This is a genomic window from Streptomyces sp. NPDC043853, assembly GCF_056436025.1.
This window is the reverse complement of the sequence record NZ_JBWKDJ010000003.1, coordinates 270,181-383,385: the sequence shown is the minus strand read 5'-3', so window position 1 is coordinate 383,385 and position 113,205 is coordinate 270,181. Positions and strand designations below refer to the sequence as shown.

The following is a 113,205-nucleotide window of genomic DNA, read 5'->3' as shown; positions in this document are numbered from 1 at the left end:
GCACATGAGCAACCCACCGCCTCAGCCTCAGCCCGCCACCAGCCGGCAGGACGTGCGGAACTACCCGCCCCGCCAGGAATCGGTGCCCGCGGCCAGGCGGCGTGCCGCATGGCTGGCCGTGGCCTGGGGGCAGCCCCAACTCGCGGCGGACATCGCGCTGCTGACCAGCGAGCTCACCACCAACGCGCTCATGCACGGTTCCGTGGAGGACCGCTACCTCCGGGTCGAGGTGAGCCTCCGCGGAGCATCGCTCCGTGTCGCGGTCAGCGATCCGAAAGGCGAGCGGCGGCCCGAGCCGCGCACACCGCACCCCTGCGAACAGTTCGGCCGCGGCCTCCAGATCGTCGGCGCGACAGCACGCCGCTGGGGCGTCGACGAGCGCTGCATCGGCAAGACCGTATGGGCGGAGCTCGGCATCGGGCCTGGTTAGGGTGCACACATGACGTCGTGGAGTGCGCCCAGTGCCATCGAGGAAGAACTGTACGAAGCCAAGCTGAAGGGCGACTGGCCGCGGTACTTCGACGTACTGGCCCGCCACGAACTGTTCATCGCCGCACCCCGCGCGCACGTGGACGCCGAGCCCGACGCCGTCCGCTTCTACCCCGAGAACGACCAGCAGCTCCACGTCTGGACCGAGGGCGCCCTGCCCTCCCCCACCGAGGACACCGTCTTCCACTCGGAGGACTTCGGCTGGTACGCCGCCGTCTGGGACGACCAGGAGGACCCGCCGTACCTCACCGTGAACCCCGGCACCCCCTGCGAGGCCAACCTCCCCGCCGCCGACCGCGACCGCTGGACCCGGCACGCCGAGCGCGCCGCCACCCGCGGCCTCGACCAGGGCCGCGTACAGACCCTGCGGCATCCCGAACCACTGCCCGCCCCCGTCGCTTTCGGGCTCGCCGCCGGCGCCCACCTCTCCGTCCGGAACGGCCAGTTCTGGAACGCCCTCGGCTACCAGGGCCAGGGCTACCTCCTCGAAAAACAGAAGCTCGCCGACTACTGGGGCGTCACCGGCCGCGAGGAATGGCTCGACGTCACCGAGCGCCTGCTCGCCGCCGAAGTCAGCACCCCCGTCTGGGAGATGCCCCTGCACGTCCGCAAGGTGCTCGCCGAGCACCACGGCTCGATGCCGTCCATCGAGGAATGGCGGGACGAGGTCGCGCACGCGGTGCGGCGCAGCGTCTCCCGTACCGGCTCCGTCCGCACGGAGGCCGAGCTGGACCACCTGATCGGCGAGGTCCAGCAGCTCGTCGGCCGGATCCTCCGCTACGAGCAGCGCTTCCGCGCCGACGGCCTGCTCGGCGAGGACGCGTACATCCGTTCCGTGCTCGCCTGGGACTACGGCCGGGCCTCCCAGATGGCCCGCTGGGGCCTCGGCGCCCGCTTCGGCACGATCGACGAGACCGAGCGGGCCGTCGTACGGGCCGGCGAGGCGTGCAAGGAGACGTACAGGTCCTGGGAGGACCTCTCGGCCGGCTTCGTCCTCGGCCGCTGCCTGCACTTCGACGAGGAGGAGTTCGGGGAGTGGTACCAGGAGATGGTCACCGCGCACCGCGAACTGATGACCGACCCCGAAAGCCCTTGGCTGACCATCGACTTCGCGTAGTCGGCGCGGACTGGCCCGTTCACCGTCGACGCGCCCCGGGTGCCGATCTATGGTCGCGGACATGACGACCACCGTTGCCCTGAACGACGCCGTACGCCGGCTTCTGGACGCCCCGCACCCGGCCGTCCTGTCCACCCTCAACCCCGACGGGAGCCCCCAGACCTCGGTGGTCTGGGTCTCCCGTGACGGCACGGACCTGCTGATCTCCACCGAGCAGGGGCGCCGCAAGGAGCGGAACATCGTCCGCGACCCGCGCGTCAGCCTGACCGTCTTCGACCTGAACAACCCCTTCCTCTACGTCGAGATCCGCGGCGAGGCGACCGTCACGGAGGACACCGGCCGGGCCGTGGCCGTCCGCATCGCCGAGGAGTACCTCGGGCCGGGCGGGGGCAAGGAGTACGCGGAGGCGCCGGCGGAGGAGCTCCGGGTGGTCGTACGGATCACCCCGCGCCGGGTGCTGGGCAACGCGGCGCGCGCCTAGGGACCGTTCGGGCGGAGGGTGGTGGGGTCATGCCGGCCGGAGACGGAACACGATCCGCTGCGGTACGCCTCCCGCCCCGCTGGTTCATCCGCCTCGCCTGGTCCGTGCACCGGAGCGCCTACCGGGCGTCCGGCGGCCGGCTCGGGCTGTGGCGGCCGGGCCGGAAGGGCTGGGGCACGCTCCGCCTGCGCCGGGGCGAGATCGACAAGGACCCGGACGCGTACGCCGCCCTGCGCCCCGCCGAGACGGCGGTGGTGATCCTGGAACCGGCCCTGCCCCAATCGGCCGCAGACCATCGGGACGACCGGTCAGGCCAGTGACCGGCTCAGCCCCGCCAGCAGCAGCCGGGCTGCCGGGGAACGCTGGTCGGAGCGGATGGCCAGGCCGAGGCAGGCGTGCGTGGCGGCGTCGGTGACCGGGACCGTCCGCAAGCCCTCCACCCCACCCGCCGACGACGGGCTCAGGACGGCGACCCCGGCCCCGCGCCGCACCAGGCCGAGCAGGGTGAGCGGGGCACTGGCGTCGATGTCCACACGCGGTTCGATCCCCACCCGGAGGCAGGACCGCTCGTAGGCGGCCCGGATGCCGGTGCCGTGCGGCAGGCAGAGGATCCGCCCCGCCTCGGCCTCTACGTCGGCCAGCCGCACCGAGGCCCGGTCCAGACGGTGCGCTTCGGGCACGGCGAGGGCGATCGGTTCGTCGACGACGACGGTGACGTCCAGCTCGGGCTCGGCCTGCCGGCTGTCCCCGTCATGTCCCGGGAAGGCGAACAGCGCGAGGTCGACCGAACGCGCCAGCACCTGTGCCCGCAACGCCTGCGAGTCGTCCTCGTGCAGGCTCAGTACCACGCCCGGATGGCTGCGCCCGAAGTCGGCCACGGCATCCAGGAATCCCGGAATGGCACAGCCCCTGATCATGCCCAGCCGTACCCGGCCGCGGACGGCCTGGGCGAACTCCGCGGCCGTGTACTCGATGCCCGCGAGTGCTTCCAGCGCCTCCCGGGCGAGCGGCAGCACCGCCTCCCCCGCCGCCGTCAGGCGCACGCGCCGCCCCGAGCGCTCCAGCAGCTGCTGCCCCAGCTCCCTTTCCAGCTTGGCCACTTGGGTGGACACACCGGATTGGCTGACGTGCAGCCGGGCCGCCGCCGCCGTGAACGTCCCCTCGTCCACCACCGCCGCGAGATACCGCAGCTGATGCATTTCCATAACCAAGAATGATATCTCTCATCCAATCCATCTGTTGGACGGATGGAAAGGCCGGGGCGACGATGAACACATGAAGACGACGACGATGACTCCGGCAGAGATCTCCGAGAAGTACTTCACCGCCTGGCAGACCGGCGACTTCGACACCCTGCGCGGCCTCCTCGCCGACGACGTCGACTTCGTCGGCGCGCTCGGCACCGCCTCCGGCGCCGAGGAGTGCCTGGCCGGACTGCGCGGCATGGCGCAGATCCTGGAGAAGATCGAGGTCCACTCCCGAGTGGCGGACGACACCGACGTGATCACCTGGTTCGACCTGCACACCGCTGGCGCACCCCCGGCCCCCACCGCGAACTGGACCCACGTGGAGAACGGCAAGATCACCCGCATCCGAGTCACCTTCGACCCCCGCGGCATCCTGGCCACGCTCAATCGCTGACGGGTCGGCTGGGCCCTTTCCGTTCAGCTCTGGACTCTGCAACTCTGCTGCGGGCGCCGACGGCGATCGACGGCCTGGATCACACGAGGAAGGGCGACAGTGCGCACCGTGCCCTGGTTGCACGTGGTCCCGGAGCGGGGTGCCCTGCCTGTCGATCTGCTGCTTGCCGTGACCGGGAGGACGTACGTGGCGCGCCTCGACGGCCGGGAGATGCGTGACACGGACGCCGTCTTCCGGCAGTAGAGACGCCCTTGTCGTGAGGGCCCGGCTTCGCCTCGCGGCCCAGGGGAAGATACCGGCGACCTGAGGTCCGGTCAGGTGGATGGCCGCGGTCTTCTCCGGGGATCACCGTCGAATGCCTCGCTCGCTGAGGTGGTCGCGAATGGTTCAAGCGCCCAGCACGCGTATCACCCACGTCCCGGGACAACGCACCTAGGGCAGCTCCACCCGGATCCGGAGCCAGGTGTCCACGGCCGCACCCAGCGGATCGCCCTCCGCGAGGTGCGGCCGGGCCGCCTCCAGCGCACCCAGCAGCCCTTTGACCCGCCTCAGGTGGACGATCCGTTCCCGGTCCAGGTCCCGCCAGACCCGTCCGGCCCGTACGGCCTCCTCGGGACCCACGTCCACCCGCTCCAGCACGGCCCGGCACAGGGCGGCGGGATCCCGCAGCCGGTCCGGCTCGCCGAACTCGGGCCCGAGGTGCCGGATGAGATACGCCCGCACCATCGCGGCACTGTGCGCGGCACCCAGCGGATGCCCGCCGATCCCCTCGATCGCCGCGAGCGACACCCGCCCCCACCGGACCCGCTCACCAGCGCCCAGCCGTTCGTCCTGCATGCGGTTGACGCTCAGCACCCGCAGCATGTGCAGATCCTGCTCCTCGGCCGGCGGCACGCCGGTCCCCAGCCAGAACTCGGCGTCCGCGAGCTCCAGCTCGGGCACCGGCACCGACCTGATCAGCTGCCCCCTGCCGAGCAGCGCCACCACGGGCCCGGTCAGCCACACCTTCGCGGAATGCCCGGCCACGACGTACGGGCACGCCTTCCCCCACCGCTCGGCCCGCCGCAGCACGATCCGCGACTCCCCGGCGGCGTAGAGCTGCCCGACCCGCGCCACCCCGCCCACGCACCGCACGACACACACGCCACCGTCGCGGTCGGCCTCCTCGACGGAGTACACCTGCACCTCGGTGATCGGCATCCCCGGCCCCCTTCTCCGGTCGGCAGCCTAGACGTTCCGCCGGCCCCGCCCAGGCCCGTACGGCAACGTCCCCGCGCCGGATCACCTGAGTACGACGAGGGGGCGAACTGAGCACGCGCGCCCATGCGCCAGCGCCCTCCCGGCGACCAGGATCGTGCCCGTCCCCGCAACAGGCCACGAAGGGAACGACGGACGATGAACCCGACCGCCTACGCGCAGCTGTACGGCCCGCCGCAGCCGGCTCGGCCCGCCCGCCCGAGCCACCCGGCCGTCATCGCGCTCGCGGGCCTGCTGTGGGCGGTCACCTTCGCGTCCCTCTCCTGGCTGGCCGTCCTCCTGGGCATCGTGGCCGTCTGGAGCGCCGCGGCCGGAACCCCCATCGCCGACCTGCTCCTCCAGCCCACCCTGATCGTCCTGGGATCCGCGGCCGCCCTCACCGCCCTGGCCTTCGCCCCCGGCATCCGCCGCCTGTCCGTCCCGGCCCGCCTGCTCCTGCTGGGCGCCCTGGCCTGCCCGGCCCCCACGGCCCTGGCGATCTGGACCTGGTTCCACACGGGCTGACCGTCTTCACCCCACGGCGCGCCAGAAGTCGTCGACCACCGCAGCGAGCTGCTCGTCGGTGGTGTCGCCGTCCTCACGGAACGAAGGATCGATGGGGTAGTCGTCCAGGGTGTAGAACACCTGATCGAGGGCTCGGGCGATCCGCTCACCGACCCGCTCCCCGGCGGCCAGTGCCTCGCGGCGGGCCTGGAACCAGCCCCGTGCGAACTCCCAGGGCGGAATCTCCCGGGCCGAGAACCGGCGCATGAGCGCCAACTGCCGCCCGGTCGCCGACCCGGCCGGCACGTCCACCACGGCCTTCCACATCCGCGTCCTCACCGACGGAACTCCCTCAGCATCTGCAAGGCCTTCAGACACTCAAGCCGTACGGCATCGCCCTCAGCCATGGCCACGGACCAGACACCGGCCATCCGCTCGACGGCCTCCAGCACGGCCCCGTGCAGGACCTCTCGGCTGACGATGCCCACCGGCCCGTCGGGCCCGGTGATGCGGACCCCGTGCAGGACGGCCCGGAACTCCAGCCGGAACGAACCCTCGGACCCCGCGAACGACACGTACCCCGTCCGCCGACGCAGCAACGGCAGCAGCCGGTCGACGAGCTCCGGTACGGACAGGTGGATCATCATCCCCTGATCGGGGCGCCGCCCGGAGGAATCCGCGGTCCCGAACCTCCCCACCCACCGCATGTCCCCGATATCGAACCCGCTGGACGCCTCCCCCTCCTCCGCCCGCATACTGAACTCCACGCTCAGCCCGTGCGACTGCGGTTCCCGACCGACACGGACGATCTCGTCGAGCATCCGCCCACCTCCACAGGCCAACCATTTCCGGGACCCCATCAGCCACGACGGCTTCAATAGAGCAGCTCTTCAAGACCACGCGAATAGGCCCGCATCACGGCGCGCGCGGCAGGCGTGGCCGAGGAGGAGGGCCTCAGAACCTGCGGCAACGTCCTCACCCGCCACATCCTGAACACCTCACGCGGCGTGCCGACCGGCTGCCCCACCAGCACGATCGCGTCCTCCACGACCTGCACGATCAGGGCACAGGCCCGCTCGACATCGTCCGTCCGCACGACCGCGGCCTGGACCAGCCCGTCCAGCAGCTCGGTCAGCTGCAGGTCAGCCGCCATCCGAAGAACCCGCGTCAGGGACTCGGGGGCTTCGAGCTCAGGGAAGTAGGGCTCGATGCCCTCCGACCAGAGAAGCAGCGCAGCAGGAGTGATCGCGTGATCCCGGAGGTACCCGAGACCGTCGAACAGTTCCATGACGGCCGGGCTGAACCTCCCCAGCTCCTCGACAGCCGCCCTGACCCGACCGAGCCCGCCCGCGTGCCGGGCAGCGAACTCACCGACCGACACGGAACCCAAGGGGCGTGCACGCTGCTCCGTCACGACGCCCACCTCCACGACGCCGCCGAGCGGCCCGAAAACCGCCCTGGCGAGGACCTCCTCAGGCACCGACCACATCCAGCTTCCTAAACTCCGTAGAAGTTCCATTCACGGGGAAGCTCGTGGTCGCACAAAGCGCAGACGAACCACGACTCACGCACGACGTTGCGCTCCCCACACGCCCCACACCGCCGGAACACCACCTCGTGCGTGAACCCCTCGGGCCGCCCGATCCCGGCCCGGTCCAACGCCTCCCGCACGGCGTCCCAACAATCCACATCCGGGCAGTACCCGGTGGACAGGTTGCTGACCTCGACGACCTTCAACCCGTCCTCCCCTCCCCCGAACCGGATCTCACCGGCAGCGAGAACAGCAGCACCACCCGCACACACCACGTGCTCACTCCGCCGGGGAGCAACGCACAACGCCCCACCCCCGTCGACGACGTACGTCATGGACTCGCCGAGCTCCTCGCCCGCCAGGTCTCCCGGCCCCCGCACGGCCCGCCCCTTCTCCTCAGGCCGCACCAGCCGAAGCAACTCCCGGGGCCCCACGTACCGGAACTCTCGCCCCTTCCCCTTCACGGGCACGCCGTGAGGACCTCGAACAGCTCGACCTGACGCGGGTCGAGCCGCGTGAACCAGGCCCGCGCCGTATAGGGGGTTTCCAACTCCTGCACCTCTCCCCGATACCAGAGGATCTTCGCCAGCTTCAGCAACGGTTCGTCCGAGCCGGCCGTGCGGAAACACATGCCGACGCGCGCCGTACCCTCCAGCACGCGCACGCCACAGACGAGCTCGCCATCAGCCACGTCGTCGAATTGCGCTATCTGCAGTTGCACCACAGTGCCCGGCCCCCGTCCTCGACATTCACGCCGCCGACAGCGTACGGACGCGGCCTGCACACAAGCCGCCCGTTTCCCGCCCTACAACCCCGCCAACAGTGGTTGAGCCCAGACGGGCAGGGCGGACCGGTCCGGGCGGGGCGAAGGAGGGTCCGTGCTCCTGCCCTACAATCGCGCCAGCCCTGAGCCTCGCCTGCCGTCACAGTTCAGCCCCATGGACAGGGGCCAACCCTGACCCTGATCTGCCGGTCGCGATCACTGAAGTCGACCACGACGCCTTCGACGATCTCTCCGGCATTCGGGAGAGGGACCGCAGCCCCTGGCACCGGATTATAGGAAGCGATATCCAAGAAAACTCTCACCCGCGGATCCCCCTCAAATTTCAGAAACACGCCGAAGGGAAACCTCGCCTCCACCTCACCCTGGAGTCGCGATCCGATGGGATGGAACCTCTTCACAGCTTCCCAAAATGAGTCTGCCATCACCGATGCCGCTTTCGCCAGTACTGGTTCAAATCCTCCACAACATCATTCGGTATCTCCAGCTCCGTCAGTGGTCCACCTTCGTAAGGTTTCTCATAGCCTTTATACTTCGCCAGATAGTCTGCCAGCGGGATCCTGACCTCGATCACCCCTTCACCATAGTGCTTGGCGTAGATCTCAGCCAGCTGCCTCTGTTTGGCAAAATAGACCAGCCCGTTCATATACGGGTCTCCAGGACCGCCAGGGAAGTGTTCCTTCAAGAATCCCTGCAACTCCTGAATTTCCCCTTGCCCCCTCTGGGGAGCTTTAAAAAGAGGGACCGAATCGCCGTCTTCTTCCGGGCACGTGTCAGGTGCGAGACCAAACGCGTCCGTCCAGACATGCGGATTGTCGACGTACGCAACCGGGTTGGGTGCGGGCGCCAGGCCCAGGGGGTCCGGGGTGAGGTAGCGGGCCGTTTCGGGGTCGTAGGTGCGGAAGTAGTTGTGGTGGAGGCCCGTTTCGGGGTCGTAGTACTGGCCCGGGAAGCGGAGGGGGGTGTAGGCCGTTGCCTTGCGGGGCCAAGTGGTGGCGCCCCACAGGGTGGACCTCGTGTGCCAGGCGATCGTGCCGTCTTCGGCTACGAGTTCCTTCGGGGTGCCGATCAGGTCCGTGACGATCGCGAAGAAGCGTTCGTCGACGCCGTTCGACTCGGTCTGGGTGAGCGGGTGGAGACCGTTGTGGGTCCAGGAGAGGGTGACCTGGTCGGCGGTCTCCTCGCAGAGGGTGGTGCCGTCCCAGGTGAAGTGGGTTGTTTCCGCGATCTCGCCGGAGGGAGTCAGGCGGTGTTTGGCTATTCGGCGGCCCAACGGGTCGTGGACGTAGCGCCAGGCCGTGCCGTCCGGGGTCACCACCCCGGTGAGCTGGTCCTCCGCGTTCCACTCGTAGTGCCAGGTGTCCGGCTTGCGGGAGAGGCGGGTCTTCTGGCGGAGGGTGGTGCGGCCGAGGGCGTCGTGTTCGTAGCGGACCGAGCCGGCCCGGGTGATGCGGGTGCCGGAGTATTCGCGGGTGCCCTGGGCCTCGGCGCCCGGGTGGCGGTCCGGCCAGGAGGCTGATGTCTGGTTGCCGGCCGCGTCGTACGTGTAGCGCTCCTGCCACGACGGTGCCTCGACTGCCGTGACGCGGGCCGCCGCGTCCAGGGTGAACGTGCGGTGGCCGGAGAGGAGATCGTCCAGTTCCGTGAGGGCGCCGTCCGCGCGGTAGGCGTATCCCCGCCGCTGGAGCGTGCTGCCGTCGCGCGTGGCGAGGTGCTGCGTGGTGAGGCGGCCCGCCTCGTCGTAGGCGTGGGTGAGGGTGACCGTGTCGGAGAGGGTGCGGGTCACCTCCTGGCCCGCCGCGTCGTGGTCGAAGGTGAGGGTGCGGCCCGATGTGGTGAGGGAGACTCGGCGGCCGGCCGCGTCGTACGTCCAGGCCGAGTGGGCGCCTGACGGGGTCGTACGTTCCGTGCGGCGGCCCAGCTCGTCATAGGCGTATCGGACCGTGCGGCCGTTCACCGTCTCGGAGACCAGGCGGCCGTGGCGGTCGCGGAGTCGGGTGAGCGTTGCTTCGGGACTGCGTGCCTCGGCCAGTTGGTCGGCCGTGTCGTACTCGTAGGTGGTGGTGCCGTCCCGCGTCGTCTTGCGGGTGATCTGGCCGAGGGCGTTGTGCTCGTACGTCGTCGTGGCGCCGAGTGCGTTCGTGCGGGAGGTCAGACGGCCCGTCGGGTCGTACCCGTAGGTGAGGGTGCGGGCGTCGAAGTCCGTCTCGGCCGTGAGGCGGCCGGCCGGGTCGTACGCGTACGTCCAGGCGCGGCCCTCGGGACCGGTGACCGAGGTGAGGCGGAGCTCCGCGTCGTGGGTGAAGGCGTACCGGACCCCGTCCGGGCCGGTGCGGGTCGTGAGGAGGTCGAAGTCCCCGTACGTGCTGGTGGTCACCCCGCCCGCGCGGTCGGTGTGGGTGAGGCAGTTGCCCTCGCCGTCGTACGTCCAGGACTCCGTCGCGCCGTCCGGATACCGGCGGGCGACCAGGCGGCCCTCCACCGTCCAGGTCAGACCGGTCGTACGACCGAGGGGGTCGGTCAGGGTGACCGTGCGGCCGAAGACGTCCCGTCGGCAGCCGGAGACGGCCCCCAGCGGATCCGTCGAGGCGACGGGCAGGCCGGCCGCGTCGGAGGTGATGCGGGTGACCGCGCCCAGCGCGTCCGTCACCGTCGTGAGATGGCCCAGGGCGTCGTACGCGAAGTGCGTCGTCGCACCGGTCGAGGTGGTGAAAGACGTGCGGTTGCCGCGGTCGTCGAAGGTCTGGCGCAGGGCCGTCCCGTCCGGGTGGACGACCTTCACCGGGAGGCCGAGGTCGTCGTACTCGGCGCGGCTGGAGCGGCCGTCGGGACGGGTCACGGAGACCAGGCGGCCCTCCGCGTCGTACGCGCACGTGGTCGTGTGGCCCAGGGGGTCCGTGCGGGTCAGGAGGCGGCCGTGGGTGTCGTGCGTGTACTGCGTGGTCGCGCCCAGCGGGTCCGTCTCCGCGATCACGCGGAAGCGGCGGTCGACGAGGTAGCGGGTGGTGTGGCCCTCGGCCGTGGTGAGGGTGGTCGTGCGGTGGCCGGTGGCCGGGTCCGGGTCGGAGTAGGCCAGGGTGATGGCCAGGTGGCCGGCCGCGCCGCCCTCCGCGATGCAGCGGTCGCGGTCGTCGTACGCGTACTCGTAGCGGCTGTTGTTGGTGTCCGTCCAGGACGTGATGCGGGCGCGGTCGTCATAGGTGAAGCAGAGCGGGCGGTCCGAGGAGTTGGTGACCGAGGTCAGGTTCCGGTTCTCGTCCTCGTAGCCGTACGCGAGGATGCGCGGGCCGCCGGTCACATGGAGGGCCGTGATCCGGCCGTCCTCCACGACCAGTCGGAGCTGGTAGCCGCCGCTGTGGGTGAGTGCGAGCGGGGTGCCGGACTCGTCGTGGTCGAAGGTGATGGAGTTGCCGTTGCGGTCCGAGATCGCGTCGATGCGGCCCTCGGCCGTGAAGTGGCGGGTGTGGCCGGTGTCCGGGTCCAGGAGGGCGTAGGTGCCTTCCGGAGTGCGGAACAGCGCGCGGCGGAGGGCGCCGGTGAGCGGGAGGACCGGGAGGCCGGGCGCCGGGTGCGGGTAGGTGAGGAGCAGGCCGTCCTCGGAGACGAAGACGATGCCCTCGGCGTCGATCTCCAGGTGCTGGTCGACCGTGGAGGACCAGGACGGGCCGAACCAGCGGCCCGCCGTGTACCCGGACTCGGCGCGCCGGGTGAAGACCAGCGGCAGCGTGCCGGGCAGGAGGATGTCCGTCTGCGGCAGGTACATGCGGCCGGTGGCCAGGTCGACCGGGTCGGTGCCCTTGCTGTTCTTCTCGCCGTCCGGCTTGTTGCTCGCCTCCGGGCCGTCCTTGTCCACCGAGGTTCGGCCCTTGCCGGGGGCGTCGTCGGCGCCCTTCGCGAACGTGCCCGCCTTCTTCGCCCCGCCCGCGCCCTTCGAGCCGAGCAGTTCGGGGAGGAGTCTGCCGACGCCCTCGTTCGGATCCTTCATGAACTCGTCGAGCATGGTCCTGCCGGTGCCCAGCGGGTCGTTCACCGCGGTCAGCAGGCCGGTGACCGTCGAGTTGAGGTTCGTCAGGTACTCGTGTGGATGACCGATGTTGTACGGGTCCGAGGGGTTGAGGGAGCGCCCGAAGGAGACCAGGCCGGCCGTGCCCTTGAGGAGGCCGCCGCCCAGGTGGTTCTTGGCGATGTCGGCGTAGTCGAGGCCGTCCTTCAGCTGTGCCGCGTACGAGGGCTTCTCCGGGGCCGCGTCGCGGGCCGCGCGGATCGCCGTACGCGCCGTCTCGGCCACGTCGTTGCGCTGCTTGCGGGCGGAGTCCAGTTTGTCCTGGGCTGCCTCGGCCTTCGCCTTGCCCGGGTCGGTGAAGGCACCCGGGCGGGGCGGCAGCGGATCCTTCTTCGCCTTGATGGCGCCGTTGTACGCGTCGACGTTCTTGTTGTGGGCGTTCACGGCGTCCTCGGACGCCTTCCGGGCCGCCTTGTACTCGTCGAGCGCCTCCTTGGCCTGGCCCTGCGCCCATTCCACGGTCTCGGCGAAACGATTCAGCGCGTCGGCGGCCTTTCCGCACGCGTCCGCCGCCTTGAACCATTTCGGCGGTTCCTTGGCGACCGCCTCCCTGAAGGAGTCGGCCGACTTGCCCTTCAGCCCGTCGCCCTGCATGCCCTTGAGGCCGTTGCCGACGGCCGTGAAGGAGGTCTGGAAATCCTTGAGGTGGGCCGCCTGGGCGCGGATCTTGGAGACGCTGCCGTAGACCAGCCTCTTCGGGTCCTCGGTCTCGCCCAGTTCCAGCTCGGCGACGTCGGCACCGAGCCGGTTCGCGGCCGAGCGGCTCTTGTCGCGGACCCAATCGCCGGCATCGTGCAGACCGACCCGGTCCGCCGCGTTCGCGGTCTTGTCGCCCGCCCATTCGACGAGGTCGCCGACGTCCTCGGCCCGGTCCTCGCCCCACTTCTCGACCTTGTCGGGTACGAGGTCGCGCCAGCCCATCAGTCACGCCCCCCGTTGTCGTCCCCCGCCACATCGAGCAGGTCCTTGAGGGAGCCGATCCGGCCGTTGTTCTTCACCTCGTTGCCGGTGTCCTCCCAGTTCTTCCCCATGTCGTCCCACGCCTTGCCGAAGTTCTCGGTGCTCCAGTCCGGCTTGTAGACCTCCCACGGCGGCTTCGCGAAGTCGCCCCATGCCTTCTTCTTGACCTCGTCCTCGCTCGCGTACGGGTTGCCGTAGAGGGAGTTGACGAGGACCTTGAACGATCCGTGCCGGTACTGGTCCTCCTCCCAGAGGGTGCCGGCGGCGATGCCGAGGCGGGCCGCCAGACCGCTGGCGTCCTGGACGAGGGCGCGCACCCCCCACTCCCAGCGCTCGCAGAAGTCCTCGAAGTCCGTGGCGAGGCCCGCGTGTCCGGTCTCCATGCCGGTCATCGACAGATCGCTGAATCCGGCACCCATGGAGGCACCGCCGGCGTCCGCCCCGGATTCCCGCAGTTCCGAGATCGCCGCGCGCAAACCGCTCTGTACGCCCTGAACGGCCTGCTCGGATATCTGGAGTTCGTCGTCGCCGCTCATGGTGCGCTTCCCCCGTTCCGGGGATGATCGGCATTCCCCGGCGCACACCGTACTCACGCGATGCAATGGCGAACAAGTGAACGGCCGGTCACCCACAGGTGGGTGACCGGCCGTCTAAAACCTTCTGCCGAAGGCGGGTTGAATTACGCCCAGGTGATCAGGCGCTTCGGGTCCTCCAGGACCGCCGCGATGTCCGCGAGGAACTTGGAGCCCAGTTCGCCGTCGATCAGGCGGTGGTCGAAGGACAGCGCCAGGGTGGTGACCTGACGCGGCTTCACCTTGCCCTTGTGGACCCACGGCTGGAGCTTGATCGCGCCGACCGCGAGGATCGCGGACTCGCCCGGGTTCAGGATGGGCGTACCGGTGTCGACGCCGAAGACGCCGACGTTGGTGATGGTGAGGGTGCCACCCTGCATGTCGGACGGAGAGGTCTTGCCGTCCCGGGCCGTGGTGACCAGGGAGGACAGGGCCTCCGACAGCTCCGGCAGGGTCTTGGCGTGCGCGTCCTTGATGTTCGGGACGATCAGACCGCGCGGGGTGGCCGCGGCGATGCCGAGGTTCACGTAGTGCTTGAGCACGATCTCCTGGGCCGCCTCGTCCCAGGACGCGTTGACGTCCGGGTTGCGGCGTACGGCGATCAGCACGGCCTTGGCGATGAGCAGGAGCGGGTTGATCCGCAGCCCGGCCATGTCCGGGTCCTGCTTCAGGTCCGCGACCAGCTTCATCGTCTTCGTGATGTCGAAGGTGATGAACTCGGTGACGTGCGGGGCGGTGAACGCGGAACCGACCATGGCCTGGGCGGTGACCTTGCGGACGCCCTTGACCGGGATACGGGTCTCCCGCGCGCCGGACTCCACGACCACCGGGGCCGGAGCCGCGGCAACCGGAGCCGGGACGGCCGCCTCGGCCGCGACCGGGGCCGGGGCCGTCGCCGGCGCGGCCGCGGCGGCGGCCGCCGCGTGCACGTCCTCGCGGGTCACGACGCCGCCCTCACCGGTGGGGACCACCGTGGCGAGGTCGATGCCGAGGTCCTTGGCGAGCTTGCGGACGGGCGGCTTGGCCAGCGGGCGCTCACCGGTGGTGAGCAGCGCGGTGTAGCCGTTGCCGTTGCCCACACCGTTGCCGTTGCCGTTCAGGACGGTGGCCGGCGCCTGGTACGCGGGAGCCTCCACCACGGCGGCCGCAGCTGCCGCGGCCGGGGCCTTGCGGGGCCGGCGCTTCGTGGAGCCCTGGGCGACGCCGTAGCCGACCAGGACCGGCTGGCGGCCCTCCGGGGCCGGCTCCTCCGCCGCGGCGGGGGCGGCCGGAGCCGCCTGGGCCTGTGCGGCCGGAGCGGAGTCCGCCGGAGCGGGCTCGCCGCCGGCCACGTCCACGGTGATGATGACCTGGCCGACGTCGACCGTCACGCCCTCGTCGAAGCGCAGCTCGTGCACCACGCCGTCGAACGGGATCGGCAGCTCCACGGCCGCCTTCGCGGTCTCCACCTCGCAGACGACCTGGCCGTCGGTGACGGTGTCACCCGGCTGGACGTACCACTTGAGGATCTCGGCCTCGGTGAGCCCCTCGCCCACGTCGGGCATCTTGAATTCGCGGATCGTCACAGCGGCTCTCCTCAGAACGCCAGCGAGCGGTCGACGGCGTCGAGCACGCGGTCCAGTCCGGGCAGGTACTCCTCCTCCACCCGGGCCGGCGGGTACGGGGCGTGGAAGCCGCCGACCCTCAGCACCGGGGCCTCCAGGTGGTAGAAGCACCGCTCCGTGATGCGGGCGGCGATCTCCGAACCCACGCCCAGGAAGACGGGCGCCTCGTGCACCACCACGAGCCGGCGGGTCTTCTCCACCGAGGCCTGGACGGTGTCGAAGTCGACCGGGGACATCGACCGCAGGTCCACGACCTCGACCGACTTGCCCTCCTCGGCCGCGGCCGCGGCCGCCTCCAGGCAGACCTTCACCATCGGGCCGTAGGCGGCCAGGGTGATGTCGGTGCCGGTCTGCGCCACGCGCGCCTTGTGCAGCTCGCCCGGGATGGCCTCGACGTCGACCTCGCCCTTGTCCCAGTAGCGCCGCTTCGGCTCGAAGAAGATCACCGGGTCGTCGCTCTGGATGGCCTGCTGCAGCATCCAGTACGCGTCGGAGGGGTTGGACGGGGAGACCACCTTGAGGCCCGCCACGTGGGCGAACAGCGCCTCGGGGGACTCGCTGTGGTGCTCGACGGCGCCGATGGCACCGCCGTAGGGGATCCGGACGACGACCGGCAGCTTGATCTTGCCCAGGGCCCGCGCGTGCATCTTCGCGAGCTGCGTGACGATCTGGTCGTAGGCCGGGAAGACGAACCCGTCGAACTGGATCTCCACGACCGGCCGGTACCCGCGCAGCGCGAGGCCGATGGCGGTGCCGACGATGCCGGACTCGGCGAGCGGGGTGTCGATGACCCGCCCCTCGCCGAAGTCCTTCTGCAGGCCGTCGGTGATCCGGAAGACACCGCCCAGCTTGCCGACGTCCTCGCCCATGATCAGGACCTTGGGGTCCGTGTCCAGGGCCTTGCGCAGCGACTCGTTGAGCGCCTTCGCGATCGACATCTTCTCGACAGCCATGATCAGTGACCCTCCTCGAACGAAGCGAGGTAGGCCGCGAACTGGGCGCGCTCCTCGTCCACCAGCGCGTGCCCGTCGGCGTAGATGTTCTCGAACATCGACATCGTGTCGGGGTCGGGCATGTTGCGTACGGCCTCACGGACCCGCTTGCCGAGGGCCTCGCTCTCCGTCTCCAGCGACTCGAAGAAGGCCTCGTCGGCGCCGCCGGTGGCCAGCAGGTGGGCCTTGAGGCGGGCGATCGGGTCCTTGGACTCCCAGGCGGCCCGCTCCTCGTCCTGCCGGTAGCGGGTCGGGTCGTCGGAGGTGGTGTGGGCGCCCATGCGGTAGGTGAACGCCTCGATCAGCGTCGGGCCCTCGCCCTGGCGGGCCCGCTCCAGGGCCCAGCGGGTCACGGCCAGGCAGGCCAGGACGTCGTTGCCGTCGACGCGGACGCCGGGGAAGCCGAAGCCCTGGGCGCGCTGGTAGAGCGGCACGCGGGTCTGGCGCTCGGTGGGCTCGGAGATGGCCCACTGGTTGTTCTGGCAGAAGAACACCACGGGGGCGTTGTAGACCGCCGAGAAGGTGAAGGCCTCGTTCACGTCGCCCTGGCTGGACGCGCCGTCGCCGAAGTAGGCGATGACCGCCGAGTCGGCGCCGTCCTTGGCCACGCCCATCGCGTAACCGGTCGCGTGCAGCGTCTGCGAGCCGATGACGATCGTGTAGAGGTGGAAGTTGTTGGTGGTCGGGTCCCAGCCGCCGTGGTTCACCCCGCGGAACATGCCCAGCAGGTTGGTGGGGTCGACGTCGCGGCACCAGGCCACGCCGTGCTCGCGGTAGGTCGGGAAGACGTAGTCGTCGTCGCGCAGCGCGCGGCCGGAACCGATCTGCGCGGCTTCCTGGCCGAGCAGCGACGCCCACAGGCCCAGCTCGCCCTGGCGCTGCAGGGCCGTGGCCTCGCCGTCGAAGCGGCGGGTCATGACCATGTCGCGGTAGAGCCCGCGCAGGTCCTCGGCTGTGATGTCGGAAACGTAGGAGAGAAATTCCGCGTTCGCCGCGTTCTCGCCGTCCTCCACCAGACGCCCTTCCGGCGTCAGCAGCTGTACGAGCTGGGGCTCGGCACTCTCGGCACCGGTGCCGGCGGCCTTGCGGGCGCTCGCCCCGGCCGCTGCTCGCTTGGTGCTGCTGCTGCGTCGCGGCTTGCGCGCGGCAGTGCTCTCCACGGTCACGTGTGCTCCTCCGTCGGTCCGGCACCCGGGTTCTCCGGGAACCAGTGCGGCTTGCCTGGTCCGTAACCCGCGCACGGGGTGGGTGCGACTCGTCCGGGAAACAGGCGTGACAGGTGCCCCGGCGAGTGCCCTGCGAAAAGCACGTTACCCAGTGCGCCCCGGAACAGCGAAACCCCATTTGACCTGGGATTTTGCTTTGATTTCCAAGTAAATCCGGGGTGACCCGGAACAACCACTGGTCACAGCCTCGCAGGGGGCCGGAACAACGGCACGTTATCCCGGGTAACTCCGGCAGGGAAGAGGTGAGTGTGTGAAGATGACTTCGTGCGCGAAGACGGAAAAATCAAGGTATTTCTCCTGGACGACCACGAAGTGGTCCGACGAGGCGTCTACGAGCTGCTGTCCAGCGAGGGCGACATCGAGGTCGTCGGGGAGGCCGGTACGGCCGCCGACGCCCTGGTCCGGATTCCCGCCACCCGGCCCGACGTGGCGGTGCTGGACGTACGGCTGCCGGACGGCAGCGGCGTCGAGGTCTGCCGCGAGGTGCGTTCGCAGAACGAGCAGATCAAGTGCCTGATGCTGACCTCGTTCGCGGACGACGAGGCCCTCTTCGACGCGATCATGGCGGGTGCCTCCGGCTACGTGCTCAAGGCCATCCGCGGCAACGAGCTGCTGGGCGCGGTGCGCGACGTGGCGGCCGGCAAGTCCCTGCTGGACCCGGTGGCCACCGCGCGGGTGCTGGAGCGGCTGCGCGACGGCTCGCGCACCAAGGGTGACGAGCGGCTCGCCAACCTGACCGAACAGGAGCGGAAGATCCTCGACCTGATCGGCGAGGGCCTGACGAACCGGGTGATCGGGGAGCGGCTGCACCTGGCCGAGAAGACGATCAAGAACTACGTGTCGAGTCTGCTGTCGAAGCTCGGGATGGAGCGGCGGGCGCAGGCGGCGGCGTACGTGGCGCGGCTGCAGGCCGAAAAACGCTGACGCTTCGCGGGCGGGGCTTCAGCGGGGCCCCAGAGGGGGTCCAGAGGGGGTCCAGAGGGGGTCCAGGGGACGTCGGGCCGGTGCGGCGGCCGGGCTTGAGACGGCCCGAGCGCGGCGCGAGCCTGGGCCGGGCCGGGCGCGAGCGGGCTTCGAGCGCATGCCCACGCGGCGTGGGGTGAAACGGGACCAACGTCCTCGATCGGCGGGGCAAGATCCTCTTTTGCGGGGGTGGGCACGTCGCCGAGAGTGGGCTCATGTCTCCGGAGGAACGCCACGCCCTCGCGCTGCTGTGCCGGGTGCCGTACGGCCGGGTGGCCACCAGCATGCGCGCGCTGCCCTTCCTCGCCGTCGCCCGCCACGTCGTGGCGGACGGCAGGGTGGTGCTGAGGATGCACGCCGGTTTCGGCCACCACCAGGCGTGCACCGGCAGTGTCGTCGCGTACGGCGCCGACAACTTCGGCTCCGGTGAGCCCCTGCTGTGGTCGGTGCAGTTCACCGGGTTCGCGGAAACCGTCGAGCCGACCACCGCCGAGCTGGAACTCTTCGGCCCGGGGCCGCACTTCGTGCAGGGCGAGCCCTTCGCCCCCGTCTACCTGCGCGTCGAGCCGCAGTTCGTCACGGTGCACCGGCTGGACGGCAGCCCACGGGCGCACCGGGAGCTCCGGCACGCCCTGTGAGCGTCACGGCGCGTCGGGGTTCTCCGGGCCGCCCGTCTTGGGCGGCGACGGCTCGCCCGACGGCTTGGTCGACGGCTTCGTGGGCGTCGACGGCTCCCCGCTCGGGTCTCCGCTCGGCTCGCCCGACGGCTCCCCGCTCGGCTTCGTGGAGGCCGAGCTCGACGTGGACGGGTTCGGCGAGAACGACGGCGAGTAACTGCGCGTACGGCCCGAGGTCGGCGGCGTGTAGGTGTTCTGGTGCTGCCGCGAGGGCTCCCGCGTCTCCGGCGTCTCCTCCGGCTGCGGCTGCTCGCCGCCCGGGGTCTCCTTCTGCTGGCTGGCCGTCGGGTTCTGGCTGACCGGCGTACCGCCGCCCGGCGACTTGCCGGAGCCCGCCTTGTCGATGGCGAAGACCACGCCCGTGCCGATCGCGAGCACCGCGAGGGCGGCGAACAGCCACGCCTTCCAGCGGCCCCGGCCACGGCCGTTGCCGTACGCGTCCCCGTGGCCGCCGGCGCCACCGTCGTAGTAGCGGCCACCGCCACCGGGGAAGGCCGAGCCGTCGTCCGGGTTCAGCGGGGGCACCATCGGCTGCTGGAACTGCGAGGTGGCCCCGTGCGACGGGTAGCCCGGCACGGGGCCGGTGCCGGGCGCCGGCATGGCGGTGGTGACCGCCGGACCCGGGCGGTGCGGCAGCGCCATGGCGACCGGGCCGGTGTTCCAGGTGCCGGTGTTGCCGCCCTGCTCCTGGAGCATCTGCAGGGCGTACTGGACCAGCCCGCGCATCTCCTCGGCGCTCTGGAACCGGTCGTCCGGGTCCTTGGCCAGCGAACGCATCACCAGACCGTCGAGCTCGGGCGGCAGTCCGGGCGCGATCTGGGACGGCGGCACCGGGGCGTCCTGGACGTGCTGGTAGACCACCGAGAGCGGGGTCTCACCGGTGAACGGCGGGCGCAGCGCCAGCAGTTCGTAGAGCAGACAGCCGGTCGCGTACAGGTCGCTGCGGTGGTCCACGGCCTTGCCGAGGGCCTGCTCCGGCGACAGGTACTGCGGGGTGCCCATGACCATGCCGGTCTGAGTCATCGTCGACTGGGCGCCGTGCAGGGCGCGCGCGATGCCGAAGTCCATCACCTTCACCGCGCCGCCGTTGGTGATGATGACGTTGGCGGGCTTGATGTCGCGGTGCACGATGCCGTGCTGGTGCGAGTAGGCGAGCGCCTCCAGCACGCCCGAGACGATGATGAGCGCCTGCTCCGGGCCCGGGGCCTCGGCGCTGATCAGCAGGTCCCGGATGGTGCGGCCCTCGACGAGCTCCATCACGATGTAGGGGACGGTGTTCGGACCGACCCGGTCCTCGCCGGAGTCGTACACGGCGACCACGGCGTGGTGGTTGAGGCCGGCCACCGACTGGGCCTCGCGCGTGAACCGGGCCTTGGAGACCGGGTCCTCGGCGAGGTCGGCGCGCAGCAGCTTGACGGCGACCGTGCGGCCCAGGCGTACGTCCTCGGCGGCGAACACCTCGGCCATGCCGCCGCGGCCCAGCTTGTGCGTGAGCCGGTACCGGCCGTCACCGACGATGCCGCCCGCGCCCCAATGGACAGGATCCTCGGCCATCCCGGCGCCATCTGCCTCGGGTTCGGGTGCCATCAGTCCTCGCCGTCGTTTCTGTCGGGCCGCGCACGCGGGGCTCTCGTTCGGGGTGTTCCCATGAACGCTACAGCCTTCCGGACGGTCACTGTTCGGGCATGAACGTGCCGTGACCGCATGACAACCGCGCGGTCACGGAAAGGGGACCTGGCTTGACGTGTGCTTGCCCTCCGGCAGACTGGGCGCGACACAAGAGTGGGCGAGGGGAAACAAGAGGATGAGCCAGGACGGCGCCGAGGGCCGGTACGCAGGCCGTTCCCTGGCCGGTGGGCGTTACCAGCTAAGGGATTTGCTGGGCGAGGGCGGCATGGCGTCCGTATACCTCGCCTACGACGCGGCGCTCGACCGCCAGGTGGCGATCAAGACGCTGCACAGCGAGCTCGGCCGGGAGGCTTCGTTCCGCGAGCGGTTCCGCCGCGAAGCGCAGGCTGTAGCAAAACTGTCGCACACGAACATCGTCTCGGTCTTCGACACCGGTGAGGGCGACCTGGACGGCACGATGATGCCGTACATCGTCATGGAGTACGTCGAGGGCCGGCCGCTCGGCTCGGTGCTGCAGGCGGACATCGCCCAGTACGGCGCGATGCCGGCGGACAAGGCGCTCAAGGTGACCGCCGACGTGCTGGCGGCGCTGGAGACCAGCCACGACGTCGGCCTGGTGCACCGTGACATCAAGCCGGGCAACGTGATGGTGACCAAGCGCGGCGTGGTCAAGGTGATGGACTTCGGCATCGCCCGCGCGATGCAGTCCGGCGTCACCTCGATGACCCAGACCGGCATGGTGGTCGGCACCCCGCAGTACCTGTCCCCGGAACAGGCGCTGGGACGCGGCGTGGACGCCCGTTCCGACCTGTACTCGGTCGGCATCATGCTGTTCCAGCTGCTGACCGGGCGGCTGCCGTTCGACGCGGACTCGCCGCTGGCCATAGCGTACGCGCACGTGCAGGAGGAGCCCGTGGCTCCGTCCTCCGTCAACCGGTCGGTCTCGCCGGCGATGGACGCGCTGGTGGCGCGGGCACTGAAGAAGAACCCGAACGAGCGCTTCCCGTCGGCTGCGGCGATGCGCGACGAGATCGCGCGGGTGCTGTCGGCCGGTCAGACCGCCGCACCGATGATCGTCCAGGGCGGGCCCGTGAACAGCGGGGCCGGGGTCGGCTCGGCGGTGTTCCCGCCGGTGGACTCCTCACTGCCGCACCCGCCGCCGCAGGCCGTGCAGCAGCCGTACCAGCCGTACCCGCCGCAGCAGCACACCCCGCCGCCGACGCCGGCTCCGATGCAGCAGCCGGGGTATGCGTACCCGCCCCAGCAGCAGCACACGCCGCCGCCGATGCCGCAGCAGGTGCACCAGCAGCAGCACCAGCAGGGCTACGCGCCGCAGGCGCCGCAGACGCCGCCTCCGTTCAACATCTCGCCGGTAACGCAGCAGTCGGCGCCGGCCGGACGCGCGGCCGACGGGCGCAACATGCCGGTGGTCGTCGGCGCCATCGCGGTGGCGCTGCTCGCCATCGGCGGTCTGATCGCGGCCATCAGCATGAACGGCGATGACGACCCGTCGGACAACAACGCGCAGGGCGGCTCGGGCGCCCCGGCGACTCCGGGTGCGTCGGGCGGCGCGGCCAAGCCCGGCTTCAAGGGGCCGGACGAATCGCGCACCATCGACCCGACGAAGTGCAGCGAGGCGAGCAAGTCCTGGGACGACCCCAAGAAGGTCAGCGCCCCGGACTTGCGCTACAAGAACCTGAAGTCGGTCAAGGCGTGCATCCAGGCGGCCGGCTGGAAGGTCAAGACGCAGGAGCGCGACGAGGCGGTGTACGGCAAGGACACGGTGCTGGAGCAGCTGCCGGCGCCGAGCACCGCCGTGGACAAGGCAGGCGCGGAGTTCACGCTGGTCGTCTCCACCGGCAACCCGCAGTAGGTCCGCCGGCCCGCGTCCCGGGTACCCCGCCCACGGGGCGGGCCCGGGACGCGGGCTTTTTTCGCACACGTTTTCGCGTGCAGAGGTACCGGAGGGTTCCGGGTGCCGCTTTTGCCCTGATATGTGAATCTGAGCCTGACATCTCGGCTCGCCCCGGACCCGTCCGGGGGGACTCCGTGACGGGAGGGCTCCCCGTGACTCGACTCCGCGTGCTGCGCAGGCCCGCCGCGGTCGCGGTGCTCGGCTGCGCCCTGCTGCTGCCGGCGGTCTCGGCGTTCTCCGCTTCGCCCGGACCGTTCGGCGAGGCGGCGTACGCGATCCCGTACGCCGCCTCGCCGTACGGTCCCGCCGCGTACCGCCCGGCCGCCGACGACCCCTCCGCCGCCCCGATCAGTGACGAGGAGCTGCGGGAGCTGGCCGGCAGCCCGGCCGGCGCCGGGCGGGAGCGGCCCGGCCGGGCCGCCGACGCGCCCGCCAACCCCGAGGTCGTGGTCGCCGTACGGCCCGTCGCACCACCCCGGCTGGAGCGGCTGGAGCGGCTGGACCACCCGGAGCGGCCGGACCTCCCGGGACGCCCGGAGCGGCCGGCCAGGCCGGACCGTCCGGGGCAGCCGGAGCAGCCGGGACGGCCCGAGCAGCCGGACCGGCAGCCGTCCGTTCCCCGCACCGAGGACGACCCTCCCGCCACGACCCTCGGCACCGAGGCGGACGCCCGGGCGGCCGATCTGGCGGCGCACATACTGCCGCTGGGCACGGGGCTCGCCCTGATGGGCCTGGGGCTGGGATTCATCGGAGTCCGACTGCGGCGGGACTGACCGTCCCCCTTGAGATGTAGGCCGCTGGGCGGTTGTCCCGCTCGACATACTCGGTATACATACTGAGTATGTCGATCCGCCACGGCCTCCTCGCCCTCCTGGAACGCGGCCCCCGCTACGGCTCCCAGCTGCGCACCGAGTTCGAAGCGCGCACCGGTGCCACCTGGCCGCTCAACGTCGGCCAGGTCTACACGACCCTGGCCCGCCTGGAACGCGACGGCCTGGTCGCCCCCGGCGGCGAGGACGGGGCCGGCCACACCCTCTACGCCATCACCGACGCCGGCCGTACGGAGCTGCGCTCCTGGTACGGCCGCCCCGTCGACCGCACCAGCCCACCGCGCGACGAGCTGGCCATCAAGCTCGCCATGGCAGTCGGCGCCCCCGGCGTGGACATCCGCGCCGTCATCCAGGCCCAGCGGCACGCCACCGTCCAGGCCATGCAGGACTACACCCGGCTCAAGGCACAGGCGCTGGCCGCCATCGAGAGCGGGAAGTCCCACGAGCGCGACGACCTGGCCTGGCTGCTCGTCCTGGAACAGCTCATCTTCCAGACCGAGGCCGAAGCCCGCTGGCTCGACCACTCCGAAACCAGGCTCGTACGGCTCGCCGCCCTCACCGGCAGGACCGTTACGGCCATGAACACCGCGGGACCGGCCACCGACCCAGCCGCCACGCCCGCCTCACCCGGCTCGCCCGACTCACCTGCCACCGCACCGCACACCATTCGGCCCGCCGCCCGCACGCCGCGCGGCTGAACCGCCCCAGGGGGACCCTCACATGCGCGACCCGAACCACTCCCGGCCGCAGCCGGTACTGCAGCTCCAGCAGCTCACCCGCACGCACGGCACCGGAGCCACCGAGGTGCACGCCCTGCGCGGCATCGACCTCGACGTGCACCCGGGCGAACTCGTCGCCGTCATGGGCCCGTCCGGGTCCGGCAAGTCCACGCTGCTCACCCTGGCCGGAGGCCTGGACCGGCCCACCGGCGGGCGGGTGATCGTCGAAGGAACCGACATCACCACCGCGAACCGCAAGCAGCTCGCCGCGCTGCGCCGGCGCAGCATCGGCTACGTCTTCCAGGACTACAACCTCATACCGGCGCTCACCGCCGCCGAGAACGTGGCGCTCCCCCGCGAGCTGGACGGGATCTCCGCACGCAAGGCCCGGGTCTCCGCGCTCGCCGCGCTGAAGGAGATGGGCCTGGCGCAGCTCGCCGACCGGTTCCCCGACGAGATGTCCGGCGGCCAGCAGCAGCGGGTGGCCATCGCCCGCGCCCTGGTCGGCGACCGCCGCCTGGTGCTGGCCGACGAGCCCACCGGCGCCCTGGACTCCGAGACCGGCGAGTCCGTGCTCGCGCTGCTGCGGGCACGCTGCGACGCGGGCGCGGCGGGCATCCTGGTCACCCACGAACCGCGGTTCGCGGCCTGGGCCGACCGCGTGGTCTTCCTGCGGGACGGCGCCGTGGTCGACGAGACCGCCCGTACCGGGGCCGACACCCTGCTCTCCGGGCAGGCGGCCGGCCGGTGAACTCCTGGTACCACTCCTGGATCGCGGCCATCCGGATCGCCCGGCGAGACGCCTGGCGGTCCAAGGGCCGCAGCTTCCTCGTCCTGTCGATGATCGCGCTGCCGATCCTCGGCGTGAGCGCGGCCGACCTGACCCTGCGCAGCGCCGAACTCAGCCCGGCGCAGCGGATGGACCGGGTACTCGGCGCGGCCGACGCCAGTCTCCGGGACGCGGGGCTCGGCGGCCCGCTGCTGCAGGCCCCGGACGGGGAGAACTACTCGCCGGTCGGCGGGTTCGACGACCGCAAGCCGATCCGGCCGGGCTCCGAGGCCCCCGTCGACCCCAGGGCGGCGATGCCCGCCGGCGCCCAGTCGGTCAAGGACAGCAACGCCGGCGCCCGGCTCCGTACCCGGCACGGCATCCTCGACGCGACGCTGCGCGAGCTGGACACCCGCAGCCCGCTGACGAAGGGCCTGTTCACCCTCGACCGCGGCCGGCTGCCCGAGCAGCCGGGCGAGGTCGCGGCCACGCAGCACTTCCTGGAGTCCGCCGGCCTGTACGTGGGCTCCACGGTGGTGCCGCGCGGCGCCGAACACCTCAAGTACAAGATCGTCGGCGCCTATGAGCTCCCGGACAGCCTCAAGACGGACGAGCTGCTGGCCCCGCCCGGCACCTTGCTGACCCCGCTGGACAAGGCGCTGGTCGGGGCCGGACTGCAGGGGATCACCGCCGACGACCGGTACCTGGTCAAGGTCGGCGGCGAAGGTTTCACGTGGAACATGGTCCAGCAGGCCAACGCCAAGGGCGCGGTGGTGCTCTCCCGCGCGGTGGTGCTCGACCCGCCCGCCGACTCCGAGGTCCCGCTGTACCGGCAGGAGCCGGACCGGAACTTCGGGATGAGCGACGCCGGCCGGGCGATCGCCCTGGCCATGGCCACCACCATCGTCGGCCTCGCCATGCTGGAGATCTGCCTGCTGGCCGGGCCCGCCTTCGCGGTCGGCGCCCGCCGGTCACGCCGCCAGCTCGGCCTGGTCGGCGCCAACGGCGGCGACCGGCGGCACATCCGGGCCATCGTGCTCTCCGGCGGCCTGGTCATCGGGGCCGCGGCCGCGGTGGTGGGCTCGGTGCTCGGCATCCTGCTGACCGTCGCGCTCCGGCCGCTGCTGGAGCAGCAGCTCGGCAACCGCTTCGGCGGCTGGGACGTCCGCCCGCTGGAGCTGCTGGGCATCGCGCTGGTCGCCGTCCTGACCGGCCTGCTGGCCGCGATCGCCCCGGCCGTCACCGCCTCCCGGCAGACCGTGCTGGCCTCGCTCACCGGCCGCCGCGGGGTCCGCAAGGCCGGCCGGGTGCTGCCGGTGCTGGGCCTCGTCGCCATCGCCCTGGGCGTGGCCGTCGCGCTGTACGGGACCGCCGCGGACATGGGCTACATGGTGGTGGCGGGCGGCAGCGCGCTGGCCGAGCTGGGCCTGGTGGCGCTCACCCCGGTGCTGGTCGGCCTGTTCGGCCGGGCCGGCCGGTGGCTGCCGCTGTCGCCGCGGCTCGCGCTGCGCGACGCCGTGCGCAACCGGGGGCGTACGGCGCCCGCGGTGGCCGCGGTGCTCGCGGCGGTGGCCGGCACGGTCGCGGTCGCGACGTTCCAGCAGAGCCAGGAGGCCCAGGGACGGCACGAGTACCGGGCCACCCTTCCGCACGGCGTCGGCTCCATGAGCTCCGTCCAGGGCAACGACTTCCGCGAGGTGCCCGCCGCCCGGCAGGCGCTCTCCCGCGAACTGCCGGTCGCCGTACGGGCGGACACCGACCGGATCGTGGTCGGCCGACCGGGCTGCGATGCGTGGTCCGGCGAACCGGGGTGCGGGCAGGCCGAAATCCTCGTGCCGAAGGAGCAGCGGTGCCCGCTGTGGGAGGGGAAGGGGCCCGAGAGCTTCACCCCTGAGCAGGTCCGCGCGTTCCGGCAGGACTGGCGGTGCAAGGAGCGTGAGAGCTTCACCGAGTACGGCACCCTGGTCGCGGACGAGAAGCTGCTGAGCACCCTGGCCATCACCGATCCGGCGACGGTGCAGGCGCTGAAGCAGGGCAAGGCGGTCTCCTTCGACCGGCGGAACGTCAAGAACGACAAGGTCACCCTGCGCCTGGTCACCGACCGGGAGAAGGCCGACGAGGCGTCCATGCGGGGCGAGGACCCGCCGGGCCAGGACAAGGTCTTCCCCGTGCACCTGGCGCCGGAGTCCGCGAACTCCTACGGCATCGAGCTGGTCCTGCCGCCGTCCGCGGCACGGGCGGCCGGGCTGAAGACGGTGCCGTACGGCTCGTACTTCACCCTCGACGCCAAGCCGAGCAGTGAGCAGCGCCAGCGCCTGGAAGGCGAGATCGACCGGATCGGCGCCGAGATCGGCGTGCACATCGAGAACGGCTACCAGGGCGACGACAGCCTGGTGCTGCTGGCCCTGGGCGTGTTCGCGGGCCTGGTCACCATCGGCGCGGCCGGCATCGCCACCGGGCTGGCCCAGGCGGACGCCGAGGCCGACCTGAAGACGCTGGCCGCGGTGGGGGCGCCGCCGCGGGTCCGGCGGACCCTGTCGGGCTTCCAGTGCGGGGTGGTCGCGGCCATGGGCGTACTGCTCGGCTCGGCGGCCGGGGTGCTGCCGGCGATCGGCCTGCGGCTCACCGAGCGGCGCGAGCAGATCGGGTTCTGGGAGGAGGGAGTGGCGCGCGGCTGGGGCATCAACACCCCGAAGCCGTTCGTCCCGGTGGTCGTGCCCTGGGAGACGCTGGCGGCCCTGCTGGTGCTGGTCCCGGTGGGAGCGGCCCTGCTGGCGGCGCTGGTCACGCGTTCGTCGGGCGTCCTGGCCCGCCGCGCGGCGGGCTAGGCGTGGGCTAGGCGGGCGCTCACCGGCCACCCCACAGGCCGCCATATCCCCACAATCCGGACGGGACACGCCCACATGCCCCCTGGGAGGTTGGATCACCCCTCCCAGGGGGCACACCGTGTGACAACGAAGCTGTGGGAGAGAATGGCGGCATGGAGATGCCGAGGAGTGAACGGTCGCAGGACAACCCCCCGCAGGTCCTGATCGTGGGCCAGGACGGGACGGCGGTCGGCGGCGCCGATGACGAGTCGCGCGAGGTCCCGGTGACGGAAATGGTCGAACAGCCAGCCAAGGTCATGCGGATCGGCAGCATGATCAAGCAACTTCTGGAAGAAGTCCGCGCTGCACCTCTGGACGAGGCCAGCCGGGTCCGCCTGAAGGACATCCACGCCTCCTCGGTCAAGGAACTCGAGGACGGCCTGGCCCCGGAACTGGTCGAGGAACTGGAGCGCCTCTCGCTCCCGTTCACGGACGAGGCCATCCCCTCGGAAGCAGAACTGCGCATCGCGCAGGCCCAGTTGGTCGGCTGGCTGGAGGGCCTGTTCCACGGCATCCAGACGGCCCTGTTCGCCCAGCAGATGGCCGCCCGCGCCCAACTGGAGCAAATGCGCCGGGCCCTGCCGCCGGGCGCCCCGACGGACGACGACGAAGGCCACGGCCCGATCCGCTCGGGCGGCCCGTACTTGTAACCCCCCGAACTCCGCCCCCGAGGGGGCGGAGTTCTTCTTTGGGCGACCTCGGCGGCGATGGGTCCGGGGCGGCCCCGGGGCGAGGAGTAGCCCCGCGGGGGGCGGGGCGCAGCCCCAACAGACCGGAGCTCAGCCTCAGGGGAGCCCGGGGCACAGCCGAGCAGCTACCTGGGGCGCAGCCCCGAGGGGCCGGGGCGGAGCCCCGAACGGCTCGTGGCGGAGCCCCAACGGGGCTGGGGGACGCGGCCCGCCGAGACCCGGACGCAGCCGCGCAACACCCCCGGGGCGGAGCCCGACGGGGCCCGGGGCGGAGCCCCGAAGGGGCCGGGGCGCAGCCCGAAGGGGCCGGGGCGCAGCCCCGAGGGGGCCGGGGCGCAGCCCCGGTTTCGGGAAGGGGCGGGGTGGGGAACGGCCCCGCAGGGAACGGACCGCCCCGGGACGGCGTACCGCTCGGGTAAGGGCGTGCGCCGAGCGGGACTTCAGGCGGCCATACTCGAGCACATGAGCTACGACGCCATCGTCCTCGCAGGCGGCGCAGCCGAACGGCTGGGAGGGGCCGACAAGCCCGGCCTCAGCGTCGGCGGCCGAACCCTCCTCGACCGCGTGCTCGCCGCCTGCGCGGACGCCCGCCGCACGGTCGTCGTCGGCCCCCGCCGCCCCACCGCCCGCCCCGTGACCTGGACCCGCGAGTCCCCGCCCGGCGCGGGCCCGCTGGCCGCACTCGACGCCGGTCTCCGGCAGAGCACCGCCGAGCTGGTGCTCGTGCTCTCCGCCGACCTGCCGTTCCTGGACCGCACGGCCACCGTCGCACCCCTCCTCACGGCCGGCCGCACCGCGGCCGACGGCGCCCTGCTCCGCGATCCCTCCGGCCGCGACCAGCCCCTCGTCGCCGTGTACCGCGCCGAGCCGCTCCGCCGCGAGATCGCGTTCCTGGCCACCGAGCACGGCACCCTCGCCGGCCTGCCCCTGCGCGCCCTCCTCGCCGAGCTGGACCTCACCCGCGTCCCCGCCCAGCCGCTCGCCTCCTTCGACTGCGACACCTGGGACGATCTCGCCGCCGCCCGCGCCCGGATCAGGGAGCATGGGAACGTGCTGGACGAATGGATCACCGCCGTCAAGAACGAGCTGGGCATCGACGTCGACGTCGACACCAAGACCCTGCTCGACCTCGCCCGCGACGCCGCCCACGGAGTCGCCCGGCCCGCAGCGCCGCTGACCACCTTCCTCATCGGCTACGCGGCCGCCCAGGCCGCCGCGGGCGGCGCCGACCCCGCCGAGGCGGTGACCCGTGCGTCCCGGCAGGCCTCGGAGCTCGCCCTGCGCTGGGCCGCCGAAGCCGGGACCGAGCCCGCGGGTGATTCCGGATGACCCCTCCGCACGCCCCCGGCTCCCCGGCGGAACGCGACCTCGACGAGGCCCTGCTGCACGCCGTGGGCCTGGGCAGCCCGCTCCCGCCGGCCGACCGGGAAGCAGCGGCCACACCGCCCACCGCCTCCAGCCCCGGCAACGGAAACGACGCCGGAAACGGCGACGACGACAACGGCACCGGCACCGGCAAGGCCTCCCGCACCCGCGGCGGCAGCCCCGGCCCTGTCCCCGACCCCGCCCGCCGCCCCCGCCGCGAGCCCACCCACGAGCAGGCCCTCGACCAGGCCCTCGCCCTGGTCGCCCGTACCCCCGACACCGGCGGCCACCGCGCCGCCCCCTGGGCCCGCGCCCGGGACCTCGCCGGGCGGGCCGGAGCCGGCCGCCCGGACCGCACGCACCGGGTCCCGCTCGCGGACGCCCTCGGCGAAGTGCTCGCCGAACCGCTCGACGCCCTCACCGACCTGCCCTCCTTCGACACCTCCGCCATGGACGGCTGGGCCGTCTCCGGTCCCGGCCCCTGGGCAGTCCGCCCCGGCACCCCCGCCCTGGCCGGAGCCGAGGAGCCCGCCCCGCTCGCCGACGGCGAGGCCGTGCCGATCGCCACCGGCGCCCGCGTCCCCGCCGACACCACCGCCGTGATCCGCAGCGAGCACTCCCGGACCGACGAGGCCCAGGGCCGCCTCTACCCGCGCCGCGAGGTGATCGCGGGCCAGGACATCCGCCCCCGCGGCCAGGAGTGCCGCACGGGCGACCGGCTGCTGCCCGCCGGGGCCCGCGTCACCCCCGCCGTGCTCGGCCTGGCCGCCGCCGCCGGATACGACGAGCTCGACACCCGCCCCCGGCCGAGCGTGGAGGTCCTGGTCCTCGGCGACGAACTGCTCACCGAGGGCCGCCCGCACGACGGCCTGATCCGGGACGCCATCGGCCCGATGCTCGGTCCCTGGTTCGCCGGGCTCGGCGCGGAGGTGCTCGGCACCCGCCGGCTCGGCGACGACCCCGCGGGCGCCGAGGAACTCCACCGCGCCCTCACCGACTCGCCGGCCGACCTCGTGGTCACCACCGGCGGCACCGCCTCCGGCCCGGTCGACCACGTGCACCCCGTGCTCCGCCGGCTCGGCGCCGAGCTCCTCGTCGACGGCGTGGCCGTCCGCCCCGGCCACCCGATGCTGCTGGCCCGCCTCACCGCCGGCCGGTTCCTCGTCGGCCTGCCCGGGAACCCCCTCGCCGCCGTCTCCGGACTGCTCACCCTCGCCGAACCGCTCCTGCGCGCGCTGGCCGGCCTCGCGCCACGCCCCCACTGGACCGCCGCCGTGCGGGACGACGTACCGGGCCACCCCCACGACACGCGGCTGGTCCCCGTGGTCCTGACCGGCGACCTCGCCGTACCGCTGCGCTACCACGGCCCGGCCATGCTCCGCGGGGTGGCCGCCGCCGACGCGCTGGCCGTCGTACCGCGCGGCGGCGCACGGGCCGGCCAGGAACTGGAGGTCCTCGAACTGCCCTGGAGCGCCGGGACGGGAGAGTGGTCCTCCCACGGGTGGTACCACCGGTGAAACTCCCCGGCCAGGACGCGATGGCGCGCGAGGCCGACGAGACGTACGTCTCGCACCGGGTCCACATGCCCACCCGGGTGGTGGAGAAGCCGATACGGCAGGTCGCCAAGCGCCTGCTGATGGCGCTGTCCGTGCTGGTCCTGACGGTCTTCATCGTCTACGCCGACCGCGCCGGCTACCACGACAACGCCGACGGGTCGGTGGACTTCCTCGACTGCGTCTACTACGCGACGGTCACCCTCTCCACCACCGGCTACGGCGACATCGTCCCGTACAGCGACGGCGCGCGCCTGGTCAACATCCTGCTGATCACGCCGCTGCGCGTGCTGTTCCTGATCATCCTGGTCGGCACCACCCTGGAGGTCCTCACCGAGCGGACCCGGGACGAGTGGCGGCTGAACCGCTGGAGGAAGCAGTTGCGTGACCACACGGTGGTCGTCGGTTTCGGCACCAAGGGGCGCTCGGCCCTGCAGACCCTGCTCGCCACCGGCCTGGACAAGCAGCGGGTGGTCGTCGTCGATCCCAGCACCAAGGTGGTCGACGCGGCCAACGCGGCGGGGTTCGCGGGTGTGGCCGGCGACGCCACCCGCTCCGACGTCCTGCTCCGCGCCGAGGTGCAGAAGGCCCGCCAGGTCATCATCGCCACCCAGCGCGACGACACGGCCGTACTGGTCACCCTGACGGCCCGGCAGCTCAACCGCGGCGCGAAGATCGTCGCGGCGGTGCGCGAGGAGGAGAACGCCCCGCTGCTCCGCCAGTCCGGCGCCGACGCCGTCATCACCAGCGCCAGCGCGGCCGGACGGCTGCTCGGGCTGTCGGTGCTCAGCCCCAGCGCGGGCGCCGTCATGGAGGACCTGATCCAGCAGGGCAGCGGCCTGGACCTGCTGGAACGCCCGGTGAACAAGTCCGAGGTCGGCAAGAGCGTCCGGGAGACGGAGGACCTGGTGGTCAGCGTGCTCCGCGGCCACCGGCTGCTGCCGTACGACGACCCGCACGCCGGCCCGCTGCAGCTGACGGACCGGCTGATCGTCATCGTGCGCGCCACCCGGCCGGAGGGCGCGGGGTGAGACCGGCGCCGGGGCCGGTGACACCGGCCCCGGCGGCCCGACCGACCGACCGGCGCCGATTGCCGAGAGGGAGCTGACGGCACGTACTAGTGTCCGGGCCATGCATGCGATCACCATTCCGCAGCCCGGCGGCCCCGAGGCCCTGGTCTGGGCCGACGTACCCGATCCGGTGCCCGGCGAGGGCGAGGTCCTCGTCGAGGTCGCGGCCAGTGCCGTGAACCGCGCCGACGTGCTCCAGCGACGGGGCTTCTACGACCCGCCGCCGGGCGCCTCCCGCTACCCGGGCCTCGAATGCTCGGGCCGGATCGCGGCGCTCGGTCCCGGGGTGTCCGGCTGGGCGGTCGGCGACGAGGTGTGCGCGCTGCTGGCCGGCGGCGGCTACGCGGAGAAGGTCGCGGTCCCGGCCGGGCAGCTGCTGCCCGTTCCGGCCGGGATGGACGTGGCCACCGCCGCGGCACTGCCCGAGGTGGTCGCGACCGTCTGGTCGAACGTGTTCATGGTCGCCCATCTGCGACCCGGCGAGACCCTGTTGGTGCACGGCGGAGCCAGCGGCATCGGCACCATGGCCATCCAGCTGGCGAAGGCGGTCGGGGCCCGGGTGGCCGTCACCGCCGGCGGCCCGGACAAACTGGCCCGCTGCAGGGAACTGGGCGCGGACATCCTCGTCGACTACCGCGAACAGGACTTCGTGGCCGAGCTCAAGGAGGCGACGGGCGGAGCCGGCGCGGACGTCATCCTGGACATCATGGGCGCCAAGTACCTGTCCCGGAACGTGGAGGCGCTGGCCGTGAACGGCCGGCTCGCCGTCATCGGACTGCAGGGCGGGGTCAAGGCCGAACTCGACCTGGGGGCACTGCTGTCGAAGCGGGCCGCGGTGACCGCGACCTCGCTGCGGGCCCGGCCGCTGGAGGAGAAGACGGCGATCGTGGCCGCCGTACGTGAGCACGTGTGGCCGCTGATCGAGGCCGGGCTGGTACGGCCCGTGGTCCATGGGACGTTCCCGCTCGCGAATGCCGCGGAAGCACACAGGACGCTGGAATCGGGCACCCACGTGGGGAAGCTGCTCCTGCTCAGTCGCTGATCTGTAACATTCCCGCCATTCCCAAGGCCCTTGGTGAGGCATATAAGGTGACGGTAAGTGCGATGTCATAATCGCGCGTTCCTGAGCAGTTATCACTTACCAGCAAAGGCCACCCCTTTCATGGCATTCCCGCAGCAGCCCGACCCCAACGCCCCGTTCGGCTACGCCCCCAACGGCATTCCTTACTCCGAGAAGTCGAAGATCGTCGCCGGCGTTCTGCAGCTCTTCCTCGGCGGTCTCGGCATCGGTCGCTTCTACACCGGTCACGTGGGCATGGCCATCGGCCAGCTGCTGACCTGTGGTGGTCTGGGTATCTGGGCTCTGATCGACGGCATCATGCTCCTGACCAGCAGCACCGCCACCGACTCGAACGGTCGCGTCCTGCGCGGCTGAGCATGAGCTCGACCGGCATGACGGCAGGGCCCGCACCGTGGACGGTGCGGGCCCTGCCGGTCGTTCTCGGCGCCGCCGCCGTGGCGGGCGCCGTCTACGTGTACGGGCACAGCCCGTACGACCCCTCGCAGCTGCTGCCCCGGTGTCCGTGGCAGTGGGCGACCGGGCTGTCCTGCCCGGGCTGCGGGGGCACGCGCATGGCGTACAGCCTGCTGCACGGCGATCCGGCGGGCGCGGCCCGCGCGAACGCCGCGCTGCTCGCCGCCCTGCCGGTGGTGGCCCTGGGCTACGGCCACTGGCTGACCACCGCCACCCTGCGCGGCCGGCGCTACCGCGTCCCCGTCGGGAAACGCGGCAGCGCGGCGATCATCGCGATCGCCGCGCTGTGGACGGTGCTCCGCAACGTCTTCGGCTAGGCCCCGGGACCCGCCGGGGCCGGCCCGGGAACCCCGGCAGGGTCGTCCCGGGTGGCCCGGCAGGGTCGTTCCGGGTGGCCCGGCTAGAGGCTGCGCAGCAGGACCGCCGGCTGTTCCACGCAGTCCGCGACGAAGCGCAGGAAGCCGCCCGCCGTACCGCCGTCGCAGACCCGGTGGTCGAAGGTGAGCGAGAGCTGCACCACCTGCCGGACCGCCAGCTCGCCCTGGTGGACCCAGGGCTTGGGGATGATCCGGCCGACGCCCAGCATGGCCGCCTCGGGGTGGTTGATGATCGGCGTGGAGCCGTCGACCCCGAACACCCCGTAGTTGTTGAGGGTGAACGTGCCGCCCGTGAGGTCCGCCGGGGCGAGCTTGCCCGCCCGGGCCACCTCGGTGAGGCGGGCGAACTCGGCCGACAGTGCCTCCGGGTTCATCGTCTGTGCGTCCCGGACCACCGGCACGACCAGTCCGCGCTCGGTCTGGGCGGCGAAGCCCAGGTGGACCGAGGGGAGCTGGACGATCTCGTTGGCCGCGAGGTCCACCGTGGAGTTCAGCTCCGGGTAGCGGGCGAGCGCCGCCGTGCAGATCCGGGCCAGCAGGGCCAGCACGGAGATCTTCGGGCCGCCCGCCGCGTTCATCGCGGCCCGTGCCGCCATCAGCTCGGTGGCGTCCGCGTCCACCCAGCAGGTGGCCTCCGGGATCTCCCGGCGGCTGCGCGACAGCTTCTCGGCGACGGCGCCCCGCAGTCCCTTGAGCGGGATCCGCTTCCCCGCCGCCGGCACGGCCGTGGCGACCGTGGCGGCCGTGGCCGTGGCCGTGGGCAGGGCCTCGGGCGCGCGGAGCGCGGCCTCCACGTCGGCCCGCAGGATCAGGCCCTCGGGGCCCGAACCGTGCAGCGCGCGCAGGTCGACCCCGTTGTCCCGGGCCAGCTTCCGCACCAGTGGCGAGATGACCGGGACGGGCCCGGTGTGGACCCGGACCTCCGTCACGGGGGCCGGGACCGCCACCCGGGCGGGCACCGGAGCCGGGGCCGGCGGCGCTGCCGGTGCCGCGGCCCCGGCAGCCGCGCCGGAGCCCTCCGGCACGCCCGCGGGGCGGACGCGGCGGCGCCGGGCCGGACGCGAGTGGTCCGTGCCGTAGCCGACGAGGACGTTGCCCGAGCCCGACGCGGCGGCATCGGCATCCGCCGCGGCGGTGGACGGGCCGTCCCCGGCCGCTCCCGCCACCTGGTCCACGGCCGGGCCCAGGTCCAGGTCCTTGCAGTCGCCCACGCCCACCGCGACCGTGATCAGCGGAGCCCCCACCGGGAGCTCCGTGCCCTCCTCGCCGAAGCGGGCGGTGACCACTCCCCCGTACGGGCAGGGCACCTCCACCATGGCCTTGGCCGTCTCCACCTCGACCACGGGCTGGTCGATCGCGACCACGTCACCGACGGCGACCAGCCAGCGGACGATCTCCGCCTCGGTCAGTCCCTCGCCGAGGTCGGGCAGCCTGAACTCCATCACCTTGGGCATCAGTTCTCCCACTGCAGCCGGGCCACGGTGTCCAGGATCCGGTCCACGCCGGGCAGGTGGTACTTCTCCAGCATCGGCGGCGGATACGGGATGTCGAGGCCCGTCACCCGCAGCACCGGCGCCTCCAGGTGGTGGAAGCAGCGCTCCGTGATGCGGGTGGCGATCTCGGCGCCCGGCCCGCCGAAGCCGTTGGCCTCGTGGACGACCACCGCGCGGCCGGTACGGCGTACCGACGCGACCACCGTCTCCTCGTCGAACGGGACCAGCGAGCGCAGGTCCACGACCTCCAGGTCCCAGCCCTCCTCGCGGGCGGCCTCGGCCGCCTCCAGGCAGACCGGGAGCGAGGGGCCGTAGGTGACCAGCGTGGCGCCCGTGCCCGGGCGGCGGACCACGGCCTTCCCGATGCCGGGGACCGCTGCCGGAGCCTCCGGCGACCAGTCGGCCTTCGACCAGTAGAGCCGCTTCGGCTCCAGGAAGACGACCGGGTCGTCCGAGGCGATCGAGGCGCGCAGCAGCCCGTACGCGTCCTCCACCGTGGCCGGGGTGACGACCGTCAGGCCGGGCGTGGCCACGTAGTACGCCTCGGAGGAGTCGCTGTGGTGCTCCACGCCGCCGATGCCGCCGCCGTAGGGCACCCGGATGGTGATCGGGAGCGGCATCGCGCCCCGGGTGCGGTTCCGCATCCGGGCGACGTGGGAGATCAGCTGCTCGAAGGCCGGGTAGGCGAACGCGTCGAACTGCATCTCGACGACCGGGCGCAGACCGTACATGGCCATGCCCACCGCGGCGCCCAGGATGCCCGCCTCGGCGAGCGGGGTGTCGGTGCAGCGGTCCTCGCCGAACTCCTTGGCCAGGCCGTCCGTGATCCGGAAGACCCCTCCGAGGGTGCCGACGTCCTCGCCCATGACGTGGACCCTCGGGTCCTCCGCCATCGCGTCGCGCATGGCCCGGGTCAGGGCCTGCGCCATCGTGGCCGGCTTCGCAGCCAGTGCCGAAGCCGCCATTACTCGTTCTCCGCTTCCAGCTCGGCCCGCAGCATCTCCGCCTGCTCCCGCAGGCGGTCCGTCCGCTCGGCGTACACGTGCTCGAAAAGATCCATCGGATTCAGCACCGGGTCGGCGTTCATCCGCTCGCGCAGGGCCGCCGCCATGGTCTCCGCCGCTTCCTTGGCCACTCGGATGCCCTCCTCGTCGAGGATGCCGCGCGCGGTCAGCTCGCGCTCGAGGAGCTCCACCGGGTCGTGCGCCTTCCACGCCTCGACCTCGGCGTCCATCCGGTAGCGGGTGGCGTCGTCGGCGTTGGTGTGGGCCTCGATCCGGTAGGTGATCGCCTCGATGAGGGTCGGGCCGCCGCCGGAGCGGGCCCGGTCGACCGCCTCGGACAGCACCTCGTGCATCGCGGCCACGTCGTTCCCGTCAACCAGGCGGCCCGGCATGCCGTACCCGACGGCCTTGTGGGCCAGGGTGGGGGCGGCGGTCTGCTTGGCCAGCGGCACGGAGATCGCGAAGCCGTTGTTCTGGACGAGGAAGACCACCGGCGCCTGCCAGACCGCGGCGAAGTTCATCGCCTCGTGGAAGTCGCCCTCGCTGGTGCCGCCGTCGCCGATCATCGCCAGGGCCACCACGTCGTCGCCGCTCAGCCGCGCCGCGTGCGCCAGGCCCACCGCGTGCGGCAGCTGGGTGGCGAGCGGGGTGCTCAGCGGGGCTATCCGGTGCTCGTGCGGGTCGTAGCCGGTGTGCCAGTCACCGCGGAGCAGGGTGAGCGCCTGGACCGGGTCCAGTCCGCGGGCCACCGCGGCGAGGGTGTCCCGGTAGCTGGGGAAGAGCCAGTCCCGCTCCTGGAGGACCACCGCGGCGGCGATCTCACAGGCCTCCTGGCCGACGGTGGAGGGGTACACCGCGAGCCGGCCCTGCCGGGTCAGCGCGGTGGCCTGGGCGTTGTACCGGCGGCCGCGGACCAGCTCCGCGTAGTAGCGGCGCATCAGCTCCGGATCCAGCTTCTCGGCCGCGGGGGTGCCCAGCACCCGGTACGGCTCGGGGTCCGGGAGCAGCGGGGCGGCGTCCGTGCGGGGCCGCCAGGCGGGCGGCGGGGTGGGCCGGTAGGACGACGACGCACCGGCACCGGGCAGCTCTTGGACCGTCATGGCGGCGTACACCTCCTCGTGGGAAGCGGGCTGGGGGCACCTCCCAGCCGTGGCTGGGGGAGGCGCGGTTGTGAGGCGCCTCACCTACCGATTGTTCGGTCGTCCGCACATTTTGGCTACAGGCGGCCGCAGGCTGTGGACAAACGGGCGCCTTGGGCCTGGTATGGACGCAGGACGTCCAGCAGAGGGAGGCAGCGGGCGATGCCGGATGAACAAATGGCCGGAGCGGGTGCCGAGCAGGCCGCGGAGCAGCGCGTCACGGCGGTCCCGCCGGTCCAGCCCGTCGCGCCCGGCGCACCGGCCGCACCGGTCCCGCCGCGCACGCTGGACCCGGTCGACCGCTCGATCCTCCGGTTGCTCCAGGCGGACGGCCGGGCGTCCATACGGTCGGTCGCCGAGCAGGTGCACGTGTCCCGGGCCAACGCCTACTCCCGGATCAACCGGCTGATCGACGACGGGGTGATCCGCGGGTTCACCGCCCGGATCAACCACGAGCGGGCCGGCCAGGGCGCCTCCGCGTACATCACCCTCAAGATCGTCCAGAACTCCTGGCGGACGGTCCGGGAGAAGCTCCGGGAACTGCCCGGAGCCGCGCACATCGCCCTGGTCAGCGGAGATTTCGACGTCCTGCTGCTGGTCCACACCCCGGACAACCGCACCCTGCGCGAGCTGGTCCTGACCCGGCTGCAGTCCATCCCGGAGGTGCTGTCCACCCGCACCCTGCTGGTGTTCGAGGAAACGGATCTGCAGGACCCCGGCCCGGGCGGCGGCCCGGCCCTGGCCGAGGAATGACCGGCTAATCTCCCCGGAGATCATCACGACTCGGGGGAGATCCACCATGCCCATGCTGACGGGCCGGCACGTCCGGCTGGAACCACTCGGCCGGCACCACCACGACGGCCTGTGCGAGGCGATCCGCGACGGCGAACTGTGGAAGCTGCCCGTCACCCTCGTCCCCCACCCCGACGAGGTCCACGGCTGGATCGAGGACGCCCGGGCGGCGCGGACGGCCGGCACCGACCTCGCGTTCGCCACGGTGGACGTGGCCACCGGCCGGATCGCCGGCTCCACCCGCTTCCTGAAGATGATTCCGGAGCACCGCCGGCTGGAGATCGGCTGGACCTTCATCGGCCGCTCCTGGCAGCGCACCGCCGTGAACACCGAGGCCAAACTGCTGATGCTGACGTACGCCTTCGAGACCCTCGGCATGCACCGCGTCGAGCTGCTCACGGACGTGCGCAACTCCGCCTCGCGGGCGGCCATAGCCCGGATCGGCGGCGTCCAGGAGGGCGTCCTACGGCGCCACATGGTGATGCCGGACGGCTGGGTCCGCGACTCGGTGCTCTTCAGCGTCACCGATGCCGACTGGCCCGCGGCGAAGGCCGCCCTGGCGGCCCGCCTGGAGCGCTGACCGCCCCGAGCGGCAACGGCCCGGAGCGCCGACGGCCCGGCCGGCGACGCCTGCTGCAGCGCTGCGGCGGACCACGGGCGGCGGTCCCGCGGCGGACCGGGGCTCAGCCGGCGGTGCGCAGCCCGTCGAAGGCCATCCGGACCACCGCGTCGGCCAGCGCGGACGTCTCCGTGGCGGGCGTGCCGGGGTGCGGCCGGTACCACTCGACCAGCGAGTTCACCATGCCGAACAGCAGCCGGGTGGCCAGCCGCATGTCCACGTCCGGCCGCAGGTCGCCGTCCGCCGCCGCGGCCTTGAGCAGGTCGGCGACCCGGTGGTCGAACTCGCGGCGGCGCTCCAGCGCCCACCGTTCGGTCCGGGTGTTGCCGCGCACCCGCAGCAGCAGGGTGACGTAGGGGAGCTCCGCGACCAGCACCTCGACCGTGCGCCGGGTGACGTACTCGACCTGGTCGATCGCCCGGCCGCGGTCGGCACCGGGCTCGTCGAAGATGCCGAAGAGGCCGTCCAGGGCCCGGCTGACGGCCCGGCGCAGCAGCTCCTCCTTGCCCGCGACGTGGTGGTAGATCGAGGACTTGGAAATGCCGGCGGCCTTGGAGAGGTGCTCCATCGAGGTGCCGTCGTAGCCGCGCTCGTTGAAGACCTGGACCGCGACCGAGAGCAGCGTCTCGGGGGTGTAGGTGTCCCGGCGGGAGGTCGTCACTCGGCACCGCCTTCCGCCCCGGACCCGGGCTCGGGCTCGGACCCGGCGGGCTCCCCGGCGTACGCGGCCTCGCCGTTCTCCTCGCCGTTCTCCTCGCCGTTCTCCTCGCCGGCCTGGTAGCCGGTCCGGTAGAGCGCGAGCGAGGGCGCGTAGCGGCCGCCCGGAACCCGCTCGTCGAGGTGGTGCAGCAGGTCGTACGCCCAGTCACGGCCCAGCCGGTCGTGCCATTCGCCAGGTCCGAGCGGGTAGTTCACGCCGAGCCGCATCGCGGTGTCGATGTCCTCGGCGGAGGCCGCGCCCCGCGCGACCGCGTCGGCGGTCAGGTCGATCAGCATCGCCACGGTCCGGGCGACGATCATGCCGGGGACGTCCCCGATGACGCTGACCTTCTTCCCCAGCTTCTGGAACAGGCCGATCGCCTCGGCCAGGGTCCGCTCGGAGGTGTCCTCGCAGGCGGAGAGCGCGATGCGGGAGGCACCCCGGTAGTCCAGCGCCAGGTCGAAGTAGACGACGTCGGCGAACTCGATCGCGGTCTTGCCGTCGGCGAGGACGAGCTGGCCCTCGCCGGGCAGCTGGATGTACGGGCCGCCGGACGCCACCTCGGTGACCTCGATGCCGGCCTCGGCCATCAGCCCGGCCAGGGCGGCGGCCGGGCCGAGGTCGCCGACCACGGTCACCGCGGCGGGAGCCTCCTCGGGGGCGGCCGTGTGCGGGAGGGGCGTCTGCGCGTCCGTGCCGTACGGGTACCAGCCCTGCCCCGACTTGCGGCCGAGCCGCCCCGACTGGACCAGTCGGCGCTGGGCGAGGGACGGGAGGAACTTGGGGCTGCGGAAGAAGGACTCCCACACGGAGCGGGTCACGGCCTCGTTGACGTCCTGGCCGATCAGGTCGGTGAGCTCGAAGGGGCCCATCCGGAAGCCGCCGGACTCGCGCAGCACCGCGTCGATGGTGGCCGGGTCGGCGCCCCGCTCCTCGTACACGGCGAAGGCCTCGGCGTAGAAGGGGCGGGCGATCCGGTTGACGATGAAGCCGGGGGTGTCGGCGCAGCGGACCGGGGACTTCCCCCAGGCCGCCATGGTCGCGTACGCCCGCTCGGCCGCGGCCGGGTCGGTGGCGAAGCCGCTCACCACCTCCACCAGCGGCAGCAGCGGGGCCGGGTTGAAGAAGTGCAGTCCGACGAACCGGCCCGGGTGTTCCAGGGCGCCGCCGAGCTCGGTGACGGAGAGGGAGGAGGTGTTCGTCGCCAGCAGGGCGTCCGGCGCGACCACCTTTTCCAGCGAGGCGAAGAGATCGCGCTTGACGGCGGGGTCCTCGACGATCGCCTCGATCACCAAGGCCGCTTCGGCGAGCTCCGCCAGGACGTGGGTGGACCCGATCCGGCCGGTCATGGCGTCGGCCTCGGCGCGGTCCAGACGCCCCTTGGCGACCAGCCGCTCCACCCGCTCCAGCACGGCGTCCCGGCCCGCCCGGGCGCGGGTCTCGTCCACGTCCTGGATGAGCACGCGGTGGCCCGCGGCGAGGGCGACCTGGGCGATGCCCTGGCCCATCGTTCCGGCCCCGACGACCGCCACGGTGCGGGAACGCTCGATAGCTGTCATGTCCTGATCCTCCCGCACCGCGTTGTCCACAGGAACGCCCGGGCCCTCTTGTCCCGACCGATCGTTCGGTTACTCTAACTGCAGTCTGCTCCGCTACGCCCGGCTCAACGAGGAGTTGGTCTTGATGGCCGCCGCCGACCTGTCCGCCGCACAGCTCACCGAGAAGCACCGTCCGACCCTGGACGAGGCCCTGAAGGCCATTCGCAGCCGTGCCTACTGGTCCCCGCATCCCGAGCACCCCAAGGCGTACGGGGAGACCGCGCCTGCCGACGGGCTCGCCGCGTTCCAGGCCCTGCAGGGCACCCGGCTCGACCTCGGGCAGCCCGGCACGGACGGCTGGACCGGCGGCGAGATGTCCCCGTTCGGCATCGAGCTGGGCGTCGAGTACCCGCACGCCGACCCGGACGTGCTGCTGCCCGCGATGAAGGCCGGCATGGCCGCCTGGCGCGACGCCGGACCGGAGGTCCGCGCGCTGGTCTGCATCGAGATCCTGTCCCGCATCTCCGCCCGGACGCACGAGTTCGCGCACGCGGTCATGCACACCAGCGGACAGGCCTTCATGATGGCCTTCCAGGCGGGTGGCCCGCACGCGCAGGACCGCGGCCTGGAGGCCGTGGCGTACGCCTACGAGGAGCAGACCCGGGTCCCCGGCCAGGCCGACTGGTCCAAGCCGCAGGGCAAGAAGGACCCGCTGGAGCTGGGCAAGACCTTCACTGCCGTGCCGCGCGGCATCGCGCTGGTCATCGGCTGCAACACCTTCCCCACCTGGAACGGCTACCCGGGCCTGTTCGCCTCCCTGGCCACCGGCAACCCGGTCCTGGTCAAGCCGCACCCGCGGGCCGTGCTGCCGCTGGCGCTGACCGTGCAGGTGGCGCGCGAGGTGCTCGCCGAGACGGGCTTCGACCCGAACCTGGTCGCGCTGGCCACCGAGAATCCGGGCGAGGGCATCGCCAAGACGCTGGCCGTCCGCCCCGAGATCAAGCTGATCGACTACACCGGCTCCACCGCCTTCGGCGACTGGCTGGAGACCAACGCCCGCCAGGCGCAGGTCTACACGGAGAAGGCCGGCGTCAACACGGTGGTCGTGGACTCCACCGACAACTACAAGGGGATGCTCGGCAACCTCGCCTTCTCCCTCTCGCTCTACAGCGGGCAGATGTGCACCACCCCGCAGAACCTGCTGATCCCCCGGGACGGCATCGAGACCGACGCCGGCCACAAGTCGTACGACGAGGTCGTCGCCGACCTGGCCGCCGCGGTGTCCGGCCTGCTGGGCGACGACGCCCGGGCCAACGCGCTGCTGGGCGCGCTGGTCAACCCGGACGTGAAGGCCCGCCTGGAGGCGGCGTCCGGCCTCGGCGAGGTCGCCCTGGCCTCCCGTGAGATCGCCAATCCGGAGTTCCCGGACGCGGTGGTCCGCACCCCGGTGGTGGTCAAGCTGGACGCGGGCAAGCCGGACCCGGAGGCGGCCTACTTCTCCGAGTGCTTCGGCCCGGTCTCCTTCGCGGTGGCCGTCGACTCCACGGCGGACGCGCTGGAGCTGCTGCGCCGCACGGTCCGGGAGAAGGGCGCCATGACGGTCGGCGCCTACACCACCTCGCCGGACACCGAGCGCGCGGTCGAGGAGGTCTGCCTGGAGGAGGCGGCCCAGCTCTCGCTGAACCTGACCGGCGGGGTCTTCGTGAACCAGACCGCCGCGTTCTCCGACTTCCACGGCTCCGGCGGCAACCCGGCGGCGAACGCCGCCCTCTGCGACGGCGCCTTCGTCTCCAACCGCTTCCGCATGATCCAGGTCCGCCGCCAGGCGTAACCCGCCGCGTGGGCGGTCACGCCACACAGCCGGCCGTGTGGGCAATCGCGCCACACAGCCGGCCGTGTGGGCAATCGTGCCGCAGGGCGATGGGGGTCCCCCCTGCTCGAGCGAAGTCGACGCTTGGGGGAGGGTGGGCACACGGCACACGCAGCACGCCCGCGGCTCCCCCGCCCGGCTCCGCATCCGCTCCGGAGCCGGGCCCCGGGCCCACGCCCACCCGCCCGAACAGCCCCGACCCGACCGGGCCGACCGGGCCGACGGGGCCGACCGGGCCGACCGGGCCGACCGGCCAGGCAGGCACGCGCTAGCGATCGCCGAGCGCCCGAGCGGACGCGTCCACCTGCGCCAACCGCCGCAGCGCCGCGAACATCGCGTCACCCAGCACCGTGCCGACGGCCACCCTCTCCACGAGGTCCTCGCGCGCCACCTCGCCTGCGGTGTACGCCAGATCCGCCGCCGCCACCCGCTCGGCCGCCCCGGCGTACTCGTCGAGCACCGACGCGAAGCCACCGTGCCCGGCCCTGGACAGCGCCGCGAGCGCCGCCGCGAGCGCCTCCCCCGCCGGAGAGCCGGGGCTCACCCGCCACCCGCGCGCCTCGATCAGCCGCGCCACCTCCGCCCGGGCCAGTCCGGCCTCGGCATCCGGCTCACCGCCACGCTCACCGCCACGCTCCGCAGCCCGGTCCGGCACCAGCCGGTCCGCCACCGCACCCAGCAGCTTGTGCACCGGCTTCTCGCGGTCGTCGACGGCCGCGAGCACCTCCTTGATCGCCGCCACGGACAGCCCGCCGACCTCCAGCAGCCCGCGGACCAGCCGAAGCCGACGCACGTGCTGCTCGTCGTAACTCGCCTGGTTCGGGCTGGTCAGCTCACCGGGCGCGAGCAGCCCCTCCCGTACGTAGTACTTGATCGTCGCCACCGGTACCCCGGTCCTCCGGCTCAGCTCTCCGATACGCATGCCGCGCGCCCACCTGTCGGTCCCGTGCTTGCCACTTCCACTCCCATCATAGATAGTGGCGCTATCAGATAGCGGCACTCTCCACTATCCATGCATCGCGCTTCCACGCATCGCACCGTCCGTGCATCAGGGGGTCCTTCATGTCGCTGTTACCGCGGTCCGCATCGCCGACCTGGCGCGCCTGGCACCGCCCGCTGACCGTCTTCGCCGGGGCGATGGCCCTCTGGGCCGCGGGCTCGGCGGTCGGCCTCGTGGTCGACGACCGCGTCCTGACCGGCGCGCCGATCTGGGCCAAGCCCTTCAAGTTCGCCGTCTCGTTCATCGCCTACGGCCTCAGCCTGGCCTGGATGCTCTCGCTGCTCGGCGAGGCCCGGCCACGGCTGCGCAGGACCGCCTGGTGGGCCGGCACGGTCGCGGTCGCCGCCGGCATCGTGGAAATGCTGCTCATCACCCTGCAGGTGCTCCGCGGTGTGCGCAGCCACTTCAACCAGGCGACGCCCTTCGACTCCGCGGTCTACAGCGCCATGGGCAACACCGTGGTCGTCCTGTGGGTCGCCACGCTCGTCATCGCCGTACTGCTCTGGCGTGCCCGGACCACCGACCGCGCCACCGCCTGGGCGATCCGGATCTCCACGGTCCTCGCGCTGATCGGCGCCCTGCTCGCCGTGCTGATGACCCTGCCCACTCCCGGGCAGCAGCGGCTGGACGCCGCCGGCGCCGAGCTCACGGAGAGCGGCGCGCACAGCGTGGGCGTGCCCGACGGCGGCCCCGGGATGCCGCTCACGGGCTGGTCCACCACCGGCGGCGATCTGCGCATCCCGCACTTCTTCGGCATGCACGCGCCCCAGCTGCTGCCGCTGCTCGTCCTCGTCCTGGTCGCCCTCGCACCGCGCTTCACCCGGCTGCGCGACGAACGGGTCCGGGTACGCCTGGTCTTCACCGGCGGCGCGGTCTACGCGGCGGTGCTCGCGCTGCTCACCTGGCAGGCCCTGCGCGGCCAGTCCCTGGTCCACCCGGACGGGGCCACGCTCGGTGCGGCCGCGCTGATCGCGGTCGCGGGCGGGCTAGGAGTCCTCGTCTCCCTCGTCTCCGGCCGGCGGCCCGCCCCAGTGGAACAGGGTCATGGCCACGCTGGTGGCCAGGTTGTAGCTGGAGACCTGGCGGCGCATCGGCAGTGAGACGAGGTGGTCGGCCCGGTCCCGCAGTTCCGCCGACAGGCCCTGCCGCTCGGAGCCGAAAGCGAGCACGGCGTCGTCCGGGAGGCTCAGGGAGCGGATGTCCGCCCCCTCCGGGTCCAGCGCGTACAGCGGGCCGGGCGGCACGGTTTCCAGCGTCACCCGGTCCACCGTGGTGGCGTAGTGGAGGCCCGCCCCGGCCCGCACCACGTTCGGGTGCCAGGGGTCGAGGTCGCCTCGGGTGACCACGCCGGTGGCCCCGAAGCCGGCGGCGAGGCGCACCACCGCCCCGACGTTGCCCAGGTTGCGGGGGTTGTCGAGCAGCACCACCGGTGCCTGCCTGGGCAGCCGCTCCAGCGCCGCCCGGCCGGCGGCCGGGTCGGGCCGGACCGCGAGCGAAGCGACCCGTGTCGGATGCACCCGGGCCACCAGCCCGGCCAGCGGCGCCTGCCGGACGAGCGCCCGTACGGCGTCCCGTACGTCCGGGGCCAGCTCCGCGGCGAGCACCAGCAGGGCGTCCGGGTCCTCCGCGACCACCATCCGCACCTCCGCGCCGAACCGGAGCGCGTGCTTGAGGGCGTGGAAGCCGTCCAGCAGGACCATCCGGTCGTCCTCCGCGGCCGCCCGCCACGCCCGCCCGGTCTCCGCCGCCTGCCGCTCGTCGTTCATACGGAGGAGCCTACGGTTGCCCGGTCCGGCCCGGATCCGCCGGTGTGCGGGCCCCGGGGTCAGGGTCCGGGACGGAGTCCCGCGGTGCGGGCAGCGGGACGGCCCCGGCTCCGGGAGGGGCCGGGACGGGGAGAAGGCCCCGCAGGGCCGCGGCCCGGGCCCCCAGCCAGACCAGCAGGGCCGTCGGCAGGAACACCGCGTCCGCCGCGATCATCGCCAGCGAGAACACCGGCAGCCCCAGCAGTACCGCGATCCCCAGGTGCTCCAGCACCATCACGGCCAGCAGCACGTTCTTGATCCGCCGGTCGGCGAGCGTGAACGGGAAGGCCACCTGCACGAGCACGGTGCCGTACGTCAGCAGCATCACCAGCGTCCCGCTGCTCGTCACCAGCGAGGACAGCCCCGGCCACGGGGCGAAGTAGTCCAGGCCCAGCGGGTAGTGCAGCGCTGTCCCGTCCTGCCACCGCGAGCCCTGGATCTTGTACCAGCCGGCCGTCGCGTAGATCAGGCAGACCTCCACCATGATCACCAGGAGACCGGCGTGGTGCACCAGATTGGCCAGCACGTCCAGCAGGGCCCGCCCGGGGCCGTCCGGATCGCGCCGTTCCGCCGACCACCACACGCCCTGGACGATCCACAGCAGGCCGAAGACCGCCAGCCAGAACCAGTCGAGCCGGTCGGTGACCGCCGCGTACCCGAGCAGCAGGCCGAGCAGCCCCCACAGCACCGGTCCGGCCACGTCGCGGGCCGGGCCGGTGCGGGCCGTGCGGCGCGCGTCCAACGACCAGACCCGGGCGCACCGTGTGAGCACCAGGTACATGGCCATCAGATGGACGACGTTGTCGCCGCCGTCGCCCATGAACACGCTGCGGTTCTGCAGCGAGAGCACCCCCGCCATGAACAGCACGGAGGCGGCCCGGGTGTGCCAGCCGAGCAGCATCAGCACGCTCGAAAGCACCGCCACCGCGTAGACGGTCTCGAACCAGAGCACCGAGTCCGACCAGAGCAGCACGGTGAACGCTCGGTTGCCGGCGACCAGCTGTTCCGCCAGGTCGAAGCCCCACGGGCCGTCGGGTCCGTAGAGTTCGCGGCGGTGGGGGAACTCCCGCAGCAGGAAGACCAGCCAGGTCGCGGCGAAGCCGATCCGGACGGTGGCGGTCTGGTACGGGGCGAGCGTCCGCCCGGTCACCGCGGCCAGCCCCCGCCGGGCCCGCTCCCTCAGACGGTCCACCACGGCAGCTCCCGGTAGTTCGTCCGCGTGTCGGTCTCCTCGTCGCTCCACTCCGGCGCGGGCAGGGCCGTGGCGGCCGACCGCAGCTGGATCCGGAGCACATGGCCGCCGGGGAACCGCGGCTCGACGCGGAGCAGCACGATCCGCCGCAGGTACTCCTCGGAGAGCCGGCCGCGCTCGCCCTGGGGTCGGTTCTCCTCGTCGTGCGAGCCGGTGAAGAAGTCCCAGGCCCGGCGCAGCTCGTTCTGCTGCGCGTGGCTGGGGAAGGGGTTGCCGCGTATCGCCGCGCCGTCCTCGGCGGACAGGTCGCGCCAGCCGGTGGTGATCCGCTCCCCGTCGGCCGTGCGGACCTGTGCGCGGACCTGTACGGCGATGTTCTGCTGGAGCGGATTGGGGGCGAACAGCTTCCAGTTCTGTTCGAACTCGGGATAGATCCAGCCGTCCACGGCCTGCCGGTGCCGCTCGCCCACCGTGTTGGACGGGGCGACGTGCAGGAACACCAGGCCGAGGTGGAGGCAGGCGGCCACCGCCACGGCGCCGAGGGCGAGGGCGGCGGCGATCCGGTACGGCAGGGGCAGGGCGGCTATCCCGCCGCCCGAGCTCTGGTCCGCGTCCATCCCACCCCCGTCCGGGCCGCTTCGGACCACCCCGGTCGGCGGCTCCGGTCGTCCACAGGCATCCACAAGAGGTTGACACCCTACGGGCCGCCGTCTCACCATTGAAGCGAATGAACCGAACGATCGGTCGGTCGGGCGGAAAAGGATCTGGACCAGACGCTGGCAGGGGGCCGGGATGGTGGCAGTGACCCCGGAAACGGGGCAGAACAAGGACCTCGCGGACCTCGCGGCGGCCTTCGAGGCCGCGGTGGCGGCCGAAGAGCGAGTCGAGCCGCGGGACTGGATGCCCGAGGAGTACCGCGCCACGCTGGTCCGCCAGATGGCCCAGCACGCGCACTCCGAGATCATCGGCATGCAGCCCGAGGCCAACTGGATCACCCGGGCGCCCTCGCTGCGCCGCAAGGCGATCCTGATGGCGAAGGTCCAGGACGAGGCCGGGCACGGGCTGTACCTGTACAGCGCCGCGGAGACCCTGGGCACCAGCCGCGACGAGCTGCTCGACAAGCTGCACGCCGGCCGCCAGAAGTACTCCTCGATCTTCAACTACCCGACGCTGACCTGGGCCGACGTCGGCGCCATCGGCTGGCTGGTGGACGGCGCGGCGATCACCAACCAGGTCCCCCTGTGCCGGTGCTCCTACGGGCCGTACGCGCGCGCCATGGTCCGCATCTGCAAGGAGGAGTCCTTCCACCAGCGCCAGGGGTACGAGCTGCTGCTCGCGCTCTCCCAGGGCACCGAGGCCCAGCACGAGATGGCCCAGGACGCCGTGAACCGCTGGTGGTGGCCCTCGCTGATGATGTTCGGCCCGCCGGACGACGAGTCCTCGCACTCGGCGCAGTCCATGGCCTGGCGGATCAAGCGCCACTCCAACGACGAACTGCGCCAGCGGTTCGTGGACATCGCCGTCCCGCAGGCCGAGAGCCTCGGCCTGACCCTGCCCGACCCGGACCTCCGGTGGAACGAGGAGCGCGGGCACCACGACTTCGGGGCCATCGACTGGACCGAGTTCTGGGACGTCCTCAAGGGCAACGGGCCGTGCAACGAGGAGCGCATAGGCCAGCGGCGCCGGGCCCACGAAGAGGGCGCCTGGGTACGGGACGCGGCCGCGGCGTACGCGGCGAAGCACACCAACGAGGAGGCACGGGCATGACGCAGAACTGGCCGCTGTGGGAGGTGTTCGTGCGGTCGCGGCGCGGGCTCTCGCACACCCACGCGGGAAGCCTGCACGCCCCCGACGCGGAGATGGCCCTGCGCAACGCCCGCGATCTGTACACGCGGCGCAACGAGGGCGTGTCCATCTGGGTCGTGCCCTCGACGGCGATCACCGCCTCCTCGCCGGACGAGCGCGACCCGTTCTTCGCCCCGTCCGCCGACAAGCCGTACCGGCACCCGACGTTCTACGACATCCCGGAGGGGGTGCAGCACCTGTGAGCACTGATTCCACGACGGGTACCACGACGGTCCCCACGGCTGCCGCACTCGCCCTCGGCGACGACGCACTGGTCCTCTCCCACCGGCTCGGCGAATGGGCCGGGCACGCCCCGGTGCTGGAGGAGGAGGTGGCGCTGGCCAACATCGCCCTCGACCTGCTCGGCCAGGCCCGCGTCCTGCTGTCCATGGCGGGCGACGAGGACGAACTGGCCTTCCTCCGCGAGGAGCGGGCCTTCCGCAACCTCCAGCTGGTGGAGCAGCCGAACGGCGACTTCGCCCACACCATCGCCCGCCAGCTCTACTTCTCCTTCTACCAGCACGGGCTGTTCGAGGCCCTCGCGGCCGGCGAGGGCCCGTTCGCCCCGCTGGCGGCCAAGGCCGTGAAGGAGACCGCCTACCACCGGGACCACGCCGAGCAGTGGACCCTGCGCCTCGGCGACGGCACGGAGGAGAGCGCCCGCCGGATGCGCACGGCGCTGGACTCCCTGTGGAAGTTCACCGGCGAGATGTTCCGCCCCGTCGAGGGCATCGAGGTGGATTACGCCGCCCTGGAGCAGCGCTGGCTCACCGAGCTGGGTGCCGTGCTGGACCGGGCCGGACTGGAGCTCCCCGAGGGCCCCCGTACGGGCGCCTGGGCGGCCGGTGCCGGACGGGAGGGCCTGCACACCGAGCCCTTCGGCCGGATGCTCGCCGAGATGCAGCACCTGCACCGCAGCCACCCGGGGGCGTCATGGTGACCACGGCCCGCCCCGCGCCCCGGACCGGGGCCCCGGTCGCCAGCCGCCTCGAAGAGGAGCTGGCCGCGCTGGCCGGCGCGGTGCCGGACCCGGAGCTGCCCGTGCTCAGCCTGGCCGAGCTGGGCGTGATGCGCGGGGTGCGGATACGCGAGGACGGCGTGGTGGAGGTCTCGCTCACCCCGACCTACACCGGCTGCCCGGCGATCGAGGCCATGTCCGCCGACATCGAGCGTGCCCTGCACGACCGCGGCATAGCCGAGGTCTCGGTGCGGACGGTGCTGGCCCCCGCCTGGTCCACCGACGACATCAGCGCCGAAGGCCGCCGCAAGCTCGCCGAGTTCGGCATCGCCCCGCCCCGGCCGCACGCGGCCGGCGGCCCGGTGCCGCTGACGCTGTCGGTGCGCTGCCCGCACTGCGGGTCCACCGACACCGAGCTGCTGAGCCGCTTCTCCTCCACCGCCTGCAAGGCGCTGCGCCGCTGCGCGTCCTGCCGTGAACCCTTCGACCACTTCAAGGAGCTGTAGATGGCCGCACCACGCCACGGCGCCTTCCACCCCCTGACGGTGGCCGCGGTCGACCGGCTCACCGACGACTCCGTGGCCCTGACCCTCAGCGTCCCGGCGGAGATCCGCGAGGAGTACCGGCACGCCCCCGGCCAGCACCTGGCCATGCGGCGGAGCGGGGCCGAGCGCGGGGAGGTGCGCCGCACCTACTCGATCTGCTCCCCCGCCCCGGCGCCCGGCGGGCCCGGCCCCCGGGAGCTGCGGGTCGGTGTGCGGCTGGTGGAGGGCGGCGAGTTCTCCACCTACGCCCACAAGGAGATCGCCCCCGGGGACGTGCTGGACGTGATGGTCCCGGCCGGGCGGTTCGTGCTGGACCCGGCCGCCGCCCCGCAGGGCGGGCACTACGCCGCGATCGTCGGCGGCAGCGGCATCACCCCGCTGCTGTCGATCGTCTCGACCCTCCTGGCGGCGCGGCCGGACACCCGCTTCTGCCTGGTCCGCAGCGACCGTACGGCTGCCTCGACGATGTTCCTGGAGGAGGTCGCCGACCTGAAGGACCGCTACCCCGAGCGGTTCCAGCTGGTCACCGTGCTCTCCCGGGAGGAGCAGGAGGCGGGCCTGCCGTCCGGCCGGCTCGACGAGGAGCGGCTGACGGCCCTGCTGCCGGCGCTGCTGCCGGTCGGCTCGGTGGCGGGCTGGTTCCTGTGCGGGCCCTACGGCCTGGTCCAGGGCGCCGAGCGGGCGCTGCGCGGCCTGGGTGTCGACCGGGACCGGATCCACGAGGAGATCTTCCACGTGGACAACGCCCCCGCCCCGGCGCCGGCGGCCAGGACGGTGTCCTCCTCGCACAGCCGGGTCACCGCCCGCCTCGACGGCCGGTCCGGCACCTGGCCGGTGCAGGACGGCGAGTCCCTGCTCGACGCGGTGCTGCGCAACCGGGCGGACGCGCCGTACGCCTGCAAGGGCGGCGTGTGCGGCACCTGCCGGGCGTTCGTGGTGCGCGGCGAGGTCCGGATGGACCGGAACTACGCCCTGGAGGAGCACGAGACGGAGGCCGGGTTCGTGCTGGCCTGCCAGTCGCATCCGGAAACGGAGGAAGTCGAGATCGACTTCGACCGCTGAGCCCGTCCGCCGTCGACCCCCGTCGGCGGCGGGCCTGTCCACCGCCGAGGGTGCCCGGCCCCGGGCCCTGTCCAATTGCGGGAACCTGTTCTATCTTGACGCTCCGTCAGATTTGATGTCGCCACGGCATCGGGCAAGGGACCTGCGCGCGGGAGGACAGGACGTGGACTTCACCTTCACCGAGGAGCAGCAGGCGGCCGTCGAGGCGGCCAGGGCGGTCTTCGCGGACGTCGCCCCGGACGGGGTGCCCAGTCCCGCGCTGACCCCGGGCGCGGTGGCCGAGGACTTCGACCGCCCGCTGTGGTCGAAGCTGGCCGCCTCCGACCTCCTCGGCCTGGTGCTCGCCGAGGAACACGGCGGTGCCGGACTGGACGCCATCGCGCTCTGCCTCGTACTGCGCGAGTCCGCGAAGGTGCTGGCCCGGGTGCCGCTGCTGGAGCACTGCGCCACCGCCATGACCGTGCAGTTCCACGGCTCGGCCGAACTGGCCGCCGCGCTGCTGCCCGGTGCGGCCACCGGCGGGCTGGTGCTCACCGCCGCGGCCAACGGCCGGACCGGCCACGACCCGGCCGAGCTGGCGGTGACGGCCGTCCGGGACGGCTCGGCGTGGGTGCTGGACGGCGTACAGACCGCCGTGCCCTGGGCACACGGCGCCGACTGGATCGCCGTACCGGCGCACACCGGTGGCGCGGAGGCGGTGCTCGCGCTGGTTCCGCGCGAAGCCGAAGGGCTGTCCCTGGCCGACCAGTACTCGACCAACGGCGAGCGCTACGCCGAGCTCGCCCTGGACGGGGTACGGGTGCCGGCCGCACACCTGATCGACGCACCCGGAGGTGCCCCCGGCGGAGCCGGCGGGAGCGCCTGGGAACGGCTGCGGCAGCTACTGGCCACCGGCACCTGCGCGCTGGCACTGGGTCTGGGCGAGGCCGTGCTGTCGATGACCAGCGCGTACACCGGCAAGCGCGAGCAGTTCGGCTTCCCGGTGGCCACCTTCCAGGCGGTCGCGGTCCAGGCCGCCGACCGCTACATCGACCTGCGCGCGATGGAAGTCACCCTCTGGCAGGCGGCCTGGCGGCTGGACGCGGCGACCGGCGGGGCCGGCGGCCCGCTGCCCAGCGCCGGGGACGTGGCGGTGGCCAAGATCTGGGCCTCGGAGGGCGTACGGCGGGTGGTGCAGACCGCCCAGCACCTGCACGGCGGCTTCGGCGCCGACACCGACTACCCGCTGCACCGCTACCACGCCTGGGCCAAGCAGCTGGAGCTGTCGCTCGGCCCCGCCGCGGCCCACGAGGAGCTGCTGGGCGATCTGCTGGCCGCCCACGCCCTCGGCTGAGTCAGCTCACGGTGCCGGGGCCGGATCACCATGCCGGGCCGGATCACCATGGCGGTTCAGACCGCGGTGCCGGTTCAGACCACCATGCCGGTTCAGATCACGGTGCCGGGGGCGCCCGCGTCGGTGACCACCGGGCGGCCCACGGCCTCCCAGCTCTGCATGCCGCCGTCCACGTTCACCGCGTCGATGCCCTGCTGCAGCAGGTAGCCGGTGACCTGCGCGGAGCGCCCGCCCACCCGGCACATCACGTACACCTTGTCACCGTCCGGGGCGGCCTCGGTGAGCTCACCGAAGCGGGCCACGAACTCGCTCATCGGGATGTGCAGCGCGCCCTCGGCGTGACCGGCCTGCCACTCCTCGGCCTCCCGGACGTCGAGGATGAAGCTGTCCGCGCCCAGCGCGTCCACACCGACCGTGGGAAGCGTGCCGAAGTGCATGCCCTGCCGCCTTCTACTCGTCTGTTCGTGGTGCACGGGTGCCCGTGCGCCTGTCTGCCACGGTACCCGCATCTCCGACGGGCCCGGCCGTGTCGTGTCCTCGGGTTCAGGCCTCCGAGGTCAGCCCGGCCAGCTCCGCCTCACGCTCCGACACCTGCGCCATCAGCTGCCCGGCGATCTCGTCCAGCAGCGTGTCCGGGTCGTCCGGCGCCATCCGCAGCATCGCCCCGATGGCGCTGTCCTCCAGCTCCCGCGCCACCGCGGCGAGCAGCTCCTTGCGCTGCGCCAGCCACTCCAGCCGCGCGTACAGCTCCTCGGCCTCCGTCGGTCCCGCCGCCTCCGGCACCGGCCCGGCGGCCCATTCCCCGGCCAGCTCGCGCAGCAGCTGCTCGTCGCCCCGCGCGTACGCGGCGTTCACCTTGACCAGGAAGGCGTCGCGCCGCTCCCGCTCGGCGTCCTCCTGCGCGAGATCGGGGTGCGCCTGCCGGACGAGCTCGCGGTAGAGCCGCCGCGCCTCCTCCGACGGGCGGACCCGCTCCGGCGGCTGCACCGGCTGCTCGGTGAGCATGGCCGCCGCGTCGTCGGCGATCCCGTCCGAACCGAGCCAGTCGTGGAACAGCTCGTCCACCCCGGGCATCGGCATGACCAGGGCCCGGGCCTCACGCGCCCGGCGCAGGTCCTCCGGGTCCCCGGACCGCTCGGCCCGGGCCTCCGCGATCAGCGCGTCCAGCTCGTCGAGCCGGGAGTACATCGGGCCGAGCTTCCGGTGGTGGAGGCGGGAGAAGTTCTCCACCTCCACCCGGAAGGTCTCCACCGCGATCTCGAACTCGATCAGCGCCTGCTCCGCGGCCCGCACGGCCCGCTCCAGCCGCGCCTCGGGCCGCTCGGCGCCACCGGCTCCCGCCGCGTCCTCGGGGACTGTCTGCTCACTCACCCGGCCAGCCTAGAGGGTGTCCGGGTGATCGCGGCGGGCACCGGCGGTCGGACCGGGTCAGACCCCGGCTTCCGCCGCGATCCGCCCGGACCGCACCGCCGCCACCAGGTCCGCGTGGTCCGCCTCCGTCCGGTCCGCGTAGGCCACGGCGAAGGCGGCCACCGCCTCGTCCAGCTCCTCGTTCTTGCCGCAGTACCCGGCCAGCACCCGCGGGTCCGCGCTGTGCGCGTGCGCCCGCGCCAGCAGCGCCCCGGTCATCCGCCCGTAGTCGTCGATCTGGTCCGGCGAGAGCGCCGCCGGGTCCACGCTGCCCTTGCGATTGCGGAACTGCCGCACCTGGAACGGCCGGCCCTCGACCGTGGTCCAGCCCAGCAGGATGTCCGAGACCACCTGCATCCGCTTCTGGCCGGCCACCACCCGCTGCCCCTCGTGCGTCGCCGGGGACCGGTCGAAGCCCTCCGGCAGGTGCGGCAGCAGCACCGAGGGCCGCGCCTCCTTCACCTGGAGCACCAGCGGCTCGCCCCGGTGGTCCAGCAGCAGCACCACGTACGAGCGGGTGCCCACGCTGCCGGTGCCGACCACCCGGAAGGCCACGTCGTGGATGGCGTAGCGGGCCAGCAGCGGCAGCCGGTCGCTCTGGACCGTGCCGAGGTAGCCGCCGAGCGAGGCCGCGACCGCCTCCGCCTCCGCGTCCCCGACCCGCCGCAGCACCGGCAGGGCGTCCTCGAAGCGACGCGCCCCGTTCTCGTCCACCACGGTGGACTTCGCCGCGAACCGGGCGCTGGTGTTGTTGCGGGCCTTCTCCGAGACCCGCTCCAGCGTGCCCAGCAGGTCCCGGGCGTCCGTGTGCGAGACCAGTTCCTCGTCCGCGATCGCGTTCCACGCGTCCAGCGCGGACAGCCGCGCCAGCAGGCGCATCGTCCGCCGGTAGGCGCCCACCGCGTCCTGTGCGGCCGCCCGGCAGGTGTCCTCGCCGGCCCCCACCACCCGTCCGGCCAGCACCAGCGAGACCGCCAGCCGCTTGACGTCCCACTCCCACGGACCGACCACGGTCTCGTCGAAGTCGTTGAGGTCGATCACCAGCCGACCGCGCGCGTCCCCGTAGAGGCCGAAGTTCGCGGCGTGCGCGTCTCCGCAGATCTGCGCCGCCACCCCGGTGACCGGGGTCCCCGCCAGGTCGTACGCCATCAGCCCGGCGGCGCCGCGCAGGAAGGCGAAAGGATTCGCCGCCATACGGCCCACCCGTATCGGGGTCAGCTCGGGCACCCGGCCGTGGTTGGACTCCTCGACGGCCCGCACCGCGTCCGGACGGCCGGCAGCGAGCTCGAACGCGGCGTGCGCGGCGCGCGGCACCCGGTTCCGCAGGGCCTTGCCGGCGTTCTTCGGCGCACCGGCGGCCGTGCCGCGCGGGGCGAAGCCGGGGACCACCGGAATCCTCTGCGCCATCGCCACCCGCTGTCCCGGTACGGCGTCCGCTCCCGCGTCCGCCCCTGCGCCCGCGCCGACGCCCGTGTCCGTGCCCATTGCCTGCCGCCCCCATCGATCATGCCCAGTGACCGGACGACCGTACCGATCACGCGGCCCCCGCGGAAGCCGCGACCTGCTGTGACCTGCCGCGACCTGCCGGTACGACGCGCCCGTACGCCCCGTACGACCCACCGGCACGCCCCGTACGACCCACCGGCACGCCCCTACGGCGGCCGGCACGCCCCGTACGGCCCCGGCACCCGCCCGCTACAGCCCCGCGTCCCGGGCCAGCAGCGCCGCCTGCACCCGGTTCTCGCACTCCAGCTTGGCCAGGATCCGGCTCACGTAGGTCTTCACCGTCGCCTCGCTCATGTGCAGCCGCCGCCCCGCGTCCGCGTTCGACAGCCCCTCGCCCAGCAGCGCCAGAACCCCGCGCTCCCGCTCGCTCAGCTCGGCCACGCGCCGCCTCGCCCGCTCGCCGCGCGAGGCCGCCCGCCCCGAGGCCAGCTGGTCCACCACGTGCCGGGTCGCCGCCGGGGAGAGGTAGGCGTCCCCGGCCGCGGCCGCCCGCACCGCCCCGATCAGCTCGGCCGGAGCGGAATCCTTCAGCAGGAACCCGGCCCCGCCCTGCTCCAGCGCCCGCAGCACGTTCTCCTTCTCGCCGAAGGTGGTCAGGATCAGCGCCCGCGCCGACGGCACGGCCCGCCGCAGCTCCCCCAGCGCGGTCAGCCCGTCCATCACCGGCATCTGGATGTCCAGCAGCACCACGTCCGGCGTGTGGGCCCGGGCCAGCTCCACCGCCTCGCGGCCGTTCGCCGCCTCCGCGACCACCTCGATCGCCGGGTCCGAGGTCAGGATCAGCCTGATCCCGGCCCGGATCAGCGGCTCGTCGTCGGCGATCACCACCCGCACCGTCCGCGGCGACCCGCCACCCGTCACCGCCGCACCCGTACCCGCACCCGAGCCCGCGCCCTCGCCAACGCCAACGCCCACGCCTACCGCCTGATCTCGTACGCCTGCTTCTCGATGAGCCTGCCGTCCCGGAAGCAGAACCGGAACACCGGCTCGTCCTCCAGGCTGTCACCCGATTCGGTCGACATCAGCACCAGGCAGCCGGCGCCCTCCGGCCGCGGCGGGCCGCCCTTGTCCAGCCCCTGGGTGAACACGCTGTCCCCGCTGGGCAGCCGGTCCCGCACCTCCTGCTCCGAGGTCCCGACGCTGATCGCGTCGTACTGGGATCGGTCGATCATGCCCTTCGTCACCGAGGACGCCAGCAGGGCCACCCCCGCCCCCAGCACGATCACCAGCAGCACCACCGCAGCGAAGGCGATACCGCAGCCCAGCGCGAACCCCCCGGCCCGGCTCCGGCCCCCGGTCGCCAGCTCCCGGTCCACCGCGGCCCAGTCCATCGGCGGCACCCCGGACGGCACCCGCTGCTGCCCGAAGTCGTCCGCGAACCCCTCGGCGAGGCCGGGCGCCCAGCCCGGAAGCACCCCGTCGGCCGGTGCCGCCGGCACCGCGCTCCCCGCCCGCGCCTTCGGCCCGCCCGCGGGCTCGGACCCGTACGGCAGCACGCCCGCCACCCGGAACCCGCCGCCCTCCACCCGCCCGGCGTGCACCATCCCGCCGACCAGCCGGGCCCGCTCCCGGAGCCCCGTCAGCCCCTGGCCGCCCGAGACCACCTCGCCCGGACCCGGCGCCGGCACCGGCCCGTTGGAGATCTCCACCACCAACGAGTCGTCCTCGTAACGCAGTTCCACCGCGATCTCCGCACCCGGTGCGTGCTTGTAGGCGTTGGTCAGCGCCTCCTGCACGATCCGGTACGCCGCGTGGTCGGCGGCCGCGGGCAACGGCCGGGGCCGCCCGGCCGTACGCAGCGCCACCTCGGTACCCGCCGCCCGCGCGGCCGCGACCACCCCCTCGATCCCGGCGACCCCGCGCGCGACCTGCTCGTCCTCCCGCACCGGGGCCTCGACCCCGTCCCGGAGGATGCCCACGACCTCGCGCAACTCGTGCATGGCCGCGACCGAGGCCTGGCGCAACACGCCCACCGCCTCGCGCTGGCGGTCCGTCAGCTCCGGGTCCACCTCCAGCGCCCCGGTGTGCACCGAGATCAGGGCCAGTTGGTGCCCCAGGCTGTCGTGCATGTCCTGGGCGATCCGCTGCCGCTCGCGCAGCCGCGCCTGGCCCGCGACCATCACCCGCTCCCTCATCAGCTGCGCGTTGCGCTCCTGCAGGGCGTGCAGCAGGGTCCGCCGCTGGTACCAGTAGCGGCTGGCCAGACCCGGTGTCAGCACCGTCGCCAGGTACATCAGCGTGGTGAACACCAGCAGCAGCATCGGCGGGGCCTCACCCCACTCGACGGCCGCCGTCACCCCGACGTAGAGCAGGAAGGTCAGCGCGAAGACGCCCACCGCCCGACCGGCCCCGACGATCCGCCGGCCCGCGGACCAGCCCAGCATCAGGGTGACCAGCAGGGTGCCGGGCAGCACCGCGCTCACCGCCGCCGCGACGAGCAGCGTCCCGCCGGGCATCCGGCGGCGCAGCAGCACCAGGGCGAGCACGGTCACCGCGGACGCGGTCTCCCGGAGCGCGCTCCCGCCGTCCAGCTCCTCGATGACGAACCCGAGCAGCACGATCGCGGCGGCCGCGACCAGATCCCCGATCAGCGCCCGCCGTGTCCAGGGCTCCGGGCCCTTCAGCCATTCCCACCCGGCCCGCGCCTTCGCATGCACATCCACGGCACCGAATCTAGGCAACGCCGGCCCGATGCCCCAGCCCTCTTTCGTCGCACCCCCGCCGACGAAAGTCGACGGTGCCGGGGCGGCGGCCCGTCACCGGTACCGGATCACCCGCACCGCGGACTCGCCGAGGCCGTCCAGGCCGGTGAACCACTCGGCCGACGCGTCGACCAGACCCACCGGTCCGGCCTCCGTACGGAACGCGGTGAGCAGCAAGCCCGTCGACGGCCGGCCCCGGCGGTCCTCACGCTGCACCCACACCAGGGCGCGACCGCCTTCCGGGAGCGTCGCCAGAGCGGCCACCGCGTCGGTGACCGTCGCATGCTCCGACACCTCCCGTACGCCGCCCAGCTCGCGCAGCGTCGCTTCGAACCAGGCCGCCCGCCCCGGTTCGGGGACGGTCCCGGCGGCCTCGCCGCGGTCCCACGCCGCGAGGTGCCCCCACGGGTCGGAGTTGCGGAGCAGGAACGGCTCCTCGGGCCCCTTCGGTACGACCAGCGCCGCGTCGAGCATGGCCTCGCGCCAGTCGCCGCCGCCCAGCCGGGCCGTGGTTTCCAGGGCGAACAGCCAGCCGCGCCGCGTCTCGTCCTCCGCCGCCGGTGCGACGAGCTCGACGGACTCGGCCCGGTAGGTGCGCCGGACCCAGTCCCGGGCCTTCTCCCGGGCCGCTTCGAGGTCGGCCGCCACCGGCGGGCTCCCGGGCCGGAAGCGGGCGAGGACCAGCTCCTTCACCCCGGCGGTGTCCAGCCGGGCGAGGCCGCCGGTCATGCCGTCCAGGAACACCACGTTGCCGGCGTTGTTGTGCGCGTACAGCAGGTGCCCGCTGACCTCGGTGCCGCCGATGGCCCGCCGTACCCACACCACGCCCTGGGTGTCCGGGCCGGTCTCCTGGACCCGGCCGATCACCTCGTCCCAGTCGGCGCAGCGCAGCTGCTCGGCGCCGGGGAAGTAGCGGCGCAGCAGCAGGGGCCACCAGCCCGGTGCCTCGTGGGCGGGCTGCCAGGGCAGCGGCGAGGAGGGCGCTCCCGCGATCGCAGCGGCCACGGTGACCACGCAGCCGCGGGAGTTGAGGCGGCGTGCCTGGGTCTCCGGGTCGGGCTCGTCCCCGGTCCGCGTGTACGCCGCGGCATCCGCCCACGGGTCGTCGGCGGCCGGGTGGAACGGGGCGCCGGGGTCCTTGGGCACCACCACGGACGCGGCCAGCATCGGGGTCCGCGGATAGCCGGGCTGCTCGACGGTCCGGCAGCCGAACAGCCAGGTCCCGGCGTCCTCGGCGACCGGCTGCACACCGGTCAGCTCGACCAGACCGTGGTAGGTCGCCAGCAGCCACCCCAGCGCCTTCTGCCAGGGCTCGGCCTTGACCGTGCCGGCCGTGCCGGCGCTGTCCCACCCGCCGTGGCGGACATAGGCGAAGTACTGCTCCAGCGGGATGTGGGAGACCGGGAAGCGCGCCGGGGAGCCGTCCTTGGGCACGATCACCATCTTGACGACGGGCCCGACGAACGCGTCCTGTGCGTCGATGCTCTCCTGCACGTCGTACCTGACCACCCAGGCGAGGTCGTTCTCCCGGCTGAGTTCCGGCTGCATCACCAGCGTCCACCGCCGGGGGACGTCCGTCCGGACGAGCAGGGTCCTGGCCGCTTCCACGGCCTCGTTCAGAGTGATCATGAGGGATTCCTGACGGAGCCGCCGACAACGGCGCTAGCGATAGGGGACATGGGCTATCTCACTGATGTTGTGTGTCTCCAGTTTCGCCAGAGTGCCCGTCTGGCCGTCCAGGAACACCACCCCGTGCGGGGTGTTCACCGCGTTGAAGACGTGGCCGGGCCCGCCGTGGCGGGAGATCGCCACCACGCTCCGGGAGCCGTCTCCGCGCGCCTCCAGGTCCTTGATGATGTCGTCGTAGCTGCCGACGACCTTCTTGGCGTCCGGAGTCACCCCGAGTTCCTTGTACGGAATGTCGCCCGGGCCGTACTTCGGGGCGGCGGACACCTCCACCCCGTCCATGCGCTTGTCGACCGCGACCACATTGTGGGTGCAGTTGTACTCGTACCCCGGCTTGCCGGTGTTGTTGACGTCCTTGAGCCAGGGGTACTCCTCGTCGAGGAACTTCTGGGCGTCCTTCCCGCCCACCGAGTCGACGTGGATGGACCGGCCCTCGGTGATCCCCTTCGTCGGCTTCGCCAGGTGCGACCACTTGGTCGCGGTCTTGCTCGCCGTCGTCGCGACCCGGGTCCCCGTCCGGGCCGCCCCCATGCCCTTGGTGCCGAGCAGTTCGGGCAGCAGCCGGCCGAGCCCCTCACTGGGGTCCTCCTTGAAGCTGTCGATCAGCGCCTGCGGGATCCGCTCGGGGTGCGCGGCCGTCGACACCAGGCCGGCCAGGGTCGTGTTGACGTTCTGCAGGTACTGGGCGGGGTGGGTCAGGTTGTAGATGTCGAGCGGGTTGAGTCCGCGGACGAAGTTGACCAGGCCGGCCGTTCCCTTGATCGCGCCGCCCACGACGTGGTTGAGCTCCACGGCCATGGCGCCCTGGCTGTCGAGGAAGGTGTCGACCGCCCGGTCCAGCGGCGGCGGTTCGGCCGGTGCGTGCTCGGTGGCCTTCGACACGGCCGCCCGGGCCGTGGCGGCGGCGTCGTTGCGCTGCCGGCGCGCCTCCTTGAGCGTCTCGTAGGCGAGTTCGACGTCCGCGAGCCCGGGATCCTTGAACGGCTCGGGCTGCGGGCCGGGGTCACGGCCCTCCTTCACGGCCATGTTGAAGGCGTCGACCCGCTTGTTGTAGGCGCCGACGGCGTCGGACGACGCCTTCCTGCCCTTCTCGTACAGGTCGATGGCCTGCCGGGCCTGCTTCTGCGCCCACTCGACGGTGTCCGCGTACGAGCTCAGTGCCTTTCCCGCGGCCTCGCAGGCGGCGGCCGCGCGCAGCCAGTCCGCGGGCGCCATCGCGAACTTCTCCCGGAAGGCGTCGGCCGCGGCACCCTTCCAGTGGGCGGAGTCCAGGGAGCGCATGCCCTGGCCGACCCGGTCGAAGGCCCCGTCGAAGTCCGCCAGGTGCTTCGCCGAGGCGCGTATCGCCGCCGGCGAGCCGTGTACGAGCTCGTTGGCCTCCTGTGTCTGGCCGAGCTGCTGCTCACGGACCGAGGCACCGAGGTCGGAGGCGAACTCGTCGCCCCAGTCCTCGACCTCGTCCGCCCAGTCCTCGGCGCCGACGTACTCCAGGCCGTCCCCGATGACGTCGGTGCCCTTGTCGACGACCTCGCCGACAGCCTTCTTGCCGGCCTCCCAGCCCTCCTCCAGCTTGCCGAGGCCCTTGTTGGCCAGGCCGCCCCAGTCGACGTCGCCCCAGCCCGCCATCAGCGGTCACCGTCCTGTTCGCTGCCGGGCTTCGGGCCGAGCAGCCGTTCCACGGCGGCGTCCTTGTCGTCCCGTACACCCGCCAGGCCGGCCAGCTGGTTGCCCAGCGACAGGTCGGAGTCGTTGACGTCGTGCAGCGCGGTCTTCCACGCCGTCTTGATGTTCTCGCCGGACTGGTCAAACGATTCTTCGCTGTAGTCGGCGTCCCGGACGTGCGTGTACGGGTTCGAGGAGAGGACCTCGCCCCAGTCCTTGCCGGTGATCTCCTTCTCCGACGCGTACGGGTTGCCCATCCCGGCGTTGACCATCACCTTGAACGCGCCCTGGATGTACTGGTCCTGCTCGTGCAGCACGCCCGCGGACAGGCCGACGTTCGCCGCGAAGGAGTTGCCCTGCTGCACGAGCTTCCGTACGCCCCACTCCCAGCGCTCGCAGAAGGTGTTCAGGGTGGAGGTCAGTCCCTCGTGGCCGGTCTCCAGCCCGGACAGCGCCAGGTCGGAAAACCCGCGCCCCATACTGGCGTTGCCCACCATGCCGAGCTCCTTGAGCTCGGCGAGCGTCTGCGTGATGCCCTGCGCGATGTCGTCGAGCGCGAGTTTCGACGCGTCGACGTCCGGTCCGCCGCCCCCGCTCATGCCGCCTCCCCGTCCAGTGCCGCACCGTCCGGCACGATCCCGCGCACCGGCGGGAACACCGCCCCGTCAGGACCGGCGGCGTCCAGCGCCACCCCGCACGGAAAACCGACGGCCGGCACGACCTCGTCGAACAGGCGGGCGCCGACGATCCTCCGGTAGTCCCACTCCCGGTCCTCCTCGCCGCGGGCGACGGCGAACCGGTACAGCGCCTCCTCGTCGGAGAAGGCGCAGATCCAGTCGAGCCCGCCCAGCTCCGCCGTCCACAGCCCGCCGCGCGCGTCCAGCGGCACCAGCACCACCCGGCTGCGGAAGTCCTCCAGCCGTTCCAGCGCGGCCTCCCGCGCCTCCGCCACCGGCTCCTCAGGAGCCTCCGGCGCGGCCCCGGTACCGGCCGCGTCCGGCGCCCCGGAGGCCGCGCGCTCCGCCGCCGCATCACGGAGCAGGCCCCATTCCTCGTCGAAACCCACCGAGTTCCTCCCCAAGGTCCCCACACTGCCGTGGCAAACGAAGAACCCCCGATCCGGATTTCTCCGGATCGGGGGTTCTCTCTGTGGGCGAGGGGGGATTTGAACCCCCACGTCCCGAAGGACACTGGCACCTGAAGCCAGCGCGTCTGCCGTTCCGCCACTCGCCCGAGCAGCGTCCCAGTGGTTCTTCCCTTTCGGGCCGTTCCCCTGGCGACATCGGAACATTAGCACGTCAGAGAGGGTGGATTGAAATCGCTTTCCCGGCGGCCCCCCGGCGACCCTCCGGCACCTCCCGGGCACCGTTCCCACACCGTTCCCGCACCCGCCCTCACACCCGCCCTCACACCCGCTCCCGCCCCCGCCCCGGGGCCCGTTCCGGAAGGCCTCCCGCCGTCTCCGGGCCGGCCCGCCCGTCCCCCTCTTCGGACAGCCCCTCCCGCACTGCCCTCCCGGTGCGGGACACTGGCCCTGGGCCGCCCCTACGATCCCTAGTGAGGAGCAACACTCCTCGCCGCGGGGCAGGAGGGGAACCAGCCGAATCCCCCACGCGTGGATACGATCAGTAAGCAGTTCAGCATTCAGTACAGGGCGACAGGAACGGAGGAGGTGCCCCCATGGGAGTCCTGAAGCGGTTCGAGCAGCGACTCGAAGGTCTGGTGAACGGCACCTTCGCCAAGGTGTTCAAGTCCGAGGTCCAGCCCGTCGAGATCGCCGGCGCGCTCCAGCGCGAGTGCGACAACAACGCGACGATCTGGAACCGCGAGCGCACCGTCGTCCCGAACGACTTCATCGTCGAGCTCTCCGCGGGCGACTACGAACGCCTGAGCCCGTACTCCGGCCAGCTCGGCGACGAGCTCGCCGGCCTCGTCCGCGACTACGCCAAGCAGCAGCGCTACACCTTCATGGGCCCCATCAAGGTGCACCTGGAGAAGGCCGACGACCTCGACACCGGCCTCTACCGGGTCCGCAGCCGCACGCTGGCCTCCTCGACCTCCCAGCCCCAGCAGCCGCAGCCGCACCAGCAGCAGGGCGGCTACGGCTATCCTCCGGCCGGCGCCCCGCCCATGCCCAGCGCCCCGCCGCCCGGTGGCCCCCAGCGCCGCCCCGGCGGCCCCGCGGGCCCGGCCCCGGTTCCCGGCGGCGGCGACGTCCGCCGCTGGATCGAGATCAACGGCACCCGCCACGGGATCACCCGCCCCACCCTCGTACTCGGTCGCAGCACCGAGGCCGACGTAAGGATCGACGACCCCGGCGTCTCGCGCCGGCACTGTGAGATCCGGACCGGAACGCCCTCGACGATCCAGGATCTCGGGTCCACCAACGGCATCGTGGTGGACGGGCAGCACACCACCCGCGCTACGCTCCGCGACGGCTCGCGGATCGTCGTGGGCAGCACCACCATCATTTACCGGCAAACCGAAGGGTGAAGCGGGGGCAATGTCAGAGCTGACCCTTACGGTCATGCGGCTGGGTTTCCTGGCCGTTCTGTGGCTGTTCGTCATCGTGGCCGTCCAGGTCATTCGCAGCGACCTGTTCGGGACGCGTGTGACCCAGCGCGGCGCGCGGCGCGGCGGTGACAGCCGTGCCCCGGCGGCGCAGGGCGGCGGCCGGCAGGCGGCCGCGCCCCCGCAGCAGCGGCAGCGCCGGGGCGCCCCGACCAAGCTGGTCGTCTCCGAGGGCACCCTCACCGGCACCACGGTCGCGCTGCAGGGCCAGACGATCACTCTTGGCCGCGCCCACGATTCGACGATCGTGCTGGACGACGACTACGCCTCCAGCCGGCATGCCAGGATCTACCCCGACCGTGACGGCCAGTGGATCGTCGAGGATCTCGGGTCCACCAACGGCACGTATCTCGACCGGACCCGTCTCACCGCCCCGACGCCCATTCCGCCGGGCGCCCCGATCCGCATCGGCAAGACCGTCATCGAGCTGCGGAAGTAGTACGAGAATGAGCGAGCGGAGCGAGCGAGCCGCAGCGGGCCAGACCCCCGGGAACCCGGGAAACACAGCCCCGCGCGCGCTCCCGACCGGAGGGTGGGCAGTGTGGCTCGAGACCGGTTGTACCCGACGGGCGAGGTGCGCATGAGTCTGTCCCTGCGGTTCGCCGCCGGATCGCACAAAGGCATGATCCGCGAGGGGAACGAGGATTCCGGCTACGCCGGCCCGAGGCTCCTCGCGATCGCCGACGGCATGGGCGGCCAGGCCGCCGGAGAGGTCGCCTCCTCCGAGGTGATCTCCACGCTCGTCCAGCTCGACGACGACGTCCCCGGCTCCGACATCCTCACCTCGCTCGGCGTCGCCGTGCAGCGCGCCAACGACGTGCTGCGCGTGATGGTCGAGGAGGACCCGCAGCTGGAGGGCATGGGCACGACCCTGACCGCCCTGCTGTGGACCGGCCAGCGGCTCGGCCTGGTGCACGTCGGCGACTCCCGCGCGTACCTGCTGCGCGACGGGATCCTCACGCAGATCACCCAGGACCACACCTGGGTGCAGCGCCTGGTCGACGAGGGCCGGATCACCGAGGAAGAGGCCACCACCCACCCGCAGCGGTCCCTGCTGATGCGGGCGCTGGGCAGCGGCGACACCGTGGAGCCCGACCTCTCCATCCGCGAGGTCCGGGCCGGCGACCGGTACCTGATCTGCTCCGACGGCCTCTCCGGCGTGGTCTCCCACCAGACCCTGGAGGAGACGCTCGCCGACTACCACGGCCCGCACGAGACCGTGCAGGCGCTCATCCAGCTCGCCCTGCGCGGCGGCGGACCCGACAACATCACCTGCATCGTCGCCGACGTGCTCGACACCGACAGCGGCGACACCCTCGCCGCCCAGCTGAACGACACCCCCGTGGTCGTCGGCGCGGTCGCCGAGAACCAGCACCAGCTGTTCGACGGCGGTGCCATGCAGACCCCGGCCGGCCGGGCCTCGGGCCTGGGCCGCCAGGCCCCGCCGCCCGCCCCCGGCTCCTTCGGCCCGCCCGGCAGCGGCGAGGCCCCCGGCTACGGCTCCCCGGACGGCTACGGCTCGGGCGGCTACGGCGGCGGCTTCGGCGAAGCCGACGGGTACGCCGACGACGGCGCCTACGAGGACTCGTACGACCACCCGCGCCGCCGGCGCAAGGGCAAGGGCAAGCGCTGGATCGGCCGCTCGCTGATCCTGCTGCTCGCGCTCGGGGTGATCGGCGGCGGCCTGTACGCGGGCTGGCGCTGGACGCAGACCCAGTACTACGTCGGCGTGAAGGACGAGCACGTCGCGCTCTACCGCGGGGTCAGCCAGACCCTCGGCCCGGTCAAGCTTTCGAAGGTGGAGAGCGACCACCCCGAGATCGAACTGAAGTACCTGCCGCCGTTCAAGCGGAAGCTGGTGGAGGGCACCATCGGCGAAGGCAGCCTCGACGGCGCCCGGAAGAAGATCGACGAACTTCAGCTGCAGGTCAACGCCTGCAAGAAGGACGAGATCCGGCGCACCGCCCAGGCGAACAACCAGACTCCGCCGGCCGACAGCGCCCTCACTCCCGAGGAACAGCAGCTGGTCAGCGTCTGCGGAAAGCAGTAGAGCAGTGGCGGCAGTCACACGCGGGCACAGGGGGCCTGCCACACCATGAGCGTTGTCACCAACACGACCACCATCGGAGCGATCGAGCTTCCCAGCAGACGGAACACCGAGCTGGTACTGCTCGGCTTCGCCGTGGTCATCCCGATCTTCGCCTACGCCAACGTGGGCCTGGCCATCGACGGCGAGCTGCCCCCGGGCATGATCGTCTACGGCCTGGCCCTCGCCGCCGTGGCCGGCATCGCCCACCTCGTCGTGCGCCGCTTCGCCAAGTACGCCGACCCCCTGCTGCTGCCCCTCGGGATCCTGCTCAACGGTCTCGGCCTGGTGCTGATCTGGCGCCTGGACCAGTCGGTGCGCCTGCAGAACCTCGCGAAGAACGCCTTCGGCTCGTTCTCCGAGTCCTCGCCGAACCAGATGCTCTACACCGCGCTGGGCATCGCCCTGTTCTCCGGCGTGCTGCTGGTCCTCAAGGACCACCGCACGCTGCAGCGGTTCACGTACATCTCGATGGCCGCCTCCCTGGTCCTGCTGATCCTCCCGATCATCCCGGGCCTGGGCGCCAACGTCTTCGGCGCCAAGATCTGGATCAGCGTCGGCGGCTTCTCCATCCAGCCCGGCGAGTTCGCGAAGATCGTCCTCGCGGTGTTCTTCGCCGGCTACCTCATGGTCAAGCGCGACGCACTGGCCCTGGCCTCCCGCCGCTTCATGGGCCTCTACCTGCCGCGCGGCCGCGACCTCGGTCCGATCCTGACGATCTGGGCGATGAGCCTGCTCATCCTGATCTTCGAGAACGACCTCGGCACCTCGCTGCTGTTCTTCGGCATGTTCGTGATCATGCTGTACGTGGCCACCGAGCGGACCAGCTGGGTCGTGATCGGCCTGCTGATGTCGGTGGGCGGCGCCGTGGTCGTGGCCTCCTTCTCCAGCCACGTCGCCTACCGCGTGAACGCCTGGCTCGACCCCTTCGCCTGCTACTCGAAGTCCGGCGCCTGCGAGCAGGTCGGCCAGTCGATCATGAGCTTCGGTTCCGGTGGCGTCCTCGGCGCCGGATGGGGCCAGGGCAACTCCGACCTGATCGGCTTCGCGGCCAACTCCGACTTCATCTTCTCCACCGTCGGCGAGGAGCTCGGACTCGCCGGGGTCATGGCCTTCCTCATGCTCTACGGCCTGATCATCGAGCGCGGCGTACGCACCGCGCTGGCCGCCCGGGACCCCTTCGGCAAGCTGTTCGCCATCGGTCTCTCCGGGGCCTTCGCCCTGCAGATCTTCGTCGTCGCCGGTGGTGTGATGGGCCTCATCCCCCTCACCGGCATGACCATGCCCTTCCTCGCGTCCGGCGGTTCCTCCGTCCTCGCGAACTGGGCCCTCATCGGGATCCTCATCCGGATCAGCGACACCGCACGCCGCCCCGCACCGGCCCCCGCACCGTCCCCCGACTCTGAGATGACCCAGGTGGTCCGCCCGTCATGAACAAGCCCCTGCGTCGCATCTCGATCTTCTGCGGAGTGCTGATCCTCGCCCTGCTGGTCCGCACGAACTGGCTCCAGTACGTCAAGGCCGAGGAGCTGTCGACCCGCAAGGAGAACCGCCGGGTCTCGATCGCCCAGTACGCCACGGAACGCGGCAACATCATCGTCCAGGGCACCCCGATCACCGGCTCCACCGTCACCGACGGCAGCGACTACAAGTACAAGCGCACCTACGTCGACGGCCCGATGTGGGCCCCGGTCACCGGCTACGCCTCCCAGGCGTTCGGCTCCACCCAGCTGGAGTCCCTGGAGGACGGCATCCTCACCGGCAACGACGACCGGCTCTTCTTCGACCGGACCATCGGCATGTTCACCGGCGAGAAGCGGGCCGGCGGCAACGTGGTCACCACGCTGAACGCGGCCGCGCAGAAGGCCGGCTACGAGAAGCTGGGCAACCGCAAGGGCGCGGTCGCGGCGATCGACCCGCGCACCGGCGCCATCCTCGCCCTGGTCTCCACTCCCTCGTACGACCCCTCGACCTTCGCCGGCAACTCGAAGAAGGACGAGAAGGCCTGGGTCGAGCTCAAGGACAGCGAGGACAAGAAGCTGGTCAACCGGGCCCTGCGGGAGACCTACCCGCCCGGCTCCACCTTCAAGGTGGTCACCGCGGCTGCCGCGCTGGAGCACGGCGTGGTCACCGACATCGACGCCCCCACGGACACCCCCGAGCCGTACATCCTGCCCGGCACCCGCACGCCGATGAAGAACCACTCCGGCGGCTGCGAGAAGGCCACCCTCAACGAGGCCATGCGGATCTCCTGCAACTCCGTCTTCGCCAACATGGGCGACAAGGTCACCCGCGACAAGATGGTGGAGACCGCGGAGAAGTTCGGCTTCAACGACGACAAGATCGACACCCCGGTCCGCGCCTTCGCCAGCGTCTACGACAAGACCATGAGCAAGGACGGCAACGCGCTGAGCTCGATCGGCCAGTTCAACACGGCGGCCACCCCGCTCCAGATGGCCATGGTCGCGGCCGCCGTCGCCAACGACGGCAAGCTGATGAAGCCGTACATGGTGGACCAGCTCACCTCGCCGAACCTGGACACCATCGACAAGCACAAGCCGGACGAGATGGGGCGGCCGATCTCCGCCGAGAACGCCCAGAAGCTCCAGGCGATGATGGTCAACGTCGTGGAGAACGGCAGCGGCAAGAAGGCCAAGATCAACGGCGTCACCGTCGGCGGCAAGACCGGTACCGCCCAGCACGGTGAGAAGAACTCCAAGAAGCCGTACGCCTGGTTCATCTCGTACGCCAAGACCGACCAGGGTTCCCCGGTCGCCGTGGCCGTGGTGATCGAGGACAGCTCGGCCGACCGTGAGGACATCAGCGGTGGCGGCCTGGCCGCCCCCGTCGCGAAGGCGGTCATGGAGGCGGTCATCAAGGGCCAGGGCTGACGGACCGGCACGGTCGGTACCGGTCCGGTATCGGCCTGTGGCCACGAACCGATCTCCCACGATCGGCCGGTAGCCTTTGCCCGAACAGCACACCGCCGGACCACCAACGGGTGCGGTCGGGACTGACGGAGAGGGCTGGAAGTTATGGAAGAGCCGCGTCGCCTCGGCGGCCGGTACGAGCTGAGCCACGTGCTCGGCCGCGGTGGCATGGCCGAGGTGTACCTCGCGCACGACACCCGGCTCGGCCGTACCGTCGCCGTCAAGACCCTGCGCGCCGACCTCGCACGCGACCCGTCCTTCCAGGCCCGGTTCCGCCGCGAGGCCCAGTCGGCCGCCTCTCTCAACCACCCCGCGATCGTCGCCGTCTACGACACCGGCGAGGACTACGTCGACAACATCTCCATCCCGTACATCGTGATGGAGTACGTCGACGGTTCCACCCTGCGCGAGCTCCTGCACTCCGGCCGCAAGCTGCTGCCCGAGCGCACCCTGGAGATGTGCATCGGCATCCTCCAGGCCCTGGAGTACTCGCACCGCGCCGGCATCGTGCACCGCGACATCAAGCCCGCGAACGTCATGCTCACCCGCACCGGCCAGGTCAAGGTGATGGACTTCGGCATCGCCCGCGCCATGGGCGACTCCGGTATGACCATGACCCAGACCGCCGCGGTGATCGGCACCGCGCAGTACCTCTCGCCCGAGCAGGCCAAGGGCGAGCAGGTGGACGCACGGTCCGACCTGTACTCCACCGGCTGCCTGCTGTACGAGCTGCTGACGGTGCGGCCGCCGTTCGTCGGCGACTCCCCGGTGGCCGTCGCGTACCAGCACGTACGGGAAGAGCCCCAGCCCCCGTCGAACTTCGATGCCGAGATCACGCCCGAAATGGACGCGATCGTCCTGAAGGCGCTGGTCAAGGACCCCGACTTCCGCTACCAGAGCGCCGACGAGATGCGGGCCGACATCGAGGCCTGCCTCGACGGCCAGCCCGTGGCCGCCGCCGCTGCCATGGGCGCGGCGGGCTACGGCTACCCGGACCCGAACGGCGGTTACGGCCACAACCAGGGCTACGACGCGCCCACCACCGCGCTGCGGACCGCCGAGCCCGGCCAGACCTCGATGATGCCGCCCATGCCGCCCGGCGGCGAGGGCGGGTACTACCCCGACCAGGGCTACGAGCAGGGCGGCTCACGGCGCCGCGGTGGCCAGAAGAAGAACCGGGCCTCGACGGTCCTGCTGGTCGCCGCCGGTCTGCTGGTCCTCGTCGGCGCGATACTGATCGGCCGCTCGCTGTTCAGCAACACCGCGGACAACCGCCCGCAGGTGCCCAAGCTGGTGGGCGAGTCCTTCGAGAACGCCTCGCGGAACGCCGCCAACGTCGGGCTCAAGGTGGTCAAGGAGGCCGAGGAGCCTTGTGACACCCAGCCCAAGGGCATGATCTGCTCGCAGACCCCGGAGGCGGGCGGCCGGCTCGACGACGGCGGCGAGATCAAGGTCAAGGTGTCCACGGGCGCGCCGAAGGTCCAGGTCCCGGACGTGGTGAACCTGCAGTTCGCCGAGGCCGAGAAGACGCTGCGGGACAAGGGCTTCCAGGTCGACCGGAAGAGCGAGGAGTCCGAGCGCACGCCGGGCATCGTCCTCAAGCAGAGTCCGCAGGGCGGTACCGCCGAGAAGAACACCGTGATCACGCTCACCGTGGCCAAGGAGCAGTCGAAGGCGACCGTCCCCGACCTCACGGGCAAGACGGCGTCCGAGGCCAAGAAGGCGCTCCAGGAGGCCAAGCTCAAGCTGGGCAGCACCACGGAGGTCGAATCCCCCGCGACGCCGAAGACCATCGTCGGCCAGAGCCAGCCGCCGAACACCGAGGTCGAGGTGAACACCGTGATCAACGTGGAGATCGCCAAGGCGGCGGCCCCGACGCAGGTCCCGGTGCCGGACATGACCAACCGGACCCTGGGCGAGGCGAAGGCGATGCTCGCCGCGAGCGGGCTGCAGCTCGGCCCGGTGAGCGGACCGGCCGACGACAACGCCCGGGTCAGGGGCTCCCTGCCGACCGCCGGCCAGCAGGTCGCGCCCAACACCCCGATCACCCTGTTCACGCAGGCCGGGGACGGCGGCAACAACGACAACCGCAACGGCGGGTTCTTCGACTTCGGCCGGAGCAACTAGCCGCAGCGGCAGGACCGCAGAGCAGTGACGCCGGAAGGCCGGGCCCCCTGGAGGGCCCGGCCTTCCGGCGTGTGTGCGGCGGTGCTCAGCCCCGGCGCAGTTCGGCGGGCGGTGTGCGCTTCCCGTCCACCTTCTCCGTGCGGACCAGCTCGCCCCACACGATGTAGCGGTACTTGGAGGTGTAGACGGGCGTGCAGGTGGTCAGCGTGATGAAGCGGCCGGGCCGGTCGCGGCCCGCTTCCCCCGGCACCGGCGCGAGCACGTTCACGTTGTACTTGGAGGTCTGCCGCAGCTCGGCGAAGACCTTGTACACGTACCAGGTGTCCCGGGTCTCGAAGACGATCGGGTCGCCCTTCCCCAGCTTGTGGATGTTGTGGAACTTCGCGCCGTGCCCGTCGCGGTGGGCCGCCAGCGAGAAGTTGCCCGAAGCCTCCCACGGCAGCGCCGACTTGACCGGGTCGGTGTAGTAGCCGGCCACCCCGTCGTTCAGCACCTCGGGCGAGGTCCCGCGCTTGACCAGCACCTCGCCGTTGCGCATCGCGGGGACGTGCAGGAAGCCGATGCCCCCGGCGGTGTCCAGGGCGCCCGGACCGGCCCCGGGAGCCGGCGAGGAGGACGGCGCGGGCCCGGAGGTGCGCCAGCGGGCACGGATCTCGTCGGCCTTGGCCTGGGCGTTCCTGTCGGCCAGGACATTGGTCCACCACAGCGAGTAGACGACGAACAGGCCCAGCACCAGCCCCGCGGTGATCAGCAGCTCGCCCAGCAGGCTGAGGAAGGCCGCCAGCCGGTGGCGGCGGGGACGGGCAGCAGCATGGCCGGCACGGGGCACTGCGGGGTCCTCACGTCTGGTCTACGAGCGTCTACGAGCCCGAGAGCGCGGGCGGAGCACCCTGGCTCCGCGGGCGTTCGTCGACCATCCTGCCCCATACGACCATGCGGTAGGTGCTGGTGAACTCCGGGGTGCAGGTGGTGAGCGTGATGTACCGGCCGGGCCCGGTGAAGCCCGATCCCTCCGGAACCGGCTTGATCACCGAGACGTTGGAGGGCGGGGTCTGCGGCAGGACCGAGGTCATCTCGTAGGTGTAGTACGCGTCCCGCGTCTCGACGACGATCGGGTCCCCGGGGCGCAGCCGGTTGATGTACCGGAACGGCTCGCCGTGCGTGTTGCGGTGGCCGGCCACCGCGAAGTTGCCCGTCCTGTCCGCGGGCATGGCCGACTTGAGCGCGCCCTCGGCGTAGTGCCCGACCATGCCCCGGTCGAGGACCTTGGCCTTGCTGGTCCCCTCGGCCACCGGGACCTTCACGTCCAGCTTGGGGATGTGCATGATGGCGAAGCCCTGGCCGGGCGAGAACGCGGTGACCGCCGGGGCCGGGGTCCCGGCGTCCCAGTCCTGCCGGAGGGAGCCGGCCGCCCCGCTGGCCTGCCGCTCGGCGATCACGTTGGTGTACCAGAGCTGGTAGGTGACGAACAGCAGCATGACCACGCCGGCCGTGATGAACAGCTCGCCCAGGGCACGGCTGGCGATCACCAGGGGCCCGCCCCGGCGCCGCCGCCGGGCCCGCTTCGCCGCCTCCTGGGCGGCCCTGCGCCGCGCAGCCCGGCCCCCGGTGGGAGCGGGCGGCGCGTACGAGGTCACGCGACGGCCTTGCCCACCACCGGGGCCAGCCCCACCGAGCGCTCCACCGCACCCGCGTCACCGCACCGGACCAGCCAGTTGGCCAGCATCCGGTGGCCCCACTCGGTGAGCACCGACTCGGGGTGGAACTGAACGCCCTCCACCTCGTGCTCGCGGTGCCGGAGGCCCATGATGATGCCGTCCTCGGTCCGGGCGGTCACCTGGAGCTCGTCCGGGACAGTGCCGGGCTCGGCGGCCAGCGAGTGGTACCGGGTCGCGGTGAAGGGGGAGGGGAGGCCGGCGAACACCCCGGCGCCCTCGTGCAGCACCGGAGAGGTCTTGCCGTGCAGCAGCTGGGGGGCGCGACCGACCACGCCGCCGTACGCGACGGCCATGGACTGCATGCCCAGGCAGACGCCGAAGACCGGGACGCCGGTGGCGGCGCAGTGGCGGACCATGTCCACGCAGACGCCGGCCTCCTCGGGGGTGCCGGGTCCGGGGGAGAGCAGCACGCCGTCGAAGCCGTCCTGGGCGTGCGAGAGCTCGACCTCGTCGTTGCGGAGCACTTCGCACTCGGCGCCGAGCTGGTAGAGGTACTGAACGAGGTTGAAGACGAAGCTGTCGTAGTTGTCCACAACCAGAATGCGCGCGCTCACCGGCTAGCTCCAGATCCCTCGTCGACGGTCACATCGTTGAACGGGAGCAGTGGCTCCGCCCACGGGAAGACGTACTGGAACAGCACGAACACCACGGCGAACACCAGCACCAGGCAGATCAGCGCGCGTACCCACGCGTTGCCCGGCAGGTGCCGCCAGATCCAGCCGTACATACCGCCCGTCGTCCTTCCCGTACCCCCCGTGTCTTGTTCCCGACCAGACTACGGGCTGGGGCGCCCGACCGGTCCGGTGTCTGTCAGTTCGGCCCACACGACGAGACGGTGGCTGTGTCCCCACTCGGGGTCGCAGGTGGTCAGGGTGAGGTAGCGGCCGGGGGTGGTGAAGGGCGAGCGCCTCGGCACCGGGTCCACCACCGCCACGTCCGCGGGAAGAGTGCGGAACGGCTTGTTCCGGATCGTGTAGGTGTACCGGGCCCTCCCGTCTTCCAGGAGGACGGTGTCCCCCGGGCGGAGTTCGGGGAAGTCCTTGAAGGGGTCGCCGTAGGTGCGGCGGTGCCCGGCCACGGCGAAGTTGCCGGTGCCGCCGAGTGCGGCGGTGCGCGCGTAGTGGCCGAGCCCCTTCTTGAGGAGCTCGGCCCCGGTGCCCTCCAGCACCGGCTTGACCCAGTCGCGGCCGAAGCGGGGGATGCGCATCTCGGCGAAGGACTCGCCCGGGGCGTAGGCGGGGGTCGTGGGCGCGTACTGCGGCGGGGCGGAGGTCCGGGAGCCCTGGGGCGTCCGCGGCGCCCCAGGGGCCTGTGGCGCCCCGGGCGCGGGCTCGGCGACCGCCGCGGCCCAGCGGTCCCTGAGCCGGTCGCGCTGGCCGTCCATGGCCCGGTCGGCCTTCACCCCGGTCCACAGCAGCACGTAGGCGACGAACAGCACGATCAGCGTGCCGACGGTCAGGCAGACCTCGCTGAAGGTCCGCACGGCCAGCCGCACGAGCCGCCCGGTGCCGGCGGGAGCGGTGCCGGCGGGAGGGCCGTCGGCGACCTCAACGGGACGCGGTCTCCACGGGCTTCGCATAGTGGAGGTCCACTGTGCCGGAGTAGCCGGGCAGTGTCAGCGCCTTGTGCTCGTCGACTTTCCAGCCCAGGCCGTAGGCGTTGACGTACAGCTGGTAGTTCTGGATCGCCGGGGAGGCCGTGAGGGACCTGCGCAGCGCCGCCGGGTCACCGACGGCGGTCACCTTGAACGGCGGGGAGTAGACGCGGCCCTGGAGGATCAGGGTGTTGCCGACGCAGCGCACCGCGCTGGTGGAGATCAGCCGCTGGTCCATCACCTGGATGCCCTTGGCCCCGCCCTGCCACAGCGCGTTCACCACGGCCTGCACGTCCTGCTGGTGGATCACCAGGTCGTTGGGCTGCGGCTCGGGGACGTTGGGGATGCGGGCCTTGGCGTTGGGCGGGGCGTCGTTCAGGGTGACCGTGAGGCCCTTGCCGGCGACCTCCTCGGTACCGGCGGCGGCCTGCAGGGTACGGAGCCTGGCGTCCTCGGCGTCGGAGCTGCCGTCGTCGCGCTCGGCGAGGGCGTCGACCTCTTTGCGGAGGGTTCCGGTGCTTTCCTCCAGCTCGGTGTTGCCCCGGCTGCGCTCGTGGATGAGGTCGGACAGCTTGCGCATGGAATCGTCCGTCCGGATGTTCGTACCCTTGGAGGTGTTGAAGCTGGTCACGAAGATCAGCCCCGCCAGGGCGAACACGGCGGCGGTCAGCAGCCGGACCGTTCCGGCCCGGCGCCGGGGACCCTTGGAGGAGTCGTCGGAATCGCTCAACGTACCCTTCTCCTTCAACACGCCGAAGACCCACTACGCTAACGGACGCCCGGGGGAGGCAAAGTCCCCAGCGCATCGACAGGAGATCCCCTCGTGCCGAAGTCACGCACCCGCAAGAAGGACGACTACACGCCGCCGCCGGCCGCCAGGCAGGCACAGGCCATCAAGCTGACGAGCCGCAGCTGGGTCGCCCCGGTGATGCTGGCCCTCTTCCTGATCGGCCTCGCGTGGATCGTCGTCTTCTACGTGACCGATACCCAGATGCCCATCGAGGCACTCGGCAATTGGAACATTGTCGTCGGTTTCGGATTTATCGCAGCAGGTTTCGGCGTCTCCACCCAGTGGAAGTAGCGAGCACGCCGGGAGCCTCAGCGCAAGTTCTCCCCTGAGTTATCCACAGCGCTATCCACACCTGAGGAAAAGATACGAAGGTCTGTGGATAAGTAAGTGGGCGGCCCCGCATTGACGCCGGTGTGATCAGTCCGGACCGGTCCCCCGACCGGTCCGGGGATCGGGATCCGGGATCGGTCCGGGATCGGTCCTGGTACGGCCGATCACCCGGATGACGCGGGGTGCCGGGGCCTGTGGATCACGGGGTGAGTTCCGCCGTGCGCAGCAGGATCATCGCCGCGGACGCGCCGAAGACCAGCGCACAGGCCGACCACTGGGCCGCGGCCCGGTTCCGGCGTGCCGCCGGGCTGGGCGCGGCGGTGGCGGGCCGGACCATTCCCGCCCCCATCACGGCGCCGGCCGCCAGGCCGCCGATGTGGGCCTGCCAGGAGACGCCCTCCGGGATGAAGGTCATGGCGAGCATCAGCACGAGCATCACGCCCACCGGCCGCATGTCGTACTTCAGCCGCCGCATCAGCACGGCGGTCGCCCCGAACAGGCCGAAGATGGCGCCGGACGCCCCCAGGGTGGCCAGGTTCGGCGGGGTGAGCAGATAGACCAGGGCGCTGCCGGCCAGGCCGGACAACAGGTACACGGTGAGGTAGCGGGCCCGGCCGAGGGCCGCCTCCAGCGGGCCGCCGATCACCCACAGGCCGAGCATGTTGCTCGCGATGTGCCACCACTCCTGGTGCAGGAAGACCGAGGTCAGCAGCCGGTAGTACTGGCCTGACGAGACCCCTTCGACCGGACCGCCCCAGTATTCGGCGTACCGGCCCAGCAGCCCCAGCTGGACCGCGAGCGCGGGGTTGGCGAGCACCGCGAGGAAGACGGCGACGTTGATCCCGATGAGGACCTTGGTGACCAGGTGCGGGTCTCCGGCGCTGAGCGCGCCGCCCGCGACGTTGCGCGGCACGGCGGCGGGCGCGCCGCGGACGCACTCGGGGCACTGGTAGCCGACCGAGGCGCTGATCATGCAGTCGGGGCAGATGGGCCGGTCGCAGCGGGTGCAGCTGATGCCGGTCTCGCGGTCCGGGTGCCGGTAACAGGTGTCCATCGGTTCCCTCGGTCGGCTGCGCGGCGGCGGGGCGGGACGGCGCCCCGCCGGTCCGGTACACATCGAGTACGGACGGACGGGTCGCGTTGGTTCCCGCGGCGGCGCTTCCGTCAATGCCTCACGTCAGCGCCGGCACGTCAGCGGTTGGCGTCGGCGGCTCGCGTCAGCGGTTCGCGTCAGCGCTTCAGGTCGGTGGTGGCGTCAGCGCTTCTCGATGACGACGGACTCCAGGACCACGTCGGCCAGCGGGCGCTCGGTGCGCGCGTTGGTGTCGACCCGGGCGATGTCGTCGACCACCGTCTGGCTGGCCTTGTCGGTGACCTTCCCGAAGATGGTGTGCTTGCGGGTGAGCCAGGCGGTCGGCGCGACGGTGATGAAGAACTGGGAGCCGTTGGTGCCCGGTCCGGCATTGGCCATGGCGACCAGGTAGGGCTCGGTGAAGGCCAGCTCGGGGTGGAACTCGTCCGGGAACTGGTAGCCGGGCCCGCCCGTGCCGTTCCCCAGCGGGTCGCCGCCCTGGATCATGAAGCCGCTGATGACCCGGTGGAAGACGGTGCCGTCGTAGAGCCGCTCGGTGGTCTTCCGCCCGTCCTCCGGGTGGGTCCACTCGCGCTCACCGGTGGCCAGCTCGGTGAAGTTGCGGACGGTCTTCGGCGCGTGGTTCGGCAGCAGCTCGATCTCGATGTCGCCGTGGTTGGTCCTCAGGGTGGCGTAGAGCTTCTCGGCCACGGATCTGCCTTCCCATAGTCATCACTGTCGGTTCCAGATCCTCGCACGGTGTGCCGCTTGGTCAAGAAATCGCCGGAATCGGCCACCCGTATGCCCTGTCATGCAGGCCGCGAGCCGTTATGGCAGGCATGATCCTGGAAAGGGTGGAAAGGTGAACTGTGTCCGCCACCGAGGAGGAGGATCCCGTGACCCCGAAGGACAGCGCGCACGCAGCAGCCGAGAGTGCGAAGGACGCCGTGCGCTATGCCGCGGACGCGGTGGCGCCGTACGCGGAAACCGTCCGGGACGCGGCGGTGCACTACGCGCAGGAGGCGAATGACCGGCTGACCCCGAAGGTGTCCCACGCGGCGCAGGAGGCGGCACGCCAGGCCCGTACCGCCTACGACTGCCACCTGCACCCGCGGATGAAGGCGGCCCGTGCGCACGTCCCGCCGAACGTGGACCGGGCGGCGGTCCTGGCCGTCCACAGGACGCGCGAGGCGGCCCGGCAGGCCGCCGACTACACGGCGCCCAAGTTCGAGCACGCGATGGCCGTCAGCCGCCCGATCGCCGAGGAGGCGGCTTCCCGGTCGACCGCGGCGTACGCCGCCCTGCGCGGTCAGGTGTCGGCCAGGGAGGTGCAGAAGCTGGTGCGCCGCCACGAGCGGCGGGCCAAGTGCGGCCATGCGCTGAAGTGGGTGGCGGTGGCCGGCCTGGTGGTCGGTGCCGCGTACGCCGCGTGGCGGTGGTGGGACAAGCAGTCCAACCCCGACTGGCTGGTGGAGCCCCCGGCGCCGACCGAGCTGGCCGAGCGGGACGCCGAGCCGCCGAACCTCGACGACGAGCTGAAGGCGAAGGAGGCCGAGGCGGACAGCGGGGCCGATGCCGACGAGCAGCGGTAGGGCCTGGCAGCCCGAAGGGCCCGGATCCGGTGGATCCGGGCCCTTCGCGTGCGGCGGCTCCGGGGCGGCGTCTCAGCCGGTCCGCTTCCGGTCGGCGCCCTCATGGCTGTGCGGGACCGGTGCGGACCGCTTGGCGGTGCCGGGCGGTACGTGCGGGGTGACCGGCTTCTCGGGCATCGGCCCGCGCAGGACGTTGTGCTGCGGCGGGGCGGACCGCTTGGCCGCCTCGGGGGGTGTGTGGGTGGTCGGCGGTGCCGGGTGCGGCATCGCCGGCCGGGACTGAGCGGCCATCCGCCCGGCGGAGCCGGACTGCCGGTCGGGCCCGGTGCCCTTCTCGGGCGTCCCGCCCTTCTTGTGCTTGAGGAAGTCGAAGATTCCCATCGTGGTACGCCTCCGGCTGGTTGCCCCCCGGGTCTGTGCGCCTTCCCCCACTTTCGGCCAAGGTGGCCGATGCCGCCCCCTGACTGCGTCCTACTGGCGGGGACTGCGTCCTACTGGCGGGCGCGGCGGGCCGGCCGGGGGCTGTCGGAGGGCATCGCCAGATCGCCCTCCACCAGTCGCTTCAGCCCGTTCAGCAGGGCCCGCCGGTCGCTCTCGGGGAGGGAGGCCAGTGCCTCCTGGTGGACGCGGTCGACGATCCGCTGACTCTCGGCGACCATCCCTGCGCCCTTCTCGGTGACGGCGATGATGCGGGCGCGGCGGTCCTTGGCGGACGGCCGGCGTTCGGCCAGACCGGCCTTCTCCAGGGCGTCCACGGTGACGACCATCGTCGTCTTGTCCATGTCGCCGATCTCGGCGAGCTGGATCTGGGTGCGCTCCTCCTCCAGGGCGTGGACGAGGACGCAGTGCATGCGCGCGGTGAGGCCGATCTCGGCCAGCGCTGCCGACATCCGGGTGCGGAGCACATGACTGGTGTGGTCCAGCAGGAAGGAGAGGTCGGGCTCGGTCCGGGCGGGTGCCATCGCGGTCATGGACCCAGCCTAGCAATCATCCCCAAACAAATAGTCTGTAACAAAACTATCTGCTACGGTCCTGCCATCGCTCGAAACCGACGCCCGAACCGCTTGGGAGAGACCGATGTCCGCTGCCCTCACCTCCGCCCCCGGCGCCTCCGCCGCCGGCGCCTCCGTACCCGGCGCCTCCACCGGCCCGCTCCGCCACCGGCTGCGCTCGCGCTGGACGGCCCTGGGCGTGCTCTCCACCGGCATGCTGATGACCGTCCTGGACGGCAGCATCGTCACGGTGGCGATGCCCGCCATCCAGAACGACCTGCGCTTCTCCCCCGCCTCACTGAGCTGGGTGGTCAACGCCTACCTGATCGCCTTCGGCAGCCTGCTGCTGCTGGCCGGACGGCTCGGGGACCTGATCGGCCGGAAGCGGATGTTCCTGGCGGGCACGGCCGTCTTCTCGGGCGCCTCGCTGCTGGCCGGTCTGGCCGCCTCCCCCGCGCTGCTGATCGCGGCCCGCTTCCTCCAGGGCGTGGGCTCGGCGATGGCGTCGGCGGTCAGCCTCGGCATCCTGATCACCCTGTTCACCGAGGCCCGTGAGCGGGCCAGGGCGATCGCCGTCTTCTCCTTCACGGGCGCGGCCGGCGCCTCCCTGGGGCAGGTCCTGGGCGGGGTGCTGACCGATGCCCTCGACTGGCACTGGATCTTCTTCATCAACCTGCCGATCGGACTCGCGGCCGCGCTCCTCGCCCTGCCCGCACTGCCCGCCGACCGCGGTCTGGGCCTGCGCGCCGGTGCCGACGTCCTGGGCGCCGTACTGGTCACCGCCGGTCTGATGCTCGGCATCTTCACCGTGGTCGGGGTGGAGCGGTACGGCTGGACCTCGGCCCGGACCCTCGGCCTCGGCGCGCTCGCCGCGGCCCTGCTGGCCGGCTTCGTCCTGCGGCAGTCCCGGGCCGGGAACCCGCTGGTGCCCCTGCGGATCTTCCGGTCCGCCACCGTGACCGGCGCCAAGCTGGTCCAGATGCTGATGGTCGCCGCCCTGTTCGCCTTCCAGATCCTGGTCGCCCTCTACCTGCAGAAGGTGCTCGGCTACGGCGCCGCCGAGACCGGTCTGGCGATGCTTCCGGCGGCGGTGGTGATCGGGGCGGTCTCGCTGGGCGCCTCGGCCCGGCTGGCGGACCGCTTCGGGGAGCGCGCCGTCCTGGCAGCGGGACTGGCCCTGCTGGTCGCCGCCCTCGGCTGGCTGACCCGGCTGCCCGTCCAGGCCGACTACGTACGGGACCTGCTGCCGGTGATGCTGCTGGCGGCCGGGTTCGGCCTGGCCCTGCCGGCCCTCACCGCCCTGGGCATGTCCGACGCCGGCGAGGCGGACGCGGGCCTGGCCTCGGGGCTGTTCAACACCACGCAGCAGATCGGCATGGCCCTGGGGGTCGCGGTGCTGTCCACCCTGGCCGCCTCCCGTACGGAGGCCCTGGCCGCGGCGGGCCGGACCGGGGCGGAAGCCCTGACCGGCGGCTACCGGCTGGCCTTCGGAGTGGGCGCTGGACTGCTGCTCCTGGCCTTGGCGGTGGCCGCGGTCACCCTCCGGGGCGCCCGCCGCAAGAGCGGCTGACCGGACCCGGGACCGACCGGCCGGGCGGCGGACAGGACCCCGATCCACCGATCCTTTTCGGCCGGATCCGGCCGCTCGGCAACGTCCCGGCGCCTCTGCCGGAGGCGTCCGGGGCCCTCCACAGATCCTCACAGGGGCGGAAAATCCCGACCTGACAAGGAAGCCGGGAAATTGACCAGTGTGCAAGCAGGCGGCCCTACGCTCGCCCCATGATGAGCGAACCTGCCATTACCCTGCTGAAACAGCTGGCGGCAGAGGGAGTGTCGCCCTGGCTGGCCGGAGGCGACACACGGTTCCTGCCGGGCACGCTGAACTCACCGGCCGGAACCGCGCTGCTGCACGGCGCCGTGGCGGCGAGCGCCGACCCGGAGATCGCCCGTCGCGCCTGCGACACCCTCTGGGACACGTACCTCCGCAGCGAGGGGCGCCACGGCCGGGTGTCCGTACCCGTCGACCCCCGGATCGCCCATGACGCGGAGGCCGTCGTGGCCGAGGCCCGCTCCATCCAGACCGAGGTCGGACGCCCCAACGTGCTGGTCCGCATCGCGGCGACCCCCGCCGGGCTGGCCGCCATGGAGAACTGCCTGGCCCTCGGCATCGGGATCGACACCGACCTGGTCTTCTCGGCCGAACGGTACGAGGAGGTCCTCACCTCCTATCTCGCCGGCATGGAACGGGCCATGGCCGCCGGCCGCCCGCTCGGCCCGGTGGTCGCCGTGGCCTCGGTCCCGGTCGGCCTGCTCGACGCCGAGGTCAACGACCGCCTCTCGGCCCTCGCCGGACAGTCGGCGCTCGCCGAGCAGGCCCGGGACACCGCCGGCGTCGCGCTCGCCCGCACCATCTACCGGATCCGCGAGGAACGGCTGGGAGGGAACTGGTGGCGCGTCCTGCGCGCGGCCGGGGCCGTCCCCCCGGGACTGCTGTGGACCGCCGTCGCCCCCCGGCACATCAGCGGACTCGTCGGCAGCAACACCGGCCAGGTCGCCGGGCTGGGGGCGCTGGAGGAGGCCGCGGCCCAGGCGGACCTCCAGGGCGACACCCTGCTGAACGCCCACGAGGAAGCCCGCCGGGACCTCGACCGGCTGGAGACCCTCGGGGTGCGGACGGCCGAGGTGGGCGACGCCCTGGCGGCCGCCGAACTGCGCCGACTCCAGGAGTCCTGGATCCTCAGCTGACCGCGGCTCCCGGACCCACCGGACGTTCCGCAGCCTCCGTACGCGCCCGGGCCACCCGGATCTGGAACAGCATGTGCTCCACCACGTCGCCGCCGTACTCCGGCTCCTGTACCGGCATGCTGCGGAGCAACGTCAGTTCCCGTCCGCACTCGTCGGCGATCCGGCGGAGCTCCTCCAGGTCGCCCCGGTCGCTGAAGTGCAGCAGCGCGGAGCCGGTCGCAGTGAGCCAGTGCGGCACCTGCTCCAGGAACCGGCGGTGTGCCCGGTACCCGGTGTCCACATAGGCCCGCTCGTGCACCGACTGGTACTGGTAGTCCTCCGGCGCCAGCACGTAGTTGGAACTCCAGAAGACGAGGTCGAAGCGTTCGTCGGAGGCCAGCCCGGAGAAGAGGTCGCTGTGCACCGCCCTCAACCGGTCCTCCACACCGTGCCGTTCGGCGTTCACCGCCGCGTTCTCCACCGCGCGCGGGCTGATGTCCGCCGCCACCACATGGTCGTATCCGGCCAGCGCCGCCATCACCGCGGTCACCCCGGAACCGCAACCGATCTCCAGGAACGAGGCACCGCGCGGCACCGGCCGCGCGGCGGGACCGTCCAGTTCCAGGAAGTCCACCGCCACGTCGGTGGACGGGCAGAACACCGGCGCGAACACCTCGTCCAGCAGGTCCCACTCCCGCCCCCGCAGCGCGAACACCCTGGGCCGGTCAGGCCGGCTGAGTGACATGCGGCTGCGCTGCAGGGATCTCTCGAAGCGCTTGGTCTCAATCATGCGTTCCCCCGGTCGGACAGTGGTGCGGCAACAAGACGTGATGCGCATCCCCAGACTGATCGGGCATCGGGTGCCGCCAAAAGGTGCCCAGGTAACCGCTTCCCGTACACGGCCCGGTGCTCGCACCACCGCGCCCCGCTCTGACCTGGCATTCTTGGGTCAAGACCAGGTTGACCGGGGCCTGTTGACGCGACTACGTTCGCGACCGGGCAGGCACCACAGTGGACGTCGATGGGGGACGATGCGTGATGTCGGTAAGCCGAGAGCCACATACCGGCGTGTCCGAAATGCTCGAACTGCTGGCGCGTGAGGCACCTGCCGAGGACTTCGAGCGCGTGGTGCAGGAAATCCGGGAGGCGGGGGCCGAGCCGGAGGAACTCGAGCGGCTGGTCCGCGCCAAGGATCTCTCGCTGAACATCCGGGGACTGTTCGCCCGCCGCCAGCAGCGCGAGGCCGGCCTCAGTGCCCTCGTCGACACCGCACGCGACCTGACACATCCGTACAACCTCGACACCCTGCTCAAGGTGATCACCCGCCGGGCCCGGCTGCTGCTGGGCCTGGACATGTCCTGGGTGACCTTCCACGACTTCCCCAGGCGGCGGTCCGTCGTCCGCGCCGCGGACGGCCACACCTCGTCGATCACCATCGGCTTCGAAGTGCCCATGACCGGCGGCGTCGGCCTGCAGGCCCGGAAGCGGTCCGCCCCCTTCTGGTCGGGGGACTACCTCCGCGACGAAACCTTCGTCCACTCCCCCGTCATCGACAACGTGGTCCGGGCCGAGGGCCTCCACGCGATCATGGCAGTGCCGCTCCGGCACGAGGAGAGCGAGCTCGGCAACCTCTACGTGGCCGGCCGGCGCGTCCGCCACTTCGACCCCGACGAGCTCTCCCTGATGAGCTCCCTCGCCGACCTCGCAGCCGTGGCCATCGAGAAGACCCGGCTGCTCGACCAGGCCCGCGACGAAGTCGCCGGCCTGGAGCTCAACACCTCCCGGGCCATGGACTCCTCGGCCATCGCCAACCGGCTGCGCAGCACCCACAGCCGCCTGATCGACCTCGTGCTGGAGGGCGGCGGCCTGCGCACCCTCGCCACCGAAGCCGCGACCCTGCTCGGCGGCACCCTCACCATCCGCGACCACGGCGGTCGCACCCTCGCCGCCTCCGAGGACGTACCGCCGCTCGACGAGGAAGCCGTACGGGCGGCCTCCCTGGACGCCCATACCGACCGCCGCCCCGTCCGCACCCCGGCCGGCGTGTGGGCCGCCCCCGCCGCGGCCGGTCAGGAAATGCTCGGCACCCTGCTGCTCACCCCGGCCCCCGGTGACCAGGACGGCCAGGACGGCCCCGTCGACGACGACCTGCGCGTCCAGCTCCTCGGCCTGGTCGCCCAGACCGCCGCCCTGGTCCTGCTCATGCAGCGCAGTGCCGCGGCCGCCGAGGGCCAGGTCCGCGACGAGCTCTTCAACGACCTCCTCAAGGAGGACCAGCTGCCGGCGGCCAAGCTCGCCGAACGCGCCCGCCGCCTCGGCGTGAACCTCGACGGCCCGCACGTCGTCGTGGTCGCCCGCCCGGAAGGCGGCTCGCTGGGCCGGGCCGTCATCTGGGCCTCCTCCTACGCGCACCAGCACTCCGGCCTCAAGAGCGTGGACTCCGGCTCCCTCGTCCTGCTGGTCCCCGGCACCGACCCCGGGGCGGCGGGCAAGGCCGCCTCCCAGGAGCTGTCCACCGCCCTCAACCATCCGGTCACGGTCGGCACGGCCGGACCGGTCACCGAGCTGTCCGCGATCGGCCGCACCTACCAGGAGGCCCGCAGCTGCCTGGACGCGCTCACCGCCCTCGGCGGCACGGGCGGCACCGCCTCCCCCCGCGAGCTCGGCTTCCTCGGCCTGCTGCTGTCCGACACCCCCAACACCGCCGAGTTCGTCAACAACACCATCGGCCCGGTCCTCGACTACGACGCCCAGCAGCGCACCGACCTGGCGCGCACCCTGGAGGCCTACTTCGCCTCCGCCGGCAGCCCGACCCGGGCCGCCGAGAGCCTGCACGTGCACCCCAACACGGTCTCCCGCCGACTGGAGCGGATCACCGAACTCCTCGGCCCCTCCTGGCTGGAGCCGTCACAGGCACTGGAGGTCCAGCTGGCCCTCCAGATGCAGCGCACCCGGCGCGCACTCCTGCGCGGCCGCCGCGATCAGGCCGGCCGGGCCACCGGCTGAACCCTGCCGGCACCGGCCGGGACCCGCTCCGCCGCGCGCACCGCGTGCGCGACGGACGCCAGGGTGGTGTGCCGGTGCCAGCCCTCGAAGGACCTGCCCTCGAAGTCCACCATGCCGACCGGGGTGGAGACCGACGCGAAGTCGAGGGCGACGCGCCGGGTCAGCCGGGTCAGCCGCAGCAGCCGTCCCCAGGGCTCGGTGACCATCCTGGTCGTCCAGCACCGCACCGGCCGCGTGCCGGAGCCGTCCCACTCGCCCAGCAGGAGCATCGGCCGACGGGCCCCCGGCAGCCGCACCGGTACCGCCGCCACCCAGGCGGTCCGCACCGCCCGGCTCTCCGGGTCCCGCCAGGTCACCGGGCGGCGCAGGGTCCGCACCGTGCGCAGCAGCTGCTCCGCGGTGAACTCCCGGCCGCCGCCGCCCAGCAGGTCCGGCGCCGCGGGCGTCACCGGGGTGGTGCCCCGTACGGACATCACGAACGGCAGGCCGGCCGCCTCGAACCGGGCCGCGGCCGCCGCCGGATCGGCGTCCGGCAGGTCCAGCACCACCGGCCGGACGGGCCCCCCGACCCATCCCCCGGCCTCCCGGGCGCCCTCGGCGACGCACTCCGGGGCGTCCCCGGACAGCATCAGCTGCCAGGTCACCGGCACGCCCACCGCCTCGTTCGCCGCCCAGAGCCCGAACGCCTGCTGGCTGTTGACCACCTGTCCGAGGCTCGGCACGAACCGCCGCTCCACGCCCACGGTGTGATGGCCCGTCTTCGGGATGACCACCGAGTGGGCCACCCAGGCCCGCGGCCGCAGCACCTCCTCCAGGTGCCGGGCGAGGGCGGCCCGCACCAGGGTCCAGTCCCAGGTGGAGCAGGAGATGAAGTGGTGCAGGCTCTGCTCCGCCGTCCGGTCCCCCACGCAGGCCGCGATGTTGCGGATCGACTTCCGGCCGCCGGCCGACAGCAGCCCCCGTACGTACAGCTCGCCCTTGCGCCGCTGGTCGCTGCGCGGCAGCGCGGCGAAGAGTTCCGCGCACAGTTCGGTGCTGAGTCCGGCGCCGGGTTCGGCGCTGTGTTCGGTCCGGTCATCTGACGCCGTGTGTTCCCGTACGAGGCGCATCCCCACGATCCCCCCACCCGTAGCCGGACCCCGCCCATCCGACGGGATCCCCACGACGGTGCGCCCCGCCACCCCCGCCTGCCCAGGTGCCCCCGTCACACACCTGCCCCGCCGCGGTGCGGCCTCGGCCACCACCGGCCCGCCGCCGAATTCCCGGGCAGGTGCATGTCCGTGCAGTGCAAGGACATGAACCTTTCGGCGTTCACCCCCCGCAGCGAAGTATTTCCGTAGGCGCTGCAGACAGAGCGGGCCGCAGAATTCAGGGGGAATCAGCCACATGGAAAACTTCCAGCCACTCAGCCGCATCCGCACCCTCATCGGGTGGTCCCTGGCGACCTTCGCCATGGTGTGCGGGGTGCTGCTGGCGGCGCAGGGCGACGCGGGAATTCGGAATGAATCCCTCCGTGCGCAGCAGGCACCCGTCGTCTCCCTCGACCCCGGCTGGGACTGACCCGCCGAGCGTTCCCACGCGTTTCAACGAATGGCCCTGCGGCGGAAACAGCCGCCCGTAATTCACACGTCCGAGGAGACAGACAGATGACCGTGACCCCCGTACACCCGGCCGAGGCGGCCGAGGTCGCCGCGGGCCCGGAGATCGAGCTGCGCAGCCGTATCACGGTCGAGCTCGTCGACGCCTCCGCCAGCGACATCGGCGTGGTCCGTGCCGCCCGGGTGTCGACCGCCGGCGAGCGCGCCCACCGCGAAGAGCGCGGCGACGGCTACATCGAGGGGCTCATCCGCTACCTGATGCGCAGCCGCCACGGCAGCCCCTTCGAGCACAACTACATGACGTTCCTCATCAACGCGCCGATCTTCACGATCCGGCACATGATGCGGCACCGCACCTGGTCCTTCAACGAGGAGAGCGCCCGCTACAAGGACCTGGAATCCGTCTTCTACGTGCCGGACGGCGACCGGTTGCTGAAGCAGGAGGGAAAGCCCGGCCACTACCAGTACGTCCCGGGCACCGAACAGGACTACGAGCTGGTCTCCACCTCGGCGAGCGCCGCCTACCGGGCCGCCTTCCGCGAATACCAGCGGATGCTCGACGCCGGGATCGCCCGCGAGCTCGCCCGCACCGTGCTCCCGGTGGCCACTTACTCGACCGTGTACGCGACGTGCAACGCCCGCTCGCTGATGCACTTCCTGTCGCTGCGCACCAACCGCGCCGACGCGACCTACGTGTCCCACCCGCAGCGCGAGGTGGAGATCGTGGCCGAGCAGATGGAGAGCGAGTTCGCCCGCCTCATGCCGCTCACCCACGCCGCGTACGAGAGCTACGGGCGCGTCAGCCCCTGACCGCCTCCGGGGAGGACACGTGCGTATCACCGTGTACGCCGGATCGGCATCGGGCAACCGGCCGGTCTACCGGGAGGCAGCGGAGCAGTTCACCCGGGACGTGGTCCGCGCGGGCCACGAGATCGTCTACGGCGGCGGTGCCGTCGGGCTCATGGGAGTGGTGGCGGACACCGCACTCGCCGAGGGCGGCCGGGTCACCGGCGTCATGCCCAGATCGCTGGTCAACGCCGAAGTCGCGCACCGCGGTCTGACCGAGCTGCACGTCGTGGATTCGATGCACGAGCGAAAGCAGCTGATGGCGGATCTGGGCGATTGTTTCGTCGCCCTGCCCGGCGGAGTCGGAACCGTCGAGGAAATCCTCGAGGTATGGGCCTGGCTGGTGCTCGGACACCACCAAAAGCCGGTGACCCTGCTGAATGTCGAAGGCTATTGGGACCGCCTGGTCCGCATGTCCCAGCGGATGGCCATGAGCGGATTCCTGCGACCCGAGGAAGAGGGCTCCCTGATGCCCGTGGCGAATTCCGCCGAACTCTTCGCCGCGATCGACCAATGGAAGGCCCCGCCACCGCGCTGGGGATGAAAAAGAGGGAGAACAAGTGACGGTCCATCCGACCCATTCACCGGTGACGGTCCTTGACGGATACGTCCCCGTCATCGATCTCGGCGGCGCCCGCTCGGGCGACCCGCAGCGTCGCCTCGAGGTCGCCGAGACCATCGACAAGGTGTGCCGCACCAGCGGCTTCCTGGTCGTGGTCGGCCACGGAGTGTCCGAGGACGTGATCTCGGAGATGTACCGGGCCACCCGCGAGTTCTTCGCACTGCCGCTCGACCGGAAGAACGAGGTGCTGGCCGACCCCGCCGACCCGCTGATGCGCGGATTCGGCCGGAAGGGGAGCCTGGCGGCGTCCAACGCCGACGCCTCCGTCCCGGACGAGCGCGCTCTGCCCGACGTATCCGAGACGTACACCTTCAACCGGCTCGGGGAGCCGGAGGCCGTCGGCGCGCTCCCCGCGGAGGCGGACCCGCGACTGCGCACCCCCAACCGGTGGCCGGAGCTCCCGGGCTTCAACGAGGCGTACCTCTCCTACTACGCGGCGATGGAAGCCCTGGCCACCGAGATCATGCGGCTGTTCGCGCTGGGTCTGGGCCTGCCCGAGCATTGGTTCGACGACAAGATCGACCAGCACATGACCAACCTGACGGCGAACTACTACCCGCCGCAGCCGGTCGCCCCCCTGCCCGGCCAGCTCCGCAAGGGCGTCCACAGCGACTGGGGCAGCCTCACGATCCTCTACCAGGACGAGGCCCCCGGCGGGCTCCAGGTCCTGGACCGGGCCACGGACACCTGGCTGGACGTCCCCGTCGTCGAGGGCTCCTTCGTGGTCAACATCGGCGATCTCATGGCGATCTGGACCAACGAGGCATGGGTCTCCACGGTCCACCGCGTGACCAACCCCAGCCGCGCCCAGGCGCACACCGAGCGGTACTCGATGCCGTTCTTCCACCAGCCCAACCACGACGCCCTCATCGAGTGCATCCCCACGTGCACCGGACCGGACAACCCGCCCCGGCACGCACCGGTGCGCTCGGGCGAGTACATCACCGGCAAGTTCCGCCGCGCGTACGGCGACTGACCGGGCGCCACCGACCAGTAGAGACAGGTAGCAGTCATGGAGCAGAGCACAGCCGCGCCGGCACGGCGCAAGGGGTTCCGGGAGGCCCTCGGGCTGCCGGACCTCACCGGCAACCGCCGGTTCCTCGCCGCGAACATCATTGACAGTCTGGGCAACGGGCTGGTCCTGGCCTTCACCGTCGTCTTCTTCGTCAAGACGACCTCCCTGCCCCTGGTGGAGATCGGCGCGGCGCTGACGCTGGGCCGGCTGCTCTGCCTCCCCGTTCCCGTCCTGGTCGGCCCCCTGCTGGACCGCTTCGGGTCGCGAGCCGTCGTCGCCATCGGCAACATCGTGTCCTGCGTGGGCTTCCTTGGCTGTCTGTTCTCCAGCCAGGCATGGCACATCGTGATCGCCCAGCTGCTCGTCCAGACCGGCTCCAACGTCTACTGGACCTGTAGCCGGGACTTGGTGGTGCTCGCCGCCAAGGACGGCGAGCGAACCAGGTGGTTCGGCCTCATCGGATCGCTCCGCAACATCGGCGGCGGGTTCGGCGCGGCGGCAGCGGCCATCGCCCTGGCCGTCGCCGACACCGCCGGCATGCGCGGCGTGGTCCTGGGCAGCTCGCTGGCGTTCCTCGTCGCGAGCTGGCTGATCGTCGGCTGGAAGCCCGCGGGAGCGGACGGGGCGGACTCATCCGGCGGGAAGCCGGCTGCCGGGTCCGCTCAGGCCCGCCCCTCGGGCGGCTACCTCGACGTCCTCAAGGACGGCGCCTACATGCGGCTCGTGGCCGCCAACCTGTCCTTCGTCTTCGCGGCGATGGTGCTGCCGGTACTGCTGGCCGTCTACGTCACCGAGGCACTGGACACCGGTGCCTGGATCGCGGGCGCGCTGGTGGTCCTCAACATGGTCCTGGTCGCCGTGGTCAACACCGTGGTCACCCGCTGGACCGAGAACCGCCAGCCGGCCCGGGTGCTGGCGCTGGCCGCCGTCATCAACGCCGCGGCGTTCGCGGTCTTCGGCGTCCTGGCCGTGCTGCCGTCCTGGGCCGTGGTGGCCGGCCTGGTCCTGGCCACCCTGGTCTACACCCTGGCCGAGGTGGTCGGCACCCCGCCGTCCAACGTCCTGAGCGTGTCCCTGGCCCAGGAACACATCCGGGGCCGCTACCTGGCCGCCTTCCAGCTCTCCTGGACCATCGGCGGCGCGCTGGCGCCCGTCGTGCTCACCGCCCTGCTCGACGTCGGCCCCGCATGGCCCTGGGTGTTCCTGGCCGCGGCGAGCCTGCTGGCGGTGCCGCTGAGCCTGGGCCTGCGGGAGCCCGCCCCCGCCGACGAGCCCGAGCCCGAGCCCGAGCCCGAGCCCGAGACGGCGGCGACGGCGGCGACCGGTCCGGCGAACTGACCGGCGCCCGCTGCGGGCCGGCGGCTCGCCGGGCCGGCCGGCCCACCCATCCCGCTCCTCTTCCCACACACGTCACCACGAGGAATCACTCATGAGGAAAGTTCTGATCATCGAGGTACTCGGCACGGCCGGCGAGGACCTGCTCGACGCCGCACGGGAACTCGGCGTGGAGGCGGTCGTCGCCACCCACGAAGACGTCTACGAGGGCTACAGCCCGGAGGTGAAGTCGAAGATCTCCGAGGTGGTCTTCACCGACTTCTCCGACCAGGACAAGGCGGTGGAGCAGCTCACCGCGTACGCCCGCGAAACCGGCGTCAACGGCGTGGTCGCCTGCTGGGAGTTCCTCTCCCCGGTCGTCACCCGGCTCGCCACGGCCCTGGGCCTGCCGGGCCACCGGGTCGACCTCGCCGAGGCCAGCCGCAACAAGCGCCTGATGGCCGAGGTGTTCGGCGAGGCGGGCGTCCCCGCACCGCGGACGCTGACCGCCCACTCCCTGGCCGAGGCCGAGGCCGCGATCCGCGACAGCGGCCTGGAGTACCCGGTGGTCGTCAAGCCCGCCGAGAACGCCGGTTCGGTCGGTGTCTCGGTGGTCCACTCGGCGGCGGAGCTCCAGGAGGCGTTCGAGTCGGCCGGCGCCTGGCCGGTGGAGTTCCCGCACGGCATCCCCCTCGACACCACCGTGCTGATCCAGGAGTACCTCGGCGGCAAGGAGTTCAGCGTGGAGTCCGCGGTCCACCGCGGAACCGTTCACCACCTGGCCATCACGGAGAAGTTCACCACCGACGACGCGGCCCGCGCCGAGACCGGACACACGGTGCCCGCCGCGCTGACCCCCGCGGCCCGGGAAGCCGTCCTCGACACGGTGGAGAAGGCCCTCAAGGCCCTGGGCTTCACCGACGGCATCGCCCACCTCGAGCTGAAGCTGCTGCCCGAAGGGACCGCGAAGGTCATCGAGGTCGGCGCCCGCCCGCCGGGCGACCACATCATGAAGCTCGTCCACCACGCCCTCGGCGTCAGCGAGCCCCGCGCCTACCTCCAGATCGCCCTCGGCGACACCCCGGACGTCACCCCCACCCGGGACGGCGCCGCCGCCATCCGGTTCTTCACCCCGCCGCGGGCCGGCGTGTTCAAGGGCCTGCACGGACTGTCCGAGGGCCCGGCCGTCGTCGAGACCGTCCTCTACCGGGAGCCCGGCGACGAGCTGAAGGACGCCCGCGACAACCTCGCCCGGGTCGGCCAGGTCATCCTCCGCGCCGACTCCGCCGACGAGGTCAACCGGCTGGCCGACGAACTGCTCGCATCCGTCACCGTCGAGGTGGAGTGATGAGGCGCATCGCGTTCCTCCGCTCCATCGAGGTGCAGCAGGCCTTCCCCTATCTGGACGCCCTGCGGGACCTCCCGGACGGAGCCGAGGCCCGGCTCTTCTACACCGACGGCCACTGCGGCCCGGAGGACTTCCCGGGCACCGCCGAGCGCCTGAAGCCTGACGTCACCCCCGACGAACTGGCCGACCGGCTGCTGGAATGGGGCGCCGACGGGGTGATCTCGCTGTCCATCCCGGACGAGAACGCGATGCGGGACGCCCTGGTGAAGGAGCTGCTGACCGCCGCCGGGGTGCCGATGGTGATGACCGGTGCCGACGCCACACACCTGCTCTCCGACAAGTGGGAGACCAAGCGGCTCCTCGCGGAGCACGATCTGGTCACCCCCGAGGGCGTACTGATCGACGGCGACCTGATCAACAGCCGGGCCCTGCCCGTCCCCGCCTACGCCGGCTTCCTGCGCTGGAAGGCCGACCGGCTCGGCTACCCGGTGCTGTGCAAGCCGCTGTGGGACTGCATGGGCAACGGGATCACCTTCCTCGCCGGTCCCGACGACCTCGACCGGTACCTGCTCAGCCCGCACGACGGCAACGTGGTGATGGAGCGCTGCGTCACCGGCGAGCTGTGCTCGGTGGAGATCATCGGACGGCCCGGCGACTACTTCGTCCAGCCCCTGTGCTGGATGGGTCCGGCCGGCGGCGCACCGGAGTTCGCCTTCGGGCAGCTGCGGTACTCGGCCCCGCGCCCGGCCGCCGACGCCGACTTCGCCCCGGTCGCGGATCGGCTCACGGAGCTCTGCACGCGGCTCGGGGTCCACGGCGCCGTGGACGTGGACATGATCTACAGCGAGGGCACCTACCACATCCTGGAGATCAACCCCCGGGTGTCCGGGGCGACTTCGCTGTCGATCGCGGGCTCGTCGGTCAACACCTACGCCCAGCTGGTGAAGCTGCTGCAGGGCACCTGGAGCTCGGCGGAGGCCGCGGCCTCCGTCCACCGCAGGCTGGCCTTCCAGTTCCCGGTCGCGGAACTGACCCCGGAACGGCTGGCGGCGGCCCGGGCCCGCCTGGACGTGGTCCGCGCCAACGACTTCCACGTCGGCGGCCGTACCCACCCCAACATGCTCATCACCTGCGAGTTCGCCGACGCCCCGGCACTGGGCGCGGTACTCGACGGGCTCCGGGCCGAGTGCGGTCTCACCACCCCCGAGGTGATCGCCGGAATCAAGGAGCTGGCCGCCCGGGCGCTGGCGGAACGGCAGCAGCAGGAGCAGCAGGAGGAGGAGGTCCGCCGTGTGGCGTGACCGGCTGGGGCTGCGCTGGACCGTCCACGGGGACGGTTCGGTGCCGCTGCCCGGCGCCTCGGTCATGCCCCACGAGCGGCTCAGCTGGTCCCGGACCGCGGGCATCGGCGCCCAGCACGTGGTGGCCATGTTCGGCGCCACGTTCGTCTTCCCGATCGTCATGGGCCTGGACCCCAACCTGGCCATCCTGATGTCCGGGGTGTCCACCGCGCTGTTCCTGCTGGTGGTCCGCGGCCGGGTGCCCAGTTACCTGGGCACCAGCGCCGCCTTCGTCGGGGCCGTGGCCGCGATCCGGGAGGCCGGCGGCGGCAGCGCCCTGGTCACCGGCGCGATCATGGTGGCGGGCCTGGTCCTGGCCCTGGCCGGGCTGCTGGTCCACCGGGCCGGAGCCACCCTGGTCCACCGGCTCTTCCCCCCGGTGGTGTCCGGTGCCGTGGTGCTGCTGATCGGCTTCAACCTGGCGCCCGTGGTGGCGGAGATCTACTGGCCTCAGGACCAGTGGGTGGCCCTGCTGACCATGGTGGTGGTGCTGGCCGGCGGGGTGCTGCTGCGCGGCTTCTGGGGCCGGGTCTCGGTCCTCCTGGGCCTGGTCTTCGGCTTCGTCCTGTCCTGGCTGCTCGACCGGATCAGCGGGCCGCTGACCGGACCGGACGCCACCGGCAAGGTCGGCGAGCACTTCCGGGTGGACTTCGGCCCGGTCGCCGCGGCCGACTGGTTCGGCCTGCCCTCGCTCCACGCTCCGGCGCTCTCCACCTCGGCGGTCCTGCTGGCCCTGCCCGCGGTGATCGCGCTGGTCGCCGAGAACACCGGGCACGTGAAGGCCGTGGCCGACATGACCGGGAGCGATCTGGACGGCTCGCTCGGCCGGGCCCTGGCCGCCGACGGACTGGCCACCGCCCTGTCGGCGAGCGCCGGTGGTTCGCCCACCACCACGTTCGCGGAGAACATCGGAGTGATGGCCGCGACCCGGGTGTACTCCACTGCCGCCTACTGGGTGGCGGCCGGGACCGCGGTCCTGCTGGGCCTGTGCCCGAAGTTCGGGGCACTGGTCGCCGCGACGCCGGGCGGGGTGCTCGGCGGCATCACGGTGGTGCTGTACGGCATGATCGGACTGCTCGGGGCGAACATCTGGGTGAAGAACAAGGTGGACTTCACCGATCCGGTGAACCTCGTGCCGACGGCCGCCGGGATCGTCGCGGGCATCGGCGGGGTCACCCTGGACGTCACGGACAGCTTCTCGCTGTCCGGGATCACCCTGGGCACCCTCGTCGTGCTGCTGGGTCACCACCTGCTCCGCCGTGGCTCGGGGACCCCCGCACCATCCGTCCCCGACACCGGCGGTGCCCGGCGCGTCAGCAGCCCCAGTGAACGGAGAAGGCAACCCGTATGAGCATCCATCAGGCGGCAGTGACCCCGTCCGGCGCCCATCTGCGCTGGGTCGAACTGCCCGGCAACGACCCGGCCCGCGTGTACCTGCACGGACTCGGCGCGATGGCCTCCCCCTACTACGCCCGGGTGGCGGCCCACCCGTTGCTGGCGGGCCACCGGTCCCTGCTGGTCGACATGCTCGGCTTCGGCCTCAGCGACCGCCCGGCGGACTTCGACTACGGCCTCGAGTCCCACGCCGACACCGTGGCCGGCGCCCTGCGCGCGGCCGGGGTGTCCGGGGCCGACGTGATCGGGCACAGCATGGGCGGCGCGGTGGCCATCGTGCTGGCCGAGCGGCATCCGGAGCTGGTGGGCCGGCTGGTGGTCGCGGAGCCCAACCTCGACCCGATGGTCGCGGTCCGCAAGCCCGGCAGCAGCGGCATCGCCACCTACTCCGAGGCCGAGTTCCTCGACGGCGGCTTCGCGGAGACCCTCGAGCGGGTGCATTCCGGCTGGGCGGTCACCATGCGGCTCGCGGATCCGCTGGCCCTGCACCGCAGCGCGGTCCGCCTGGCCGCGGCGACCGTGCCGACCATGCGGGAGATGCTGACCGGACTGCCGATACCGCGCACCCTGCTGCACGGGGAGCGCGGCGAGGCTCCGGGCCGCGAGGAGGAACTGGCCGCGGCCGGCGTACGGGTGCGGGAGATCCCGGACGCCGGGCACAACATCATGCTCGACCAGCCCGAGGCGTTCGTACGGGCCACCGCCGAGGCCCTGGCGCAGCCGACGTCCGGCGGCACCGGCCGGGCCGTGTCCTAGGACGTGGCCTACGCCGCCCCGGTCTTGGCCAGCTTGTAGCCGAGCTGGAACCGCGTGTCCACGCCCAGCTCCTCCTTCATGCGAGCCAGATGGGAGGCGTAGGTGCGCTGGCTCAGGCCGATCCGCTTGGCGATGACCGCGTCGCTCTCCCCCTCGATCAGACCGCGGACGATCTGCTGCTGCAGCTGGCCGGTGATCTCCACCGACCGCTCCGGGGTCCGTCGGCCGGTGAACTCCGTGGCCCGCTGCCAGCTGCGGTCGAAGACGTCCGCCAGGAAGCCGACGACCGCCGGATCCTGCACCATCACCGCCTCGCTGCGGTCGGCTGAGGCGGGCAGGAAGGCGGTCCTGCGGTCGACGATGATCAGGCGCTCGAAGAACTCGTCCAGCGTCCGTACCTGGGCGCCGAGCCTGCTCATGTCCTCGACGAACTCACGGGTGGGGCCCGCGTGCCAGGCAGTGTGCTGGTACAGCGTGCGCACCGAGACGCCCCGGGAGAGGGCCGCCCGCACGTTCGGCCCCACCGCGTTCAGGGTGGTTGGCGGGCGGCCGCCGCCGGGCTGAGCGGTGATCAGCTCCTGGGTGCAGCGGCTGACCGCCTCGTCCACACAGGCACTGATCAGTCCCTTGCCCTGGAGGTGGACCAGGGCTTCGCTCTCCTGGACGGGTGCGCTGTTCCCCTGGAACTCCGCGATCAGCGGGGCCAACGCCTCGGACAGGTCACCGGCCTGTTCCAGCAGTTGGAGTGCCGCCGTCCGCCACGCGGCGCCGAGCCGCGCCTCGGCCAGCTTGGGGTCCACCGGAGCCAGCCGGCCCGGTTCCGTCTGGCTCTGCACGAGCAGACCGAGGCGGACCAGCCGGTCCAGGGCCTCGGGGGCGGTGTCCTCCGGGGGGCCTCCCGCGCGCAGACAGGCCGCGTACAGCTCACGGGCGGACGCGGTCAGGGCGGGGAACCCGGGGGTCTGGCCGTTCGGGGGCAGCGTTGCGGTCGCCTGCATGCCGTATTCCTCTGGTCCTACGAATGAATCAGGTCAATCATTCCCGACCCCGCGCTGACTCTCGGCGTTAAGTCGATCACGTTCAGAAACCCGCTGACCTCCGAAAACCTGCCGATCCGGGACAACAGCCCCGCTGTCGGTCCCCTTCCGACCCCCTTCCCCTTGTCCGAAAGAGAGGCATCCTCGATGGCCGCCAACCCCACGACCCGCTCCTACCTCGCCGGCAACCCGCCCGCGGAGTCCCTGGCCGGGCTGTGCGCCGCCGACGACTCGCTGCGTTCCGCCCTGGGCGAGGGCTATCTGACGCGGCCGGCGTTCCTGGACCGGGCGGTCGCCGAGGACCTCGGCGACCGGCTGAGCCGGCTCTACGACATCCTGCTCTCGCTGCCCGCCCGCATGCACAACGGCGACATCCGGGCCCTCGCGGCCGCCGTCGGCTGGTCGCCCCTGCAGATCGACACGGTCCTGCGGCCCGACGGCACGCCGCGCCGGGTCCCGCGCATGGCCCGCTCCGACCTCTACCAGGAGGCGGACGGCTTCAAGCTGCTGGAACTGAACGTGGGCAGCCCGCTCGGCGGGTTCGACACCCAGCTGATGAACCACGCCATGCTGCGGCACCCGCACGTGGCCGGGTTCGTGGCGCGGGAGGGCCTCGGCCACGTCGACACCCTCCAGCTGCTGGTGGACATGTGGCGCGAGGAGTTCCCCGCGCTGGACTTCGACGCCCGTCCGGTGGTCGCCCTGGTCGACTGGCCCAACAGCTTCCCCACCCTCGAGCCTCGCCTGAGGGTGATGGCCGAGCTGCTCGACGCGCACGGCATCGAGGCCATCCCGTGCCACGCCGGCCAGGTCGAGGACCGTCCCGACGGCCTCTACGTCCACGGCCGCCGCATCGACCTGGTGCACCGCTGGTTCGTGATCGAGGACCTGCTGGCCGGCGACGACACCGAGCTGGCGGCCCCCGTGCTCCGGGCGGCGGAGGAGGGCCGGGTGCACCTGTTCGCCCCCCTGGAGGTGGAGCTCTACGGCAGCAAGGGCTGCCTGGCCCTGCTCAGCGACGAGGCCAACCGGCACCACTTCGATGCCGCCGAAATCGCCCTCGTCGAATCCTTCCTCCCCTGGACGCGGATGCTGCGCGACGGCAAGGTCGACGCCCCGGACGGAGCGCGGGTGGACCTGCTCGACCACGTCATCGAGCACCGTGAGGAGCTGGTGATCAAGGCCACCGCCTCACACGGCGGCCTCGACGTGCTCGCGGGCTGGCGCACCCCGGAGGCCGAGTGGCGGGCGAAGGCGGAGCAGGCCCTGGGCGGCCCGTACATCGTCCAGCGCCGGGTGCGCCCGGTGACCGAGGACTTCCCGGTCGGCGACGGCTCCGGCCGCACCGAGCCGGTCGTCCTCAACTGGGGCGTCTTCCTGGCCGACCACGGCTACGGCGGCTCCTTCATCCGCGGCATCGCCGACCCGGAGGCCGGCGTGGTCAGCCTCGCCAACGGCGCCCGGTTCACCACCTGTTTCCACACCGGCGCGTGAACCCACCGTCCCGGCCGCACCCCCCCACCACGGCCGGGACGGTACGCAAACACCCCCTCCGACCGCGTTTGTGCTGGTCGAAGGGGGTGTAGCCGTGGAGCCTAGGGGAGTCGAACCCCTGACATCTGCCATGCAAAGACAGCGCTCTACCAACTGAGCTAAGGCCCCGGAAAACGGACGGATCCGCTACCCAGGAGGGTACGGCCACGTCCGCACCCAAGAGTACCGGGTTTACCCCCTGATCCCGCAAAATGATAGGGACTCCCGCCATGCGACCACTCTCCGTAAGATGCTCGCGAGGTTCGCACCAGCGAAGGGGAGTAGTGAGCGTGGACGCAGTACAGCAAGAGGCAACCGCCAGAGCCAGAGAACTTCAGCGCAGCTGGTACGGGGAGCCGCTCGGCGCGCTCTTCCGCCGGCTCATAGATGATCTCGGCTTGAACCAGGCCCGCCTGGCTGCCGTCCTCGGACTGTCCGCACCCATGCTCTCCCAGCTGATGAGCGGCCAGCGCGCGAAGATCGGAAACCCGGCCGTGGTCCAGCGGGTCCAGGCCCTGCAGGAGCTCGCCGGACAGGTCGCCGACGGCAGCGTGAGCGCCGCCGAGGCCACCGACCGGATGGACGAGATCAAGAAGACCCAGGGCGGCTCCGTCCTCAGCAACAGCGGCCAGACCACCACCGGTTCCGGCGCGCCGACCGTCAAGCGGGTCGTCCGCGAGATCCAGTCGCTGCTGCGGTCCGTGTCCGCGGCCGGCGACATCATCGACGCGGCGGACTCCCTCGCTCCCAGCCACCCGGAACTGGCAGAGTTCCTCCGGGTGTACGGAGCCGGGCGCACCGCCGACGCGGTCGCCCACTACGAGGCGCACCAGAACTGACGGCAGCGGCGGCAGAGCGGCAACAGCGGTAGCGGAAGTACGGGGGACGGGCGCGCGGATGGGTGAGATCTTCGCCGGTCGGTACGAACTGATCGATCCGATCGGACGGGGTGGAGCCGGAGCGGTCTGGCGCGCCTGGGACCACCGGCGCCGCCGGTACGTCGCCGCCAAGGTGCTCCTGCAGAGCGACGCCCACACCCTGCTCCGCTTCGTGCGTGAACAGGCCCTTCGCATCGACCACCCGCACGTGCTGGCCCCGGCCAGCTGGGCGGCGGACGACGACAAGGTCCTGTTCACCATGGACCTGGTCAGCGGCGGCTCGCTGGGCCATGTCATCGGGGACTACGGCCCGTTGCCCCCGCGGTTCGTGTGCGCCCTCCTCGACCAGCTGCTGTCCGGGCTCGCGGCGGTGCACGCGGAGGGCGTCGTCCACCGCGACATCAAGCCCGCCAACATCCTGATGGAGGCCACCGGTACGGGACGGCCGCACCTGCGGCTGTCCGACTTCGGGATCTCCATGCGCAAGGGCGAGCCCCGGCTGACCGAGACCAATTACGTGGTCGGCACCCCTGGTTACTTCGCCCCCGAACAACTCCTCGGCGCCGAGCCCGACTTCCCCGCCGACCTGTTCGCCGTCGGACTGGTCGCCCTCTACCTCCTGCAGGGCCGCAAGCCCGACTCACAGGCCCTGGTGGACCACTTCCGGGCCCATGGCACCCCGGGCGCCCCTGAGGGGGTCCCCGCGGCTCTGTGGCAGGTCGTGGCCACCCTGCTGCAGCCGGACCCGCAGGCCCGCTTCAAGACGTCCACAGGGGCCCGCAAGGCCCTTGCCGAGGCCGTGGAGCTCCTGCCCCCGGACGATCCGGACCAGGCCGCGATCGAGGTCTTCGACCAGCTGGGCCCGCTGCCCGCCGGATTCGGCCCGCAGGGACCGCAGACCACCTCGGCGGTCACCTCCGACTCCCCCACCGCTCCGGTGGTCCCGGCACAGGCGGCACCGCACCCGGCCGAGCCCACCGTGCTCTCCGCCCACCACGCCGGCCCGGGCATCGCCGCCGAGCCGACGCGGACCTCCGCGCAGCAGCCTCAGCAGCCTCAGCAGCCACAGCAGCCACAGCAGCCACAGCACCCGTACCGGCCGGCGCCGCAGCAGTCGTACCCCTCGGCGACCGGCAGCTTCCACCTGGCGCCGCCGGCCGTGCCGGGGCCCACCACCCCGATGCCCGTGCAGCCGCCGGCCCAGGCGCCGATGCCCGCGCCGGCCCCGGCCCCGGCACCGGCCGCCCGACGGATGTCCGGCCCGTCCGGCCGGGTCGCCCTGACCCTGCTGCTCTCCGCCCTGGCCTGCTACGCCGTGGGCGTCTGGGCCCTGACCCGGATGTAGGCCGGGGCCGCACGTCAGGCCGAGGCGGCCGACCGCCGGGCGATGAGCTTCCAGCCGCCCAGCACGAGCAGCAGCACCGTGCCGGCGCCGAAGCCGGCCGCGGCCACCACGCCCATCACCGAGCGGGTGTCCGCCGCCTCGGCGGCCTCCGGCGCGGTCAGCCCCTCGCGGGCCGCCGCCCGGTCGTCCTCGCCGACCCCGAGACCGGCCCCGTCGAGGCCCTCCGCGTAGGCCGGCGCGGCCTTGGCAGTCCCGCCGACCTTGACCCGCATGGTCAGCTCCAACGGGGTGCCCTCGGCGGTGAACTCGCCGACCTTCTTGTTCACGGTCACGGCCAAGTAGTGCCAGCCGGCGATGCGGACGGGCCGGATCGCGGTCGTGTCCGAGAAGCGGTTCTCGTACGCCACCGGGGCCAGCGGACCGATCTCCGCCTTGGCGAACTTCCCGTCGTACGACTCGTCGACCTCGGCCACGATCATCCGGGTCGGGTTGTAGACCTCGGTGATCAGGGCGTTGCCGGCGTATCCGGACGACTTGGTGAGCTTGCCGCCGGTCAGCTCGGTGCTGATGCTCAGCTGCTGCCCCCAGTCCACCGGCACCCGGTAGAACAGGGTCTGCCCGGGCCGTACCGAGTCGCCCCAGACGCCCGTCCCGATGGCTCGTGCGTCGTTGAAGCCGGTGCCGCCCCGGCGGACCACGCGCTGGTCGGACGGCGGTGTCACGGGCGCCGACGGCCAGACGCTCGGCCCGCTCTGCGGGGCGTTGCCGCCCTTCAGCGCGGGCTCCCGCTGGACGTGGAGCTCCACCGGCCAGGAGGCCTGGTCGGAATCCTTGGCGCTGGTCCGGGTCAGTTTCACGTAGTAGCTGGTGGCCTGCTGGCACTTGCCGTCCTCTTCCAACCGGCGGACGGCCACGTCGGCGAGCGGCCGGGCCTGTTCGGAGGAGGAGAAGTTGACGCCCTCGGGACTGGCGCAGGACTGGCCGTCGGTGTCGATCAGGTCGAGCTCGATGCCGTCCGCGTAGGCGACCTTGGCCGTGCCCTTCGGGTGGGCCACCGCGCTGATGTAGACGCTGGAGGCGGCGTCGAGGCGCACCTCGTAGAACCGCTCCTGCCCCGGGGAGACGGCGTCGGTGTAGAAGCGGCCGGCCTCCAGCCGCGGCCCGAGCGCGCGGTTCGCCCCGCCCTCGACCTTCTGTGCGCCCGGACCCGTCCGGTACTCCGGTACGGGGTCGGCCCCGGCGGCGTACGCCGCACCCGGCGCGGCACCCGTGACCACCGCGCACAGGGCCACGGCCCCGGCCGCGGCCAGCGTTCCACGGACCCGACCCATCACACCCCACCCCACATTTACTAATGCAACTAAAATATTAGCGAAACGAAATCGTGCGCCGCGGGCAGCACGAAGCCCCGGTCGCATTCAAGCGGCCGGGGCTTCGCGTCACAACGTTCGGTCTCACACACCGGAGCCGGAAGGCACGGAGTCGGTGGCCTCCGTCCACAGGTCCTGCTCGGCGCGGTCCGCCTGGATCTGGCGGTACACGAGGAGCCCGCCGATGGCGGCCAGTGCGACCAGGAGAAGCTTCTTCACCGCGCGAACCTCGTCTCTCATTGACGTAGGAGTCTTCTGGCGCCCAACAATACACACCGACCGATACCGATCGGTTATCTGGGAACGACCCTGACGATCAAACGGCAACGGCCCGGCGGAGAATCTCCGCCGGGCCGTAACCGTACTGTGGGGCTAACAGGATTTGAACCTGTGGCCTCATCCTTATCAGGGATGCGCTCTAACCAACTGAGCTATAGCCCCTCCGCGCTGCGCGCTGACTCCTGAAGATTAGCGCACAGACCCGGGAGTTCCCAAATCGCTGGTCAGGGCCCTACTCGTCCTCGGCGAGAGTGAGCTCCACACCGCCCACGAAGCCCGCCGAGAGGTTGTAGATGAAGGCGCCCAGGGTGGCCAGCGCCGTCATCAGGACCACGTCGATGACCGCGATCACCGAGGTGAACACGAGCACCCGCGGCAGCGACAGGAACGACTGTAGGTCGAAGCCGTTCGACTCGTTCGACCCGGTGGCCTCGGAGATGGTGCCGCCGACGGTCGAGAAGACGCCCATCGCGTCCATGACCATCCACAGCACCGCCGAGGCCACGATGGTGCAGATGCCCAGCGCGATCGACAGCAGGAAGCTGACCTTCATCACCGACCAGGGGTCGGCCTTGGACACCCGCAGCCGCGCCTTGCGCGTCCTGGGCGTCGTACGGGCCCCCGGGCGCGGCTTGCGCTGCGCTCCGGGGCCCGCCGGCGCCGCGTACGCCTGCGGCGGGTGGTACGGCTGAGCGGGACGCTCCTGGCCGGCCTCCGCCGACGACTGCGGCCCTCGGGTGTCCGTCACGGTTGTCGCTCCCTGCGCGTCCGCGGCGGGGCCACGGGCACCGCTATCTCCGGTCGTGGCCGCTCCGGCGCCCGTGGCTCCACTCACGCTTGCTCCTACTGCTCCCCGGCCGAGGGCTCCGTGCCCTCGGCGGCCTCGGTGGCCTGTCCCTCGGCCGTCTCGGGCTCATCGCCCTCCTCGGCCTCCTGACCTGCCTCGGCATTGCGTGCGATACCGACGACGGCATCGCGCTTGCCCAGGTTGATCAGCTGGACGCCCATGGTGTCACGGCCGGTCTCCCTGACTTCATTGACGCGCGTACGAATCACACCTCCGCCGAGGGTGATTGCAAGGATTTCGTCGGTTTCGTCCACCACGAGCGCGCCGACGAGGGATCCACGATCCTCCACGATCTTGGCGGCCTTGATACCCAGACCACCACGGCCCTGGACGCGGTACTCGTCGACCGGCGTCCGCTTGGCGTAGCCGCCGTCGGTCGCGGTGAAGACGAACGTACCGGGTCGGACCACGCTCATGGAGAGCAGTTCGTCACCCTCACGGAAACTCATGCCCTTCACGCCGGACGTCGCACGGCCCATCGGGCGCAGCGCGTCGTCGGTCGCGGTGAACCGGATCGACTGCGCCTTCTTGCTGATGAGCAGAAGGTCGTCCTCGGCCGAGACCAGCTCCGCGCCGATCAGCTCGTCGTCGCTGCCGTCCTGCTGCTCGCGCAGGTTGATGGCGATGACACCACCCGAACGGGGCGAGTCGTAGTCCTTCAGCGGGGTCTTCTTCACCAGACCGGCCTTGGTGGCCAGGATCAGGTACGGGGCCGCCTCGTAGTCGCGGATCGCCAGGATCTGCGCGATCTGCTCGTCCGGCTGGAAGGCCAGCAGGTTGGCCACGTGCTGGCCGCGGGCGTCGCGCCCGGCGTCCGGGAGCTCGTAGGCCTTGGCCCGGTACACCCGGCCCTTGTTGGTGAAGAAGAGCAGCCAGTGGTGCGTGGTGGAGACGAAGAAGTGGTCGACGATGTCGTCTTCCTTCAGCTTCGTGCCGCGCACGCCCTTGCCGCCGCGCCGCTGGGAGCGGTAGTCGTCGGTCTTGGTCCGCTTGACGTAACCGCCGCGGGTGATGGTGACGACGATGTCCTCTTCGGCGATCAGGTCCTCCATGGACATGTCGCCGTCGAAGGGCACCAGCTTGCTGCGCCGGTCGTCGCCGAACTTCTCGACGATCGCCGCCAGCTCCTCGCTGACGATCGCGCGCTGCTTCTCCGGCGAAGCCAGGATGGCGTTGTACTCGTTGATCTTCGCCTGGAGCTCGTCGTGCTCGGCGACGATCTTCTGCCGCTCCAGGGCCGCGAGCCGGCGGAGCTGCATCTCCAGGATCGCGTTGGCCTGGATCTCGTCGATCTGCAGCAGGCCCATCAGGCCCTCGCGGGCGATCTCGACGGTCTCGCTGCGCCGGATCAGCGCGATGACCTCGTCGATCGCGTCCAGCGCCTTCAGCAGACCGCGCAGGATGTGGGCCCGCTCCTCCGCCTTGCGCAGGCGGAACTTCGTCCGGCGGACGATGACCTCGATCTGGTGGTGCACCCAGTGGCGGATGAACGCGTCCAGCGAGAGCGTGCGCGGCACCCCGTCGACCAGGGCCAGCATGTTGGCGCCGAAGTTGGTCTGCAGGTCGGTGTGCTTGTAGAGGTTGTTGAGCACCACCTTGGCGACCGCGTCGCGCTTGAGCACGATCACCAGGCGCTGGCCGGTCCGGGAGGAGGTCTCGTCGCGGACGTCGGCGATGCCGCCGATCCGGCCGTCCTTCACCAGGTCGGCGATCTTCTGCGCGAGGTTGTCCGGGTTCACCTGGTAGGGGAGCTCGGTGACCACCAGGCACTGGCGGTTCTGGATCTCCTCGACCTCGACCACGGCGCGCATGGTGATCGAGCCGCGGCCGGTCCGGTAGGCCTCCTCGATGCCCTTGCGGCCCACGACCAGCGCGCCGGTCGGGAAGTCGGGGCCCTTGATGCGCTCGACGAGCGCGTCGAGGAGGTCCTCGTGGGAGGCTTCGGGGTTGGCCAGGTACCACTGGGCACCCTCGGCGACCTCGCGCAGGTTGTGCGGCGGGATGTTGGTCGCCATGCCGACCGCGATACCGGCGGAACCGTTGACCAGGAGGTTCGGGAAGCGTGCCGGCAGGACCGTCGGCTCCTGGTTGCGGCCGTCGTAGTTGTCCGTGAAGTCGACGGTCTCCTCGTCGATGTCGCGGACCATCTCCATCGACAGCGGCGCCATCTTGCACTCGGTGTAGCGCATGGCGGCCGCCGGGTCGTTGCCCGGGGAGCCGAAGTTGCCGTTGGAGTCCACCAGCGGCATGCGCATCGACCACGGCTGGGCGAGGCGCACCAGGGCGTCGTAGATCGAGGAGTCGCCGTGCGGGTGGTACGTACCCATGACGTCACCGACGACGCGGGCACATTTGTAGAAGCCCTTCTCGGGGCGGTACCCGCCGTCGTACATGGCGTACAGCACGCGCCGGTGCACCGGCTTCAGGCCGTCGCGTACGTCGGGCAGCGCGCGGGACACGATGACGGACATCGCGTAGTCGAGGTACGAGCGCTGCATCTCCGTCTCGAGCCCGACGGGCTCGATGCGCATCTGCGGTTCTTCCTCGGCGGCTTCGGTGCTGGTGGGAGTGGTTTCGTCGGCCATTACCGGTCTTCAGATCCTTTCAGGCGGTCAGCGGACCGACTCAGATGTCGAGGAAGCGGACGTCCTTGGCGTTGCGCTGGATGAAGGAGCGCCGGGCCTCGACGTCCTCACCCATCAGCACCGAGAACAGGTCGTCGGCCTGGGCGGCGTCGTCCAGGGTGACCTGGCCGAGCACGCGGTGGTCGACGTCCATGGTGGTGACGCGCAGCTCCTCGGCGTTCATCTCGCCCAGGCCCTTGAAGCGCTGGATCGAGTCTTCCTTGATGCGCTTGCCGTTCTGCTTGCCGAGCTCGACCAGGGCGTCGCGCTCGCGGTCCGAGTACGCGTACTCGAAGTCGTCGCGGCCCCACTTGATCTTGTACAGCGGCGGGCGGGAGAGGTACACGTGCCCGGCCTCGACCAGCGGCCGCATGAAGCGGAACAGGAAGGTCAGCAGCAGGGTGTTGATGTGCTGGCCGTCGACGTCGGCGTCCGCCATCAGGATGATCTTGTGATAGCGGAGCTTCTCGATGTCGAAGTCCTCGTGCACACCGGTGCCGAAGGCGGAGATCAGCGCCTGGATCTCGGTGTTCTGCAGGATCTTGTCGATCCGCGCCTTCTCGACGTTCAGGATCTTGCCGCGGATCGGCAGGATGGCCTGGTACATCGGGTTGCGGCCGGACTTCGCGCTGCCGCCGGCGGAGTCACCCTCGACGATGAAGATCTCGCACTTGGTGGGGTCGTTCGACTGGCAGTCCGACAGCTTGCCGGGCAGCGAGGCGCTCTCCAGCAGGCCCTTGCGGCGGGTCAGGTCGCGGGCCTTGCGGGCCGCGACCCGGGCCGTGGCGGCCTGGATGGCCTTGCGGACGATGTCCGCGGACTCGTTCGGGTTCCGGTCGAACCAGTCCGACAGGTGCTCGTGGGCCACCTTCTGGACGAAGGTCTTCGCCTCCGTGTTGCCCAGCTTGGTCTTGGTCTGGCCCTCGAACTGCGGCTCGCCCAGCTTGACCGAGATGATCGCGGTCAGACCCTCGCGGATGTCGTCACCGGTGAGGTTGTCGTCCTTCTCGCGCAGCAGCTTCTTGTCGCGCGCGTACCGGTTGACCAGGGAGGTCAGCGCGGCGCGGAAGCCCTCCTCGTGGGTGCCGCCCTCGTGCGTGTGGATCGTGTTGGCGAAGGAGTACACGCCCTCGCTGTACTGCGAGTTCCACTGCATCGCGATCTCGACCGAGAGCATGCGCTCCTTGTCCTCGGCCTCGACGTCGATGACGGTCGGGTGGATCAGCTCGCCCTTGCGCGAGTTGAGGTACTTCACGAAGTCGACGATGCCGCCCTCGTAGTGGTACCGGACGGTGCGCGCCACCGGCTCGGCGGTGTCCGCCTCCGGGTCGTCGGCCCCGGCCGTGGCCTTGGCCGACTCGCGCTCGTCGGTCAGCGAGATGGTCAGGCCCTTGTTCAGGAAGGCCATCTCCTGGAAGCGCCGGGACAGCGTCTCGAAGGAGTACTCGGTGGTCTCGAAGATGTCGCCGTCGGCCCAGAAGGTGACCGAGGTGCCGTGCTCGTCGGTCTCCTCGTTGCGGGCCAGCGGCGCGGTCGGAGCACCCAGCTTGTAGTCCTGGCTCCAGCGGTGGCCGTCGCGCCGGACCTCGACCGAGACCTTCGTGGACAGGGCGTTCACCACGGAGACGCCGACACCGTGCAAACCGCCGGAGACGGCGTAGCCGCCGCCGCCGAACTTGCCGCCCGCGTGCAGCACCGTCAGGACGACCTCCAGCGCCGGCTTGCCCTCGGAGGGCACGATGTCGACCGGGATGCCTCGCCCGTTGTCGACCACCCGCACACCGCCGTCGGCCAGGATGGTCACGTCGATGGTGTCCGCGTGCCCGGCCAGCGCCTCGTCGACGGAGTTGTCGACCACCTCGTAGACGAGGTGGTGGAGGCCGCGCTCACCGGTCGAGCCGATGTACATGCCCGGCCGCTTGCGCACGGCGTCCAGGCCCTCGAGGACCTGGATGTTGCTGCCGGTGTACTGATTGTTCTCGTTGGAGTTGCCGGAATCGGCCACGAAGCGCCCTTTCTGGCACAGCACAGGCCGTTCTCCGGGCCAGCAGGCATGCAAGCAGGAGCGGCTGCGTCGATCTGCGTTGTCAGCGGTCAGTCAGCGGTCTCGCGCGAGCGGGACCGCCTACTTACCACCAGTCTACCGGTAGCGCTGACACTGATGGGGGTTTGCCGGTACCTGAGTCCGCATGTGCCGCCCTGAACCTCCCTCGCCCGACTCCCCATATTCAGACCGGGGCTCAAAGTGGCTCACGCGGGCATTCAGAGCTTCGGCCTGTCAACCTCCGGCTACCGTGAGGGACACCACCCGCGTGGCCGGAACCCGGCGGTGCCCGGGACCGTTGCGGGGAACGGCCGGAGCCCTTGGGAACACTGGTCCGAAGCCCTTGGGAGAGCGGGCGGGAACCGGTGGGAGCAGGCGCCGGATGAGGCGCCCGACGGGAGTGGATCCCGCGGGGATCCCCGAGCGGGTCCGGTGGGGGAAGGGCCCGGCCGGGCAGACCCTAGTCCCAGTCGCGGCCGGTGCCGGTGCTGCCCGGCGCGCGCAGGGGCCCGTAGCGGCGCGGCCGGCCGCCCGGTCCCTGCACCTGGATCAGACGTACGGTGCCCTGCCCGAGCTCCTTGTTCAGCTTGGCCACCAGCTGCGGGGCCAGCAGCTTCAGCTGCGCCGCCCAGGCCGAGGAGTCGCAGCGCACGGTCAGCTCGCGGTCCTCGTACGTCTCCGGCTCGCAGTGCGCGGCGATCTCCGGGCCGACGATCTCCGCCCAGCGCTCCATCACCCCGGCCACCGCGATCGGCATCTCCCAGCCGCGCTCGGTCCGCAGCCGGTCCAGCGCCGCCATCAGCGGCATCGGGTCGCGGCCGTCGGCGCGGGCGCCGGACCGAAGCCGCGGCTGGCCCTGCCGCTTCTTCCCGGCCGCGCCCTGGCCTCGGGCGCGGGCCTGCTCCCGGGCGGCCGCGAGGGCCTGGCGGGCCAGGTCGACGCCGGAGGGTTCGGGGGTCCGCCGCGGGCCGTCGGGCTCCGGAGCGGAGCCCGGCCCCGGGGCACCGGTGCCGTTCACAGCCGGGTCACCTCCCCGCCGGACACCGCGAAGCGGGTGCCCGTCAGCACGTCCGGGACGTCGTCGTCCACAGCCGCCGTCACGAGCACCTGCTCGCCGCCGGCCACCAGCTCCGCCAGCCGCTCCCGCCGCCGCGCGTCCAGCTCAGCGAAGACGTCGTCCAGGATCAGCACCGGCTCAGTGCCCTCCGACCGCAGCAGCTCGTAGGAGGCCAGCCGCAGCGCGAGGGCGTACGACCAGGACTCGCCGTGGCTGGCGTACCCCTTCGCCGGCAGGTCGCCCAGCTTGAGCACCAGCTCGTCCCGGTGCGGGCCGACCAGTGTGACGCCCCGCTCGATCTCCTGCTTGCGGGCCGCGCCGAGCGCCTCCAGCAGCACGGTGCACAGCTGCTCGCGGGTGCTGTGGACAGCGAGGTCGAGGTCCTCGGCGGCCGAGCTCCGGTAGGCCAGGCCCAGCGGACCGCCGCCGGGGGCCAGCTGCTCGTACGCCTTGTCCGCCAGCGGGCGCAGGGTGCCGATCAGGTCCAGCCGCTGGGCGAGCAGCTCCGCCCCGGCCCGGGCCAGGTGCTGGTCCCACACGTCGAGGGTGGACAGGTCCATGGACCGGCCGCCGTGCCGGCGGGCCATCGCCGCCGACTTCAGCAGGGTGTTCCGCTGCTTGAGCACCCGCTCGTAGTCGGAGCGGACCCCCGCCATCCGCGGCGACCGGGCGGTGATCAGCTCGTCCAGGAACCGCCGCCGCTCCCCGGGGTCGCCCTTCACCAGGGCCAGGTCCTCGGGGGCGAACAGCACGGTCCTGACGATCCCCAGCACGTCCCGCGGCCGGACCTGGGAGGACCGGTTGATGCGGGCGCGGTTGGCGCGGCCGGGGTTGAGCTCCAGCTCGACCAGCTGCTGGCGGTCGCCCTGCCGGACCGAGGCCCGGATCACGGCCCGGTCGGCGCCCATCCTGACCAGCGGGGCGTCCGAGGCCACCCGGTGGCTGCCCAGGGTCGCCAGATAACCGACCGCCTCGACCAGGTTCGTCTTCCCCTGGCCGTTGGGGCCCACGAAAGCGGTGACGCCCGGGTCGAGGGGGACCTCGGCCCGGGCGTACGAGCGGAAGTCGGCCAGCGACAGATGCGCTACATGCATGGCGACGCCGACCTCCCCCGGCTACCTCTGGTGGTGCTGGTACTGCGGTGTTGCAGGTGCTGCGGGTACTGCAGGTGCTGCGGGTACTGCTGAGTCGTTACTTCTTCTCGACCGCGTGGCCGCCGAACTGGTTGCGCAGCGCGGCGATCATCTTCATCTGCGGGGAGTCGTCCTGGCGGGAGGCGAACCGAGCGAAGAGGGAGGCGGTGATCGCGGGCAGCGGAACCGCGTTGTCGATCGCGGCCTCCACCGTCCAGCGGCCCTCGCCGGAGTCCTGCGCGAAGCCCTTGAGATCGTCGAGGTGCTCGTCCTCGTCCAGCGCGTTGACCGCCAGGTCCAGCAGCCAGGAGCGGATCACCGTGCCCTGCTGCCAGGAGCGGAAGACCTCGCGCACGTCGGTGACCGAGTCCACCTTCTCCAGCAGCTCCCAGCCCTCGGCGTAGGCCTGCATCATGGCGTACTCGATGCCGTTGTGGACCATCTTCGCGAAGTGGCCCGCGCCGACCTTGCCGGCATGCACCGAGCCGAAGTCACCCTCGGGCTTGAGGGCGTCGAAGACCGGCTGCACCCGGGCCACGTGCTCCTCGGCGCCGCCGTACATCAGGGCGTAGCCGTTCTCCAGGCCCCAGACACCGCCGGAGACACCGCAGTCGACGAATCCGATGCCCTTGGCGGCCAGCTCGGCGGCGTGCTTCTCGTCGTCGGTCCAGCGGGAGTTGCCGCCGTCGACCACGATGTCACCGGGCGAGAGCAGCTCGGCCAGCTCGTCGATGGTGGACTGGGTGGCCGCTCCGGCGGGGACCATCACCCACACCACCCGCGGGCCCTTCAACTTGCCCACAAGCTCTTCGAGGCTGTGGACATCGGCGAGGTCGGGGTTGCGGTCGTATCCGATGACGGTGTGGCCTGCGCGGCGAATGCGCTCGCGCATGTTGCCGCCCATCTTGCCGAGACCGACGAGACCGAGCTCCATCAGGTTGATTCCTTAAGTGTGTGCGGTTCCGTACCCGCGTCCGAGCCTACGCCCGGACGCGGACGCACACCTTCCCCCCACGCTACGCGCGGGGGTGCCCCCGGTCAGCCGGACAGCCGCACCGGCATGATCAGGTACTTGTACGACTCGTCCGCCTCGGCGTCCACCGCCGGGCGGCCGCTGAGCAGGGCCGGCTTGGTCGAGGTCGTGAAGGACAGCTGGGCTGCGGGGGAGCCGATCGCGTTCAGACCCTCCAGCAGGAAGGTCGGGTTGAAGGCGATCGAGATGTCGTCGCCCTCCAGCTGGGCGTCGACCCTTTCCACAGCCTGTGCATCGTCGGACGAACCGGCCTCGAGGATCAGTACACCCTGCTCGAAGCTGAGCCGGACCGGGGTGTTCCGCTCGGCCACCAGGGCGACGCGCTTCACGGCCTCGATGAACGGGGCGGTCTCGATCACCGCGACGGAGTTGAACTCGGTCGGGAAGAGCGTCCGGTACTTGGGGAGGTCGCCCTCCAGTAGGCGGGTGGTGGTGCGGCGGCCGGCGCCCTCGAAACCGATCAGGCCCTCGCCCGCGCCGGAGCCGGACAGCGCCAGGGTGACGGAGTCACCGCTGCCCAGGGAGTTGGCGATCTCGGCCAGGGTCTTGGCGGGCACCAGGGCCACGGCGGAGGCGTCCGGGTTCTCCGGCTTCCACAGGAACTCGCGGACGGCGAAGCGGTAGCGGTCGGTGGAGGCCAGGGTGACGCGGTCGCCCTCGATCTCGATCCGCACACCGGTGAGCACCGGCAGGGTGTCGTCGCGGCCGGCGGCGGTGACCACCTGCTTGGCGGCGGAGGCGAAGACCTCGCCGGGGACGGTGCCGGTGGCGGTGGGCATCTGCGGCAGCGCCGGGTACTCCTCCACGGGCAGGGTGTGGAGGGTGAAGCGGGAGGAGCCGCAGACCACGGTCACCCGTACACCGTCTGTGGAAATCTCCACCGGCCGGTTGGGGAGGGCGCGGCAGATGTCGGCGAGGAGCCGGCCGGAGACCAGGACCGTGCCGTCCTCCTCCACGTCCGCCTCGATGGAGACGCGGGCCGAGACCTCGTAGTCGAAGCCGGAGAGGCTCAGCGTGCCGTCCTCGGCCTTCAGCAGCAGGCCCGCGAGAACGGGCACCGGCGGCCGGGCCGGGAGGCTACGGGCCGCCCACGCCACCGCCTCCGCGAGTACGTCGCGCTCCACCCGGATCTTCACCGGAAACCGCCTCCTGCTGTTGCTGGCCTTCGTCGTCGGCTCGATGCCGGAGACCAGTCTGACGTACGGCACCGACAGCCGCTGCTGCCGCCCGTCAAATCGGGAGCGCGGCGTCGGGAGAGCCGATCGCCGAGTTGTGCACAGGACCTGCTTGAAAACCGAATCCGGCCTAACTGTCTATGGGAGTAGTAGTAGGGCCTGTGGAAACGGTGGATAACTCGATTCTCGCAGGTCAGCAACTGTTTTTTATCCACCGGGCCTGTGTATGGAGCCGGTGGACAACCCGGGGTATCTGTGGAGAACAGAAAGTTCTGCACAGGTCGTCCACAGAGGAGGCCCCGTGGTCCACAGCTGTGTCCCCAGTTTTCCCCGACTACTCCACAGCCCAAACGTCCTCATCGGTGTGACGCCTTTCACTCGGGCCGGTGACGGGGGTCCCCCTGTTGCCGAACAGTGGACAAGGATGTGGATGGCAGGGGGCATCCTGTGCACAGAGCACCCGAAGCTGTGGATTGCCTGGGGACAGCGCCTGGGGCAGGCCTGTGGACAACTTCTTCGTCCACAACCTGTGGATTACCGATGCTCACAATTCCACAGGGCTCTGACCTCGCCTGATGGTCCTTCACCAGGCACCCCTGTGGACAGATTGTGGGCAACGAAAAGAGTCCCCAGTCTGTGGACGGCACAAAGTCGCCGAATCTGTGGATAAGTTGCCCCCAAGGGGGCGTATTCGAACAGACGAAGGGCGCGCGGACATCCAAGTACGCCCCCCATGTGGACGGTTCACGCCCCTGCGGATGGCCCATCGCCTCCCCGATACGCCCAACGGCGGTTCCCGGGGACGCCGAAGGGCGCCTCCGGACGGGTCCGGGGGCGCCCTTCGGGGATGGGTGCGGGATGGGTGCGGGATGGGTGTGGAACGGATGCACAGCCCTGTGGAAGAGCGGGCGCGTCAGCCGTTCTTGATGCGGTTGGTGAGCTCGGTGACCTGGTTGTAGATGGACCGGCGCTCGGCCATCAGGGCGCGGATCTTGCGGTCCGCGTGCATGACCGTGGTGTGGTCCCGGCCGCCGAACTGGGCGCCGATCTTCGGCAGCGACAGGTCGGT

At 71.8% G+C, this 113,205-nt stretch carries 106 protein-coding genes, 3 tRNA genes and 2 pseudogenes (1 of these 111 only partly in view); 54 read left to right on the top strand and 57 right to left on the bottom strand.

What is annotated here, in order from left to right; translation table 11 throughout:
- Nucleotides 1-4 precede the first annotated feature (4 nt).
- The 4 genes from AC067U_RS10530 to AC067U_RS10515 all read left to right on the top strand — a co-directional run bounded on the left by AC067U_RS10530 (nt 5) and on the right by AC067U_RS10515 (nt 2,407).
- Nucleotides 5-430, top strand: a complete 426-nt coding sequence (locus AC067U_RS10530; protein WP_478829249.1) for an ATP-binding protein — start codon at nt 5-7, stop codon at nt 428-430.
- Between the two features lie 9 nt (nt 431-439).
- Nucleotides 440-1,606: a DUF1266 domain-containing protein gene (locus AC067U_RS10525; protein WP_478829248.1), complete on the top strand. Its 1,167-nt coding sequence runs from the start codon at nt 440-442 to the stop codon at nt 1,604-1,606.
- A 61-nt stretch (nt 1,607-1,667) separates the two neighbouring features.
- Entirely contained in the window at nt 1,668-2,087 is a 420-nt protein-coding gene (locus AC067U_RS10520; RefSeq protein ID WP_478829247.1) for a PPOX class F420-dependent oxidoreductase, read from the top strand.
- A gap of 29 nt (nt 2,088-2,116) precedes the next feature.
- Complete coding sequence (locus AC067U_RS10515) at nt 2,117-2,407, top strand: hypothetical protein (RefSeq protein WP_478829246.1); 291 nt, start codon at nt 2,117-2,119, stop codon at nt 2,405-2,407.
- On the opposite strand, the gene AC067U_RS10510 is transcribed toward AC067U_RS10515, so the two are convergent.
- On the bottom strand, nt 2,396-3,292 hold the full coding sequence (locus AC067U_RS10510; RefSeq protein WP_478829245.1) for a LysR family transcriptional regulator: 897 nt from the start codon (nt 3,290-3,292) through the stop codon (nt 2,396-2,398). The two genes, AC067U_RS10515 and AC067U_RS10510, sit on opposite strands and share 12 nt — an antisense overlap.
- A 70-nt stretch (nt 3,293-3,362) precedes the next feature.
- On the opposite strand from AC067U_RS10510, the gene AC067U_RS10505 reads away from it, so the two are divergent.
- Both AC067U_RS10505 and AC067U_RS10500 read left to right on the top strand, forming a co-directional pair.
- Complete coding sequence (locus AC067U_RS10505) at nt 3,363-3,728, top strand: nuclear transport factor 2 family protein (RefSeq protein ID WP_478829244.1); 366 nt, start codon at nt 3,363-3,365, stop codon at nt 3,726-3,728.
- Nucleotides 3,729-3,836: 108 nt separating this feature from the next.
- Nucleotides 3,837-3,971: a hypothetical protein gene (locus AC067U_RS10500; protein WP_478829243.1), complete on the top strand. Its 135-nt coding sequence runs from the start codon at nt 3,837-3,839 to the stop codon at nt 3,969-3,971.
- Between the two features lie 189 nt (nt 3,972-4,160).
- Here AC067U_RS10500 and AC067U_RS10495 read toward each other — a convergent pair whose 3' ends face one another.
- Complete coding sequence (locus AC067U_RS10495) at nt 4,161-4,928, bottom strand: hypothetical protein (protein ID WP_478829242.1); 768 nt, start codon at nt 4,926-4,928, stop codon at nt 4,161-4,163.
- A gap of 195 nt (nt 4,929-5,123) precedes the next feature.
- Between AC067U_RS10495 and AC067U_RS10490 the strand changes: the two genes are divergently transcribed.
- Nucleotides 5,124-5,489 carry a hypothetical protein gene (locus AC067U_RS10490; RefSeq protein ID WP_478829241.1) on the top strand — a complete coding sequence of 122 codons (366 nt, stop codon included), beginning with the start codon at nt 5,124-5,126 and terminating at the stop codon, nt 5,487-5,489.
- 6 nt (nt 5,490-5,495) lie between these two features.
- On the opposite strand, the gene AC067U_RS10485 is transcribed toward AC067U_RS10490, so the two are convergent.
- The 10 genes from AC067U_RS10485 to pdhA (AC067U_RS10440) form a co-directional block, all read right to left on the bottom strand.
- On the bottom strand, nt 5,496-5,807 hold the full coding sequence (locus AC067U_RS10485; protein WP_478829240.1) for a colicin immunity domain-containing protein: 312 nt from the start codon (nt 5,805-5,807) through the stop codon (nt 5,496-5,498).
- Complete coding sequence (locus AC067U_RS10480; RefSeq protein WP_478829239.1) at nt 5,804-6,289, bottom strand: hypothetical protein; 486 nt, start codon at nt 6,287-6,289, stop codon at nt 5,804-5,806. Before AC067U_RS10480 ends, AC067U_RS10485 begins: the two co-directional genes overlap by 4 nt.
- A 53-nt stretch (nt 6,290-6,342) precedes the next feature.
- Complete coding sequence (locus tag AC067U_RS10475) at nt 6,343-6,948, bottom strand: hypothetical protein (RefSeq protein ID WP_478829238.1); 606 nt, start codon at nt 6,946-6,948, stop codon at nt 6,343-6,345.
- Between the two features lie 17 nt (nt 6,949-6,965).
- Nucleotides 6,966-7,469 carry a hypothetical protein gene (locus AC067U_RS10470; RefSeq protein ID WP_478829237.1) on the bottom strand — a complete coding sequence of 168 codons (504 nt, stop codon included), beginning with the start codon at nt 7,467-7,469 and terminating at the stop codon, nt 6,966-6,968.
- Nucleotides 7,460-7,723: a hypothetical protein gene (locus AC067U_RS10465; protein ID WP_478829236.1), complete on the bottom strand. Its 264-nt coding sequence runs from the start codon at nt 7,721-7,723 to the stop codon at nt 7,460-7,462. The genes AC067U_RS10470 and AC067U_RS10465 overlap by 10 nt, the downstream gene beginning before the upstream one ends.
- 481 nt (nt 7,724-8,204) lie before the next feature.
- Nucleotides 8,205-12,764 carry a putative T7SS-secreted protein gene (locus AC067U_RS10460; protein WP_478829235.1) on the bottom strand — a complete coding sequence of 1,520 codons (4,560 nt, stop codon included), beginning with the start codon at nt 12,762-12,764 and terminating at the stop codon, nt 8,205-8,207.
- The gene (locus tag AC067U_RS10455) at nt 12,764-13,339 is read right to left on the bottom strand and encodes a hypothetical protein (protein ID WP_478829234.1); all 576 of its coding nucleotides are present in this window, start codon (nt 13,337-13,339) and stop codon (nt 12,764-12,766) included. The genes AC067U_RS10460 and AC067U_RS10455 overlap by 1 nt, the downstream gene beginning before the upstream one ends.
- A gap of 143 nt (nt 13,340-13,482) precedes the next feature.
- On the bottom strand, nt 13,483-14,940 hold the full coding sequence (locus tag AC067U_RS10450) for a dihydrolipoamide acetyltransferase family protein (RefSeq protein ID WP_478829233.1): 1,458 nt from the start codon (nt 14,938-14,940) through the stop codon (nt 13,483-13,485).
- A gap of 11 nt (nt 14,941-14,951) precedes the next feature.
- On the bottom strand, nt 14,952-15,932 hold the full coding sequence (locus AC067U_RS10445; protein WP_478829232.1) for an alpha-ketoacid dehydrogenase subunit beta: 981 nt from the start codon (nt 15,930-15,932) through the stop codon (nt 14,952-14,954).
- A 2-nt stretch (nt 15,933-15,934) separates the two neighbouring features.
- Nucleotides 15,935-17,137 (bottom strand): pyruvate dehydrogenase (acetyl-transferring) E1 component subunit alpha, encoded by a 1,203-nt coding sequence (gene pdhA, locus AC067U_RS10440; RefSeq protein WP_478829231.1) that lies wholly within the window; start codon nt 17,135-17,137, stop codon nt 15,935-15,937.
- Nucleotides 17,138-17,461: 324 nt separating this feature from the next.
- Between pdhA (AC067U_RS10440) and AC067U_RS10435 the strand changes: the two genes are divergently transcribed.
- Both AC067U_RS10435 and AC067U_RS10430 read left to right on the top strand, forming a co-directional pair.
- The gene (locus AC067U_RS10435) at nt 17,462-18,121 is read left to right on the top strand and encodes a response regulator (RefSeq protein ID WP_478829230.1); all 660 of its coding nucleotides are present in this window, start codon (nt 17,462-17,464) and stop codon (nt 18,119-18,121) included.
- A gap of 254 nt (nt 18,122-18,375) precedes the next feature.
- Nucleotides 18,376-18,798, top strand: coding sequence for a pyridoxamine 5'-phosphate oxidase family protein (locus tag AC067U_RS10430; RefSeq protein WP_478829229.1), 423 nt, complete (start codon nt 18,376-18,378; stop codon nt 18,796-18,798).
- 3 nt (nt 18,799-18,801) lie between these two features.
- On the opposite strand, the gene AC067U_RS10425 is transcribed toward AC067U_RS10430, so the two are convergent.
- Nucleotides 18,802-20,424 carry a protein kinase domain-containing protein gene (locus AC067U_RS10425; RefSeq protein ID WP_478829228.1) on the bottom strand — a complete coding sequence of 541 codons (1,623 nt, stop codon included), beginning with the start codon at nt 20,422-20,424 and terminating at the stop codon, nt 18,802-18,804.
- Between the two features lie 217 nt (nt 20,425-20,641).
- On the opposite strand from AC067U_RS10425, the gene AC067U_RS10420 reads away from it, so the two are divergent.
- The 12 genes and pseudogenes from AC067U_RS10420 to AC067U_RS10365 all read left to right on the top strand — a co-directional run bounded on the left by AC067U_RS10420 (nt 20,642) and on the right by AC067U_RS10365 (nt 34,094).
- Nucleotides 20,642-22,339, top strand: a complete 1,698-nt coding sequence (locus AC067U_RS10420) for a protein kinase domain-containing protein (RefSeq protein WP_478829227.1) — start codon at nt 20,642-20,644, stop codon at nt 22,337-22,339.
- 194 nt (nt 22,340-22,533) lie between these two features.
- Entirely contained in the window at nt 22,534-23,154 is a 621-nt protein-coding gene (locus tag AC067U_RS10415) for a hypothetical protein (RefSeq protein ID WP_478829226.1), read from the top strand.
- A 68-nt stretch (nt 23,155-23,222) separates the two neighbouring features.
- A complete protein-coding gene (locus tag AC067U_RS10410; protein ID WP_478829225.1) occupies nt 23,223-23,909 on the top strand; it encodes a PadR family transcriptional regulator in 687 nt (228 codons plus the stop codon).
- Nucleotides 23,910-23,931: 22 nt separating this feature from the next.
- A complete protein-coding gene (locus AC067U_RS10405) occupies nt 23,932-24,681 on the top strand; it encodes an ABC transporter ATP-binding protein (RefSeq protein ID WP_478829224.1) in 750 nt (249 codons plus the stop codon).
- Nucleotides 24,678-27,527, top strand: coding sequence for an FtsX-like permease family protein (locus AC067U_RS10400; protein WP_478829223.1), 2,850 nt, complete (start codon nt 24,678-24,680; stop codon nt 27,525-27,527). The genes AC067U_RS10405 and AC067U_RS10400 overlap by 4 nt, the downstream gene beginning before the upstream one ends.
- A 152-nt stretch (nt 27,528-27,679) precedes the next feature.
- Nucleotides 27,680-28,216: a bacterial proteasome activator family protein gene (locus AC067U_RS10395; protein ID WP_478829222.1), complete on the top strand. Its 537-nt coding sequence runs from the start codon at nt 27,680-27,682 to the stop codon at nt 28,214-28,216.
- 501 nt (nt 28,217-28,717) lie between these two features.
- Nucleotides 28,718-29,584 carry an NTP transferase domain-containing protein gene (locus AC067U_RS10390; protein WP_478829221.1) on the top strand — a complete coding sequence of 289 codons (867 nt, stop codon included), beginning with the start codon at nt 28,718-28,720 and terminating at the stop codon, nt 29,582-29,584.
- Nucleotides 29,581-31,137 (top strand): molybdopterin molybdotransferase MoeA, encoded by a 1,557-nt coding sequence (locus AC067U_RS10385; RefSeq protein WP_478829220.1) that lies wholly within the window; start codon nt 29,581-29,583, stop codon nt 31,135-31,137. The genes AC067U_RS10390 and AC067U_RS10385 overlap by 4 nt, the downstream gene beginning before the upstream one ends.
- 20 nt (nt 31,138-31,157) lie before the next feature.
- Nucleotides 31,158-32,204: a potassium channel family protein gene (locus AC067U_RS10380; protein ID WP_478829577.1), complete on the top strand. Its 1,047-nt coding sequence runs from the start codon at nt 31,158-31,160 to the stop codon at nt 32,202-32,204.
- Nucleotides 32,205-32,304: 100 nt separating this feature from the next.
- Complete coding sequence (locus AC067U_RS10375; protein WP_478829219.1) at nt 32,305-33,285, top strand: NAD(P)H-quinone oxidoreductase; 981 nt, start codon at nt 32,305-32,307, stop codon at nt 33,283-33,285.
- 141 nt (nt 33,286-33,426) lie between these two features.
- Nucleotides 33,427-33,678: pseudogene (locus AC067U_RS10370) on the top strand (TM2 domain-containing protein); the annotation flags it as partial.
- A gap of 17 nt (nt 33,679-33,695) precedes the next feature.
- Entirely contained in the window at nt 33,696-34,094 is a 399-nt protein-coding gene (locus AC067U_RS10365) for a DUF2752 domain-containing protein (protein WP_478829218.1), read from the top strand.
- 83 nt (nt 34,095-34,177) lie between these two features.
- On the opposite strand, the gene AC067U_RS10360 is transcribed toward AC067U_RS10365, so the two are convergent.
- From AC067U_RS10360 to pdhA (AC067U_RS10350), 3 genes are read right to left on the bottom strand one after another with little or no spacing between them, the layout of a single operon-like run.
- Complete coding sequence (locus tag AC067U_RS10360) at nt 34,178-35,608, bottom strand: dihydrolipoamide acetyltransferase family protein (protein ID WP_478829217.1); 1,431 nt, start codon at nt 35,606-35,608, stop codon at nt 34,178-34,180.
- Nucleotides 35,608-36,612: an alpha-ketoacid dehydrogenase subunit beta gene (locus AC067U_RS10355; protein WP_478829216.1), complete on the bottom strand. Its 1,005-nt coding sequence runs from the start codon at nt 36,610-36,612 to the stop codon at nt 35,608-35,610. Before AC067U_RS10355 ends, AC067U_RS10360 begins: the two co-directional genes overlap by 1 nt.
- A complete protein-coding gene (gene pdhA, locus AC067U_RS10350; RefSeq protein ID WP_478829215.1) occupies nt 36,612-37,751 on the bottom strand; it encodes a pyruvate dehydrogenase (acetyl-transferring) E1 component subunit alpha in 1,140 nt (379 codons plus the stop codon). The genes AC067U_RS10355 and pdhA (AC067U_RS10350) overlap by 1 nt, the downstream gene beginning before the upstream one ends.
- A gap of 201 nt (nt 37,752-37,952) precedes the next feature.
- On the opposite strand from pdhA (AC067U_RS10350), the gene AC067U_RS10345 reads away from it, so the two are divergent.
- Both AC067U_RS10345 and AC067U_RS10340 read left to right on the top strand, forming a co-directional pair.
- A complete protein-coding gene (locus tag AC067U_RS10345; RefSeq protein ID WP_478829214.1) occupies nt 37,953-38,543 on the top strand; it encodes an Lrp/AsnC family transcriptional regulator in 591 nt (196 codons plus the stop codon).
- Nucleotides 38,544-38,589: 46 nt separating this feature from the next.
- Complete coding sequence (locus AC067U_RS10340; protein ID WP_478829213.1) at nt 38,590-39,162, top strand: GNAT family N-acetyltransferase; 573 nt, start codon at nt 38,590-38,592, stop codon at nt 39,160-39,162.
- 103 nt (nt 39,163-39,265) lie between these two features.
- Here AC067U_RS10340 and AC067U_RS10335 read toward each other — a convergent pair whose 3' ends face one another.
- Nucleotides 39,266-39,862 carry a TetR/AcrR family transcriptional regulator gene (locus AC067U_RS10335; RefSeq protein ID WP_478829212.1) on the bottom strand — a complete coding sequence of 199 codons (597 nt, stop codon included), beginning with the start codon at nt 39,860-39,862 and terminating at the stop codon, nt 39,266-39,268.
- Nucleotides 39,859-41,460 (bottom strand): 3-hydroxyacyl-CoA dehydrogenase, encoded by a 1,602-nt coding sequence (locus AC067U_RS10330; protein WP_478829211.1) that lies wholly within the window; start codon nt 41,458-41,460, stop codon nt 39,859-39,861. The genes AC067U_RS10335 and AC067U_RS10330 overlap by 4 nt, the downstream gene beginning before the upstream one ends.
- A gap of 124 nt (nt 41,461-41,584) precedes the next feature.
- Between AC067U_RS10330 and paaN the strand changes: the two genes are divergently transcribed.
- Nucleotides 41,585-43,270, top strand: coding sequence for a phenylacetic acid degradation protein PaaN (gene paaN, locus AC067U_RS10325; protein WP_478829210.1), 1,686 nt, complete (start codon nt 41,585-41,587; stop codon nt 43,268-43,270).
- A gap of 307 nt (nt 43,271-43,577) precedes the next feature.
- Here the strand turns inward: paaN and AC067U_RS10320 are convergent, their stop codons facing one another.
- Nucleotides 43,578-44,231 (bottom strand): MerR family transcriptional regulator, encoded by a 654-nt coding sequence (locus AC067U_RS10320; RefSeq protein WP_478829209.1) that lies wholly within the window; start codon nt 44,229-44,231, stop codon nt 43,578-43,580.
- Between the two features lie 215 nt (nt 44,232-44,446).
- Between AC067U_RS10320 and AC067U_RS10315 the strand changes: the two genes are divergently transcribed.
- The gene (locus AC067U_RS10315) at nt 44,447-45,409 is read left to right on the top strand and encodes a hypothetical protein (protein WP_478829576.1); all 963 of its coding nucleotides are present in this window, start codon (nt 44,447-44,449) and stop codon (nt 45,407-45,409) included.
- Here AC067U_RS10315 and AC067U_RS10310 read toward each other — a convergent pair.
- The 3 genes from AC067U_RS10310 to AC067U_RS10300 are packed head-to-tail and all read right to left on the bottom strand — an operon-like array spanning nt 45,296 to nt 47,923.
- Nucleotides 45,296-46,075, bottom strand: coding sequence for a TrmH family RNA methyltransferase (locus AC067U_RS10310; protein ID WP_478829208.1), 780 nt, complete (start codon nt 46,073-46,075; stop codon nt 45,296-45,298). The genes AC067U_RS10315 and AC067U_RS10310 overlap by 114 nt on opposite strands.
- 10 nt (nt 46,076-46,085) lie before the next feature.
- Nucleotides 46,086-47,297 carry an HTTM domain-containing protein gene (locus AC067U_RS10305; protein ID WP_478829575.1) on the bottom strand — a complete coding sequence of 404 codons (1,212 nt, stop codon included), beginning with the start codon at nt 47,295-47,297 and terminating at the stop codon, nt 46,086-46,088.
- Nucleotides 47,294-47,923: a DUF5819 family protein gene (locus AC067U_RS10300; RefSeq protein ID WP_478829207.1), complete on the bottom strand. Its 630-nt coding sequence runs from the start codon at nt 47,921-47,923 to the stop codon at nt 47,294-47,296. The genes AC067U_RS10305 and AC067U_RS10300 overlap by 4 nt, the downstream gene beginning before the upstream one ends.
- Nucleotides 47,924-48,098: 175 nt before the next feature.
- On the opposite strand from AC067U_RS10300, the gene paaA reads away from it, so the two are divergent.
- The 6 genes from paaA (at nt 48,099) to AC067U_RS10270 (ending at nt 53,049) form a co-directional block, all read left to right on the top strand.
- Nucleotides 48,099-49,073: a 1,2-phenylacetyl-CoA epoxidase subunit PaaA gene (gene paaA / locus AC067U_RS10295; RefSeq protein ID WP_478829206.1), complete on the top strand. Its 975-nt coding sequence runs from the start codon at nt 48,099-48,101 to the stop codon at nt 49,071-49,073.
- Nucleotides 49,070-49,354 carry a 1,2-phenylacetyl-CoA epoxidase subunit PaaB gene (gene paaB, locus AC067U_RS10290; protein ID WP_393572386.1) on the top strand — a complete coding sequence of 95 codons (285 nt, stop codon included), beginning with the start codon at nt 49,070-49,072 and terminating at the stop codon, nt 49,352-49,354. The genes paaA and paaB overlap by 4 nt, the downstream gene beginning before the upstream one ends.
- Complete coding sequence (paaC, locus tag AC067U_RS10285) at nt 49,351-50,091, top strand: 1,2-phenylacetyl-CoA epoxidase subunit PaaC (RefSeq protein ID WP_478829205.1); 741 nt, start codon at nt 49,351-49,353, stop codon at nt 50,089-50,091. Before paaB ends, paaC begins: the two co-directional genes overlap by 4 nt.
- The gene (gene paaD, locus AC067U_RS10280) at nt 50,085-50,615 is read left to right on the top strand and encodes a 1,2-phenylacetyl-CoA epoxidase subunit PaaD (protein ID WP_478829204.1); all 531 of its coding nucleotides are present in this window, start codon (nt 50,085-50,087) and stop codon (nt 50,613-50,615) included. Before paaC ends, paaD begins: the two co-directional genes overlap by 7 nt.
- Entirely contained in the window at nt 50,616-51,716 is a 1,101-nt protein-coding gene (locus tag AC067U_RS10275; RefSeq protein ID WP_478829203.1) for a 2Fe-2S iron-sulfur cluster-binding protein, read from the top strand.
- A 163-nt stretch (nt 51,717-51,879) separates the two neighbouring features.
- Nucleotides 51,880-53,049, top strand: coding sequence for an acyl-CoA dehydrogenase family protein (locus AC067U_RS10270; RefSeq protein WP_478829202.1), 1,170 nt, complete (start codon nt 51,880-51,882; stop codon nt 53,047-53,049).
- Between the two features lie 92 nt (nt 53,050-53,141).
- Here AC067U_RS10270 and AC067U_RS10265 read toward each other — a convergent pair whose 3' ends face one another.
- The 10 genes from AC067U_RS10265 to AC067U_RS10220 all read right to left on the bottom strand — a co-directional run bounded on the left by AC067U_RS10265 (nt 53,142) and on the right by AC067U_RS10220 (nt 63,248).
- Nucleotides 53,142-53,486 carry a rhodanese-like domain-containing protein gene (locus AC067U_RS10265; RefSeq protein ID WP_478829201.1) on the bottom strand — a complete coding sequence of 115 codons (345 nt, stop codon included), beginning with the start codon at nt 53,484-53,486 and terminating at the stop codon, nt 53,142-53,144.
- Nucleotides 53,487-53,592: 106 nt separating this feature from the next.
- Nucleotides 53,593-54,420, bottom strand: coding sequence for a J domain-containing protein (locus tag AC067U_RS10260; protein ID WP_478829200.1), 828 nt, complete (start codon nt 54,418-54,420; stop codon nt 53,593-53,595).
- Between the two features lie 57 nt (nt 54,421-54,477).
- Nucleotides 54,478-55,866, bottom strand: a complete 1,389-nt coding sequence (locus tag AC067U_RS10255; protein WP_478829574.1) for a DUF2252 domain-containing protein — start codon at nt 55,864-55,866, stop codon at nt 54,478-54,480.
- A 288-nt stretch (nt 55,867-56,154) separates the two neighbouring features.
- Nucleotides 56,155-56,790, bottom strand: a complete 636-nt coding sequence (locus AC067U_RS10250; protein ID WP_478829573.1) for a response regulator — start codon at nt 56,788-56,790, stop codon at nt 56,155-56,157.
- A 92-nt stretch (nt 56,791-56,882) separates the two neighbouring features.
- Nucleotides 56,883-58,628, bottom strand: coding sequence for a sensor histidine kinase (locus AC067U_RS10245; protein ID WP_478829199.1), 1,746 nt, complete (start codon nt 58,626-58,628; stop codon nt 56,883-56,885).
- 93 nt (nt 58,629-58,721) lie between these two features.
- Nucleotides 58,722-60,296 (bottom strand): YrhB domain-containing protein, encoded by a 1,575-nt coding sequence (locus tag AC067U_RS10240; RefSeq protein ID WP_478829198.1) that lies wholly within the window; start codon nt 60,294-60,296, stop codon nt 58,722-58,724.
- 33 nt (nt 60,297-60,329) lie between these two features.
- Nucleotides 60,330-61,979, bottom strand: coding sequence for a putative T7SS-secreted protein (locus AC067U_RS10235; protein WP_478829197.1), 1,650 nt, complete (start codon nt 61,977-61,979; stop codon nt 60,330-60,332).
- A complete protein-coding gene (locus tag AC067U_RS10230) occupies nt 61,979-62,614 on the bottom strand; it encodes a hypothetical protein (RefSeq protein WP_478829196.1) in 636 nt (211 codons plus the stop codon). Before AC067U_RS10230 ends, AC067U_RS10235 begins: the two co-directional genes overlap by 1 nt.
- Entirely contained in the window at nt 62,611-63,081 is a 471-nt protein-coding gene (locus AC067U_RS10225) for a hypothetical protein (protein ID WP_478829195.1), read from the bottom strand. Before AC067U_RS10225 ends, AC067U_RS10230 begins: the two co-directional genes overlap by 4 nt.
- An 84-nt stretch (nt 63,082-63,165) precedes the next feature.
- Nucleotides 63,166-63,248 (bottom strand) — tRNA-Leu (locus AC067U_RS10220).
- Between the two features lie 447 nt (nt 63,249-63,695).
- Here AC067U_RS10220 and AC067U_RS10215 point away from each other — a divergent pair.
- From AC067U_RS10215 to pknB, 6 genes are all read left to right on the top strand, one after another.
- The gene (locus AC067U_RS10215) at nt 63,696-64,508 is read left to right on the top strand and encodes an FhaA domain-containing protein (RefSeq protein ID WP_478829194.1); all 813 of its coding nucleotides are present in this window, start codon (nt 63,696-63,698) and stop codon (nt 64,506-64,508) included.
- Between the two features lie 10 nt (nt 64,509-64,518).
- A complete protein-coding gene (locus tag AC067U_RS10210; protein WP_478829193.1) occupies nt 64,519-65,025 on the top strand; it encodes an FHA domain-containing protein FhaB/FipA in 507 nt (168 codons plus the stop codon).
- A gap of 141 nt (nt 65,026-65,166) precedes the next feature.
- A complete protein-coding gene (locus AC067U_RS10205; protein WP_478829192.1) occupies nt 65,167-66,636 on the top strand; it encodes a PP2C family protein-serine/threonine phosphatase in 1,470 nt (489 codons plus the stop codon).
- A 45-nt stretch (nt 66,637-66,681) separates the two neighbouring features.
- A complete protein-coding gene (locus AC067U_RS10200; RefSeq protein WP_478829191.1) occupies nt 66,682-68,106 on the top strand; it encodes an FtsW/RodA/SpoVE family cell cycle protein in 1,425 nt (474 codons plus the stop codon).
- The gene (locus AC067U_RS10195; RefSeq protein WP_478829190.1) at nt 68,103-69,563 is read left to right on the top strand and encodes a peptidoglycan D,D-transpeptidase FtsI family protein; all 1,461 of its coding nucleotides are present in this window, start codon (nt 68,103-68,105) and stop codon (nt 69,561-69,563) included. Before AC067U_RS10200 ends, AC067U_RS10195 begins: the two co-directional genes overlap by 4 nt.
- 144 nt (nt 69,564-69,707) lie before the next feature.
- Complete coding sequence (gene pknB, locus AC067U_RS10190; protein ID WP_478829189.1) at nt 69,708-71,729, top strand: Stk1 family PASTA domain-containing Ser/Thr kinase; 2,022 nt, start codon at nt 69,708-69,710, stop codon at nt 71,727-71,729.
- A gap of 85 nt (nt 71,730-71,814) precedes the next feature.
- On the opposite strand, the gene AC067U_RS10185 is transcribed toward pknB, so the two are convergent.
- The 6 genes and pseudogenes from AC067U_RS10185 to AC067U_RS10160 all read right to left on the bottom strand — a co-directional run bounded on the left by AC067U_RS10185 (nt 71,815) and on the right by AC067U_RS10160 (nt 75,771).
- The gene (locus AC067U_RS10185) at nt 71,815-72,558 is read right to left on the bottom strand and encodes a class E sortase (RefSeq protein WP_478829188.1); all 744 of its coding nucleotides are present in this window, start codon (nt 72,556-72,558) and stop codon (nt 71,815-71,817) included.
- Between the two features lie 31 nt (nt 72,559-72,589).
- A pseudogene (locus AC067U_RS10180) lies at nt 72,590-73,384 on the bottom strand (class E sortase); the annotation flags it as partial.
- Entirely contained in the window at nt 73,363-74,001 is a 639-nt protein-coding gene (locus tag AC067U_RS10175) for an aminodeoxychorismate/anthranilate synthase component II (protein WP_478829187.1), read from the bottom strand. The pseudogene AC067U_RS10180 and the gene AC067U_RS10175, both read right to left, overlap by 22 nt.
- Entirely contained in the window at nt 73,998-74,174 is a 177-nt protein-coding gene (locus tag AC067U_RS10170; protein ID WP_478829186.1) for a hypothetical protein, read from the bottom strand. Before AC067U_RS10170 ends, AC067U_RS10175 begins: the two co-directional genes overlap by 4 nt.
- A 48-nt stretch (nt 74,175-74,222) precedes the next feature.
- Nucleotides 74,223-75,026 (bottom strand): class E sortase, encoded by an 804-nt coding sequence (locus tag AC067U_RS10165; RefSeq protein ID WP_478829185.1) that lies wholly within the window; start codon nt 75,024-75,026, stop codon nt 74,223-74,225.
- The gene (locus tag AC067U_RS10160; RefSeq protein WP_478829184.1) at nt 74,995-75,771 is read right to left on the bottom strand and encodes a DUF881 domain-containing protein; all 777 of its coding nucleotides are present in this window, start codon (nt 75,769-75,771) and stop codon (nt 74,995-74,997) included. Before AC067U_RS10160 ends, AC067U_RS10165 begins: the two co-directional genes overlap by 32 nt.
- A 93-nt stretch (nt 75,772-75,864) precedes the next feature.
- Between AC067U_RS10160 and crgA the strand changes: the two genes are divergently transcribed.
- Nucleotides 75,865-76,122 (top strand): cell division protein CrgA, encoded by a 258-nt coding sequence (gene crgA, locus AC067U_RS10155; RefSeq protein WP_478829183.1) that lies wholly within the window; start codon nt 75,865-75,867, stop codon nt 76,120-76,122.
- A gap of 238 nt (nt 76,123-76,360) precedes the next feature.
- On the opposite strand, the gene AC067U_RS10150 is transcribed toward crgA, so the two are convergent.
- Nucleotides 76,361-77,215: a rhomboid family intramembrane serine protease gene (locus tag AC067U_RS10150; protein WP_478829182.1), complete on the bottom strand. Its 855-nt coding sequence runs from the start codon at nt 77,213-77,215 to the stop codon at nt 76,361-76,363.
- 201 nt (nt 77,216-77,416) lie between these two features.
- Nucleotides 77,417-77,944 (bottom strand): peptidylprolyl isomerase, encoded by a 528-nt coding sequence (locus AC067U_RS10145; RefSeq protein WP_478829181.1) that lies wholly within the window; start codon nt 77,942-77,944, stop codon nt 77,417-77,419.
- Between the two features lie 185 nt (nt 77,945-78,129).
- Here AC067U_RS10145 and AC067U_RS10140 point away from each other — a divergent pair, with 185 nt between their 5' ends.
- Nucleotides 78,130-78,825, top strand: a complete 696-nt coding sequence (locus AC067U_RS10140) for a DUF5324 family protein (protein WP_478829180.1) — start codon at nt 78,130-78,132, stop codon at nt 78,823-78,825.
- Between the two features lie 72 nt (nt 78,826-78,897).
- Here the strand turns inward: AC067U_RS10140 and AC067U_RS10135 are convergent, their stop codons facing one another.
- Both AC067U_RS10135 and AC067U_RS10130 read right to left on the bottom strand, forming a co-directional pair.
- A complete protein-coding gene (locus AC067U_RS10135; RefSeq protein ID WP_478829179.1) occupies nt 78,898-79,206 on the bottom strand; it encodes a hypothetical protein in 309 nt (102 codons plus the stop codon).
- A 110-nt stretch (nt 79,207-79,316) separates the two neighbouring features.
- Entirely contained in the window at nt 79,317-79,796 is a 480-nt protein-coding gene (locus AC067U_RS10130; RefSeq protein WP_478829178.1) for a MarR family winged helix-turn-helix transcriptional regulator, read from the bottom strand.
- Between the two features lie 106 nt (nt 79,797-79,902).
- On the opposite strand from AC067U_RS10130, the gene AC067U_RS10125 reads away from it, so the two are divergent.
- Both AC067U_RS10125 and AC067U_RS10120 read left to right on the top strand, forming a co-directional pair.
- Nucleotides 79,903-81,387 (top strand): MFS transporter, encoded by a 1,485-nt coding sequence (locus AC067U_RS10125; RefSeq protein WP_478829177.1) that lies wholly within the window; start codon nt 79,903-79,905, stop codon nt 81,385-81,387.
- Nucleotides 81,388-81,596: 209 nt separating this feature from the next.
- Nucleotides 81,597-82,562, top strand: a complete 966-nt coding sequence (locus tag AC067U_RS10120) for a transaldolase family protein (protein ID WP_478829176.1) — start codon at nt 81,597-81,599, stop codon at nt 82,560-82,562.
- On the opposite strand, the gene AC067U_RS10115 is transcribed toward AC067U_RS10120, so the two are convergent.
- Nucleotides 82,555-83,331: a methyltransferase domain-containing protein gene (locus AC067U_RS10115; protein ID WP_478829175.1), complete on the bottom strand. Its 777-nt coding sequence runs from the start codon at nt 83,329-83,331 to the stop codon at nt 82,555-82,557. The two genes, AC067U_RS10120 and AC067U_RS10115, sit on opposite strands and share 8 nt — an antisense overlap.
- A gap of 287 nt (nt 83,332-83,618) precedes the next feature.
- On the opposite strand from AC067U_RS10115, the gene AC067U_RS10110 reads away from it, so the two are divergent.
- Complete coding sequence (locus AC067U_RS10110) at nt 83,619-85,547, top strand: helix-turn-helix domain-containing protein (RefSeq protein ID WP_478829572.1); 1,929 nt, start codon at nt 83,619-83,621, stop codon at nt 85,545-85,547.
- On the opposite strand, the gene AC067U_RS10105 is transcribed toward AC067U_RS10110, so the two are convergent.
- Nucleotides 85,523-86,656: an IS701 family transposase gene (locus AC067U_RS10105; protein WP_478829174.1), complete on the bottom strand. Its 1,134-nt coding sequence runs from the start codon at nt 86,654-86,656 to the stop codon at nt 85,523-85,525. The two genes, AC067U_RS10110 and AC067U_RS10105, sit on opposite strands and share 25 nt — an antisense overlap.
- A gap of 277 nt (nt 86,657-86,933) precedes the next feature.
- Here AC067U_RS10105 and AC067U_RS10100 point away from each other — a divergent pair, with 277 nt between their 5' ends.
- The 9 genes from AC067U_RS10100 (at nt 86,934) to AC067U_RS10060 (ending at nt 95,781) form a co-directional block, all read left to right on the top strand.
- Entirely contained in the window at nt 86,934-87,107 is a 174-nt protein-coding gene (locus AC067U_RS10100) for a hypothetical protein (protein WP_478829173.1), read from the top strand.
- An 86-nt stretch (nt 87,108-87,193) separates the two neighbouring features.
- Nucleotides 87,194-87,955, top strand: a complete 762-nt coding sequence (thyX, locus tag AC067U_RS10095; protein WP_478829172.1) for an FAD-dependent thymidylate synthase — start codon at nt 87,194-87,196, stop codon at nt 87,953-87,955.
- A gap of 19 nt (nt 87,956-87,974) precedes the next feature.
- Nucleotides 87,975-88,535, top strand: a complete 561-nt coding sequence (locus AC067U_RS10090; protein WP_478829171.1) for an LOG family protein — start codon at nt 87,975-87,977, stop codon at nt 88,533-88,535.
- Nucleotides 88,536-88,578: 43 nt separating this feature from the next.
- On the top strand, nt 88,579-89,589 hold the full coding sequence (locus tag AC067U_RS10085) for an isopenicillin N synthase family dioxygenase (protein WP_478829170.1): 1,011 nt from the start codon (nt 88,579-88,581) through the stop codon (nt 89,587-89,589).
- Nucleotides 89,590-89,625: 36 nt separating this feature from the next.
- Entirely contained in the window at nt 89,626-90,966 is a 1,341-nt protein-coding gene (locus tag AC067U_RS10080) for an MFS transporter (protein WP_478829169.1), read from the top strand.
- Between the two features lie 91 nt (nt 90,967-91,057).
- Entirely contained in the window at nt 91,058-92,290 is a 1,233-nt protein-coding gene (locus AC067U_RS10075) for an ATP-grasp domain-containing protein (RefSeq protein WP_478829168.1), read from the top strand.
- Nucleotides 92,290-93,591: an ATP-grasp domain-containing protein gene (locus AC067U_RS10070; RefSeq protein WP_478829167.1), complete on the top strand. Its 1,302-nt coding sequence runs from the start codon at nt 92,290-92,292 to the stop codon at nt 93,589-93,591. Before AC067U_RS10075 ends, AC067U_RS10070 begins: the two co-directional genes overlap by 1 nt.
- Nucleotides 93,581-94,981, top strand: coding sequence for a uracil-xanthine permease family protein (locus tag AC067U_RS10065; protein ID WP_478829166.1), 1,401 nt, complete (start codon nt 93,581-93,583; stop codon nt 94,979-94,981). Before AC067U_RS10070 ends, AC067U_RS10065 begins: the two co-directional genes overlap by 11 nt.
- A 2-nt stretch (nt 94,982-94,983) precedes the next feature.
- Nucleotides 94,984-95,781 (top strand): alpha/beta fold hydrolase, encoded by a 798-nt coding sequence (locus AC067U_RS10060; protein WP_478829571.1) that lies wholly within the window; start codon nt 94,984-94,986, stop codon nt 95,779-95,781.
- 8 nt (nt 95,782-95,789) lie between these two features.
- Here the strand turns inward: AC067U_RS10060 and AC067U_RS10055 are convergent, their stop codons facing one another.
- Nucleotides 95,790-96,779: a LuxR family transcriptional regulator gene (locus AC067U_RS10055; protein WP_478829165.1), complete on the bottom strand. Its 990-nt coding sequence runs from the start codon at nt 96,777-96,779 to the stop codon at nt 95,790-95,792.
- A 186-nt stretch (nt 96,780-96,965) separates the two neighbouring features.
- On the opposite strand from AC067U_RS10055, the gene AC067U_RS10050 reads away from it, so the two are divergent.
- Nucleotides 96,966-98,312, top strand: coding sequence for a hypothetical protein (locus tag AC067U_RS10050; RefSeq protein ID WP_478829164.1), 1,347 nt, complete (start codon nt 96,966-96,968; stop codon nt 98,310-98,312).
- Between the two features lie 95 nt (nt 98,313-98,407).
- Here the strand turns inward: AC067U_RS10050 and AC067U_RS10045 are convergent.
- Nucleotides 98,408-98,480: transfer RNA gene (locus AC067U_RS10045), tRNA-Ala, on the bottom strand.
- Nucleotides 98,481-98,641: 161 nt separating this feature from the next.
- On the opposite strand from AC067U_RS10045, the gene AC067U_RS10040 reads away from it, so the two are divergent.
- Together AC067U_RS10040 and AC067U_RS10035 are read left to right on the top strand one after the other, a co-directional pair.
- Nucleotides 98,642-99,190 carry a helix-turn-helix domain-containing protein gene (locus AC067U_RS10040; RefSeq protein WP_478829163.1) on the top strand — a complete coding sequence of 183 codons (549 nt, stop codon included), beginning with the start codon at nt 98,642-98,644 and terminating at the stop codon, nt 99,188-99,190.
- A 58-nt stretch (nt 99,191-99,248) separates the two neighbouring features.
- Entirely contained in the window at nt 99,249-100,574 is a 1,326-nt protein-coding gene (locus AC067U_RS10035) for a serine/threonine-protein kinase (protein ID WP_478829162.1), read from the top strand.
- A gap of 14 nt (nt 100,575-100,588) precedes the next feature.
- On the opposite strand, the gene AC067U_RS10030 is transcribed toward AC067U_RS10035, so the two are convergent.
- The 11 genes from AC067U_RS10030 to dnaA form a co-directional block, all read right to left on the bottom strand.
- Nucleotides 100,589-101,905 (bottom strand): hypothetical protein, encoded by a 1,317-nt coding sequence (locus AC067U_RS10030; RefSeq protein WP_478829161.1) that lies wholly within the window; start codon nt 101,903-101,905, stop codon nt 100,589-100,591.
- A 123-nt stretch (nt 101,906-102,028) separates the two neighbouring features.
- Nucleotides 102,029-102,163 (bottom strand): DLW-39 family protein, encoded by a 135-nt coding sequence (locus tag AC067U_RS10025; RefSeq protein ID WP_208809277.1) that lies wholly within the window; start codon nt 102,161-102,163, stop codon nt 102,029-102,031.
- A 148-nt stretch (nt 102,164-102,311) separates the two neighbouring features.
- Nucleotides 102,312-102,385: transfer RNA gene (locus AC067U_RS10020), tRNA-Ile, on the bottom strand.
- A gap of 70 nt (nt 102,386-102,455) precedes the next feature.
- Nucleotides 102,456-103,058: a DUF3566 domain-containing protein gene (locus AC067U_RS10015; RefSeq protein WP_478829160.1), complete on the bottom strand. Its 603-nt coding sequence runs from the start codon at nt 103,056-103,058 to the stop codon at nt 102,456-102,458.
- Between the two features lie 8 nt (nt 103,059-103,066).
- Nucleotides 103,067-105,655: a DNA gyrase subunit A gene (gyrA, locus tag AC067U_RS10010; RefSeq protein ID WP_478829159.1), complete on the bottom strand. Its 2,589-nt coding sequence runs from the start codon at nt 105,653-105,655 to the stop codon at nt 103,067-103,069.
- A 40-nt stretch (nt 105,656-105,695) separates the two neighbouring features.
- Nucleotides 105,696-107,723, bottom strand: coding sequence for a DNA topoisomerase (ATP-hydrolyzing) subunit B (gene gyrB / locus AC067U_RS10005; protein WP_478829158.1), 2,028 nt, complete (start codon nt 107,721-107,723; stop codon nt 105,696-105,698).
- A 475-nt stretch (nt 107,724-108,198) separates the two neighbouring features.
- Nucleotides 108,199-108,756 (bottom strand): DciA family protein, encoded by a 558-nt coding sequence (locus AC067U_RS10000; RefSeq protein WP_478829157.1) that lies wholly within the window; start codon nt 108,754-108,756, stop codon nt 108,199-108,201.
- Nucleotides 108,753-109,889: a DNA replication/repair protein RecF gene (recF, locus tag AC067U_RS09995; RefSeq protein WP_478829156.1), complete on the bottom strand. Its 1,137-nt coding sequence runs from the start codon at nt 109,887-109,889 to the stop codon at nt 108,753-108,755. Before recF ends, AC067U_RS10000 begins: the two co-directional genes overlap by 4 nt.
- Before the next feature lie 97 nt (nt 109,890-109,986).
- Nucleotides 109,987-110,862: a phosphogluconate dehydrogenase (NAD(+)-dependent, decarboxylating) gene (gene gnd / locus AC067U_RS09990; protein ID WP_478829155.1), complete on the bottom strand. Its 876-nt coding sequence runs from the start codon at nt 110,860-110,862 to the stop codon at nt 109,987-109,989.
- Nucleotides 110,863-110,966: 104 nt separating this feature from the next.
- Nucleotides 110,967-112,097 carry a DNA polymerase III subunit beta gene (dnaN, locus tag AC067U_RS09985; protein WP_478829570.1) on the bottom strand — a complete coding sequence of 377 codons (1,131 nt, stop codon included), beginning with the start codon at nt 112,095-112,097 and terminating at the stop codon, nt 110,967-110,969.
- A 952-nt stretch (nt 112,098-113,049) separates the two neighbouring features.
- Nucleotides 113,050-113,205 carry the 3' end of a chromosomal replication initiator protein DnaA gene (dnaA, locus tag AC067U_RS09980; RefSeq protein WP_478829154.1) on the bottom strand. The gene runs 1,515 nt beyond the window's last position, so the window shows 156 of its 1,671 coding nt (coding positions 1,516-1,671); the start codon falls outside the window, past its right edge; its stop codon occupies nt 113,050-113,052.

Bases quoted from the DNA above. Each gene is read 5' to 3' on its own strand.
- AC067U_RS10480 (WP_478829239.1), bottom strand. From the start codon at position 6,289: ATGCTCGACGAGATCGTCCGTGTCGGTCGGGAACCGCAGTCGCACGGG.
- AC067U_RS10365 (WP_478829218.1), top strand. From the start codon at position 33,696: ATGACGGCAGGGCCCGCACCGTGGACGGTGCGGGCCCTGCCGGTCGTT.
- AC067U_RS10490 (WP_478829241.1), top strand. From the start codon at position 5,124: ATGAACCCGACCGCCTACGCGCAGCTGTACGGCCCGCCGCAGCCGGCT.
- AC067U_RS10310 (WP_478829208.1), bottom strand. From the start codon at position 46,075: ATGAACGACGAGCGGCAGGCGGCGGAGACCGGGCGGGCGTGGCGGGCG.
- AC067U_RS10360 (WP_478829217.1), bottom strand. From the start codon at position 35,608: ATGCCCAAGGTGATGGAGTTCAGGCTGCCCGACCTCGGCGAGGGACTG.
- AC067U_RS10530 (WP_478829249.1), top strand. From the start codon at position 5: ATGAGCAACCCACCGCCTCAGCCTCAGCCCGCCACCAGCCGGCAGGAC.
- AC067U_RS10200 (WP_478829191.1), top strand. From the start codon at position 66,682: ATGAGCGTTGTCACCAACACGACCACCATCGGAGCGATCGAGCTTCCC.
- AC067U_RS10430 (WP_478829229.1), top strand. From the start codon at position 18,376: ATGTCTCCGGAGGAACGCCACGCCCTCGCGCTGCTGTGCCGGGTGCCG.
- AC067U_RS10210 (WP_478829193.1), top strand. From the start codon at position 64,519: ATGTCAGAGCTGACCCTTACGGTCATGCGGCTGGGTTTCCTGGCCGTT.
- thyX (WP_478829172.1), top strand. From the start codon at position 87,194: ATGACCGTGACCCCCGTACACCCGGCCGAGGCGGCCGAGGTCGCCGCG.
- AC067U_RS10255 (WP_478829574.1), bottom strand. From the start codon at position 55,866: ATGGCGCAGAGGATTCCGGTGGTCCCCGGCTTCGCCCCGCGCGGCACG.
- AC067U_RS10195 (WP_478829190.1), top strand. From the start codon at position 68,103: ATGAACAAGCCCCTGCGTCGCATCTCGATCTTCTGCGGAGTGCTGATC.
- AC067U_RS10515 (WP_478829246.1), top strand. From the start codon at position 2,117: ATGCCGGCCGGAGACGGAACACGATCCGCTGCGGTACGCCTCCCGCCC.
- gyrA (WP_478829159.1), bottom strand. From the start codon at position 105,655: ATGGCCGACGAAACCACTCCCACCAGCACCGAAGCCGCCGAGGAAGAA.
- AC067U_RS10340 (WP_478829213.1), top strand. From the start codon at position 38,590: ATGCCCATGCTGACGGGCCGGCACGTCCGGCTGGAACCACTCGGCCGG.
- AC067U_RS10035 (WP_478829162.1), top strand. From the start codon at position 99,249: ATGGGTGAGATCTTCGCCGGTCGGTACGAACTGATCGATCCGATCGGA.
- AC067U_RS10115 (WP_478829175.1), bottom strand. From the start codon at position 83,331: ATGATTGAGACCAAGCGCTTCGAGAGATCCCTGCAGCGCAGCCGCATG.
- AC067U_RS10510 (WP_478829245.1), bottom strand. From the start codon at position 3,292: ATGGAAATGCATCAGCTGCGGTATCTCGCGGCGGTGGTGGACGAGGGG.
- AC067U_RS10150 (WP_478829182.1), bottom strand. From the start codon at position 77,215: ATGGACACCTGTTACCGGCACCCGGACCGCGAGACCGGCATCAGCTGC.
- AC067U_RS10375 (WP_478829219.1), top strand. From the start codon at position 32,305: ATGCATGCGATCACCATTCCGCAGCCCGGCGGCCCCGAGGCCCTGGTC.
- AC067U_RS10110 (WP_478829572.1), top strand. From the start codon at position 83,619: ATGCTCGAACTGCTGGCGCGTGAGGCACCTGCCGAGGACTTCGAGCGC.
- AC067U_RS10050 (WP_478829164.1), top strand. From the start codon at position 96,966: ATGGCCGCCAACCCCACGACCCGCTCCTACCTCGCCGGCAACCCGCCC.
- AC067U_RS10100 (WP_478829173.1), top strand. From the start codon at position 86,934: ATGGAAAACTTCCAGCCACTCAGCCGCATCCGCACCCTCATCGGGTGG.
- AC067U_RS10070 (WP_478829167.1), top strand. From the start codon at position 92,290: ATGAGGCGCATCGCGTTCCTCCGCTCCATCGAGGTGCAGCAGGCCTTC.
- AC067U_RS10170 (WP_478829186.1), bottom strand. From the start codon at position 74,174: ATGTACGGCTGGATCTGGCGGCACCTGCCGGGCAACGCGTGGGTACGC.
- AC067U_RS10345 (WP_478829214.1), top strand. From the start codon at position 37,953: ATGCCGGATGAACAAATGGCCGGAGCGGGTGCCGAGCAGGCCGCGGAG.
- AC067U_RS10240 (WP_478829198.1), bottom strand. From the start codon at position 60,296: ATGATCACTCTGAACGAGGCCGTGGAAGCGGCCAGGACCCTGCTCGTC.
- AC067U_RS10420 (WP_478829227.1), top strand. From the start codon at position 20,642: ATGAGCCAGGACGGCGCCGAGGGCCGGTACGCAGGCCGTTCCCTGGCC.
- AC067U_RS10120 (WP_478829176.1), top strand. From the start codon at position 81,597: ATGATGAGCGAACCTGCCATTACCCTGCTGAAACAGCTGGCGGCAGAG.
- AC067U_RS10425 (WP_478829228.1), bottom strand. From the start codon at position 20,424: ATGGCACCCGAACCCGAGGCAGATGGCGCCGGGATGGCCGAGGATCCT.
- AC067U_RS10080 (WP_478829169.1), top strand. From the start codon at position 89,626: ATGGAGCAGAGCACAGCCGCGCCGGCACGGCGCAAGGGGTTCCGGGAG.
- AC067U_RS10205 (WP_478829192.1), top strand. From the start codon at position 65,167: ATGAGTCTGTCCCTGCGGTTCGCCGCCGGATCGCACAAAGGCATGATC.
- AC067U_RS10410 (WP_478829225.1), top strand. From the start codon at position 23,223: ATGTCGATCCGCCACGGCCTCCTCGCCCTCCTGGAACGCGGCCCCCGC.
- AC067U_RS10445 (WP_478829232.1), bottom strand. From the start codon at position 15,932: ATGGCTGTCGAGAAGATGTCGATCGCGAAGGCGCTCAACGAGTCGCTG.
- AC067U_RS10300 (WP_478829207.1), bottom strand. From the start codon at position 47,923: ATGGACGCGGACCAGAGCTCGGGCGGCGGGATAGCCGCCCTGCCCCTG.
- AC067U_RS10405 (WP_478829224.1), top strand. From the start codon at position 23,932: ATGCGCGACCCGAACCACTCCCGGCCGCAGCCGGTACTGCAGCTCCAG.
- AC067U_RS10105 (WP_478829174.1), bottom strand. From the start codon at position 86,656: ATGCGCCTCGTACGGGAACACACGGCGTCAGATGACCGGACCGAACAC.
- AC067U_RS10390 (WP_478829221.1), top strand. From the start codon at position 28,718: ATGAGCTACGACGCCATCGTCCTCGCAGGCGGCGCAGCCGAACGGCTG.
- paaA (WP_478829206.1), top strand. From the start codon at position 48,099: ATGGTGGCAGTGACCCCGGAAACGGGGCAGAACAAGGACCTCGCGGAC.
- AC067U_RS10130 (WP_478829178.1), bottom strand. From the start codon at position 79,796: ATGACCGCGATGGCACCCGCCCGGACCGAGCCCGACCTCTCCTTCCTG.
- AC067U_RS10330 (WP_478829211.1), bottom strand. From the start codon at position 41,460: ATGACAGCTATCGAGCGTTCCCGCACCGTGGCGGTCGTCGGGGCCGGA.
- AC067U_RS10125 (WP_478829177.1), top strand. From the start codon at position 79,903: ATGTCCGCTGCCCTCACCTCCGCCCCCGGCGCCTCCGCCGCCGGCGCC.
- AC067U_RS10320 (WP_478829209.1), bottom strand. From the start codon at position 44,231: ATGCGTATCGGAGAGCTGAGCCGGAGGACCGGGGTACCGGTGGCGACG.
- AC067U_RS10380 (WP_478829577.1), top strand. From the start codon at position 31,158: ATGGCGCGCGAGGCCGACGAGACGTACGTCTCGCACCGGGTCCACATG.
- AC067U_RS10165 (WP_478829185.1), bottom strand. From the start codon at position 75,026: ATGCGAAGCCCGTGGAGACCGCGTCCCGTTGAGGTCGCCGACGGCCCT.
- AC067U_RS10215 (WP_478829194.1), top strand. From the start codon at position 63,696: ATGGGAGTCCTGAAGCGGTTCGAGCAGCGACTCGAAGGTCTGGTGAAC.
- paaD (WP_478829204.1), top strand. From the start codon at position 50,085: ATGGTGACCACGGCCCGCCCCGCGCCCCGGACCGGGGCCCCGGTCGCC.
- AC067U_RS10030 (WP_478829161.1), bottom strand. From the start codon at position 101,905: ATGGGTCGGGTCCGTGGAACGCTGGCCGCGGCCGGGGCCGTGGCCCTG.
- recF (WP_478829156.1), bottom strand. From the start codon at position 109,889: ATGCATGTAGCGCATCTGTCGCTGGCCGACTTCCGCTCGTACGCCCGG.
- paaB (WP_393572386.1), top strand. From the start codon at position 49,070: ATGACGCAGAACTGGCCGCTGTGGGAGGTGTTCGTGCGGTCGCGGCGC.
- pdhA (WP_478829215.1), bottom strand. From the start codon at position 37,751: ATGACGGTCCAAGAGCTGCCCGGTGCCGGTGCGTCGTCGTCCTACCGG.
- AC067U_RS10275 (WP_478829203.1), top strand. From the start codon at position 50,616: ATGGCCGCACCACGCCACGGCGCCTTCCACCCCCTGACGGTGGCCGCG.
- AC067U_RS10455 (WP_478829234.1), bottom strand. From the start codon at position 13,339: ATGAGCGGCGACGACGAACTCCAGATATCCGAGCAGGCCGTTCAGGGC.
- AC067U_RS10315 (WP_478829576.1), top strand. From the start codon at position 44,447: ATGGCCCTCTGGGCCGCGGGCTCGGCGGTCGGCCTCGTGGTCGACGAC.
- AC067U_RS10055 (WP_478829165.1), bottom strand. From the start codon at position 96,779: ATGCAGGCGACCGCAACGCTGCCCCCGAACGGCCAGACCCCCGGGTTC.
- AC067U_RS10235 (WP_478829197.1), bottom strand. From the start codon at position 61,979: ATGGCGGGCTGGGGCGACGTCGACTGGGGCGGCCTGGCCAACAAGGGC.
- AC067U_RS10460 (WP_478829235.1), bottom strand. From the start codon at position 12,764: ATGGGCTGGCGCGACCTCGTACCCGACAAGGTCGAGAAGTGGGGCGAG.
- AC067U_RS10525 (WP_478829248.1), top strand. From the start codon at position 440: ATGACGTCGTGGAGTGCGCCCAGTGCCATCGAGGAAGAACTGTACGAA.
- AC067U_RS10265 (WP_478829201.1), bottom strand. From the start codon at position 53,486: ATGCACTTCGGCACGCTTCCCACGGTCGGTGTGGACGCGCTGGGCGCG.
- AC067U_RS10135 (WP_478829179.1), bottom strand. From the start codon at position 79,206: ATGGGAATCTTCGACTTCCTCAAGCACAAGAAGGGCGGGACGCCCGAG.
- AC067U_RS10520 (WP_478829247.1), top strand. From the start codon at position 1,668: ATGACGACCACCGTTGCCCTGAACGACGCCGTACGCCGGCTTCTGGAC.
- AC067U_RS10075 (WP_478829168.1), top strand. From the start codon at position 91,058: ATGAGGAAAGTTCTGATCATCGAGGTACTCGGCACGGCCGGCGAGGAC.
- AC067U_RS10505 (WP_478829244.1), top strand. From the start codon at position 3,363: ATGAAGACGACGACGATGACTCCGGCAGAGATCTCCGAGAAGTACTTC.
- AC067U_RS10230 (WP_478829196.1), bottom strand. From the start codon at position 62,614: ATGAGCGGGGGCGGCGGACCGGACGTCGACGCGTCGAAACTCGCGCTC.
- gnd (WP_478829155.1), bottom strand. From the start codon at position 110,862: ATGGAGCTCGGTCTCGTCGGTCTCGGCAAGATGGGCGGCAACATGCGC.
- AC067U_RS10495 (WP_478829242.1), bottom strand. From the start codon at position 4,928: ATGCCGATCACCGAGGTGCAGGTGTACTCCGTCGAGGAGGCCGACCGC.
- pknB (WP_478829189.1), top strand. From the start codon at position 69,708: ATGGAAGAGCCGCGTCGCCTCGGCGGCCGGTACGAGCTGAGCCACGTG.
- AC067U_RS10385 (WP_478829220.1), top strand. From the start codon at position 29,581: ATGACCCCTCCGCACGCCCCCGGCTCCCCGGCGGAACGCGACCTCGAC.
- AC067U_RS10355 (WP_478829216.1), bottom strand. From the start codon at position 36,612: ATGGCGGCTTCGGCACTGGCTGCGAAGCCGGCCACGATGGCGCAGGCC.
- AC067U_RS10395 (WP_478829222.1), top strand. From the start codon at position 27,680: ATGGAGATGCCGAGGAGTGAACGGTCGCAGGACAACCCCCCGCAGGTC.
- paaN (WP_478829210.1), top strand. From the start codon at position 41,585: ATGGCCGCCGCCGACCTGTCCGCCGCACAGCTCACCGAGAAGCACCGT.